Origin of the sequence: Rhodocyclus tenuis (assembly GCF_014197755.1) — a bacterium.
Lineage (GTDB): Bacteria > Pseudomonadota > Gammaproteobacteria > Burkholderiales > Rhodocyclaceae > Rhodocyclus > Rhodocyclus tenuis.
Window position 1 is genome coordinate 1 of record NZ_JACIGE010000009.1, and the last position, 112212, is coordinate 112212.

The 112212-nt window shown below is 65.9% G+C and carries 104 protein-coding genes and 1 riboswitch (1 of these 105 only partly in view); of the genes, 57 read left to right on the top strand and 47 right to left on the bottom strand.

Going from position 1 to position 112212, the window contains the following annotated elements:
- Window positions 1-213 precede the first annotated feature (213 nt).
- From GGD90_RS11995 to GGD90_RS12045, 11 genes are all read right to left on the bottom strand, one after another.
- The gene (locus GGD90_RS11995) at window positions 214-1287 is read right to left on the bottom strand and encodes an RnfABCDGE type electron transport complex subunit D (protein WP_153117348.1); all 1074 of its coding nucleotides are present in this window, start codon (window positions 1285-1287) and stop codon (window positions 214-216) included.
- A gap of 10 nt (window positions 1288-1297) precedes the next feature.
- On the bottom strand, window positions 1298-1825 hold the full coding sequence (locus GGD90_RS12000) for an RnfABCDGE type electron transport complex subunit B (protein WP_184415154.1): 528 nt from the start codon (window positions 1823-1825) through the stop codon (window positions 1298-1300).
- Window positions 1826-1843: 18 nt separating this feature from the next.
- A complete protein-coding gene (rsxA, locus tag GGD90_RS12005) occupies window positions 1844-2425 on the bottom strand; it encodes an electron transport complex subunit RsxA (protein ID WP_153117346.1) in 582 nt (193 codons plus the stop codon).
- Between the two features lie 9 nt (window positions 2426-2434).
- The gene (locus GGD90_RS12010) at window positions 2435-2941 is read right to left on the bottom strand and encodes a SoxR reducing system RseC family protein (RefSeq protein WP_221227760.1); all 507 of its coding nucleotides are present in this window, start codon (window positions 2939-2941) and stop codon (window positions 2435-2437) included.
- 4 nt (window positions 2942-2945) lie between these two features.
- Window positions 2946-3623 (bottom strand): electron transport complex subunit E, encoded by a 678-nt coding sequence (locus tag GGD90_RS12015; RefSeq protein WP_153117345.1) that lies wholly within the window; start codon window positions 3621-3623, stop codon window positions 2946-2948.
- A gap of 1 nt (window position 3624) precedes the next feature.
- Window positions 3625-4224 (bottom strand): electron transport complex subunit RsxG, encoded by a 600-nt coding sequence (rsxG, locus tag GGD90_RS12020; protein ID WP_153117344.1) that lies wholly within the window; start codon window positions 4222-4224, stop codon window positions 3625-3627.
- A 593-nt stretch (window positions 4225-4817) separates the two neighbouring features.
- A complete protein-coding gene (nifM, locus tag GGD90_RS12025) occupies window positions 4818-5720 on the bottom strand; it encodes a nitrogen fixation protein NifM (RefSeq protein ID WP_153117343.1) in 903 nt (300 codons plus the stop codon).
- Window positions 5710-6207 (bottom strand): nitrogen fixation protein NifZ, encoded by a 498-nt coding sequence (locus GGD90_RS12030; protein WP_153117342.1) that lies wholly within the window; start codon window positions 6205-6207, stop codon window positions 5710-5712. The genes nifM and GGD90_RS12030 overlap by 11 nt, the downstream gene beginning before the upstream one ends.
- Window positions 6208-6209: 2 nt before the next feature.
- Window positions 6210-6539, bottom strand: a complete 330-nt coding sequence (gene nifW, locus GGD90_RS12035; protein ID WP_153117341.1) for a nitrogenase-stabilizing/protective protein NifW — start codon at window positions 6537-6539, stop codon at window positions 6210-6212.
- A 38-nt stretch (window positions 6540-6577) separates the two neighbouring features.
- Entirely contained in the window at window positions 6578-7726 is a 1149-nt protein-coding gene (nifV, locus tag GGD90_RS12040; RefSeq protein ID WP_153117340.1) for a homocitrate synthase, read from the bottom strand.
- A 203-nt stretch (window positions 7727-7929) separates the two neighbouring features.
- Window positions 7930-8376: a DUF3579 domain-containing protein gene (locus GGD90_RS12045; RefSeq protein ID WP_322741725.1), complete on the bottom strand. Its 447-nt coding sequence runs from the start codon at window positions 8374-8376 to the stop codon at window positions 7930-7932.
- Between GGD90_RS12045 and GGD90_RS12050 the strand changes: the two genes are divergently transcribed.
- Window positions 8371-8598 carry a hypothetical protein gene (locus GGD90_RS12050; RefSeq protein WP_153117339.1) on the top strand — a complete coding sequence of 76 codons (228 nt, stop codon included), beginning with the start codon at window positions 8371-8373 and terminating at the stop codon, window positions 8596-8598. The genes GGD90_RS12045 and GGD90_RS12050 overlap by 6 nt on opposite strands.
- On the opposite strand, the gene GGD90_RS12055 is transcribed toward GGD90_RS12050, so the two are convergent.
- Complete coding sequence (locus tag GGD90_RS12055) at window positions 8582-9388, bottom strand: ParA family protein (RefSeq protein WP_153117338.1); 807 nt, start codon at window positions 9386-9388, stop codon at window positions 8582-8584. The genes GGD90_RS12050 and GGD90_RS12055 overlap by 17 nt on opposite strands.
- A gap of 192 nt (window positions 9389-9580) precedes the next feature.
- On the opposite strand from GGD90_RS12055, the gene GGD90_RS12060 reads away from it, so the two are divergent.
- The 7 genes from GGD90_RS12060 (at window position 9581) to GGD90_RS12090 (ending at window position 14708) form a co-directional block, all read left to right on the top strand.
- Window positions 9581-10765 carry an aspartate aminotransferase family protein gene (locus GGD90_RS12060; RefSeq protein WP_153117337.1) on the top strand — a complete coding sequence of 395 codons (1185 nt, stop codon included), beginning with the start codon at window positions 9581-9583 and terminating at the stop codon, window positions 10763-10765.
- Window positions 10762-11688 (top strand): ornithine carbamoyltransferase, encoded by a 927-nt coding sequence (gene argF, locus GGD90_RS12065; protein ID WP_153117336.1) that lies wholly within the window; start codon window positions 10762-10764, stop codon window positions 11686-11688. Before GGD90_RS12060 ends, argF begins: the two co-directional genes overlap by 4 nt.
- Window positions 11689-11751: 63 nt before the next feature.
- Window positions 11752-12981 carry an argininosuccinate synthase gene (locus tag GGD90_RS12070; RefSeq protein ID WP_153117335.1) on the top strand — a complete coding sequence of 410 codons (1230 nt, stop codon included), beginning with the start codon at window positions 11752-11754 and terminating at the stop codon, window positions 12979-12981.
- A 21-nt stretch (window positions 12982-13002) separates the two neighbouring features.
- The gene (locus GGD90_RS12075; protein WP_153117334.1) at window positions 13003-13212 is read left to right on the top strand and encodes a DUF2788 domain-containing protein; all 210 of its coding nucleotides are present in this window, start codon (window positions 13003-13005) and stop codon (window positions 13210-13212) included.
- Between the two features lie 76 nt (window positions 13213-13288).
- Window positions 13289-13723, top strand: a complete 435-nt coding sequence (locus GGD90_RS12080) for a DUF2721 domain-containing protein (RefSeq protein ID WP_221227761.1) — start codon at window positions 13289-13291, stop codon at window positions 13721-13723.
- Between the two features lie 157 nt (window positions 13724-13880).
- Window positions 13881-14201, top strand: coding sequence for a pyrimidine/purine nucleoside phosphorylase (gene ppnP / locus GGD90_RS12085; protein ID WP_153117333.1), 321 nt, complete (start codon window positions 13881-13883; stop codon window positions 14199-14201).
- Between the two features lie 12 nt (window positions 14202-14213).
- The gene (locus tag GGD90_RS12090; RefSeq protein WP_153117332.1) at window positions 14214-14708 is read left to right on the top strand and encodes a YajQ family cyclic di-GMP-binding protein; all 495 of its coding nucleotides are present in this window, start codon (window positions 14214-14216) and stop codon (window positions 14706-14708) included.
- Window positions 14709-14814: 106 nt separating this feature from the next.
- On the opposite strand, the gene GGD90_RS12095 is transcribed toward GGD90_RS12090, so the two are convergent.
- Window positions 14815-15561 (bottom strand): type 1 glutamine amidotransferase, encoded by a 747-nt coding sequence (locus tag GGD90_RS12095; protein WP_153117331.1) that lies wholly within the window; start codon window positions 15559-15561, stop codon window positions 14815-14817.
- Between GGD90_RS12095 and GGD90_RS12100 the strand changes: the two genes are divergently transcribed.
- The 5 genes from GGD90_RS12100 to GGD90_RS12120 all read left to right on the top strand — a co-directional run bounded on the left by GGD90_RS12100 (window position 15545) and on the right by GGD90_RS12120 (window position 19476).
- The gene (locus GGD90_RS12100) at window positions 15545-16243 is read left to right on the top strand and encodes a retropepsin-like aspartic protease family protein (RefSeq protein ID WP_228273774.1); all 699 of its coding nucleotides are present in this window, start codon (window positions 15545-15547) and stop codon (window positions 16241-16243) included. The genes GGD90_RS12095 and GGD90_RS12100 overlap by 17 nt on opposite strands.
- Window positions 16244-16253: 10 nt before the next feature.
- The gene (locus GGD90_RS12105; protein WP_153117330.1) at window positions 16254-16520 is read left to right on the top strand and encodes a hypothetical protein; all 267 of its coding nucleotides are present in this window, start codon (window positions 16254-16256) and stop codon (window positions 16518-16520) included.
- A 17-nt stretch (window positions 16521-16537) separates the two neighbouring features.
- Window positions 16538-17206: a CoA pyrophosphatase gene (locus tag GGD90_RS12110; RefSeq protein WP_153117329.1), complete on the top strand. Its 669-nt coding sequence runs from the start codon at window positions 16538-16540 to the stop codon at window positions 17204-17206.
- 101 nt (window positions 17207-17307) lie between these two features.
- Complete coding sequence (locus GGD90_RS12115) at window positions 17308-18270, top strand: CobD/CbiB family protein (RefSeq protein WP_153117328.1); 963 nt, start codon at window positions 17308-17310, stop codon at window positions 18268-18270.
- 21 nt (window positions 18271-18291) lie between these two features.
- Entirely contained in the window at window positions 18292-19476 is a 1185-nt protein-coding gene (locus GGD90_RS12120) for an acetyl-CoA C-acyltransferase family protein (RefSeq protein WP_228273773.1), read from the top strand.
- 106 nt (window positions 19477-19582) lie between these two features.
- Here the strand turns inward: GGD90_RS12120 and GGD90_RS12125 are convergent, their stop codons facing one another.
- From GGD90_RS12125 to GGD90_RS12135, 3 genes are all read right to left on the bottom strand, one after another.
- Window positions 19583-20251 (bottom strand): anaerobic ribonucleoside-triphosphate reductase activating protein, encoded by a 669-nt coding sequence (locus GGD90_RS12125; RefSeq protein ID WP_153117326.1) that lies wholly within the window; start codon window positions 20249-20251, stop codon window positions 19583-19585.
- A 33-nt stretch (window positions 20252-20284) separates the two neighbouring features.
- A complete protein-coding gene (gene nrdD / locus GGD90_RS12130) occupies window positions 20285-20533 on the bottom strand; it encodes an anaerobic ribonucleoside-triphosphate reductase (protein ID WP_153117325.1) in 249 nt (82 codons plus the stop codon).
- Between the two features lie 78 nt (window positions 20534-20611).
- Window positions 20612-22708, bottom strand: coding sequence for a ribonucleoside triphosphate reductase (locus tag GGD90_RS12135; RefSeq protein WP_228273772.1), 2097 nt, complete (start codon window positions 22706-22708; stop codon window positions 20612-20614).
- 176 nt (window positions 22709-22884) lie between these two features.
- A riboswitch (cobalamin riboswitch) is annotated at window positions 22885-23031 on the bottom strand.
- Between the two features lie 544 nt (window positions 23032-23575).
- Between GGD90_RS12135 and GGD90_RS12140 the strand changes: the two genes are divergently transcribed.
- The 3 genes from GGD90_RS12140 (at window position 23576) to GGD90_RS12150 (ending at window position 26803) form a co-directional block, all read left to right on the top strand.
- Complete coding sequence (locus GGD90_RS12140) at window positions 23576-25000, top strand: circularly permuted type 2 ATP-grasp protein (protein WP_153117324.1); 1425 nt, start codon at window positions 23576-23578, stop codon at window positions 24998-25000.
- A gap of 1 nt (window position 25001) precedes the next feature.
- The gene (locus tag GGD90_RS12145) at window positions 25002-25940 is read left to right on the top strand and encodes an alpha-E domain-containing protein (protein ID WP_153117323.1); all 939 of its coding nucleotides are present in this window, start codon (window positions 25002-25004) and stop codon (window positions 25938-25940) included.
- A gap of 128 nt (window positions 25941-26068) precedes the next feature.
- The gene (locus GGD90_RS12150; protein WP_153117322.1) at window positions 26069-26803 is read left to right on the top strand and encodes a proteasome-type protease; all 735 of its coding nucleotides are present in this window, start codon (window positions 26069-26071) and stop codon (window positions 26801-26803) included.
- A gap of 40 nt (window positions 26804-26843) precedes the next feature.
- Here GGD90_RS12150 and GGD90_RS12155 read toward each other — a convergent pair whose 3' ends face one another.
- A complete protein-coding gene (locus GGD90_RS12155; protein ID WP_228273771.1) occupies window positions 26844-28010 on the bottom strand; it encodes an extracellular catalytic domain type 2 short-chain-length polyhydroxyalkanoate depolymerase in 1167 nt (388 codons plus the stop codon).
- A gap of 243 nt (window positions 28011-28253) precedes the next feature.
- Here GGD90_RS12155 and GGD90_RS12160 point away from each other — a divergent pair, with 243 nt between their 5' ends.
- The 3 genes from GGD90_RS12160 to GGD90_RS12170 are packed head-to-tail and all read left to right on the top strand — an operon-like array spanning window position 28254 to window position 32417.
- Window positions 28254-30761 carry a circularly permuted type 2 ATP-grasp protein gene (locus GGD90_RS12160; protein ID WP_153117321.1) on the top strand — a complete coding sequence of 836 codons (2508 nt, stop codon included), beginning with the start codon at window positions 28254-28256 and terminating at the stop codon, window positions 30759-30761.
- On the top strand, window positions 30761-31714 hold the full coding sequence (locus GGD90_RS12165) for a transglutaminase family protein (RefSeq protein WP_153117320.1): 954 nt from the start codon (window positions 30761-30763) through the stop codon (window positions 31712-31714). Before GGD90_RS12160 ends, GGD90_RS12165 begins: the two co-directional genes overlap by 1 nt.
- On the top strand, window positions 31701-32417 hold the full coding sequence (locus GGD90_RS12170; RefSeq protein ID WP_153117319.1) for a Crp/Fnr family transcriptional regulator: 717 nt from the start codon (window positions 31701-31703) through the stop codon (window positions 32415-32417). Before GGD90_RS12165 ends, GGD90_RS12170 begins: the two co-directional genes overlap by 14 nt.
- Window positions 32418-32438: 21 nt before the next feature.
- On the opposite strand, the gene GGD90_RS12175 is transcribed toward GGD90_RS12170, so the two are convergent.
- Together GGD90_RS12175 and GGD90_RS12180 are read right to left on the bottom strand one after the other, a co-directional pair.
- Window positions 32439-33704, bottom strand: a complete 1266-nt coding sequence (locus GGD90_RS12175; RefSeq protein WP_153117318.1) for a type II toxin-antitoxin system HipA family toxin — start codon at window positions 33702-33704, stop codon at window positions 32439-32441.
- A 3-nt stretch (window positions 33705-33707) separates the two neighbouring features.
- Window positions 33708-34145, bottom strand: a complete 438-nt coding sequence (locus tag GGD90_RS12180; protein ID WP_153117317.1) for a helix-turn-helix domain-containing protein — start codon at window positions 34143-34145, stop codon at window positions 33708-33710.
- A 253-nt stretch (window positions 34146-34398) separates the two neighbouring features.
- On the opposite strand from GGD90_RS12180, the gene GGD90_RS12185 reads away from it, so the two are divergent.
- Window positions 34399-35163, top strand: coding sequence for a Crp/Fnr family transcriptional regulator (locus tag GGD90_RS12185; RefSeq protein WP_228273770.1), 765 nt, complete (start codon window positions 34399-34401; stop codon window positions 35161-35163).
- Between the two features lie 71 nt (window positions 35164-35234).
- On the opposite strand, the gene GGD90_RS12190 is transcribed toward GGD90_RS12185, so the two are convergent.
- The gene (locus GGD90_RS12190; protein WP_184415156.1) at window positions 35235-37736 is read right to left on the bottom strand and encodes an ABC transporter substrate-binding protein; all 2502 of its coding nucleotides are present in this window, start codon (window positions 37734-37736) and stop codon (window positions 35235-35237) included.
- A gap of 1068 nt (window positions 37737-38804) precedes the next feature.
- Here GGD90_RS12190 and GGD90_RS12195 point away from each other — a divergent pair.
- Complete coding sequence (locus GGD90_RS12195) at window positions 38805-39986, top strand: hypothetical protein (protein ID WP_153117315.1); 1182 nt, start codon at window positions 38805-38807, stop codon at window positions 39984-39986.
- A 275-nt stretch (window positions 39987-40261) separates the two neighbouring features.
- Here the strand turns inward: GGD90_RS12195 and GGD90_RS12200 are convergent, their stop codons facing one another.
- From GGD90_RS12200 to GGD90_RS12230, 7 genes are all read right to left on the bottom strand, one after another.
- Window positions 40262-41008, bottom strand: coding sequence for an SAM-dependent methyltransferase (locus GGD90_RS12200; protein ID WP_153117314.1), 747 nt, complete (start codon window positions 41006-41008; stop codon window positions 40262-40264).
- 62 nt (window positions 41009-41070) lie between these two features.
- The gene (locus GGD90_RS12205) at window positions 41071-41328 is read right to left on the bottom strand and encodes a YjhX family toxin (RefSeq protein ID WP_153117313.1); all 258 of its coding nucleotides are present in this window, start codon (window positions 41326-41328) and stop codon (window positions 41071-41073) included.
- A 225-nt stretch (window positions 41329-41553) separates the two neighbouring features.
- A complete protein-coding gene (locus tag GGD90_RS12210; RefSeq protein ID WP_153117312.1) occupies window positions 41554-42903 on the bottom strand; it encodes a sigma-54-dependent transcriptional regulator in 1350 nt (449 codons plus the stop codon).
- Entirely contained in the window at window positions 42896-44758 is a 1863-nt protein-coding gene (locus GGD90_RS12215) for a sensor histidine kinase (RefSeq protein ID WP_153117311.1), read from the bottom strand. The genes GGD90_RS12210 and GGD90_RS12215 overlap by 8 nt, the downstream gene beginning before the upstream one ends.
- A gap of 86 nt (window positions 44759-44844) precedes the next feature.
- Complete coding sequence (locus GGD90_RS12220; protein ID WP_153117310.1) at window positions 44845-45600, bottom strand: sulfite exporter TauE/SafE family protein; 756 nt, start codon at window positions 45598-45600, stop codon at window positions 44845-44847.
- A gap of 111 nt (window positions 45601-45711) precedes the next feature.
- Window positions 45712-47016 (bottom strand): dicarboxylate/amino acid:cation symporter, encoded by a 1305-nt coding sequence (locus GGD90_RS12225; protein ID WP_153117309.1) that lies wholly within the window; start codon window positions 47014-47016, stop codon window positions 45712-45714.
- A gap of 235 nt (window positions 47017-47251) precedes the next feature.
- Window positions 47252-48022, bottom strand: coding sequence for an FFLEELY motif protein (locus tag GGD90_RS12230; protein ID WP_153117308.1), 771 nt, complete (start codon window positions 48020-48022; stop codon window positions 47252-47254).
- Window positions 48023-48215: 193 nt separating this feature from the next.
- Between GGD90_RS12230 and GGD90_RS12235 the strand changes: the two genes are divergently transcribed.
- From GGD90_RS12235 to GGD90_RS12250, 4 genes are read left to right on the top strand one after another with little or no spacing between them, the layout of a single operon-like run.
- On the top strand, window positions 48216-49670 hold the full coding sequence (locus GGD90_RS12235) for a coniferyl aldehyde dehydrogenase (protein ID WP_153117307.1): 1455 nt from the start codon (window positions 48216-48218) through the stop codon (window positions 49668-49670).
- 8 nt (window positions 49671-49678) lie between these two features.
- Entirely contained in the window at window positions 49679-50182 is a 504-nt protein-coding gene (locus tag GGD90_RS12240; protein ID WP_153117306.1) for a hypothetical protein, read from the top strand.
- Window positions 50179-51777 carry a GMC family oxidoreductase gene (locus tag GGD90_RS12245; RefSeq protein ID WP_153117305.1) on the top strand — a complete coding sequence of 533 codons (1599 nt, stop codon included), beginning with the start codon at window positions 50179-50181 and terminating at the stop codon, window positions 51775-51777. The genes GGD90_RS12240 and GGD90_RS12245 overlap by 4 nt, the downstream gene beginning before the upstream one ends.
- Window positions 51778-51819: 42 nt before the next feature.
- On the top strand, window positions 51820-52740 hold the full coding sequence (locus GGD90_RS12250; RefSeq protein WP_153117304.1) for an esterase/lipase family protein: 921 nt from the start codon (window positions 51820-51822) through the stop codon (window positions 52738-52740).
- A gap of 30 nt (window positions 52741-52770) precedes the next feature.
- On the opposite strand, the gene GGD90_RS12255 is transcribed toward GGD90_RS12250, so the two are convergent.
- Window positions 52771-54762 (bottom strand): SDR family oxidoreductase, encoded by a 1992-nt coding sequence (locus GGD90_RS12255; RefSeq protein ID WP_153117303.1) that lies wholly within the window; start codon window positions 54760-54762, stop codon window positions 52771-52773.
- Between the two features lie 172 nt (window positions 54763-54934).
- Between GGD90_RS12255 and GGD90_RS12260 the strand changes: the two genes are divergently transcribed.
- The 4 genes from GGD90_RS12260 to GGD90_RS12275 all read left to right on the top strand — a co-directional run bounded on the left by GGD90_RS12260 (window position 54935) and on the right by GGD90_RS12275 (window position 58491).
- The gene (locus tag GGD90_RS12260; protein WP_153117302.1) at window positions 54935-55519 is read left to right on the top strand and encodes a phasin family protein; all 585 of its coding nucleotides are present in this window, start codon (window positions 54935-54937) and stop codon (window positions 55517-55519) included.
- Between the two features lie 102 nt (window positions 55520-55621).
- Window positions 55622-56854 carry a patatin-like phospholipase family protein gene (locus GGD90_RS12265; RefSeq protein WP_153117301.1) on the top strand — a complete coding sequence of 411 codons (1233 nt, stop codon included), beginning with the start codon at window positions 55622-55624 and terminating at the stop codon, window positions 56852-56854.
- 149 nt (window positions 56855-57003) lie between these two features.
- A complete protein-coding gene (locus tag GGD90_RS12270) occupies window positions 57004-57654 on the top strand; it encodes a TetR/AcrR family transcriptional regulator (protein ID WP_153117300.1) in 651 nt (216 codons plus the stop codon).
- A gap of 60 nt (window positions 57655-57714) precedes the next feature.
- Window positions 57715-58491, top strand: a complete 777-nt coding sequence (locus tag GGD90_RS12275; protein WP_153117299.1) for a tetratricopeptide repeat protein — start codon at window positions 57715-57717, stop codon at window positions 58489-58491.
- A gap of 16 nt (window positions 58492-58507) precedes the next feature.
- Here GGD90_RS12275 and GGD90_RS12280 read toward each other — a convergent pair whose 3' ends face one another.
- A complete protein-coding gene (locus GGD90_RS12280; RefSeq protein WP_153117298.1) occupies window positions 58508-60184 on the bottom strand; it encodes a wax ester/triacylglycerol synthase family O-acyltransferase in 1677 nt (558 codons plus the stop codon).
- 91 nt (window positions 60185-60275) lie between these two features.
- On the opposite strand from GGD90_RS12280, the gene GGD90_RS12285 reads away from it, so the two are divergent.
- On the top strand, window positions 60276-60533 hold the full coding sequence (locus tag GGD90_RS12285; RefSeq protein WP_153117297.1) for an acyl-CoA-binding protein: 258 nt from the start codon (window positions 60276-60278) through the stop codon (window positions 60531-60533).
- Here the strand turns inward: GGD90_RS12285 and GGD90_RS12290 are convergent.
- The 5 genes from GGD90_RS12290 to GGD90_RS12310 form a co-directional block, all read right to left on the bottom strand.
- Window positions 60530-61477, bottom strand: coding sequence for an IS481 family transposase (locus GGD90_RS12290; RefSeq protein ID WP_153117296.1), 948 nt, complete (start codon window positions 61475-61477; stop codon window positions 60530-60532). The genes GGD90_RS12285 and GGD90_RS12290 overlap by 4 nt on opposite strands.
- 129 nt (window positions 61478-61606) lie before the next feature.
- Entirely contained in the window at window positions 61607-61885 is a 279-nt protein-coding gene (locus GGD90_RS12295; protein ID WP_153117295.1) for a polyhydroxyalkanoic acid system family protein, read from the bottom strand.
- 9 nt (window positions 61886-61894) lie between these two features.
- On the bottom strand, window positions 61895-62719 hold the full coding sequence (rsgA, locus tag GGD90_RS12300; protein ID WP_228273769.1) for a ribosome small subunit-dependent GTPase A: 825 nt from the start codon (window positions 62717-62719) through the stop codon (window positions 61895-61897).
- A 44-nt stretch (window positions 62720-62763) separates the two neighbouring features.
- Complete coding sequence (locus GGD90_RS12305) at window positions 62764-63120, bottom strand: 4a-hydroxytetrahydrobiopterin dehydratase (RefSeq protein ID WP_153117294.1); 357 nt, start codon at window positions 63118-63120, stop codon at window positions 62764-62766.
- Window positions 63117-64361, bottom strand: a complete 1245-nt coding sequence (locus tag GGD90_RS12310) for a M48 family metallopeptidase (RefSeq protein ID WP_153117293.1) — start codon at window positions 64359-64361, stop codon at window positions 63117-63119. Before GGD90_RS12310 ends, GGD90_RS12305 begins: the two co-directional genes overlap by 4 nt.
- A gap of 107 nt (window positions 64362-64468) precedes the next feature.
- Here GGD90_RS12310 and orn point away from each other — a divergent pair, with 107 nt between their 5' ends.
- Complete coding sequence (gene orn, locus GGD90_RS12315) at window positions 64469-65014, top strand: oligoribonuclease (protein WP_153117292.1); 546 nt, start codon at window positions 64469-64471, stop codon at window positions 65012-65014.
- A gap of 116 nt (window positions 65015-65130) precedes the next feature.
- On the opposite strand, the gene GGD90_RS12320 is transcribed toward orn, so the two are convergent.
- The 4 genes from GGD90_RS12320 to trxA form a co-directional block, all read right to left on the bottom strand.
- Entirely contained in the window at window positions 65131-66867 is a 1737-nt protein-coding gene (locus tag GGD90_RS12320; RefSeq protein WP_153117291.1) for an ArnT family glycosyltransferase, read from the bottom strand.
- Between the two features lie 163 nt (window positions 66868-67030).
- Entirely contained in the window at window positions 67031-67246 is a 216-nt protein-coding gene (gene rpmE, locus GGD90_RS12325) for a 50S ribosomal protein L31 (protein ID WP_153117290.1), read from the bottom strand.
- A 115-nt stretch (window positions 67247-67361) separates the two neighbouring features.
- Complete coding sequence (gene rho / locus GGD90_RS12330; protein ID WP_153117289.1) at window positions 67362-68618, bottom strand: transcription termination factor Rho; 1257 nt, start codon at window positions 68616-68618, stop codon at window positions 67362-67364.
- Window positions 68619-68949: 331 nt separating this feature from the next.
- Window positions 68950-69276, bottom strand: coding sequence for a thioredoxin TrxA (trxA, locus tag GGD90_RS12335; protein ID WP_153117288.1), 327 nt, complete (start codon window positions 69274-69276; stop codon window positions 68950-68952).
- 426 nt (window positions 69277-69702) lie between these two features.
- Between trxA and fdxA the strand changes: the two genes are divergently transcribed.
- From fdxA to GGD90_RS12460, 25 genes are all read left to right on the top strand, one after another.
- Window positions 69703-70026, top strand: coding sequence for a ferredoxin FdxA (gene fdxA / locus GGD90_RS12340; protein WP_153117287.1), 324 nt, complete (start codon window positions 69703-69705; stop codon window positions 70024-70026).
- Between the two features lie 34 nt (window positions 70027-70060).
- The gene (locus GGD90_RS12345) at window positions 70061-72988 is read left to right on the top strand and encodes a PD-(D/E)XK nuclease family protein (RefSeq protein WP_153117286.1); all 2928 of its coding nucleotides are present in this window, start codon (window positions 70061-70063) and stop codon (window positions 72986-72988) included.
- On the top strand, window positions 72981-76595 hold the full coding sequence (locus GGD90_RS12350; protein WP_153117285.1) for a UvrD-helicase domain-containing protein: 3615 nt from the start codon (window positions 72981-72983) through the stop codon (window positions 76593-76595). Before GGD90_RS12345 ends, GGD90_RS12350 begins: the two co-directional genes overlap by 8 nt.
- A 227-nt stretch (window positions 76596-76822) precedes the next feature.
- Window positions 76823-77272: a CBS domain-containing protein gene (locus GGD90_RS12355; RefSeq protein ID WP_153117284.1), complete on the top strand. Its 450-nt coding sequence runs from the start codon at window positions 76823-76825 to the stop codon at window positions 77270-77272.
- 111 nt (window positions 77273-77383) lie between these two features.
- Window positions 77384-79057, top strand: coding sequence for a long-chain-fatty-acid--CoA ligase FadD (gene fadD / locus GGD90_RS12360; RefSeq protein WP_153117283.1), 1674 nt, complete (start codon window positions 77384-77386; stop codon window positions 79055-79057).
- A gap of 404 nt (window positions 79058-79461) precedes the next feature.
- On the top strand, window positions 79462-80562 hold the full coding sequence (gene aroC, locus GGD90_RS12365) for a chorismate synthase (RefSeq protein ID WP_153117282.1): 1101 nt from the start codon (window positions 79462-79464) through the stop codon (window positions 80560-80562).
- A 30-nt stretch (window positions 80563-80592) separates the two neighbouring features.
- Window positions 80593-81813, top strand: a complete 1221-nt coding sequence (locus GGD90_RS12370; protein WP_153117281.1) for an MFS transporter — start codon at window positions 80593-80595, stop codon at window positions 81811-81813.
- 203 nt (window positions 81814-82016) lie between these two features.
- Window positions 82017-83435, top strand: a complete 1419-nt coding sequence (gene leuC, locus GGD90_RS12375; protein WP_153117280.1) for a 3-isopropylmalate dehydratase large subunit — start codon at window positions 82017-82019, stop codon at window positions 83433-83435.
- A 19-nt stretch (window positions 83436-83454) separates the two neighbouring features.
- A complete protein-coding gene (locus GGD90_RS12380) occupies window positions 83455-83580 on the top strand; it encodes an entericidin A/B family lipoprotein (RefSeq protein WP_153117279.1) in 126 nt (41 codons plus the stop codon).
- Complete coding sequence (gene leuD / locus GGD90_RS12385) at window positions 83580-84221, top strand: 3-isopropylmalate dehydratase small subunit (protein ID WP_153117278.1); 642 nt, start codon at window positions 83580-83582, stop codon at window positions 84219-84221. The genes GGD90_RS12380 and leuD overlap by 1 nt, the downstream gene beginning before the upstream one ends.
- A 149-nt stretch (window positions 84222-84370) precedes the next feature.
- Window positions 84371-85435, top strand: coding sequence for a 3-isopropylmalate dehydrogenase (gene leuB / locus GGD90_RS12390; RefSeq protein WP_153117277.1), 1065 nt, complete (start codon window positions 84371-84373; stop codon window positions 85433-85435).
- A 143-nt stretch (window positions 85436-85578) separates the two neighbouring features.
- Window positions 85579-86709: an aspartate-semialdehyde dehydrogenase gene (gene asd / locus GGD90_RS12395; protein ID WP_153117276.1), complete on the top strand. Its 1131-nt coding sequence runs from the start codon at window positions 85579-85581 to the stop codon at window positions 86707-86709.
- Window positions 86710-86956: 247 nt separating this feature from the next.
- On the top strand, window positions 86957-90085 hold the full coding sequence (locus GGD90_RS12400; RefSeq protein WP_184415158.1) for a FimV/HubP family polar landmark protein: 3129 nt from the start codon (window positions 86957-86959) through the stop codon (window positions 90083-90085).
- Window positions 90086-90186: 101 nt separating this feature from the next.
- Window positions 90187-90789, top strand: a complete 603-nt coding sequence (locus GGD90_RS12405) for a CbiQ family ECF transporter T component (protein ID WP_184415159.1) — start codon at window positions 90187-90189, stop codon at window positions 90787-90789.
- Between the two features lie 8 nt (window positions 90790-90797).
- Window positions 90798-91595: a tRNA pseudouridine(38-40) synthase TruA gene (truA, locus tag GGD90_RS12410; protein ID WP_153117273.1), complete on the top strand. Its 798-nt coding sequence runs from the start codon at window positions 90798-90800 to the stop codon at window positions 91593-91595.
- A 4-nt stretch (window positions 91596-91599) separates the two neighbouring features.
- On the top strand, window positions 91600-92220 hold the full coding sequence (locus GGD90_RS12415; RefSeq protein ID WP_153117272.1) for a phosphoribosylanthranilate isomerase: 621 nt from the start codon (window positions 91600-91602) through the stop codon (window positions 92218-92220).
- A 213-nt stretch (window positions 92221-92433) separates the two neighbouring features.
- Window positions 92434-93639: a tryptophan synthase subunit beta gene (gene trpB / locus GGD90_RS12420; protein ID WP_153117271.1), complete on the top strand. Its 1206-nt coding sequence runs from the start codon at window positions 92434-92436 to the stop codon at window positions 93637-93639.
- A 17-nt stretch (window positions 93640-93656) separates the two neighbouring features.
- A complete protein-coding gene (gene trpA / locus GGD90_RS12425; RefSeq protein ID WP_153117270.1) occupies window positions 93657-94469 on the top strand; it encodes a tryptophan synthase subunit alpha in 813 nt (270 codons plus the stop codon).
- Window positions 94466-95338, top strand: coding sequence for an acetyl-CoA carboxylase, carboxyltransferase subunit beta (gene accD / locus GGD90_RS12430; protein ID WP_153117269.1), 873 nt, complete (start codon window positions 94466-94468; stop codon window positions 95336-95338). Before trpA ends, accD begins: the two co-directional genes overlap by 4 nt.
- Window positions 95339-95385: 47 nt before the next feature.
- Window positions 95386-96774 (top strand): bifunctional tetrahydrofolate synthase/dihydrofolate synthase, encoded by a 1389-nt coding sequence (gene folC, locus GGD90_RS12435; protein ID WP_153117357.1) that lies wholly within the window; start codon window positions 95386-95388, stop codon window positions 96772-96774.
- Window positions 96775-96826: 52 nt separating this feature from the next.
- Window positions 96827-97675 (top strand): SPOR domain-containing protein, encoded by an 849-nt coding sequence (locus tag GGD90_RS12440; protein ID WP_153117268.1) that lies wholly within the window; start codon window positions 96827-96829, stop codon window positions 97673-97675.
- Entirely contained in the window at window positions 97672-98163 is a 492-nt protein-coding gene (locus GGD90_RS12445; RefSeq protein WP_153117267.1) for a CvpA family protein, read from the top strand. Before GGD90_RS12440 ends, GGD90_RS12445 begins: the two co-directional genes overlap by 4 nt.
- An 11-nt stretch (window positions 98164-98174) precedes the next feature.
- Window positions 98175-99704 carry an amidophosphoribosyltransferase gene (purF, locus tag GGD90_RS12450; RefSeq protein ID WP_153117266.1) on the top strand — a complete coding sequence of 510 codons (1530 nt, stop codon included), beginning with the start codon at window positions 98175-98177 and terminating at the stop codon, window positions 99702-99704.
- Window positions 99704-100885, top strand: a complete 1182-nt coding sequence (locus tag GGD90_RS12455) for an O-succinylhomoserine sulfhydrylase (protein ID WP_153117265.1) — start codon at window positions 99704-99706, stop codon at window positions 100883-100885. Before purF ends, GGD90_RS12455 begins: the two co-directional genes overlap by 1 nt.
- A 214-nt stretch (window positions 100886-101099) precedes the next feature.
- The gene (locus GGD90_RS12460) at window positions 101100-102389 is read left to right on the top strand and encodes a DEAD/DEAH box helicase (RefSeq protein ID WP_153117264.1); all 1290 of its coding nucleotides are present in this window, start codon (window positions 101100-101102) and stop codon (window positions 102387-102389) included.
- Between the two features lie 58 nt (window positions 102390-102447).
- Here the strand turns inward: GGD90_RS12460 and recQ are convergent, their stop codons facing one another.
- From recQ to GGD90_RS12500, 8 genes are all read right to left on the bottom strand, one after another.
- Window positions 102448-104292: a DNA helicase RecQ gene (gene recQ, locus GGD90_RS12465; RefSeq protein WP_153117263.1), complete on the bottom strand. Its 1845-nt coding sequence runs from the start codon at window positions 104290-104292 to the stop codon at window positions 102448-102450.
- Window positions 104293-104294: 2 nt separating this feature from the next.
- Window positions 104295-105251 carry a TerC family protein gene (locus GGD90_RS12470; protein WP_153117262.1) on the bottom strand — a complete coding sequence of 319 codons (957 nt, stop codon included), beginning with the start codon at window positions 105249-105251 and terminating at the stop codon, window positions 104295-104297.
- A 10-nt stretch (window positions 105252-105261) separates the two neighbouring features.
- A complete protein-coding gene (locus tag GGD90_RS12475; protein WP_153117261.1) occupies window positions 105262-105513 on the bottom strand; it encodes a hypothetical protein in 252 nt (83 codons plus the stop codon).
- A 303-nt stretch (window positions 105514-105816) separates the two neighbouring features.
- A complete protein-coding gene (locus GGD90_RS12480; RefSeq protein WP_153117260.1) occupies window positions 105817-106566 on the bottom strand; it encodes a UDP-2,3-diacylglucosamine diphosphatase in 750 nt (249 codons plus the stop codon).
- Window positions 106567-106606: 40 nt separating this feature from the next.
- Window positions 106607-107098, bottom strand: coding sequence for a peptidylprolyl isomerase (locus GGD90_RS12485; RefSeq protein ID WP_153117259.1), 492 nt, complete (start codon window positions 107096-107098; stop codon window positions 106607-106609).
- A 10-nt stretch (window positions 107099-107108) separates the two neighbouring features.
- Complete coding sequence (locus GGD90_RS12490) at window positions 107109-107666, bottom strand: peptidylprolyl isomerase (RefSeq protein ID WP_153117258.1); 558 nt, start codon at window positions 107664-107666, stop codon at window positions 107109-107111.
- On the bottom strand, window positions 107666-108886 hold the full coding sequence (locus GGD90_RS12495) for a L,D-transpeptidase family protein (protein ID WP_153117257.1): 1221 nt from the start codon (window positions 108884-108886) through the stop codon (window positions 107666-107668). Before GGD90_RS12495 ends, GGD90_RS12490 begins: the two co-directional genes overlap by 1 nt.
- Window positions 108886-110019: a nuclear transport factor 2 family protein gene (locus GGD90_RS12500; protein ID WP_153117256.1), complete on the bottom strand. Its 1134-nt coding sequence runs from the start codon at window positions 110017-110019 to the stop codon at window positions 108886-108888. Before GGD90_RS12500 ends, GGD90_RS12495 begins: the two co-directional genes overlap by 1 nt.
- Before the next feature lie 279 nt (window positions 110020-110298).
- Between GGD90_RS12500 and cysS the strand changes: the two genes are divergently transcribed.
- Window positions 110299-111696, top strand: a complete 1398-nt coding sequence (gene cysS / locus GGD90_RS12505; RefSeq protein WP_153117255.1) for a cysteine--tRNA ligase — start codon at window positions 110299-110301, stop codon at window positions 111694-111696.
- A 17-nt stretch (window positions 111697-111713) separates the two neighbouring features.
- Here cysS and GGD90_RS12510 read toward each other — a convergent pair whose 3' ends face one another.
- Window positions 111714-112212, bottom strand: the final stretch of a protein-coding gene (locus tag GGD90_RS12510; protein WP_228273768.1) for an ABC transporter substrate-binding protein. It continues 656 nt past the right edge of the window; 499 of the gene's 1155 nt are visible here — the last part of the coding sequence; the start codon falls outside the window, past its right edge; its stop codon occupies window positions 111714-111716.

Below are 112212 nucleotides of genomic sequence, written 5' to 3' on the forward strand. Positions count from 1 at the left end.
GTCCCCTCGAAATGATCAAGATGGTGCAGGATCTCCGGCGCCACACTGTTGAGCAGGAAGGCAAGCAGAAACAGGCCGAGGATTTTGGCGTAATTCATGGGAGGGTGTTCGCGTCTTGACGACGCGCACTTTCGCAGGGGGTAAGCAACAGCGATGCTCAGGAAGTGGCGATTGAGCGTTGCCACTCGATCGCCTGCTTGTTCATCCGGACAGCTACCTGGCGGCGCCCTTGCTGTCGCGACCGTAGATGCGCGGTCTGACGTAGCGGTTGATGATCGGCGTCAGCGAATTCATCAGCAGCACGGCAAAGGCGACGCCTTCGGGATAGCCGGCCCAGGTGCGGATGACGTAGGTGAGCACGCCACAGCCGGCACCGAAGATCAGTTGCCCGCGCGTGGTATTCGGCGAGGTGACGTAGTCGGTGGCGATGAAGAAAGCGCCGAGCATCGCTGCGCCCGAGAGCAAATGCGTGCTGACGTCCATGTAACGCGCCGGATCGATCATGTGCATGATCGCCGCCGGAATGGCGATTCCGGCGAGCATCGCCAGCGGTGTGTGCCAGGTGATGACGCGCAAGGCCATCATCAGCAGACCGCCGGCGGCGATCAGCAAGGCCGCGGTTTCGCCGAGGCTGCCTGGACGGTTGCCGTACCAGCTTTGCGCCGGCGCATTGCTCAGTGACTGCAGCAGATCGACACCGCGCGACAGCTCGGTCTTGGCAAAGCCGAGCAATGACGCGCTGGAGACGGCGTCAAGGCTTTGCGGGATACCCTGCAAGGTGATCAGCAGCCCGGCGATCGGTCCCGGCGCGGCGGCCATGCCGAGCGGCAAGGGGGCGACCCACGAGGTCATCTGTACCGGGAAGGAAACGAGCAGAGCGACGCGCGCGACCATCGCCGGGTTGAACAGGTTCTGGCCGAGTCCGCCGAACACTTGCTTGCTGAGAATCGTCGCGAACAGACCGCCGAGCGCACCGATCCACCACGGCGCCCAGGGCGGCAGCGACAGAGCGAGCAGCCAGCCGGTAAGGATCGCCGAACCGTCAGCGAGCGTCGGCGCGGCAGGGCGCTGCATCAGGCGCAGGCAGATGCCTTCGCCAAGCATGGCGAAGCCGATGGTGATCGCCCACAGATAGATCGCCGGCCAGCCGTAGAGCCAGAAGCCGAACAGCGTTGCCGGCGTCAGCGCCAGCATGACGATCGTCATCACACGCCGCACGCTGTTCGACGTGGTCGTGTGCGGCGCGGCGAGCGGTGTTCCGGGCAGTGTCGTGTCGATCAGTGACATGGTTTTTCTCTCAGGCGATAGCCGGTTTCGGCCAGACCCAGTGTTGCAGTGTGACGGGGACGGGAATCATGCTCATGGCCTCGGTCGGGCAGCGATCGACGCAGGCGCCGCAACCGGTGCAGGCTTCGCGCATGACGTTGTGGATCTGCTTCTGCGCGCCGAGTATCGCGTCGGTCGGGCAGACCTTGAGGCAGCGGCAGCAGCCGATGCAGATGTCTTCGGACACATGCGCCAGCTTCGGCCCTTCGTCGGCCATCGCCGACAGGTCGACGCTGACGCCGAGTTTGGCGGCAAGCGCTTCCGCCAGTGCCTTGCCGCCCGGCGGACAAAGCGTGACCGGTGCTTCACCCTTGGCCAGTGCGCTGGCCGCTTGCGAGCAGCCGACAAAACCGCATTGGCCGCACTGCGAACCTGGCAGCATCGCCAGTACTTCGGCATCAAGCGGGTCTTCCTCGACGGCGAAGTAACGCGCTGCGCTGCCGAGCAGGGTGCCGAAAGCGAGGCCCATCGCGGTGAGGCTGCCAACTGCGATCAACATGACGATTCTCCCTTTCTCTTAAATTGTTCCGATGCCGGAAAAGCCCATGAAGGCCATGGCCAGCAGGCTGGCGACGATGAGGGCAATCGGCGCGCCGGAGAACAGGCCGGGCACTTGCGCCAGCACGAGCCGTTCGCGCAGGCCGGCGAAGATGATCATGACCAGACTGAAGCCGAGTGCCGAGGCAAAGGCGAACAGTATCGAAGCGAGAAATCCCATCTTCGCGTCGACCACCAGCAGCGCGACGCCAAGCACCGCGCAGTTGGTGGTGATCAGCGGCAGGTAGATGCCGAGCATGCGGAACAGCGACGGCGACACCTTGCGGATGACCATTTCGGAAAACTGCACGGTGCTGGCGATGACCAGGATGAAGGTGACGATGCGCAGGAAGCCGAGGTCATAGGCTTCCAGCAGATAGTGCTGGACCGTCCAGTCCATCATCGCCGAGAAGGTCATGACGAAGGTCGTTGCCAGCCCCATCCCGGCAGCCGTGTCGATACGCGAGGTGACGCCCATGAACGGGCAGAGACCGAGGAAGCGCGCCAGGAGCACGTTGTTGACCAGCGCAGCGCTGACCATCATCAGGAGCATTTCTTTCATTTTCGGCCCTTAGTCCGCGTTGCAGGATTCGCCGGGCGCTGCCCGGCGCAGGTAGTGCGGTGCCAGCTCGCCGCGCGCCGCCAGTCGCCGCGCGACGAGACGTGCGACCAGCAGGCCAGCGATCAGCCCGAGCGACATCGCGGCCAGCGACAGCAGATCGCTGCCATAGAGACTTTCGGCGATGCTGCCGGCGCCGATGGCGACGACGAGCGGGATCATGTAGGCGGTGAGCGATGCTTTGAGCAGCGAGCTTTCGTCGACGGTCACGACCACCCGTTCGCCGGCTTGCAGGTCGGCGCTGTTGGCGAGCGGGAAGCGCCGTTTCTCAAGGCGGCTGCCGCTCGAGCCAAGGCCGTTCGAACCACAGCTGGCGGCCGAGGCGCAGTGTCCGCAGGCCGACGTCTGTTCGGGTTCGAGCCATGCGGTGCCGCCGTCAACGCTGAGCACCCTGGCGATGCTGCGGACGCGGCGCGCGCTTGGCGAAGCTTGTGCCGGCATGGTGACCAGATCGCTCATGGCTTCAGGCCAGGCTGGGGACGGCGCTGGCTTGCTGCGCGCGGCGTTCACTACGCTGATCGATCAGCCGCTTGGCGACGATCAGCAGACCGAGAACGAGAAAGGCACCGGGCGGCAGGATCATGATCAGCACGCCCATGTCCTCGGGCAGCAGGCGCATCTCGATGACCTTGAACGCCGGGCCGAGCAGCAGCGAGGCGTCGGCGAACAGCGTTCCGGAGCCGATCACTTCGCGGACGGCACCCATCAGCGTCAGCGCGAAGGTGAAGCCGAGGCCGGTGAACAGGCCGTCAATCACCGAAGGCAGCAGCGGCTGCTTCGACGAGAAGGACTCCATTCGCGCCATCGGCAGGCAGTTGACGACGATCAGCGGAATGAACAGCCCGAGCACCTTGTACAACTCGTGCAGCCAGGCGTTCATCGCCATGTCGACCACGGTCACCATGACCGCCGAGATGACGACGAAAATGGCGATCCGGACTTCCTGGGTGATGACCTTACGGAACAGCGAGACCAGGAAACTGGTGGCGATGATGACGACCAGCGTCGCCATGCCCATGCCGAAGCCGTTGGTGGCACTGGTGGTCATTGCCATCGACGGACACAGCCCCAGCATCATGCTGAAGACGCCGTTGCGGTTCCACAGGCCGTCCTTGGCCAGCGTCTTGAAGTCGTTGCTCATGTCAGTCAGCCTCCGTCAGCTTGCCCTTGTTCGCGGCAAAGAACTCCATGCCGCCACGGACTGCCGTCACCACGCCGCGCGGGGTGATCGTCGCGCCGGCAAACTGGTCGAACACGCCGCCGTCCTTTTTCACCTTCCAGCGCTCGAGTGGCAGGTTCTCGAAGGAGAGACCGGTGAAACGCAGAATCCAGTCGCCCTTCTTAACTTCGATCTTGTCGCCCAGCCCGGGTGTTTCCTTGTGCGCCAGGACGCGGACGCCGAGAACCTGCCCCGTGGCGTCGACGCCCAGCATCACGCGGATCTCGCCGGAATAGCCGCTGCCGTAGACTTCGTAGGCAACGCCAGTGATCTTTCCTGCCTTGCGCGCGCGGAAGACGGTGATCTCGCGTCCTTGCTGGTTGGTCATCGTGATCGGATCGGCGACGAGGCTGTTGTCGTGGATGTCGTCGGGGAGGACCTGGGCCAGCGAATTCTGCTTGTCCTCAAGCGCCCGCGCCGCGACGTCGTTCTTTGTTGCGTCGTTGGTCAGCGCCAGCAGGGAACCGAAGCCCAGACAGAAAGCGCCGAGGACCAGGCCGTGAATCATCGAGTTCTGTTTCATTCCATCGCCTCCATGGCGGGAAGCGCTCTGGCGCCTGTGCCGGATGGGGATTGCCGCGTGTTGTTCGGATATCTCATGTCAAACCCGTTGGTGCGTTCGCCTGCAATGGCGCACATTCCGTGCCAGCGCTGCTGTTGGTCCGCCGACTGCGCTTGGGTGCTGCTAACTCCGCAGCAGCATGAAGATTTCGGCGCTGCCCCGGCGTCTGCGGGGGGCGAGGGGCGTCAGCGAATCAGTTCCCTTGTGTCGCAAGTCCTACACGCTGCAAGAAATCCCACAAGGCGAGAAGGGCTGTTGCGCTGGCCGAGCGGATGTCCCGACGGCCATCCGCTCGGCCGGCGGCAGCGTGCTGCCGCGGCGGATGCGCGTGCGCGTTTGCAACAGGGTCTGCTGGGCAGTCGGCAGCATGCTGCTCGGGCGACAGGGGCAAGGTGAACGCCTGGCAGTGAACGGGGGGCTCGTTGGTGCCGATCGGGCCGCGCTGCCGCGCTTTGCCCGGGCTGCGAGGGCGGGAAATTGCCCGGCGGAGTGTACGGCAGCGAGCGGCTGGCGCCGCTCGCTGTTGCCGGAATGGCCGTGCCGGCCGGGTCTGATCAGCCGGCGGCGCGTTGCGTGCCCTTGTCGCGTGCTTCGTCGCCGAGCAATTCGCGAATCCAGGCCTTGCGCTTCGCCGCGCGGCGCGACTCGGTCAGTTGTTCGGTGATGCGTTCGCGCAGCAGCGGCAGTGGCAGGGGGCCGGCGGCGAGCACTTCGTCGCAGCGCAGCAGGTGCAGGCCGATCGGCGATTCGACAATGGCCGACAGTTCGTTGGCGGCGAGCGCGAAGGCTGCCGGTTCGAGTTCGCTGTAGAGCTGACCGCGCGAGATTTCGCCAAGCAGACCGCCGTTCATCGCGGTCGGGCATTCGGAGTGCTTCAGCGCCTGTTCGGCGAAGCGTTCCGGTGCCTTGAGGCAGCGCGCGCGCACCGCTTCCAGGCGTGCCATCACCTCGCCGCGCGTGTTGCCGGGCAGTTCCTCATTGAGTGTGATCAGGATGTGGCGCAGGCGGCGTCGTTCGGGCGCGTTGAAGCGATCGCGATGCATCAGGTAAAAGATCTCGACCTCGGTTTCGCTGGGCGGCGCGACACGGCTGGCCACCTGGTCGAGTATGGCTTCAACCTGCAGTTCACGGCGCAAGGCTTCGCGCAGATCGGCTTCGCTCAGGTCGAGGCGTTCGAGGTCGGCATTGAAGGCCTCGTCGCTGTCGTAGCGCTGGCGGATTTCCGCGTAGCCTTGGTCGACCGAGGCTTCCGGCAAGGCGACGCAGGCGGCGTCGGCGGTGGCGAAGATGCGCTGCTCGATCAGTTGCAGCCGCGCGGCGACGCTGCGCAGGCGGTCTTTCTCGTCGCTGCCGAGTTCGGCGGGCGTCTTGCTGAACAGGCCGTGCGCCAGTTTCAGCGTCAGATAGGGCGAAGGCTCGGACAGGTCTGTTCCGGGCACAGATGCTTCAGGCGGCATTGCTGCTCTCCGTGGTACTGGCAGTGGTTTCGTTCGTTGCCGAACTTTCCTCGGCGACAAGTGCACTTTCCGGAACCCGGAAGATGCGTCCGGGCAGCGACTCGAAGTGCACGTGGTAACTCGCCGGCGCGCTTTCGCGCGCGACGTGCATGATTTCGCCGCGTGTGCCGGCGGCGATGCTGGTCTCGCCGCCAAGCGCCAGCGTGCAGCGCGCGCGAACGAACTGCCGCGTATCGAAGGCGCTCTCGACCCAGGGCTCGTCGATGTCGATCAGTTCCTCTTCGCGGCAACCGACGACGCGGTCGCCATCAAGGAAATGCACCGAGTAGATGATCTGGTCAAAGAGGAAGGTGCCAATATCGACGACGTTGCCGATGCTGCCGCAGCGCACCAGCAGGTCGCCGGCGTTGGCGCCGGGGTAGGTACCGTCGTCACGCACGTTGCGCGTCAGGCGTACCGGGTCACCGAAAGTCCAGCGCGTGTGCATGGCTAGCGCCGCGTGATGCTCGAGACCGGAACAAAGACCGTCTTCGGCTCGTGCATGTGGAAGACGCGGAAAACCTTTTCGGTCTGCGCGTCGGAGACGACGAAGTCGGCGTAAGCCTGCTCGAGCCAGCGCCGGTAATCGGCGCGGCCGGGTTCGCCCGCGACTTTGCCCAGATAGTCGTGGAAGCGTTGCAGGATGTGCAGGCGCTTGACGCGAACGACGTCCGGATCGTAAGCCACGCCGAAATAGTCGAGAAAGTCCTCGGCCGAGCGCAGTTCGGATACTTCGTCGGCGAAATCTTCGTCGCCGGGGGCGTCTGTGCGAGTGCTCATGGGAATCTCCTGCGCCGTGGCGCCGTGGTGGGTTGCGTTCAGACCGATGCGCGCAGTTTGCGCATCATGTGTTCGTGGGCGGTGAGCAGTTCGTCGTCGCGCGGCGAGCGTTTGCGCCGACCGACGAAATCGCGCACCCAGGCGAGCAGCAGCGTCGCCTCGGTCGTTGTCAGCGTCTTGCCGAGGCGCTGCAGGACCAGCGCGACGGCGCTGGCGCCCGAATGCTTGCCGAGAACGATGCGGTGGCTGCGGCCGACCGCTTCCGGCGCGAAACCCTGATAGTTGTCCGGGTGCTTGATCAGGCCATCGACGTGGATGCCAGCTTCGTGCGTGAACACGCCTTCGCCGACGACGCTCTTCTGCCAGGCAACCGGCCGGCCGGAGGCACGGGCGACGCGTTCCGACAAGGCCGGAAAGCGGCGCAGGTCGACGCCGGTGTCGATGTCGTAGCATTGGCGCAGGCCGAGCGCGACCTCTTCGAGCGGCGCATTGCCGGCACGTTCGCCCAGGCCATTGACCGTCGTATTGACGTGCGTGGCGCCGGCGCGCACGGCGGCGAGGGTGTTCGCCGTCGCCAGACCGAGATCGTCGTGCGCGTGCATTTCAATGTCGAGGCTGGTGGCGCGGCGCAAGTCGCCGATGCGTTCAGCGGTGGCGAAGGGGTCGAGCACGCCGAGCGTATCGGCGAAGCGGATGCGGCAGGCGCCGGCGCGTTCGGCGGTTTCGGCGATGCGCTTGAGAAAGTCGGGGTCCGCGCGCGAGGCGTCTTCGGCACCGATGCAGACGGCCAGCCCGGCGTCGCGCGCCTGCGCGACGTAGCCGCCGATCTGACCGAGCAGCCAGTCGCGATCGCGGCGCAGCTTGTAAGCGAGGTGCTGGTCGGAGGCCGGCAGGGAAATGTCGATCAGATGCGCGCCAAGATCACTGCAGGCGTCGATGTCGGCGGCGTGCATGCGGCTCCACACCATCAGCCGGGCGCGCAAGGGCAGCGCGGCGACGGCTCGGATGCTCTCGCGCTCGGCGTCACCCATGGCCGGAATGCCGACTTCGAGCTCGGGTACGCCAAGCGCGTCAAGCTCGTGCGCGATCGCCAGCTTCTCGTTCAGCGAGAAGGCGACGCCGGCAGATTGTTCGCCGTCGCGTAGCGTCGTGTCGTTGATAACGACCGGAAGTTTGGGCGGGTGCATGTGATCTCCTCGAGGAGATTCGAAGCAATTCCCGGTCCACACTTTTTCCGCTCAAGGAAAGCGAGCGCTTTCAGGGGGATGCCAGCTGCCGCGGCTGGCGTCAGCGCGACAGCCTCTGCGTTTGTTGCGAATGCGACAAAGGCGCGGAGGCTCGCGAGCACTTGCCCGGATCGCCGCGTGGCAAGCGCGGCGATGTTGTCTTGCTAGCTGTCCGGAGACAGGCCGCAGGAGTTTTCCAGCACCCGCAAGTCGTTGTCCTGCGCAAAATGAAGAACGAAGCGATAGGCCATCGGTTCGAATTCTTCAAGCTGTCCATCGACGAAGACGGCCTTGTAGCCGTCGAGTTCGCCGGGGCCGACATACGGCGAATACTGAACCCGTTTGCCCGAACCGAAAGCCGACAGTGCGCCACACAGGCGTTCGGCCCAGTCGCTTGGACGGAAGCGCTTGCCGGCCGTCGTCTGGCCGACAATGATGAAGGAACGGGAGTGCGCTGCTTCGCTCTCGCTGCTCATCGCGCCGCGCTCAGACGGTGCTGCCGGCGTTGGTGTGACAACACCGGATTGCGGCAATTCCTGTGCCGCTTGCAAGTTCACAAATTGCTGCATATAGTCGAGGCATATGGTTGAAATATAGGTGCTTTCATGCATACCGCACTGAACGCAAAATTCGGTTTCCGCATCCGTACCCGCAATGGCGCTGTGGTCGACAACCTGACCATTTCCGGCCGCGACGAACCCGAGGCGGAACGCAAGCTCAGACAGATCTATCTCGGCTGCGAAATTCTCGAAACACGTCGGCTACTCATCCAGGCACCACGCAATGGTCCGCTCACCTACGAAGATGTCGTCGACCTCATTTCGGGTCGCTAGTCTTCACTCCACCACTCGCCACCTGACTTAGCAGTCCTTGACCAGCAAGTTCATGGCGAAGTTCCGCATAGTCGCGCGCGCCAGTGCTGGCGGCGTTGTGACTGAACACATCGCGGTTTTCCGAAGGGCTTTCGGCAACCGCTACATTCTCTGAAATCACCGTTGCGCACACCTCGTCCGGATACAGCGCAAGCAGGCGCTGGCGCACGTCCTCGCTCATGCGCCGGCGACGGTCGAAGCGGGTGAGCAGATAGCGTCGTTGAATGCGCCGTTTGACCACCGGTTCGAGAATGGCCAGCGTTTGCGTCATGCGCTCCGCTGCTTGCAAAGAGAGGTAATCGGTCGATACCGGGATGAGCAGCAGGTCGCAGGCGAAGATCGCGTTCAGCGACAGAACGCCGATGTACGGGCAGCAATCGATCAGCGTGACGGTGGCGCCGCCGTTCTCGGCGTCGAGGGCGTCAAGCCCGCCGCGCAGCTTGTTGAGGATCGCCGGTCCCTTGCCGAAGATCGAGTCGACCTTGATCAACTGCTGGTGCGAGGGCACCAGCCGGCCGATGCCGTCCCACGCAACGATCAGATCCTTCAGGGTGCGTGCGTCCTGATAGAAACCGAACAGGCTGTGCGCCGAATCCTGTGGTGAGGAGCCGTGAATCGCACTCAGGTGGCACTGCGGATCGAGATCGATCAGTAGCGGCGAGCCGCCGTCGCGCGCGACGGCGGCGGCGAGGTTGAGTGTCGTCGTCGTTTTGCCGACGCCGCCTTTTTGATTGAAAACAGCGATTCGCATAGCCAATTGTAGCCCGACGCGCTTATGTACAAGGCGCTATTTTTCCCTTAACATTCCTCCCCTTGCAAGGCCGCTAGCAGTGCTGTGCAGCCGTTCGGCGGCGAAGTTGATGATGTTTCACGGATAATTTTTTCGATCTCCCGGCGGCGCAAGCCGCCGTTTCAGTTTCAGAGCCTCCAACAGAGGATTCTTATGTCTCACCTGATGAATACCTATGCCCGCCTGCCTGTCGCTTTCAGCCACGGTCAAGGCAGCTGGGTGACCGATGTCGGGGGCAAGCGCTACCTCGACGCGCTCTCGGGAATCGCCGTGTCGACGCTGGGCCACAACCACCCGGCACTGGTTGCGGCCATCGCCACGCAGGCGTCGCGGCTGCTGCACACCTCCAATCTCTATCGCATTCCCGAGCAGGAAGCCCTCTCCGACCGGCTGGCGGCCTTGTCCGGCATGGACGAGGTGTTCTGCTGCAACTCCGGTTGCGAGGCCAACGAGGCAGCGATCAAGCTGGCGCGCTTCTACGGCCATCGCCGCGGCATCGACAGCCCCAACATCATCGTCATGGAGCATGCCTTCCACGGGCGCACCATGGCGACCTTGTCGGCGACCGGCAACCGCAAGACGCAGGCCGGCTTCGAGCCGCTCGTTTCCGGTTTCGTGCGCGTTCCGTTCAACGATCTGCCGGCGGTGCAGGCCGTTGCCGGCCACAACAGCAACGTTGTTGCCGTGATGCTCGAAGTGCTGCAGGGCGAGGGTGGCATCCACCTCGCCGATCCCGACTACCTGCGCGGCCTGCGCGCCCTGTGCGACGAGCGCGGCTGGCTGCTGATCTGCGACGAAGTGCAGTGCGGCATCGGCCGCACCGGCAAGTGGTTCGGCTATCAGCACGCCGGCATCCTGCCCGACGTGGTGACGCTGGCCAAGGGTCTTGGTGGTGGTGTGCCGATCGGCGCCTGTCTCGCCAGCGGCCGCGCTGCCGGCCTGTTCGGTCCGGGCAACCACGGTTCCACCTTCGGCGGCAATCCGCTGGCGTGCAGCGCGGCGCTGACGACGCTGGCCGTCGTCGAACAGGAAGGCCTGATCGAACACGCCGTCGCCATCGGCGAACTTATCCGTTGTGGCTTGCAGAGCGAGCTCGCGGGCAAGGCCGGCGTCGTTGACGTCCGTGGCCGCGGCCTGATGATCGGTATCGAACTCAGCCGGCCTTGCGGCGAACTGGTCAGGCGCGCGCTGGAAGCCGGTCTGCTCATCAACGTCACCGCCGACTCGGTCGTGCGCCTGCTGCCGGCGCTCAACTTCAGCGCTGATGAAGCGCGCGAACTGGTGCAGCGGCTGTCGGCGCTGATCTCGGCTTTCCTTGCGGAAAAGGCGGCCTCATGAGTTCCGCGATTCGGCACTTCCTGCAGTTCAAGGATTTTTCACGCGCCGATTTCGACTACCTGTTCGAGCGCACGCTGTGGATCAAGCGCCAGTTCAAGGCTTACCAGCGCTACTGGCCGCTGGCCGACCGTACGCTGGTGATGATCTTCGAGAAGGCGAGCACGCGCACGCGTCTGTCCTTCGAGGCCGGTATCCAGCAGCTCGGCGGTTCGGCGATCTACCTCAATACGCGCGACTCGCAGCTTGGTCGCGGCGAACCGGTCGAGGACGCGGCGCAGGTCATTTCGCGCATGAGCGATCTGGTGATGATCCGCACCTTCGAACAGGACATCATCGAGCGCTTTGCCGCCAACTCGCGCGTGCCGGTGATCAACGGCCTGACCAACGAGTACCACCCGTGCCAGATCATGGCCGACATCTTCACTTACATCGAGCATCGCGGCCCGATCCAGGGCAAGACCGTGGCCTGGATCGGCGACTCGAACAACATGTGCAACACCTGGCTGCAGGCCGCCGAGGTGCTCGACTTCCGCGTCCGCGTGTCGACGCCGCCCGGCTATGAAGTCGAGCCCGAGCGCGCCGGTCTGGTCGGTACCGCCCACTTCGAGCAGTTCGCCGACCCGATGGAAGCGGCACGCGGCGCCGACATCGTCACCACCGACGTGTGGACCTCGATGGGCTTCGAGGCCGAAAACGACGAGCGTCTGAAAGACTTTGCCGACTGGCAGGTCGACGGCGACATGATGCGCGTCGCCAAGCCCGACTCGATCTTCCTGCACTGCCTGCCGGCACATCGCGGCGAGGAAGTCACCGGCGAGGTAATCGACGGTCCGCAGAGCCTCGTCTGGGACGAGGCCGAGAATCGTCTGCACGCACAGAAAGCGCTGATGGAGTATCTGCTCCTCGGCCGCATCGAATCCTGAGACGAAGGCTGCGGCGAACGAAAGCCGGCGGTCAGCGTCCATCCAGCAAGCGGAGAAAAACCAATGAGCGACATCAAGAAAGCAGTTCTTGCCTATTCCGGCGGCCTCGACACCTCGGTCATCCTGAAGTGGCTGCAGGACACCTACGAATGTGAAGTCGTCACCTTCACCGCCGACCTCGGCCAGGGCGAAGAGCTCGAACCGGCGCGCACCAAGGCGCTGAAGTTCGGCATCAAGCCCGAGAACATCTTCATCGACGATCTGCGCGAAGAATTCGTTCGTGACTTCGTCTTCCCGATGTTCCGCGCCAACACCGTCTACGAAGGCGAATACCTGCTCGGCACCTCGATCGCCCGACCGCTGATCGCCAAGCGCCTGATCGAGATCACCAACCTGACCGGTGCCGACGCGATTTCGCACGGCGCCACCGGCAAGGGCAACGACCAGGTGCGTTTCGAACTCGGCGCCTATGCGCTGAAGCCCGGTGTCAAGGTCATCGCGCCGTGGCGCGAATGGGATCTGCTGTCGCGCGAGAAGCTGCTGGCCTACGCCGAGAAGAACGGCATCCCGGTCGAAATGAAGCACAAGCAGGGCGGTTCGCCGTACTCGATGGACGCCAACCTGCTGCACATCAGCTACGAAGGCCGCCATCTCGAGAACCCGGCGGCCGAAGCCGAAGAATCGATGTGGCGCTGGACGGTGTCGCCGGAAGCGGCGCCGGATGCCGCCGAATACCTCGACCTTGAATTCGCGAAGGGTGATCTGGTCTCGATCAATGGCCAACGCCTCGCCGCGCACGAACTGCTGGCGAAGCTCAACCAGCTTGGCGGCAAGCACGGCATCGGCCGTCTCGACCTCGTCGAAAACCGCTACGTCGGCATGAAGTCGCGTGGCTGCTACGAAACCCCCGGCGGAACGATCCTGCTGCGCGCGCACCGCGCCATCGAGTCGATCACGCTCGACCGCGAAGTCGCGCATCTGAAGGACGACCTGATGCCGCGCTACGCCAGCATGATCTACAACGGCTACTGGTGGAGCCCCGAGCGGCGCGCGCTGCAGGCGCTGATCGACAACACGCAGCAGAACGTCAATGGCTGGGTGCGCGTCAAGCTGTACAAGGGCAACGTCATCGTCGTCGGCCGCGATTCGAAGACCGATTCGCTGTTCGATTCGACCATCGCCACCTTCGAGGACGACGCCGGTGCCTATGACCAGAAGGACGCCGCCGGTTTCATCAAGCTGAACGCGCTGCGCCTGCGCATTGCCGCCAATCTGGCGCAGCGCAAGGGCTAGGCGGGGCGAGCGCGCCGCGCCATGTTCGGGCTGAGCGAGGAGCAGATCGCCGATTTCGGCATGACCTTCGGCATCGGCGCCTTCATGCTGTTCATGCTGTTCATCATCGGTGAACTGGCGTGGAAGGCGAAGGCGGGCAAGGCCGGAACGGTCATCCTGTTCTTCGTTCTCGCCTTCGGCATGCTCGGCTTCGTCGCCAAGGCCATCATCCAGAAAGTCTGGGGGATGTGAGCCGCATCCCCGGCACCATCCCGGCCTGATTCTGGTTTACGTCGGACCCCCGGCGTGGTTTTTCACGGAGGTCGCCATGGACATGGATAACCCTGCCAGCGTCATCAGCGTCGCGCACGTCATCCAGACGGCGGTGGCGCCGGTGTTCCTGCTTACCGGCATCGGCGCGATTCTCGGCGTGCTGGTCAATCGCCTCGGTCGCATCGTCGACAGGCGACGCAAACTTGCCGAATTCACGGCCGAGATGCGCCTGCTGCATGCCGAAGAGCTGCGCATGCTGTGGCGGCGTACGCGCTGGATTCATCGCTCGATCACCCTGTGCACACTCTCGGCCTTGCTGGTTTGCCTGGTGATCGTTGCGCTCTTCGTTGGCGCCGAACTGCGCATCGATCCGGGCGAGATTGTCGCCGCACTGTTCATCGCCGCGATGCTCGGACTGATCGGCGGCCTGTTCTGTTTTCTGCGCGAGATAGCGCTGGCAACCAGTCGCTTCCAGGCGAGCGAGAGCTGAGCGGCACCGTCGCGCTCGCCGGAAACGACGAAAAAATGGGAAAATTCGCGCCTCGTACCCGCTTGAGTTTCCGGGGCGGGCTCCGGCGAGGCGGTTCCCGCGCATAGATTTCCGGTCCTCGCAGGACCGGCTCATTCATCGACTTTCAGGAAAAGACATGTCCGCATCCCCGCAATTCGACCAGGTCAGCGTCGTCAAGGCCGCCAACGTCTACTTCGACGGCAAGTGCGTCAGCCACACGGTGATTCTCGCCGACGGCACACGCAAGAGCGTCGGCGTCATCCTGCCGTCCTCGCTCACCTTCAATACCGGCGTGCCGGAAATCATGGAATGCGTCGCTGGCTCGGCGCGCGTGCGCATCGCCGGCGAGCGCGAGTGGAAAACCTACGCCGCCGGCGAATCCTTCACCGCGCCGGGAAACTCGTCCTTCGACATCGCCTGCGACGAGCCCTATCACTACGTCTGCCACTTCGGCTGAGCGGAGCCTGCAATGCCATCCTTCGATTTTTCGTCCGAACTGGACATGGTGGCGCTGAAGAACGCCATCGACGCGACCGGCAAGAAGATCATCGGCCGCCACGATTTCAAGGGGACCAGCGCCAAGGTCGAGCTCAACGAAAAGGACAAGGTCGTCACCCTGTTCGCCGACTCCGACTTCCAGCTCAACCAGATCAAGGTCATCCTCTTTCCCGAGATGGAAAAGAAGGAAGCCGACTGCACCAAGCGCCTCGATGCGCAGACGATGCAGAAGGTGTCGGGCGACAAGGTCAAGCAGGAGCTGAAGATCAAGAGCGGCATCGACAGCGAGCTCGCCAAGAAGATCGTCAAGCTGCTCAAGGATTCCAAGCTCAAGGTGCAGGCGGCGATCCAGGGCGAGGAAGTGCGCGTCACCGGCGCCAAACGCGATGTGCTGCAGGAAGCGATCGCGCTGATCAAGAAGTCGATCACCGATTTCCCGATCCGCTCCGGCAACTTCCGCGACTGAGCGCTGCGCGACGTTCCCTGGCGCGTTTTTTTGCCCGTTTTCTTCGCGCGATTCGTCAGGCTGTCAGGGCCGCTCCGGCAGACGCCGCGGCGGCCCTGACTGTTTTCTAGTCGCGGACCAGACCCCTCAGCCACTGCCCGTAGAGGCGGTCGGCAAGCCGGCGCATGGCGGCGAGCCGCGCCGGTGTTGCTGCCTGCATCACCGCCGGCGTCTGCACGCTGGCCGGCAGGTTTTCGCCGAGACCGGCGACTTCCTCGGGCCAGCTTTCGCACCAGCGCTCGATCATCGCCTCGGTCATCTCGACATGGCACTGCATGCCGAGGTGCGGGCCGAGCGCGAACATCTGGTTGGCGCATTCGGCATTGCTGAACAGACGTTCGCTGCCCGGCGGCAGGCTGAAGGTTTCGCCGTGCCACTGGAAGACGACGGCCTTGCCGTCGCGGTCGATCACCGCGTCGTCGCCAGCGCGCGGGCCAAGCCAGCGCGCCGCCGTATCATTCTCCTCGGCCTGCACCGTCGACCAGCCGATTTCCTTGACCGGATTGCGTGTCACCGTGCCGCCGAGCGCACGGCTGATCAGCTGGCCGCCGAGACAGTGGCCGAGCACCGGCACGCCGCGTGCGACGGCGTCGCGGATCAGTGCGCATTCGGCCTCGATCCACGGCAGCGGGTCGTTCACGCTCATCGGTCCGCCCATGAAAACGATGCCTGCGTAATCGGCGGCGCTGGCCGGTATCGGCTCGTTGCGGTCGATGGCGACCAGCGTCCAGCGAATCCGGTGTGCTTCGAGGAATGTGGCAAAATAGCCCGGACCTTCCGTGGCCAAGTGACGAAAAATGACGACTGGCTTCATGATCGACGCGCTTTGCCCGCTGGCGATGAAAGCCGCCGATTCTACGCGCGCCGCATTGACCTGTGTATGTCTGCTCGCCGGCATGGCCAGTACACCGGTGCTCGCCGCCGATGTCGGTCTGGCCGGAGTTTTTCCCGGCAAGGCCTTGCTGACGATCAACGGCGGTGCGCCGCGTACCGTTGCCTTCGGCAGCACGACCGCCGAGGGCGTGCGTGTGCTCGTCGTTGATGGCGAGTCGGCGACGCTCGAAGTCGACGGGCGGCGGCGCGCCTTGCGCGTCGGTCAGAACGTCGCCGCGCAGCGCGCCACGGAAGGCGAGAAAGCGGTGCTGAGCGCCGATGGCCAGGGCCATTTTCTGACCACTGGACTGATCAACGGCCGCAGCATGCGCTTTCTTGTCGATACCGGCGCCTCCGTGGTATCACTCGGCGCCGGCGATGCCGCCCGGCTCGGCATCGACGCGCGCAACGGACAGCCGGGATTTGCCAATACCGCCAACGGGCAGACGCCGGTGCGCCGCGTCAGCCTCGACAGCGTCCGTGTCGGCGAGATCACGCTCTACAACGTCGACGCCATCGTGCATGAGCACGATCTGCCTTTTGGCCTGCTCGGCATGAGTTTTCTCAACCGCATGGAAATGCAGCGCGAAGGCTCGACGCTGACCCTTAAAAAACGTTTCTAGGAGACACACCATGCCCCATCGCGACCACGAAATCGCCCTGTTGCGCCGCGAACTTGAACTGCTCATGGGCGAACGCCAGACCTTGCTGCAAGTTGTCGGCGCCGCCGCGGCACTGATCGCCGGACTCGACAGCAAGCATCTGCCTCTCGCTTCCGTCGAGGCCGCCGATCTGGCGGCGACGACGATCAACGCCTTGTCCGAAGAAACCCTGCACGACGCGCTGGCCGCCGTTCATGCCGAGATCGCCGGCAACGAGGAAAACAGCGCACGCGCCTGAGCGGCGAGCGACCTGACATGTTTGCCGATATCGGCACCGACGAACTGCGGCGGCGTCTTGCCGCCATCCTGCAGCCGGCCGGCGGTGAGCTGATCGGCGATGACGTAGCCGGCAGCGCCCACCTCGCCGGCGCAGCGGTGCGTGCTGGCGGCGCGGCGATTGCGGCCTCGGTGCTGGTGCCGATTGTGTTGCGCCAGCCGGCGCCGACGCTGCTGCTGACGCGGCGCAGCGAGCATCTGCGCGATCATCCGGGGCAGATCAGCTTTCCCGGTGGCCGCGTCGAGCCGCGCGATACGAGTCCTGCGCATACCGCGCTGCGCGAAGCCGCCGAGGAGATCGGCCTCGATGCCGCGCATGTCGAGGTGCTCGGTTTCCTGCCTGACTATCTGACTGTCACCGGTTTTCGCATCACGCCGGTGGTGGCCTTGCTGACGCCGCCTTTCAAACTGGCGGCCGATGCTTTCGAGGTCGCCGAAATCTTCGAGGTGCCGCTTGGCTTCGTGCTCGATCCGAACAACCATCAGCGCCATGCCTACACGTTGCGCGGCCGTTCCGGGCACTACCGCGCGATTCCCTGGGGCGACTACAACATCTGGGGCGCCACGGCGGGAATGATCTGCGATCTTTCGACGCGTCTTGCTGATGCGCCTGTCAAAGCGGCGGCGCATGCTGCCGGCAAGCCGTAGCGGCGCCTCGGCTTTGCGGCGATCACGGCTGCCTGTGTTATCGTCAGTCCTTCAATCGACCGGGGTAAGGCCTTCGCGGCCGCGCCAATTCTGATATCGGGATGAGTCTGCTTTCTCTTGTCGTCGCCCTGCTGCTCGAGCAGTTGCGCCCCTTGCCCTACCGGCGTTTCGTCCGCGAACCGCTGCAGGCACTGGCCGATTTCCTTGAGGCGCGTCTCAATGGCGGCGCGCGCCAGCACGGCACGCTGGCCTGGTTGCTTGCCGTGCTCGTGCCGGCGCTGTTGGCCGGTCTGGTTTTCTACGCACTGCATGCGCTTTCGCCGCTTCTCGCCTGGTTGTGGAATGTCGGCGTTCTTTACCTGACGCTGGGTTTCCGCCAGTTCAGCCACTATTTCACCGACATCCAGCTGGCGCTGCGCATGGGCGATCTGCCGCACGCTCGGCAACTGCTTGGCGAATGGCGCGGCAGCCCGGCCGACGACTGCAAAGCGGACGTAAACGCGGACGAAAATTCGCATGAAATCGCGCGCGCGGCGATCAGCATGGCGCTGGTCGCTTCGCACCGGCATGTTTTCGGCGTGCTCGTCTGCTTCGTCCTGCTGCCCGGGCCGAGCGGTGCGGTGCTTTACCGCATCGCGGATTTCCTCGCCGATTACTGGGGGCGGTCGCTCGGCCGACACGACGGCGCAAGCCTCGGCGCCTTTGGCGCTTTCGCGGCGCGCGCCTTCGCCGTCATCAACTGGCTGCCGGTGCGTGCCACGGCAGCCGGGTTTGCCATCGTCGGCAATTTCGAGGATGCGGTCTATTGCTGGCGCACGCAGGCCGACAAGGAGAGCGACGCCGGCATCGGCATCGTTCTCGCCAGCGGTGCCGGCGCGCTCGGCGTTCGCCTGGTGCCGTCGGCAGCGCCGAACGAAGTGGCTGAAGACATCGTTGAAGTCGGTGCCGGAGAAGACGCCGACGCCGATCACATGCAAAGCGCCGTCGGGCTGGTCTGGCGGGCGCTGCTGCTCAGCTTGCTGTTACTGCTGTTGCTGGGGTTCGCCGGTCTTGCCGGCGCTTGATTTTCACTTGCCAAGGAGTTGTTGATGAACAAGGAAGTCGTTGTTCTGAGCGCGGTTCGTTCCGCCATAGGGTCGTTCGGTGGTTCACTCAGCAGCTTCGAGCCGGCCGAACTCGCCGGGATCGTCATGAAGGAAGCGGTGGCGCGCTCCGGCGTCGAGGCCGATCGCCTCAAGTACGTCACCGTCGGCAACACCATTCCGACCGAAGCGCGTTTCCCGTACGTGGCGCGCATCGCCTCGATCCAGGCCGGTCTGCCGATGGATTCGGTGGCGATGGCGGTCAACCGCCTGTGTGCCTCGGGCCTGCAGGCGATCGTGTCGACGGCGCAGTCGATCATCCTCGGCGATACCGAGTTCGGCGTCGGCGGCGGCGTTGAAGTGATGTCGCGCGGGGGTTACCTGTCGACGGCGATGCGCAATGGCGCGCGCATGGGCGACACCAAGCTGACCGACATGATGGTCGCCGTGCTGACCGACCCCTTTGGCGCCGGCCACATGGGCGTCACCGCGGAAAACCTCGCGACCAAGTGGAACATCTCGCGCGAAGAGCAGGATGCGCTGGCGCTGCAGTCGCAGGAGCGCGCTGCCGCTGCCATCGCCGACGGCCGTTTCAAGTCGCAGATCGTTCCGGTCACCATCAAGAGCCGCAAGGGCGACATCGTTTTCGATACCGACGAGTATCCGAAGGCGACGTCGCTGGAAAAGCTCGCGGCGCTGAAGCCGGCGTTCAAGAAGGAAGGCGGCACCGTCACCGCCGGCAACGCCTCGGGAATCAACGACGGCGCGGCCTTCTTCGTGCTCGCTTCGGCCGATGCCGCCGCCGCCGCCGGTCATAAGCCGATCGCGCGGCTGGTGTCGTGGGCGCTGGCCGGCGTGCCGAGCCACCTGATGGGTGAAGGCCCGATCCCGGCGTCGAAGCTGGCGCTGCAACGCGCCGGTCTGACGCTCGACGACATCGACGTGATCGAGTCGAACGAAGCCTTTGCCGCGCAGGCGATCTCGGTGTCGCGCGGTCTTGGCCTCGACCCGGCGAAGACCAACGTCAACGGCGGCGCCATCGCCCTCGGCCATCCGGTCGGCTGCTCGGGGGCGTTCATCGCCACCAAGGCCTTGTACGAACTGCAACGTGTCGGCGGCCGTTACGCGCTGGTGACGATGTGCATCGGCGGCGGTCAGGGCATCGCGACCATCTTCGAACGCCTGTAAGCTGCAATAAACCAAACGGCCGGCGCCTCCTTGCGGAGCGCCGGCCGTTTCATTGGTGGCAATGCGATCAGGATGTTACTGGCCAGCCGCCAGCCGTCAGCCGGCTTCAGCGTACCTCGCTGTCGGCGATGAGCGCCTGCAGTTCCGGCAGCCAGTTGCGCAGATCGGGTTTCACCACGCTGTCGGGCAGGCCGCGGCAGGTCTGCAGCCGCCAGCGACGCACGCCGGCGGCGGCGAGTTCTGTGGCCAGTTGCAGCAGAGCCGCCTGGTCGAACAGCCGCGGATCGACGGTGGTCCTGACCTCATGGTCGACGCCGCTGGCGATCATCGCGGCGAGGCTCGCTGCCACCACCGAGCCGGCTTTGCGGCCGGACGCGGCAAGATAGTCGGCGGCGGTCGCCTTGACGTCGAAGCCCACCCAGTCGCAGTAAGGCAGGACGCGACCCAGTGCCAGCGGATTGATGCCGGCGGTATGCAGACCGACGGCATAGCCGAGCGCGCGCACCTCCTGCATCGCTGCCGCCAGTTCCGGCTGCGCCAGCGGCTCGCCGCCGCTGAACACCACCGCATCGAGCAGTCCGCGGCGCGCCTGCAGCAGCGTCAGCGCGTCCGCCCACGACGGCTGGCCGGCGCTGCGCTCCCTGGCAAAAAGCCGTAGATGCGGGTTGTGGCAATACGGACAGTCCCACGGGCAGCCCTGGCAGAAGATCACGGCCGCCAGGCGTCCGGGGTAGTCCACGCTGGAAAACGGCTGAATGCCGCCGACGCTCAGCATGCGCTGCCGATCCTGGCAGCGCCGCTGAGTTGCTCAGGCTGCCAGCGCCGCATCGTCGTGAGCGATGCTTGCCGCACGGGCGGTGGCGAGCGATGACGCGTGCACGGATTCCGCAGCCGCCGCCTGCAGTCCGGCCGGTTCGTTGAAATGGCAGCGCTCGGCGTGTTCGGCCTGCTTGCCGGGATTGAATTCGGAAACCGGGCGGTGGTAGCCCATGACACGGGTCCACACTTCGCAACGCGTGCGTTCGTGGTCTTCAAGACGGATGGTATCGGTTTGCATGCTGTTCTCCTGTTGAGGAAGTCTGTTCGGGGTTTGCCGCAGTGATCTGGGCTCAGGCGGCGGGATCGGACGGTGTACTCAGGCGACGGCGAGGCCGGCGGCGCGGCGCTTGCGCGCGAGCGCTTCCTCGTCGCAGCGCGGGCAGAACTCGTGCTCGCCGGCGAGGTAGCCGTGCTGCGGGCAGATCGAGAAGGTCGGCGTCACCGTCACGTAGGGCAGGCGGAAGTTGCTCAGCGATTTCTTCACCAGTTCGCGGCAGGCTTGCCAGGACGAGACGCGCTCGTTCAGGTAGAGGTGCAGCACGGTGCCGCCGGTGTAGCGTTTCTGCAGCGCTTCCTGACGCGCCAGCGCCTCGAAGGGGTCGCTGGTGAAGCCGACCGGCAGCTGGCTGGAGTTGGTGTAGTAAGGCTTCTCCACGGTGCCGGCCTGGATGATCTGCGCATAGCGCTTGCGGTCCTCGCGCGCGAAACGGTAGGTGGTGCCTTCAGCCGGCGTTGCCTCGAGGTTGTAAAGGTGGCCGGTACGTTCCTGGAACTCGCGCATGCGCTCGCGCAGACGGTCGAGCAGGCGCAGCGCCAGCGCCTCGCCGGCCGGCGTGGTGATGTCCTCGCAGTCGAGACTGAAGTTGCGGATCATCTCGTTGATGCCGTTTACGCCGATCGTCGAGAAGTGGTTGCGCAGCGTGCCGAGGTAGCGCTTGGTGAACGGGAACAGGCCCTGGTCCATCAGCCGCTGGATCACCTTGCGCTTGATTTCGAGGCTCTGGCAGGCCAGTTCGGCGAGGCGGTCGAGGCGCGCCATCAGCGCGGCTTCGTCGCCGGCGAAGACGTGGCCGAGACGCGCGCAGTTGATCGTCACCACGCCGACCGAGCCGGTCTGCTCGGCCGAACCGAAGAGGCCGTTGCCGCGCTTCAGGAGTTCGCGCAGGTCGAGCTGCAGGCGGCAGCACATCGAGCGCACCATGTTCGGCGTCAGTTCCGAATTGATGAAGTTCTGGAAGTAGGGCAGGCCGTACTTGGCGGTCATCTCGAACAGGCGTTCGGCGTTGTCGCTTTCCCAGGGGAAGTCCGGCGTGATGTTGTAGGTCGGAATCGGGAAGGTGAACACGCGGCCCTTGGCGTCGCCGGCGCTCATCACCTCGATGAAGGCGCGGTTGATCATGTCCATCTCGGCCTGCAGCTCGCCGTAGCTGAACGGCTGCTCCTCGCCGCCGATGATCGGGATCTGCTCGCGCAGGTCTTCCGGGCATACCCAGTCGAAGGTGAGGTTGGTGAACGGCGTCTGCGTTCCCCAGCGCGAGGGCACGTTGAGGTTGTAGACAAACTCCTGGATCGCCTGACGCACTTCGTCGTAGGGCATGCCGTCGCGGCGGATGAAGGGTGCGAGGTAGGTGTCGAAGGAGCTGAAGGCCTGCGCACCGGCCCATTCGTTCTGCAGCGCGCCGAGGAAATTCACTGCCTGGCCGAGCGCCGACGACAGGTGCTTGGGCGGTCCGGCCTCGACCTTGTTCGGCACGCCGTTGAGGCCTTCGTGCAGCAGCTGGCGCAGCGACCAGCCGGCGCAGTAGCCGGCGAGCATGTCGAGGTCGTGGATGTGGTAGTCGCCGTCGCGGTGCGCCTGGCCGACTTCCGGCGGGTAGACGTGCGACAGCCAGTAGTTGGCGGTCATCTTGCCGGAAACGTTGAGGATCAGGCCGCCGAGCGAGTAGCCCTGGTTGGCGTTGGCCTGCACGCGCCAGTCGGCGCGGTCGAGGTATTCATTGATCGATGCGGCGGCGTCAACGAAGGTGCGGCGGTCGGCGCGCAGCCGGGCGTGCGCGTCGCGGTAGGCGATGTAGGCACGCGCGGTGCGCGTGTGGTTGCACGAGATCAGCGTCTGTTCGACGACGTCCTGCACTTCCTCGACGCTCGGCGGCCGCTTGGCAAAGCGGTGGCGCAGCACTTTCAGGACCTGCGCGGTGAGCAGGTGTGCCTCGTCGGCGTCGAAGTCGCCGCTGGCGGCACCGGCGCGCTGCAGGGCCGAGACGATTTTCGCGGCATCAAAGGCGGCAGTGCTGCCGTCGCGCTTGAGGATCTGTGCCGGCGTCGACTCGCTGCCGGTCGAGCGGCCGTCGGTGTCTGCTACCGGCGCGCCGGAGGCTGCCATTTCTGGCGGATTGAACGGGGTTTGCATCATTGACTCCCTGCTTCGCGTGGGATTCCAGACAGCGCGAAAGCGGGGAGTCGACGTGGCGGAAAGTATGCAGCGGCACGCGGGCGCGCGCCGGCAGCCGCCAGCGTCTGGTCCTCGTGAGCGCGCGAGTCCAGCGTAAGCAGCGCGGTGGTCCACAGGGCCGCGCCGCATCTCCGGCCGGTCTTCGGACTCAGGGGCGGACCTCACGAGGAGGCTTGCCTGGGCTGCGGCTTCCCGGCCTTGTGGCCAGTGCCTGCGGTTTTCCCGCCAGCAGCTTCGTTCCCCAATACCGCTGCGCGTCAGTTCCGGATTCACACCGGATTCCCTTCTCGGGCAAGGGTGGGTGGAGGCTTATGCACTCGCACGCACGCTTGTTTGACGCCGGAGATGGAGGGCATTGTAGCTGCAGCAAACGGCGCTAACAATGCTCAGTGGCAAATAAGTTACTGCCGGTAGTCGAAAATATCATTCGGGCTACTACAGGTAGTGGCTTTTTCCCGGGTCGCGCGTTTGCCGCGAAAGCCTGCGCCCAATGGTGCAGCGCGCGAAGCGCGCGGCGGCCAGCCGCTGTCGCACACGCCGCAGTCGCGCATTCGCCGGCATCCGCCTTGGTGCGTTGATGCCCCGCAATGGTGCATATGGTTTTCGCGTGGCCGCATCGGGGCTGCCGGCGGTGCGTCGACGACAGCCGGAAAGCGGGCCGATTAAGCGAAATCGCTGCGTCTTTCGGCGGCTTGGTGGAAAATTGCCGGCGGCTCGGCGGCAACTCGCCCGCATCGTCGCGATTCCGCGTCTGGCATGTTTTCTGCTGAGTTATCGTCGCACTGGCAAGCAAATTCGCAGGCAAACCGCAATCCTGGACTGGTCACGATGAGCGCAGCATTCTTCAATGAGATGGCCGACGCCGCCGGGCGGCCGCGGCCACACTACCAGGCTTATGCCGACTGGCTGGCGGCAAGCGCCGCCGAACGCATCGCGCGCAAACGTGCCGAGGCCGACATCGCCTTTCGTCGCGTCGGCATCACCTTCGCGGTCTATGGCGAAGAAGCCGGCGCCGAACGCCTGATTCCTTTCGACATCATCCCGCGCATCATTCCGGCGCAGGAATGGCGTGGCTTGCAGGCCGGCTTGCGGCAGCGCGTGCGCGCGCTCAACGCCTTCCTGCACGACATCTACCACTCTCAGGAAATCCTGCGCGCCGGGCTGATCCCGCGCGAGCAGGTCGAGAACAACGCGCAGTTCCGCCCGGAAATGATCGGCGTCGATCCGCCGGGCGGCATCTACGCGCATATCGCCGGCGTCGACATCGTCCGCGCCGGTGACGGCGAAGCCTACGTGCTTGAGGACAACCTGCGCGTTCCCTCGGGCGTCTCCTACATGATCGAGGACCGGCGCATGATGATGCGCCTGTTTCCCGAACTCTTCTCGCTGCACAAGATCGCGCCGGTGCAGCACTACCCCGACATGCTGCTGGAAAACCTGCGCACCGTTGCGCCGCGCGGCGTCGTCGATCCGACCGTTGTGCTGCTGACGCCGGGTGCCTACAACAGCGCCTACTTCGAGCACACCTTCCTCGCGCAGCAGATGGGCGTCGAACTGGTCGAGGGCCGCGATCTCTTCGTCCTCGACGACGTGGTGTACATGCGCACGACGCAGGGCAAGCAGCGCGTCGATGTCATCTACCGCCGTCTCGACGACGACTTCCTTGATCCGCTTGCCTTCCGCAAGGATTCGATGCTCGGCGTTCCCGGACTGCTCTCGGCCTACCGCGCCGGCAACGTGACGCTGGCCAACGCCATCGGTACCGGCGTCGCCGACGACAAGTCGATCTACCCCTACGTTCCCGAGATGATCCGCTTCTATCTCGGCGAAAAAGCGCTGCTCAACAACGTGCCGACCTGGATGCTGCGCAAGCCGGACGACCTCGCTTACGTGCTGGCGCACCTGCCCGAACTGGTGGTCAAGGAAGTGCACGGCGCCGGCGGTTACGGCATGCTCGTCGGGCCGGCCTCGACCAGGGCCGAGATCGAGGATTTCCGCGCGCGCATCATCGCCGCGCCGGAAAAGTACATCGCACAGCCGACGCTGGCGTTATCGAACTGTCCGACCTTCATCGACGGCGAGTTCGCCGGCATCGCGCCGCGCCACATCGACTTGCGGCCTTTCGTCCTCTCCGGCAGCAGCATCGAAATGGCGCCGGGCGGGCTGACTCGCGTCGCGCTGCGCGACGGCTCGCTGGTCGTCAACTCGTCCCAGGGTGGCGGCACCAAGGACACCTGGGTTCTGGAGGACTGACATGCTGAGCCGTACCGCCGATCACCTCTACTGGATGTCGCGCTGCACCGAGCGCGCCGAAAATCTTGCCCGTCTGCTCGACGTCACCTACCAGATGTCTCTGGTGCCGCAGACCGTCGACGCCGAGGAACGCAACTGGGGCGCGATCCTCGCGCTGAACAGTCTCGAATCGGCTTTCGCCGTTTCCTTCGACCGCGTCACCGCCGAGAACGTCCTGCGCTTCATGGTCGCCGACAGCCACAATCCTTCGTCGATCATCAGCTGCCTGCGCAGCGCGCGCGAGAACGCGCGTGCCGTTCGTGGCACGCTCACCGCCGAAATGTGGGAAAGCATCAACGTCACCTGGCTGGAGATGCGCACGCAGAATTTCGACAGCATTCTTGCCGGCGGCGTCAGCGAGTTCTTCGACTGGGTCAAGCGTCGCTCGGCGATGACGCGCGGCGTCACCTTCGGCACCATGCTGCAGGACGAAGCGCTGTCGTTCATCCACCTCGGCGGCAAGCTCGAACGCGCCGACAATACGGCGCGCATCCTCGACGTCAAGTACCACGTGCTGCGCCCGAACGGCGACGAGGAGACGACCGACTTCTACCAGTGGGGTGCGCTGCTGCGCTCGCTGTCGGCGTTCGAGGTCTATCGCAAGGTCTATCGTGACGTGATCACGCCGGCGCGCGTCGCCGAACTGCTGATGCTGCGCGAGGACATGCCGCGCTCATTGCGCGCCTGTACCGCCGGTATCGCGCGCGCGCTCGACCTGGTCGCCAATGCGCAGTCGGCCGAAACCGTCCGTCGTGCCGGCCTGCTCAGTGCGCAATTGCGTTATGCGCGGCTTGACGACATCATGGCGCATGGCCTGCACCCTTACCTCACCGACTTCATGGACAGCATCTTCGACCTCGGCGAACGCATCAACAGCGACTTCCTGGCGACCGCCAGCTGAGGCGTTCGCCTTGCCATCGGGCGGGCGATGCCAGCGTATTTCGCAGCAAGGCTGCCTTTGACCCGGCGCAGGACGCCCGTTATCCTGCGCCGCCTATGCCCAATCACCGTACCGAATCCGAAGCGAAAATGACCTACTGCGTTGCCATGCGGCTCAATGCCGGCCTTGTTTTCCTCTCCGATTCGCGCACCAACGCCGGCGTCGACCACATCAACACCTTCCGCAAGATGGCGGTTTTCGAGCAAGCGGGCGAGCGCGTGCTGACGCTGCTGACGGCCGGCAACCTGTCGATCAGCCAGTCGGTGGTGACGATGCTGCGCGAGCGCATCGCCGACAGCGAGGGCGAGAACCTGTTCAACGTGCCCAACCTGTTCGAGGCGGCACGCCACATCGGTTCGGTGCTGCGCGAGGTGTACGAGCGCGATGCCGACGCCTTGCACGAGTTCAGCATCGACTTCAACGCGTCGATGATTCTCGGCGGCCAGATCGCCGGCGAGGAACAGCGGCTGTTCCATATCTACGCCGCCGGCAACTTCATCGAAGCCTCGGACGACACGCCTTACTTCCAGATCGGCGAGTCGAAGTACGGCAAGCCGATCGTCGACCGCGTCACGCGGCGCGAGATGACGCTCGAGCAGGCCGCCAAATGTGCGCTGGTGTCGATGGATTCGACCATCCGCTCGAACCTCTCGGTCGGCCTGCCGCTCGACCTGCTGATCTACGAGCGCGACTCCTTCCGCGTTCGCCAGCACTGTTCGATCACGCAGGACAACGTGTACTTCAGCCAGATCCGCGCGCAGTGGAGCCAGCGCCTGCGTCAGGCCTTCTCCGAACTACCCGACCCCGACTGGTCAACCTTCTGAGCCAGTAGGCTGCGGCGCGTAGCAGCGCCTGCGCTGCAACTCAGCGGCGGGCGCCGGCGGCAAGGCGTTCGGTCATGGCGCGCAGTGCGAGGATCTGCACGCCTTTCTGGTTGGCGTAGTTGGCGCCGGTATACCCCCACCAGTCCCAGCAGCCGTTCGGGTTGCGCGCCGGGATCGACAAGGCCTGCGGGAACAGGATCACCAGCCGGTTGTTGTCGGCCCAGCGGTCGTAACCGGCGTTGCGCACGAAGGTCGTTCCGTAATACAGCCCGCCGCCGGGCGGCGCTTGCAGCGGCAGGTAGCTCTGCCCCTGCTTGCAGCCATGCAGCGCGATGTGCAGGCGGCAAGGCGCCCCCCTGGCGCAGCTGTCCGGCACATAGACCCAGCCGCTGCTGTCGATGCCCGAATTCCACGCGAAGTTGATGCTCTCGTCGTTGGGTATGAAGGGTTTCTGGTCGAAGCGGATGAAGCGTCCTTTCGCCTTGTTGCCCGTGCGCGGCTGCAGCGGTCCGTAGATCCAGCCGAGGATCGACCTGGCGCTGTCGAAACCGCATTTGCCGAGGTAGGGCTCTTCGGTCAGCGCGCAGGCCTTGCCGAAATCGGTTGTCGGCAGCGTGTGACCGGCGTTGTCGAGCGTCACCATGCTGATGTTCTGCGCCGGCACGCCGACGCCACGGTAGTAGTCGGCCAGTTGCGCGGCAATCGGTTTTGGCACCAGCGCATCCTTGCCGCCGGCAATGCTGATGACGCGCTGTGCCTGCAGATTGGCCGGATCGTCGATCAGCTTGCGGCTGAACATGCTGGCGGTGGCGGCGAGCAGCGCCGGAACGTCGGCACTGTTCGCGCTGACCGCGCAATGCAGATAGGGTTCGCCGGTACAGGAGCAGCGCGTCGTCGCGGTGACGACGCTGTTTTGCGAACAGTAGAACGGGCCGCCGGCGACGATGCCGGCGCCCTTGACGATCGACGAATGCGCTACCTGGAATTGCGCCGCCATGAAGCCGCCCGAGGAAATTCCCGACAGCGAGGTCTGCGTGATGTCGATGTTCAGCGCCGGCAGGGGCTGCAGCGCGTCGGCGCGGCAGGCGCCTGCGTGCAGCATGGCCGCCGCAAGCAGGCAGACGCCAGCGGCCAGACGGGTGCTTCGGGCGGCTGGCGCAACGGCGCTCACGCCGATTCGCCTGGAATAATCGCTGCTTCGGATCATGGAGTTCTCCGCGAGGTTTGTGTGTCGGGTTGGTCGGCATCGAGCGTGCGCCGGTCGCGGCTTGCTATACGATCAGCATAGACGCTGGCGGCGGCACGCGCCATGCCGTTGTCACAGACTCCGGTGGCGCTGCGACGGCGCAGTTCGCCGTGCCTGCGCAGGCTGTCTTGGTCGGCCCGTGTTTACGTTAGACTGAGAACGCCTCCCAACAGTCGTGGCGCTTGCGCGCCACGCCCCGCCGAAATGCCGCGCACCTTGCTGTCGAACTACCCGGCTAGCAACAACCGCTTCGACGAAATGATCGATGCGGCCGGAACTGTGCGTCCCGACTGGCGCGCCTTCGTCGAGAGGCTGGCGACGGCGACGCCGGAAGAGATGCGCCGCCGTGCCGACATCCTGCGCCGGCGCATCCAGGAAAACGGCGTCGCCTACAACGTCTATAGCGATCCGCAGGGCGCCGACCGGCCGTGGGAGCTCGATCCGCTGCCGCTGATCCTCGGCGCCGACGAATGGCGCGGCATCGCCGCCGCAGTCAGCCAGCGCGCGCGCCTGCTCAATGCCCTGCTTGCCGACATCTACGGCGAACAGCGCCTGCTGCGCGAAGGCCGCCTGCCGCCGGCGCTGATTTACGGCCACAGCGGTTTCCTCTGGCCCTGTCACGGCATCGTGCCGCCCGGCGGCGTGCATCTGCATCTCTACGCCGCCGATCTGGCGCGCTCGCCCGACGGCACCTGGTGGGTCGTCGCCGACCGCACGCAGGCGCCTTCCGGCGCCGGTTACGCGCTGGCCAACCGGCAGATCGTCTCGCGCGTCTTTCCCGAAGCCTTCCGCGACCTCAAGGTGCAGTCGCTCGGCACCTTCTTTCGTGCGCTGCAGGACAGCCTTGCGCACTGGGCGCCCTGTGGTGACGAAACGCCGCTGATCGTCCTGCTGACGCCGGGGCCGGCCAACGAAACCTACTTCGAACACGCCTGGCTGGCGCGTCACCTTGGTCTGCCGCTGGTCGAAGGCCAGGACCTGACGGTGCGCGGCGAAACGGTCTACCTACGCACGCTTTCCGGGCTGCGCCGCGTGCATGCCATCCTGCGCCGGCAGGACGACGACTACTGCGATCCGCTCGAACTGCGCGGCGACTCGGCGCTCGGCCTGCCCGGACTGGTGCAGGCGGTGCGCGCCGGACGCGTGCTCGTCGCCAACGCGATCGGCAGCGGCCTGATCGAATCGGGCGCGCTGTCCGGCTTCCTGCCCGGCGCCTGCCGCGCGCTGCTCGGCGAAACACTGCAGATGCCGGCGGTGGCCTCGTGGTGGTGCGGCGAACCGGCGGCGCTCGAATTCACCTGCAGCTACCTCGAACGGCTGGTGATCAAGGGCGCTTTCCCGGCGCAGCGCATCGAGCCGGTGTTCGGCGCCGACCTCGACGCCGCCGGTCGCGCGGCGATGATCGAACGCCTGCGCGCGCAGCCGCAGCAATGGACGGCGCAGGAACTGGTCGAGTTTTCGCAGGCGCCGGCCTGGGCCGGTGCCGCCGGTCTGCGTCTGCAGCCGCGCGGCGTCGGCCTGCGCGTCTATGCCGCGGCAACGCCCAACGGCTACGTCGTCATGCCCGGCGGGCTGACGCGCGTTGCCGGCAGCAACACGCGCGTCGTCTCGATGCAGCGTGGCGGCCTGTCCAAGGATTGCTGGGTGCTCGGCGGCTCGACCAATGCCGCGCTCAGCCTGGCCAAGGGCGACATCGGCGTCGGCGATCTGGTGCGCAGCGGGCGCAACCTGTCGTCGCGCGCCGTCGAAAACCTCTACTGGTTCGGCCGCTACGCCGAGCGCTGTGACGACAGCGCGCGTCTCCTGCGCACCGTGCTTTCGCGCCTGATCGAAGCCGGCGCCGACACGCAGCCGGCGTTGGTTTCGGCCGCCGATCTCTGCCACCAGCTGGGGCTGCTGCCGGCCGGCGGCGGCACGCTGAAGGCCGCCGAACTGCAGAACGCGCTGCTCGCGGCCATCTACGAGGAACAGCAGAGTCGCGCGCTGGCCGGCGACATCCGCCGCCTGTTGCGCAGCGGCGCGCAGGTGCGCGAACGCTTCTCCGGCGACCACTGGCACGCGCTCAACCGCCTGCAGGCCGATCTTTCGGGTAGCGGCGGCGCGCATATCGACGCCAGCGAAGCGCTTGCCTTCCTCGACCGCGTGCTGCTCGCCTCGTCGGCGCTGGCTGGTTTTGCCATGGACAGCATGACGCGCGACGACGGCCGCCGCTTCCTGATCATCGGCCGGCGCATCGAGCGGCTGATGTTTCTCGCCAACGCGCTGGCCTGCTTCCTGCGCCTCGAATCGGCGCGCAGCGAAGGCAGCATCGAATGGCTGCTTGAGGTTGGCGACAGCATCATCACCTACCGCGCGCGCTACATGAACATCCCCGAGCTGCTGCCGGCGCTCGACCTGATCGTGCTCGACGACAGCAATCCGCACGCCGTCTGCTTCCAGCTGAAGAGCCTGATCCGCTACCTGCAGCCGCTGGCCGGCGAACTCGGCGAGCCGGGCGTCGACGCGCTGCGCCGCGATCTTGACGGGCTGCTGGCGCTCGATCTCGCTCCCTTCGCCGCCGATTCGCCGCCGGGCCTCGTCGGTGCCGCGCGCCTGGCACTGGCGGCGCGGCTCGACACCGTCGCTTCCTCGGCCTACTGGCTCTCGGAACAGCTGGCCATGCGCTACTTCACCCACGTCGGCGATGTCGGCCGGCAGACGCTCGCTGCCTGATGCTGTCGACACTCCTCTACCACGTGGTGCACGAAACGCGTTACGCCTACAGCGTGCCGGTTTCGCTGTCGCGCCAGCTGCTGCACCTGACGCCGCGCGATACGCTGTGGCAGAACTGCCGCTCGCACCGCCTCTTCGTCGAGCCGCTACCGACCTGCCAGCGCGAGCGCATCGACGCCCTCGGCAATCTGGTCAACGAGTTCGCCATCGAGGCGCCGCACCAGTTCCTGCACGTGCGTGCCGAAAGCGTCGTGGCGCTGATACCGCGCAGCGGCGGCTCGCTGCAGCCCGGCTCGGGCGACTGGCTGGCGGCGTCGCCGTCCTGGGAAGACGTCAGTCGCACGCTGGCCTACCACGGCACGCCGGCGCAGCCGGAAGTGAGCTGCTTCCAGTTTGAGTCACCAGCAGTCGAGGTCGGCCGCGACTTTGCCGACTTTGCCAGCCACTCCTTCCTGCCCGGCCGGCCGCTGCTGCAGTCGGCCTACGCGCTGATGCAGCGCATCTTCGACGAGTTCGATTTCGACCCGGAAGCGACGACAGTATCGACGCCGGTGCGCGAGGTCTTGCAGCGCCGCCGCGGCGTCTGCCAGGACTTTGCGCACCTGATGCTCGCCTGCCTGCGTTCGCTCGGCTTATCCGCGCGCTACGTCAGCGGCTACCTGCTGACGCAGCCGCCACCCGGCGAACCGCGCCTGATCGGCGCCGACGCGTCGCACGCCTGGGTCTCCGTTTTCTGTCCGAAATTCGGTTGGGTCGATTTCGATCCGACCAATTCCATGTTGCCCACGCACGAGCACGTCACGCTCGCCTGGGGGCGCGATTTCACCGACGTTTCGCCGATGCGTGGCGTGATTCTCGGTGGCGGTGAACAGCAACTCGACGTTGCCGTGACGGTCACTCCGCTCACTACCGACAGCAGCGGAGAAGAGGGAACGGAGCATGCCTTTCAGTGATACCGAAATTGCCCTGATCAAATCGGCGCAGTTGCTCAGCGACCTGCCGCCGCCGGTGGTCGACGCGGCGCTGTCGGCGGGCGAGGGCGAGCAGTTGCGCCTGCCGCCGGATACCGTATTCCTCGAAGCCGGCATGCCGCAGCCGGGGCTGTGGGTGATTGCCCACGGCACCATCGAAACCTTCGTCGTCGACGCTACCGGCCGCGAGAAGATCGTCGACTTTGCCCAGATCGGCGGCACGCTTGGCGAAGAAAGCCTGTTCGACGGGCGCGCGCTGCCGTATTCGGCGCGCAGCCTCACCCAGGCCGCCGTGCTGCAACTGCCCGAGCCGCTGGTCGGCGAATGGATGGCCACGTACCCGGCCTTCGGACGGCGGCTGATGGCACTCGTCGCCGAACGTATCGACTACGTGAGCCGCGACGTACTCACCTTCTGCACCAAGAAAGCCGCGGCGCGGCTGGTCTGCTACCTCGTCTGCCACTTCGACCGCCGGCCCGATTCGCCCGATGGCACGCACAGCCTGCATCTGGCCATCCCGCGCAACAAGCTCGCCTCGCGCCTGGGAATCAGCGACTCGCACCTCTCGCGCGCCTTCCGCGAGCTGGAAGAAAAAGGCCTCATCGCCAAGCAGGGGCGTGGCTACTTCATTCCTGACGTGCACGCGCTATCGCATTACGTCTGCCCGGCCGGCTGCGACTTCTAGCCGGCTGCGGCGCCGGGGCGGCTAGCCGGCGAGCTGGAACGCCGGCGCCATCCACTCCTGCTCCCTGCGGGCAATTCCCAGCGCATCGGCGATCTTCGGCCACTGCCGGACGATCTTTTGAATCCGCGCGATCTCCGTTTCTGCCTCAGCGGGCGTGTAGCGGAAGTACTCGGCGACTTCCATCGCCAGCGTGAGGTCCAGCGCGTTGTCCTTTTCGGTGATGTTGAGCTTGAGGCCGCGGGCGGCGGGCGTCGGGTTGAGGTCGTAGGCGGGCGATAGCTCCCAGCCCCTGCCGGGCGCCAGCAGAAAGCCGTGATTGCGCAGGTGGTCGTCGCAATTGCTCACGCACAGGTTGAAGACAACGCGGCGCCACAGCTCGCGCAGGTCTGTCCTTGCCTGCGCACCATGGTCGTAGAGCACCTGCGCGATCTCCAGATAGGAGACGCCGGTGGACGCGTCTTCGCCATCGACATGCCCGGTGAGCGTCATCGCCGAGGCGAAGTGGCGGCGCAACTGCGGCGCCGGCCGGTCGAAGCGGCGCACGAGGAAAGTGCGCTGTGCCGAGGCATAGCGGTTTGACTCGGCAGCGGTGACGCGCAGTCCTGCGGCTTCGGCGAGGATGTAGGTGAGATGCTCCCAGGCGCCGAGATCGTAACTGTCGTGCAGGCTGGGGAATTTGGCGATCCAGGCATTGCCGGCCGCGTCGACCACACCCGCTTTCGGCCGGGCGCCGCCGAGCGAGCCACCGGGCGCGAGCAGCAGACGTAGCCATTCGTCGACGGCGGCGCTGTCTTCGCCTTTTTCGATCTCGCGGCAGGCGTGTTCGAGTTCGCGCAGACGGGTCATCGGCGGCGCGGCCATGCCGGTCTGATCGGCGACGAAGGGGCCGGCGTCATCGACGCGCAGACGGATCGCCCCGACGCGGAAGAGGTCGTGTACGCCGATCAGGTAATCGGATTCGATCAGGCGCGCGCCCGGCTCGACACGCCCGGCTTTCCTGTCCCGCTCGAAACGCCGCTCGATCAGCGTGCGCCCCCAGCGGTCGGGTGCGATGTCCTGCAACAGGCCGAAGCTCTTGTGCCCCTGGGCGGGGTACTGCGGTCCGCGCAGCCAGCGGATGGCAGGATCGAGCGGCGCGCCCAGGCTTTCGAGTCGCGGAATTTCGTCTGCCAGCAACTCCAGTTCGAAGGTTTCGCTCCGCCCGGCGCGATGGCAGTGCAGCTTGGCAAAGCAGGTCGGCTCGCCGGTCTGCGCCCAGTCCGCATGGAGCGCGAGTTCGCGCGACATGGCTCAGTCCCGCTCCAACAGGTGCAGGAAGTCGCGATTGCTGACCGCGCCTTCGCCGCTCACCGGCTCGTCCGGCACGGTCGCCGGAACTGCCGCGGGCGCCTCTGCCGCTGCTCGCGGCAGCGTGCGCGAAATCCGCCGGCGCTTTGCCGGCGCGAGCAGCTTGCTGTCCTGCAGCAGCCGTCCGCTGGCATCCTCGCGTGCCACCAGCGCCAGATCGGACTGCAACTGCAGCACCTGCAGCGCCGCCAGATAGTGCCCCATTGCCACCGAGGCATCGCCCGACTCGATCTTGCGGTAAGTGACCAGGCTGACGCCGACACGCTCACTCATCTGTTCGCTGGTGATGCCGCGCCGGAGCCGGGCGAGCCTGATCCTCTCACCCAGATCGGTGAGCAACCGCGCACTACGTGGCAACAACCTGACGGCGGAACGCCCCATGGATGTCTCCTCAAATATGAAAATACTCTAGCGCATAAATTCACAAAGCGACAGAGTATTTACTGTTAGTGCCTGGCGTGCCGTCTGCTGCCCGGCCCTGCACCGCGAACGCAAGCGTCGGCAGAAGCTTGCGCAGGGGGCTGAAACACTTCCGCGGTAGAATCCGCCACCGGGCGAGTGCCGCCGTTCGCAGTGTGCGAACCGGGTTTTCTCGATGGCTGCCGGGCAGGCAACTCGAGCTTGCTGCGCGCGCATGCCTTTCCCCAACGGACTGGCCTACATGACCAAGAAAAAGAAACCGCACAGCCTGCCGGACCCGAAGCGCAACCGCCTGCTGGCGTCGCTTCCCGCCAAGGATTACGAACGTCTGCTGAGCGAGCTTGAACTCGTCGACATGCCCAAGGGCTGGACGATGTCGGAGTCGGGCGATCACGTGAACTATCTGCACTTCCCGGTCTCCGGGATCGTCTCGCTGATCTACTCGCTCGAAGACGGCTCATCAAGCGAAACGGCGCTGGTCGGCAACGAAGGCATGGTCGGCATCTCGATCTTCATGGGTGGCGAGAGCATGCCGACCAGCACCGATGTGCAGAGCGCCGGCCAGGCTTACCGGCTCAGCCGCAAGGTGATGAAGCACGAGTTCTCGCTCGGCGGGCAGTTGCAGCACGTGGCGCTGCTGTTCACGCAGGCGATGATCGCGCAGACCTCGCAGACTGCCGTCTGCAACCAGCACCATTCGCTGGATCAGCGCATGTGCCGCTGGCTGTTGATGTCGCTCGACCGCAGCGACGGCGATGTGCTGGCGATCACGCACGAGGCGATCAGCAAACTGCTCGGCGTTCGCCGCGAAAGCGTCACCCAGATTCTCGGCCAGCTGGAAAAAGACGAGCTGCTGGCGCTCGCCCGCGGCCGCATCACCATCCGCGACCGTGCCGAGCTCGAAAAGCGCGTCTGCGAGTGTTACGCGGTCGTTCAGGAAGAATACGAGCGCCTGCTGCCGGGCGGCTGCGACTTTTAACCTACGCGCAGGTTCAAGACGGTGCGGGGCGTCGGCCCCGTCCGCGTGTTCGGTATGCCGATAGCGCGGCGTCAGCCCGCGGCGGCCGCGCTCCCGGTGGCGATTCCCCGCAGTAGGGGGAAGAAGCGCCGGTCGTCACCGAGCATGTGCCGCGCCACCAGGTCTTGAACGAGGAACTGGAGCAGTTCGCCGAGCGCCAGCGTGCCCGCGTCGTACCGGCCGGCGAGCGCCACGGCCTGGTCGAGCAGCTGGCCGTGGATGCGGGCGTGCGCGGCGGCATCGGCGAATCCGATCTCTGCGAGGACCGCTTCCTCGTCGCGCGAGTGCTGCGCCACGTCGTTCATCAACGTGTCGATAAGGGGGCGCATCCTGTCGTTCGGCAGATCGGCGAGCAGTGCGGCGATGATCGCGTTGGCGTCCTCGAACAGCTTGCGGTGCTGCTGGTCGATCAGCGCATGGCCGCACGCGTAGTCGGCATGCCAGACGAGATGCAGGAGCTTCATCCGGTCGGCGTCGCTCACCTGCCGGGTGGCGTCGGCTTCCTCGGCCAGACGCACCGCGTCACGGCCGCCCACCTTGGCCTGATACATCGCCGTGTCGGCGCGCTGGAGAATGTCCTCGGCGCAGGCGTCGTCGCCGCAGAACAGCGTCAGCCCGATGCTCGCCGTGCACCGGTGCGCGATGGCGAGCGCGTTGCCATCGGCCTTGGGGACGCTCAGCGCGTAGGACGCGGCGAGCGCGATGCGAATCTTCTCGGCGATCTGGCTGGCCTGGCGCGACGATTCCGTGCGTCCGGCCGAGAGACTGCTGATCATCACCACGAACTCGTCGCCGCCGAAGCGCGCCACCGTGTCCAGCTCGCGCACGCAGCTACGCAGGCGGCGGGCGGCCTCGATCAGCAACTGATCGCCGGCTTCGTGTCCGTGCGCATCGTTGAGCGGCTTGAAGTTGTCGAGGTCGATGAACATCAAGGCGCCATAGCCGCCGCCGCGCCGCATCGCGGCCATGGCCAGATGCAGCCGGTCGTCGAGCAGGCGGCGGTTGGGCAGCTGCGTGAGCGGATCGTGGAAGGCCAGTTGCCGCACCTGCGCTTCCATCTGGCGGCGTTCGCTGATGTCGCGTGTCACGCCGAGAATGCAGACGAACTCGCCGGCGGCGTTCTTCATGCCGGCGGTGGTGACTTCGGTCCACACCGTGCTGCCGTCCTTGCACGGTTGCTCCAGCTCGCCGCGGAACTCGGGAATCGGCAGGCCCGCATTTGCCGCGGCGACCGTGCGCGCGAGCGCGTCAAGCGCGATGGGCGCCGATTCCGGCGTCACCAGTTCGTCGATCGACTGGCGCAGGACTTCCGCGCAGCTGTAGCCGCGCAGCTTTTCCACTGACGGACTGACGTAGGTGATCTGGCCGGCCAGGTTCATCGTCCAGATGACGTCGGTGGCGTGGTCGGCAAGCAGCCGGTGGCGCTCCTCGGAGACGCGCAGCGCTTCCTGCGCCGTCCGGCTTTCGGTGAGGGCGTGGCTGAGACGGCGGTTGAAGCGGTACACGAACACCGCAGCGCCACTCGCCAGCACGAGGATCGCCAGCGCCACATACCAGGGGGTGCGGTCGGGCTCGGGACTCGGGTCGTAGAGAAAACCGTCGAGCGGGTAGGCGCGCGGCAGCAGGCCGAGATCGGCGTAGGTGTCGGCAATATGGCGCCAGCGCCCCGGATTCATGTAGCCAACCTCGATCAGGTCGGTGCGCAGCAGCGGCGCCATGCGCCGCGCCTCGGCCATATAGAAGTCGCGCGGATGCTGCTGCGAGTATTTGGCGTGGATCAGCTCGGCAATTTCTTCCGGGTGCTCCATCGCATACTGCCAGCCACGCAGGCTGGCCTCGCGCATGGCGCGCACGCGGTCCGGGCGCTGGGCGATTTCGCGCTCGGTGGTGAACAGGTTGTCACCGTAGAAATCGATGCCGGCGGCGCGGGGCGTGTAGGTGTGGTAGCTGATCCCGGCCTGATCGAGGTAATAGGTTTCGTTGGTGACGTAGGCCGACATCGCATCGACTTTGCCGTCAACGAGGTCCTGATAGCGGAAGCTGTGCGGGAGCAGGGTGATGCGCTCCGGCGAAATGCCTTCCTGGCGCAGGTAGGCGATCAGTTCGTCCGACTGGTGCTCGATCATGAAGCGCTTGCCGACGAGATCGTGAATGCCCTGCGTGGCATCGCTCGCGCGGACCAGCAGCACCAGCGGCGAATGCTGGAATACCACTGCCAACGCCACCACCGGCTGGCCGCTCCTGCGTGCCAGCAGCAGGCTGCTGTTGCCGACGCCGTATTCAGCCTGGCCGTCGACCACGCTCCTGACCGGATCGCTCCCCGGCCGTGCCTCGCGGATGTCGACGTCCAGCCCGACGTCGCGGTAGAAGCCCTTCTCGGCCGCCGCGTAGTAGCCGGCAAACTGGAAGGCGTGCGTCCATTTCAACTGCAGCGCCACCCGCTCCAGCGCGCACGCAGGAGACGTCCCGAAGGCCAGCAGCGCCAGGCTCAACGCCAGGGCCGCGCGGAATCGGGAGGGAAAGCGCAGATGCATGTTTCGTTCTGATGAGGTGGGGGGGCGTGCGAGTCGATGCACGCATCCGGCATCATGCCAGAAAGCGGTGCGCGCCCGGTCGCTGGCATGAGGGCACGCAGCGCTACGGCGCCGGAGTGGCAAAAACGGCGTGGTGCAGCCGAGTGCCAGTCACCGCGCCGATGCCAACGTTGCTGGTGCGGCCGATTGCCATGCGTATGGGTGACGTTGAGGATTGAAGAATGGCGTGGCAGCGGGAAAAGGGCATTCCGGGGCGCTTTTGTTGTAAAGGCGGTTGCAGGCGCTACCCTGTCGGCTCGGGTGTGGTCCCGGTGTAAGTACAGCAATCGTGCGGGTCGATTGACGTGTATTCGGTCTTTGTGGACGTATATGCCGAGGTGCTATATTGGCGCTTTCGGCCAGAAGGGGGCAGCGGCACGGCGGCTCCATAGCGGACCTACGTGCCGGTGAGATTCGCATTTCCACCGAATAATCAGCGAATCGCTGGCAGCTATCGACAAATTCTGAGCAAGGCAATGCCCTCCGGGGTGGTTCAGGCGCCAGCTCTTGATTTTACGGAAAGACGGGTTTGATTAGGGTGTGCTAAAAGTTCCTACATCTATGTTTTCAAATAGATTTCATCGCAAAGCTCAAGATTATTTGACGCGATGGCGGATTATTTTCCGTCTTTTAGAAAGTCCACGTTAGACATTAGGACCAATAACAGTGTCCGATCAATCCATTCAAGGAATGACCGTAAATGAGCGGCTATATCACTTCGGCTTGATGGAAGCCTTCGACGCAGCGGCGCGGTCGAGAGACTTAGATGCGCTGCAAAGCGTGTTGCTCCAGGTTCGCTTTTCCGAAGAACAAGCGAGATACACGGCTACGACAGTCTTGGAAAATCCTACGCGCTATGGCTATTAATCGCGATTTTCTTCAGACGGCTGTTCGCGCGTTGATGTTTAACCCTGCAGTCGAGCGGGACAGCCAACAAGCTGCGCTTGTTGCTTCCCCCCGTGCTTCGCACTCCGGCTGCCCCTCACTTCCACGTTGGGCGTCATAGACAGATGACGTTGCGACTAGAGAATGCGCAAACTTGTCCGATCACTTAAGGAACACCAACTTTCCAAGGCATTTACTAGAGATGATTGGAGCATTGCCACACGAAGCGCATTCACGCCGTACTTTCGTCGCCAGCAGCAATTAAGCAAGAACATTGACTCGTTCCACATCGAACTAAGAAATCTTGCGCGCATTGCTCTATTTCCAGAATACACATACCTTCTTTCGTGGTGTTTGCGTTTGCATCGTCGGGTTCTTCGGATTGATCGCCAAGGGGCGTACGAAAATTTACTAAAGTACTTTGCGAATATGCAGACATCGGACGACCGATGGCTAAACATGTTTGAAACTTCGGTTCCGCTTGAGGCAGATGCAGCTATACACGACAAGATCTATCAGTTGTTTTCTACAATCGATGGGGTTGCCGAGGGTTGCTTCAAACCCCAACTCCAGATTCTGTTTTCGTTCGCGCAAAGATGCTCCGGGAACCCGTGGCCGAACGACGTCACTAAGATGGATTTCGGTGCCCTTGTTGCTGAGTTTCCGGGCAGTCTGCGCAGTCAAGCATCGGCGTTGCTGACGGACCCTGAATTATCAATCAATATTAATCAGTGGCGCAATATTGCGGCCCACAAGACGTTTCAGCTAGTCGGGCCGCGGACAATCGAAATCAAATATGGGAAGGGAACTGCTCACGTTCGTCGACTCGGCTTACATCGACTCAGAAAGGTGTGGCATTGGCTTTTACGAATACACACGGCAACGCGGCTCGCTAACACAATTACCTACATAGAGCACATGCCAGAATTGCACGCATTGGGAATTCCGACAATCAACAGGCGCCTGTCGGCTACGCTGCTGCATATCGCCCACGGCCTGTCAACCGTTGGCTTCGAGAGTGTTGCATGGAAATGTGTTAAGCGAGATGGTGTTCTTGTCGTACGTGATCGCCAGGGCAGACCAGCACGGCACGCACTAATACACGCCTCTCAAATGCTCGATCAACTCAGTGTTGGAATCCTTCTTGATCCTTCCACACGGAATGCGTTGGATAGAGCTGGAATCTCGTTAGTCCTAAAAGACGGGACGCCCTACGGTACAGCTCTGGTTCCAGTGCAAGTCGCAGACGCGTTTACTCTCCGCAAAATAGATTTGGCCGACTACATGGACAACATCCAATGGGTAATAGAAAAGTCGCAGAACTGACGCCCAACCCATAATCCACCGGACATGCGCGAATAGCCGCGCAGGCCGGTGATTTCAACCGTTGAGCGACCGCTTTCTTAGGGCGCCAATGACCGGAATAGCTCGGGAGTGAGCGGTTGTCGGGACTGGGAGCGGACGTTCGTTACGCTGAGCCACCCTCGTCAGCTACCGACCGCAAAGGCCGATCTGGTAGCCAAGCATGGAGAACGCCCGTCCCCCGACCCGAAATACGCCCGCATCTCCCCGAAGCCGGTGAACGCCGCTCTCCCAACCCCCTACCCCGCCATCAGCGCGAACACTCCCCAGCCGAGGTATTCACGCGTGTAGGTGGCATGGCGCGTCGGTTCCGTGTTCAGCAGGGTTCGCACTTCCGCCGCCAGCTCGTCGTCGGGGTTGGCGTCCAGCCAGCGGCGCAGGGTGAGCCATTTGGCCGCCTCGTAGCGGTCCCAGCCGTCCTGGTCGGCGAGAACCATTTCCACGACGTCGTAGCCGAGTTGGCCGAAGGACGCGAGCAGTTCGGGCAGCGCCATAAAGTCGGCAACCGATTGGGCAAGGCAGCCCCTGGCGATTTCCTCCGTCGGCGGCACTTGTCGCCAGTAGGGCTCGCCGATCAGGATGATTCCGCCGCTGCGCAGGCTCCTTGCCAGTAGCTCGACCGTGCCGTCAACGCCGCAGCCGATCCAGGTGGCGCCGACGCACGCCGCCACATCGACCTTTTCGTCGGCAACGTAGCCGGCGGCGTCGCCATGGATGAAGCTGACTTGCCCGCTGACGCCGAGTTCTTCGGCGCGGTGCCTTGCCTGCGCGGTGAAGAGCGGGCTCATGTCGACGCCGGTGCCGACGATGCCGTGATCGCGCGCCCAGGTGCACAGCATTTCGCCCGAGCCGCTGCCGAGGTCGAGCACGCGGTTTTCGGGTTCGAGGCGCAGGGCCTCGCCGAGCGTTGCAAACTTCTGCGCGGTGAAAGGGTTGTGAATGCGGTGGGCGCTTTCGCTGATGTTGAAGATGCGTGGGATGTCCATGGTGTGTGTTCCTTGCAGGTGTGAGCGGGCAAGGGCCAGCGGCTGGCCCTGCCCGCAGTGGCTTACTGGTTGTCGAGCTGTGCACGAACCGCGCGCAGGCCAGCCTTGTTGATGCGGTAGGGCTGTCCGTTCTGCGAGGCGATCAGGCGCTTGCTGCGCAGCTTCTTGAAGACGGGCAGCGTGCAGTCCGCCAGCAGCAGGCCGTCGCGGGTGTAACAGTCGATCGAAGAGATGTGGCCAGCGGCATCGCGGCTGTGCACGATGCGACCGCCCTTGGCGAGGACGTGCAGCGTCCTCTGCTCAGGCTTTGAAATGTTCATTGTGGAGATTCTCAAGCAATCAAAATGCATGACAGGCGACTGACCCATAGGGTCGTCACCGATTCTTTGCATAGCGATAACTGGCACACCGAAAAGCGCGGCAGTTATCGGATTGCGACAATCTCCAACATATCCAGGAAGCCTGTTTTGATTGAAAAGCTGGCGGCCTTGCACCGGCCAGCGGAAGCAATTATAGCGCTGCGCGGCGTCTGGCTGGCTTGCTGCTCATTCCGCCAGACCGTACTTGCGCACCTTGTCGTGCAGCGTCGTCTTGGCGATGGCCAGCGCTTCGGCGGTGCGCGCGAGCGATCCGTGGCGGCGCAGGGCGTCGGCGATCAGCGCGCGTTCGAAGGCTTCCACCGTCTCGGCCAGCGGCCGCGCGGTGTTGCCGGCCGCGTCGGCGGTGGCTTCGCCGAAGGGCGGCGAGCCGCCCTCAATGCCGAGCACGCAGCGGTCGGCGACGTTGCGCAGTTCGCGCACGTTGCCCGGCCACGGGTAGCCCATCAGCTGGCGGATACGGCCGGACTGCGGCTGCACCGGCGGGCGCTGGTGGCGCGCCGCGGCCTGCAGCAGAAAGTGCTCGAACAGCAGCGGGATGTCCTCGCGCCGCTCGCGCAGCGGTGGCAGCGGCAGCGTCGCCACCGACAGCCGATAGTAAAGGTCGGCGCGAAAGCGCCCCTGGCCGGCGAGCGCGAGCAGGTCTTCCTTGGTGGCGGCAATGACTCGGCAGTCGATGGCAATCGGCGTGTTCGAGCCGAGCCGTTCGAGCGTGCGTTCCTGCAGCACGCGCAGCAGCTTGATCTGCATCGCCAGCGGCATGCTCTCGATTTCGTCGAGGAACAGCGTGCCGCCGTTGGCGTGCTCGATCTTGCCGATGCGGCGCTTGCCGGCACCGGTGTAGGCGCCGGCCTCGTGGCCGAAGATTTCGCTCTCGAACAGCGTTTCCGGCAGGCCGCCGCAGTTGATGGCGACGAAGTTGCCGCGCCGGCGCGGGCTGGCGTCGTGCAGGCAGCGCGCGACGAGTTCCTTGCCGGTGCCGGTTTCGCCGTGGATCAGCACGTCGGCGGCACTGCTGGCGAGCGCGCCGATCAGTTCGCGCACGCGCGCCATGCCACTCGAATCACCGATCAGCCGCGCCGCCAGATGCTCGCGCTGTTCCAGCTGCCGGCGCAGGTCGCGCACTTCGAGCACTAGGCGGCGCTTCTCGATGGCGCGGCGCACCACGTCGACCAGCTGCTCGGGTGCGAAGGGCTTCTGCAGGAAGTCGTAGGCGCCGTCCTTCATCGCCTGCACCGCCATGGTCACGTCGCCGTGGCCGGTGATCAGCACCACCGGCAGTTCGGCGTCGAGCGACTGCAGCTCGCGCAATAGGCTCATGCCGTCCTGTCCGGGCAGGCGCACGTCGCTGACGACGATGCCGCGAAAGTCGGCCGAGAGGCGTCGCCGCGCCAGCTCGGCGCTGCCGACGCACTCGGCGATCAGGCCTTCGAGCTGCAGCGCCTGCGCGCAGCCGAGCGCGACGTCGGGGTCGTCTTCGATGATCAGCGTGCTTAGCGGGGTCGGGTTGTCAGTCATGGCGTGCCGCGAGAGGAAGTTCGAGGGTGAACACGGCGCCGCCGTCGGGATGGTTGGCGCCGTGCAGGTGGCCGCCGAAATCGCGCACGATGCCGGCGGAAATCGCCAGCCCGAGGCCGAGTCCGTCGCCGGCGGCTTTGGTGGTGAAGAAGGGCTCGAACAGGTGCGCCGCCGCCTCGTCGGAAAGGCCCGGCCCGTGGTCGCGCACGTGCAGGCGCACCTGCGTCTCGCTGCATTCCCAGCCGACTTCGAGGCGCGGCTGTGGCTGGCCGGCCATGGCGTCGAGCGCGTTGCCGATCAGGTTCACCAGCACCTGCTCGAGCCGGTTGGCGTCGCACAGGGCCACCGGGTCTTCGCTCGGGCAGCTGCGTTCGACCACGGCGCCGGCGCGGCGCAGCCGCGATTCGAGCAGCGCCAGCGCGTTGTCGAGCGCGCGGCACAGCGGCACTTCGGCGCTCTGCCCGCTCGACTTGCGCGCGAAGGTGCGCAGCTGGCCGCTGATGCGCCCCATGCGGTCGACCATCTCGGCGATGCGGCCGAGGTTGGTGCGCGTGGTGTCGACGTCGCCGCGTTCGAGGAACTTGCCGGCGTTGGCCGAGAGCGTGCGCAGCGCCGCCAGCGGCTGGTTGAGTTCGTGCGCGATGCCGGCCGAAAGCTGGCCGATCACGGCCAGCTTGCCGGCCTGCACCAGCTCGTCCTGCGCCGCGCGCAGCGTGCGTTCGGCGCGGATGCGCTCGCCCACCTCGTCCTGCAGCTGCTGGTTGGCGGTGGATAGGTCGGCGGTGCGCTCCTCGACCTTGCGTTCGAGCTGGTCGTGCGCGCGCTGCAGTTCCTCGCGCGCCGCCAGCCGGTCGCGCAGGTGGCGGCGGCGCTCGTTGACGATGATGCCGAGCATGCACAGGCAGGCGGCGGCAATGGCGGCCAGCGCGGCGCGGCTCTGCGCCAGTTCGTCGACCTGCTCGAGTTGCGAGAGCACGGTCAGCGTCCACGGCGTACCGGGCAGCGCGCGCGACTGTTCGAGGAAGCGCCCGCTCACCGGATAGACCGAAACGGTTTCCGGTCGCGTCGTAGCAATGCGCACCAGCCGCGTGCCGCCCTCATAGGTCGCCAGCTGCTGCAGGCCGAGCGGCGGCAGCGGGCGCCGGTTGTACTGCTGCGTGCGCTCGAAGTTGGCGCGGGTGGCGTCGTCGAGCCCGCGCAGTGCGGTGAATTTCCAGCCGGGAACGGCCGAAAGGATGACGACGCCGTTCTCGTCGGCGACGAACACCGGCGCTTCGACCGTCGCCCACGACTTTTCCAGCTGTTCGAGGCTGACCTTGGTCACCGCCACGCCGAGCGTTCCCTTGTCGCCGGTCAGCGCTGTGGCGAGGTAGTAGCCGGGTTCGCTGCGCGTGGTGCCGATGCCGAAGAAGCGGCCGCTGCCGCTGACGAGCGCGTCCTTGAAGTAGGGGCGGAACGACAGGTCTTCGCCGAGAAAGCTGTCCGGCCGCCGCCAGTTGCTCGTCGCCAGCACGCGGCCCTGCGTATCCATGATGTAGATCGAGAGCGTGCCGGCGCGCTCGTTGAGCTTTTCCAGGTAGGCATTGACGCGTTCGCGCGTGCGTCTGTCAACCTTGCCGGCAAGCACGTCGAGCACCTCCTGCTCGAGGCTCAGCGTGCCGGGCAGGAAGGCGTACTTGCTGATCTCGCGTTCGAGGCTGCCGGCGTAGATTTCCAGTCGGTGCAGACCGGTCGCCTGCAGCTCGGCGATGCCGAGACGCTGGCCGATGCGGTAGGCCGAGAAGCCGCATAGCCCGACCAGCAGCAGGCAGAGCAGCAGCAGGGACAGCGCGCGGAGCGTGCGGGCTTGGGGCATCGGCGTCGGTTCGCTGGGGATGCGCGGAGCGGGGAGTGGTTGGAAAGTGCCTGGAGGCCGAGCTGCGGGCTATGGTAGCAGCGGCATCAGCCGATCAGGTCGGCGATCTGCTTGGCGATGAGCACCACCACCACACCGAGGAAAGCCTTGCGGATGAAACCGGCGCCGTGCTTGAGCGCCAGCCGGACGCCGAGGTAGGAGCCGGCGAGGTTGCACACCGCCATGATCAAGCCGATCTGCCACAGGATCGGGCCGTGGCCGGCAAAGAAGGCAATCGCCGAAAGATTGGTGGCGAAATTGATCATCTTGGCGCTGGCCGAGCTTTGCACGAAATCCATGCCGAACAGGCGCACGCAGCCGAAGATCAGGAAGCTGCCGGTGCCCGGCCCGAAGAAACCGTCGTAGAGGCCGATGACGCCGCCGAAGAGTGCGCCTTTCCAGCGGTCGGCGGCATTGAGCTCGCGCGTCGCATGCTGGCCGAGATCCTTGCGCATGAAGGTGTAGACGGCCACCACTATCATCAGCACGACGACCAGCGGACGCATCGTCTCGCGCGGCAGCCAGGCGACCAGCGCGGCGCCGCCCCAGGCGCCGACCAGCGCCGCCAGCGTCGCCGGCAGTACCACCAGCCAGGGAATGCGCACGCTGCGCGAGTAGCGCCACAGCGCGGCGCCGGTGCCGGCGATGCTCGCTATTTTGTTGGTGCCGAACAGCGTCGGGATCGCTGTTTGCGGAAACTGCGCCAGCAGCACCGGAATCTGGATCAGTCCGCCGCCGCCGACGACGGCGTCGACCATGCCGGCAAAGAAGGCGGCAGCCGCCAGGATGGGCCAGTCGATCATGCGTTGTTCACGATTCTTTCAGGAAAAAAGCCCGGTGCAGCGCACCGGGCCGAAGATGCTACGGAAAGCAGGGTGGCCGGTAAAGGCCACCCCCGCTTTGGAACTGCATGTTCAGGCAGTCGGCGCGAGCGCCAGTTCCGAGGCCGGCGTCAGCGCTGCGTCCTCGTCGGCCAGCGCCGGGTCAACCGGATCGATCGCATTTTCCCACTTGGCGACGACGGCGGTGGCGATGGCGTTGCCGAGCACGTTGGTGACGGTGCGGCCCATATCGAGGAAGTGTTCGATGCCGAGCACTAGCAGCAGGCCGGCTTCGGGCAGGCCGAACATCGGCAGCACGGCGGCGACGACGACCAGCGAGGCACGCGGCACGCCGGCGATCCCCTTGGACGACACCATCAGCACCAGCAGCATGGTGAACTGCGTGGTCAGGCTCATCTCGATGCCGTAGGCCTGTGCGATGAACAGCGTCGCGAAGGTGGTGTAGATCATCGAACCGTCGAGGTTGAACGAGTAGCCGAGCGGCAGCACGAAGCCGGTGACGCGGCTGCGCACGCCGAACTTCTCCAGCTGTTCCATCAGCTTCGGATACGCCGACTCGCTGCTCGCCGTCGAGAAGCCGAGCAGCATCGGGCCGCGCACCAGCTTGAGCAGGCGGAACACCTCCTTGCCGAGAACGAAATAGCCGGCGGCGATGAGCACCAGCCACAGCGCGCCGAGCGCAACGCAGAAGCCGAACAGCAGCTTGCCGAAGACGAGCAGCATGCCGACGCCCTGCGTGGTGATGACGCCGGCCACCGCGCCGAAGACACCGACCGGCGCAAAGCGCATCACGTAGTCGGTCACCTTGAGCATCACGTGCACGATCTCTTCCATCGTGTTCACCAGGCTGCGCGCCGCCTGGTTGTGCAGGTGGCCGAGCGCCAGCCCGAAGAAGACGGCGAAAACGAGGATCTGCAGGATCTCGTTGGCGGCCATCGCCTCGACGATGTTCTTCGGGAAAACGTGGGTGATGAAGTCCTTGAGGTTGAGCGCACTGGTTTTCAGATTCAGCGCCGCGCCCGATTCGGGCAGCGGCACGCTGAGCCCGGCGCCCGGCTGCAGCAGGTTGGCAAAGACCAGACCGAGCAGCAGCGAACAGAACGAGGCGCCGACAAACCAGCCGAGCGCGCGGGCGCCGATGCGGCCGACCGTCTTCGAGTCGCCCATGCCGGCCAGACCGGAAACCAGCGTGGCGAGGATCAGCGGCGCGATGATCATCTTGATCAGGCGCAGGAAGATGTCGGTGAGGATGCTGAAATAGCCGGCAATTTCCTTGGCCGCTTCGGGGCTGCCGGCCTGCGTGTTGCAGATGTAGCCGACGATGATGCCGAGGACCATGGCGATGCCGATCCAGGAGGTCAGCCGATTCATTTTCATGGGAATTTCCTTTGAACGGGGCGAATGGAGCGAGGGGCCGGCGCGGACGGTCGGCTGGGCCGGGGCGAGTGCGCTGCCAGCTTGTTCGCACGCTCCGTGCCAGCGCGACAGGCGCCGGGGCACTGGTTTCAAAGGGCTTTTTTCGGGTTGTCGGGCGCGCCGGTCGGAAAACCGGATGTGCGCGCCGGCAGCCGTCCGGAAAACCGGACGACGGGGGCTGGCCGGGCAGGCTCGCCTAGGCTTGCGTGGCGAAGGGCGCGAAGGCGTCCGGGTCGCCGGCGAACAGGCGTTCGAGCAGGCGTTTTTCGCCGCGCGCGACGCCGTCGAGGAACTCGCTGGCGTCGTCGCCCATCCGGCGGAAGGCGGCGAAGCCGTGGGCGAGGAAGGCGTGCAGTTCGCCAAGCCCGGCCAGTTGCGCCGGTCCGGCCATCAGCTTCAACAGCGTCGACAGCAGGGACTTCCGTGCCAGATGCTCAAGGATGGCGCCGACTTCGCCGATCAGCGCGATCTGGCGCAGGCGTTCAGGGCGGCGGCCGACGGTGACGTAGGCGGCGACGTAACGGCCGACGTCGATTTCGCCGACGCGGCCCGGCGCCGTTGCGGGCGCTGCCGTGCGGCGCAGTTCGGCGATCATCGCCGCGTCGAGATCTTCGGAGAGGGCGTCGAGCTCGACCGCCAGCGCCATCGCCTGCAGCGCCGATTCGGGCAGCATCGCCACCAGCATCGGCAGGATGCGTTCGACTTCCTCGTCGCGTTCGGAGAAGTCCTTCGGGCCGTAGAGGTCGTCGAGGAAAAAGCGCGACGCTTCGCCGAAGCGCTCGCTTGCGAGGAAATGCGCGTGGCTCTCGGCCAGCCGTGCCGCCTGCCAGGCGCGCAGGGCAAGGCGGTCGTCGCCCTCGGTGCTACCGGGCGGCGCGCGCCGGCGCAGTTCGGCAGCGGCCGACAGGTGTCGGCGCAACGCGGCGGCGAGCGCCTCCTTGCTTTCTTCTTCTGGCAGTTCGCTCATGATCGGCGGGCTTGTGATGGCGCGCGGGCAGGGTGCGCCGGCGCGGCGAGGGGATTATGCGCCGAGCGCGCGTCCGGGGTTTAGAGGAAAACGCCTAGGCAGGGAATTCGCCAAGGTCATACACTGCAGTTCCGCGCATGGCCGCGCCGGATCGATTGCCGCCGGCCAGACCGGCAGGAGAAAGGAGCGACCCATGAACACACCCGTCAGCCCGGATGTTGCCGCTGCGGCCGCTGACAGCGTTGCCGCCGCTGCGACGCTCGGCGAACGTTTCGCCCGCCTGCACGCGGCCTCGCGCGCCGATCCTTTCCCCGATCTTGCCGCGCGCGATCGCCGGCTGGCGCGGCTGGAAACGCTGCTCGCCGACCACGCCGAGGCGCTGGCCGACGCCGTCAGCCGCGATTTCGGCCATCGCTCGCCGGCCGAAACGCGGCTCGCCGAACTCTTTCCCAGCCGCGAGGCGATCCGTCAGGCGCGGCGCGAATTGCGCGGCTGGTTGCGGCCGCAGTCGCGCTCGACCTCGTTCTGGTTCCTGCCCGGCCGTTCGGAAGTGCGCTGGCAGCCGCTCGGCGCGGTCGGCATCATCGTGCCGTGGAATTACCCGATCTTTCTCGCCGTCGGTCCGCTGGTCGGCGCGCTCGCCGCCGGCAATCGCGCGCTGGTGAAGATGTCCGAATTCACGCCGGCGACGGCGCGGCTGTTCGCCGAGCTGATCGCCAAAAACTTCGCCGACGACGAAGTGGCGGTGGTTGAAGGCGACGCCAGCGTCGCCCAGGAATTTTCGCAGCTGCCCTTCGATCACCTGCTGTTTACCGGCGCCACTTCGGTCGGCCGGCTGGTGATGCGCGCGGCAGCGGCCAACCTGACGCCGGTGACGCTCGAACTCGGTGGCAAGTCGCCGGCGATCATCGGCCCCGAAGCGAATTTCGCGCGCGCCGTCGAGCGCATCGTCGTCGGCAAGTGCCTCAACGCCGGGCAGACCTGCATCGCGCCCGACTACGTGCTGCTGCCGCAGGGGCGCGAGCAGGAGTTCGTCGAAGCGGCGCGGCAGGTGGTCGCGCGCTGTTACCCCGATCTGGCGACGACGCCCGACTACAGCAGCATCATCAACGAGCGGCACTACGCGCGGCTCACCGGCTACCTCGACGAAGCGCTGGTGCAGGGCGTCGAGGTGGTACCGCTGGCGCCGGGTGTCGCCGCCGACCCGGCGCGTCGCCGCCTGCCGCCGGTGCTGCTGCTCAAGGTCGCCGACAGCATGCGCGTGATGCAGGACGAGATCTTCGGGCCGATCCTGCCGCTGATTCCCTACCGCGATTTCGACGAGGCGATCGCTTTCGTCAATGCGCGGCCGCGGCCGCTGGCACTGTATCTCTTCGATGCCGAGGGCGCGCGCGTCGAGCGTCTGCTCGAGCGCACCGTCGCCGGCGGCGTGACGATCAACGACACGCTGCTGCACATCGCGCAGGACGACCTGCCTTTCGGCGGCGTCGGGCCGAGTGGCATCGGTGCCTACCACGGCCGCGCCGGCTTCGAGACCTTCTCGCACCGCAAGTCGGTGTTCCGCCAGTCGGGCGTCAATGGCGTCGGCCTGTTCAAGCCGCCTTACGGCAGACTTTTCGAGCGCCTGCTGGCGTTCCTGATGCGATGACTAAGGTGATGAAATTCTCTCGCCGACAGTTCCTCGCCGCCGGCACTGCCGGCAGCCTGCTCCTCGCCGTCAGCGGCTGGCTCAACGCCGCCGGCGCGCGCCGCTTCTCGGGTGAAGAGCGCGACATGCTCGCCGCCATCGTTCCCGCGATCCTCGAAGGCACTTTCCCGGACGATCCGGCGCAGCGCCGTGCACGCATCCAGCGCGTCGTCGACGGGCTCGAGCAGACGGTTGCCGGCCTGTCGCTGGCAACGCAGAAAGAGATCGGCGAACTGTTCGGCCTGCTCGTCGTCGCGCCGGGACGCTGGCTCATCGCCGGCGTCAGCCGGCCCTGGCGCGAGGCTTCGGTGGCCGAAGTGACGGGCTTCCTCGAATCTTGGCGCAACAGCCGCTTCGCCTTGCTGCAGGGCGCTTACGCCGCGTTGCACGATCTGGTGTTCGGCGCGTGGTACGCGCAGACCGAAAGCTGGAGCGCCATCGGCTATCCCGGCCCGCCGGAGTTGTTCAAATGAAGGATCGCATACGCGCCGGACTCGCCGCCGGCTGGAAGCACGTCGACGCTTCGCTGCTCACCGCCTCGGCGACACACGAGTTCGATGTCGTGATCGTCGGCAGCGGCGCCGGCGGCGGTGTCACTGCCGACATTCTTTCCGCCGCTGGCCTGCGCGTTGCGCTGGTCGAAGAAGGACCCTTGCGCTCGTCGACCGATTTCCACATGCGCGAGGCCGAGGCGTATCCGTCGCTGTATCAGGAGTCGGCGGCGCGCAAGACCGCCGACAAGGCGATCAACATCATGCAGGGGCGTTGCGTCGGTGGCTCGACGACGGTGAACTGGACCAGCAGTTTCCGCACGCCGCCGGCAGTACTCGACTTCTGGGCGCGCCAGTACGGGCTGTCGCCGCTCACCGGCGAGGCGCTGACACCGTGGTTTGCGGCGATGGAATTCAAGCTTTCGGTGCGCCCCTGGGAGACTTCGCCGAACGCCAACAACCAGACGCTCGCCCGTGGTGCGGGCAAGCTCGGCGTCGATTTCGGACTGATCCGGCGCAACGTCAAGGGCTGCTGGAATCTCGGCTACTGCGGCATGGGCTGTCCGACCGACGCCAAGCAGTCGATGCTGCTCACCACCATTCCGGCTGCGCTCGACCGCGGCGCCACGCTCTACTCGCGGCTGCGCGCCGAACGCCTGCTCTTTCGCGGCGAACGCGTCATCGCCCTCGACGCGGCGGCGCTCGGCGCCGACGGCATCCGTCCGTCGGGTCGGCGCCTGAGCTTGCGCGCGCGCCATTTCGTGCTGGCCGGCGGCGCCATCGGCAGCCCGGCGCTGCTGCTGGCGAGCGGCGTACCCGATCCCTACCGCCTGCTCGGCAAGCGCACCTTCCTGCATCCGACGGTGGTTTCGTCGGGGCTGATGCCTGAACCGGTCAACGGGTTCGCTGGCGCGCCGCAGTCTGTCTATTCCGATCATTTCCTGCAGCAGGGGCCGATCGACGGGCCGCTCGGCTTCAAGCTGGAAACGCCGCCGCTGCATCCGGTCCTGTTCTCGACCACCTTGCAGGGCTTCGGCGAAAGCCATGCGCAGCTGATGCGCGACTTTACCAACGCGCACGCACTGATCGCGCTCTTGCGCGACGGTTTCCATCCGGAAAGCCGCGGTGGGCAGGTGCGTCTCGGTGATCACAACCTGCCGGTGCTCGATTACCTGCTCGGCGAGGTGTTTTGGGAAGGCGCGCGGCGGGCCTTGCTGGCGATGGCCGAAATCCAGTTTGCCGCCGGCGCGCGCTGGGTAACGCCGGTACATGAAATGAGCGCCGGCTATACCAGCTGGGCGGCGGCGAAGAAGGGTATTACGGAATTGCCCCTGAAACCGCTGCTTTGCCGTATCGTCAGTGCCCACGTCATGGGTGGTTGCGGCATGGCCGATGCACCGGTGCGCGGCACGGTCGATCATCGCGGTCGCCACTTCTGGCTGTCGAACCTGTCGGTGCACGACGGCTCGGTGTTCCCTACCAGCCTTGGCGTCAATCCGCAGCTGTCGATCTACGCGCTGGTTGCGCGCAACGCCAGCCTGCTCGCCGCAGACCTCGGCCGCGTTGCCGCCGGCTGAAGCTTCGTCGCCTCAACGTTTTCCTGAAGGGTTTTATCGGTAATGCTTGCGATTGCGCTGTCGGTTCTTCTCGCGTTCGAGTGTTCGCTGTACGTTCTCGTTGCCCGTCATTTCTTCGACGCCTCGCCCATGCAATGCCTCGTCGCCGCGCTCGGCGGCGTACTCGGGCTGCGCGCCGGCATCAACGTCGTCACCTGGTCCTTCGCTTCGGCACTGCGCACGCCGTGGCCGGAACTCGGCTTCCTGCGCTTTGCGCGCATGCTGCTGATCGAGTACGCGGCTTTCGTCTTCTGCTTCGTTTTCCTGCTGCCCGGCGAGCGCTTCTGGCTCGGCCCCGACCGGCTGCGGCCGTCGCCGGATCGTCCACCGCTGTTGCTGGTGCATGGCTACGGCTGCTCGCGTGGCGCCTGGTGGTGGTTACGCCGCCGGCTGGAAGCAGCGGGCTGGGTGGTGGCGACGATCACTCTCGAGCCGGTCTATACCAGCATCGACAATTTCGTCGATCCCGTGGCAAAGCGCATCGAAGAGGTGTGCGCGGCGACCGGATCGGCGCGCGTCATCCTGATCGGGCACAGCATGGGCGGGCTGGTTTCGCGCGCCTATCTGCGCCGCTACGGCCCGCAGCGCGTGGCGCGGCTGCTGACGCTCGGGACGCCGCATCGCGGCAGCGCGCTGGCGCGCATCGGCTTCGGCCAGAACGGCCGGCAGATGGAGCCCGGCAGCGACTGGCTGCGCACGCTGGCGACGACGCCCCCCGGCGTCGACACCATCGTTCTCTACAGTCCGCACGACAACTACGTGATGCCGCAGGCGCTGCTCGAACTGCCCGGTGTGCCACACCGGCGCATCGACGGCGTCGGCCACCTGTCGATGTTGTTTTCCTTGCGCGTCGCTTCGGCGCTGCAGGCAGCACTGCAGTTGCCGAGCAGTTCCAGCGCCGGCTGGAAGCTGCGCGGCCTCTGAGGCGGCCGCGCCTGCCTTGCTGCCGCTCGTTCAGAAGTATATGCCGCGCATCATCTGCGTGAAGGCGATCTGATCGGCCGAAGGCTTTTCTGCGGCATCGGCCGGGTGCTGGTGCCGCGCGGCAGACGAGTCGGGGAACATGCGGAAGCTGGTGTTCATGATGATCTGCGCGACGCGCGGCATCAGCGAATGCAGCGTCGCACCGAAGATGCCGAGCCGCGTGGCGATGCGCACCGGCTTGTGCACGATGGCCTCGACCACCAGATCGGCGGCTTCGTCGGGGCTCAGCGTCGGCACGTGATCGTAGAATCTGGTCGGCGCGATCATCGGCGTCTTCACCAGTGGCATGTTGATCGTCGTGAAGTGGATGCCACGGTCGGTGTATTCGGATGCGGCACAGCGCGTCCACGCGTCGAGCGCCGCCTTCGAGGCGACGTAGGCGGAAAAGCGTGGCGCGTTGGTCAGTACGCCGATCGACGAAATGTTGATCACCTGTCCGCGCCGCCGTTCGGCCATCGCCGGCAGCACGCCGAGCGTGATGCGCAGCGCGCCGAAGTAGTTGAGCTCCATCGTCCGCTCGAAGTCGTGGATGCGCTCGTAGGAATTCTCGATGCCGCGGCGGATCGAGCGGCCGGCGTTGTTGACCAGGATATCGACGGCGCCGTATTTCTCCTTGATCGTCTTGACCAGTTCCGCGCATTGCTCGGGGATGGTCAGGTCGACCACGTAGGCGTCGAGCTGCAGACCGGCGGCGGCGAACTCCTGGCGCGTCTCTTCCAGTTGCTCGGCCTCGCGCGCGATGGTGATGGTGATCGCGCCGGCCTCGGCGAGCTTCTTCACCGTCGCCTTGCCGATGCCTGACGAGCCGCCGGTGACGAGAACGACGCGACCTGCGACCTGGCCTTTCAGCGTGCGGTCGATGAACAGATCGGGGTCGAGGTGGCGTTCCCAGTAGTCCCACAGGCACCAGGCGTAGCTTTCCAGCTGCGGTACGGAGATATTGGTGCTCGCCAGGACACGCCGCGTTTCGCGGCAGTCGAAACGCGTCGGGTAATTGATGAAATCGAAGACGCTGTCAGGCAGGCCGAGGTCCTTCATGATCGCGCTGCGGATGCGCTTCACCGGCGTCAGCGCCAGCAGCGCCTTGCGCATGTGCCGTGGGATGAAACTGAACAGCGCGGCGTTGACGCGCATCGTCATCTGCGGCGCGTGCGCGGCGCGGGCGATGGTGTTGAGCAGGTCGCCGACGCGCATCGGCGTCGGGTCGGTGAGGTGGAAGCAGCGCCCGTCCTCGCCCTTGGCGTGCGCGATGTGGTCCATCGCGGCGACGACGAAATCGACCGGTACGACGTTGATGCGCCCGCCTTCGATGCCGATCATCGGCATCCACGACGGCACCAGCTTGCGCATCTTCTGGATCAGCTTGAAGAAGTAGTAGGGACCGTCGATCTTGTCCATCTCGCCGCTGCGCGAGTCGCCGACGACGATGCCGGGACGGAAGATGCGCCAGGGAATGCCGCACTCGCGGCGGACGATGCCTTCCGAATCGTGCTTGGTGCGGAAGTAGGGGTTGTCGAGGCCTTCGGCTTCTTCGAACATGTCCTCGCGGAAGATGCCTTCGAACATGCCGGCGGCGGCGATCGAACTGACCAGATGGAAGTGTCTGGCAGCGATCGACTCGGCGAAACGGACGGTGTTGCGCGTGCCGTCGACGTTGGCGCGCTGCTGCACTTCGGCGCTGGCGGAAAGGTCGTAGATGGCGGCCAGATGGAAGAAGTGTTCGACCTTGCCCTTGAGCTTGTGCGCTGCCTTGGCGTCGATGCCGAGCAGCGCTTCGGTCAGGTCGCCGACCAGCGGAATGACGCGCTTGGCGTCGACCTGCCAGTAGTCGATGAGGGCGGGAAAAGTCTCCTGTTCGCAGTCGCGGATGAGCAGATGGACGACGCTGCCCGGCCGCGCCAGCAGGCGCGCAACCAGCCGTTTGCCGATGAAACCGGTGCCGCCGGTGACAAAATAGTTCATGCCTTCCTCCTTGTGCTTGTCTTTTCTGGCGGATGCCGCCGGATGGTCGGATCACCGCTTCTCTTTAGTATGCTTACTCTAGGCATTTTCACTACAGTGGCATCGTGCGGCAAGAGAAATGCGCCCGAGCGGCGCACTTCACCATCATCAAGCGAATTTTCAGGAGAAGATCATGGGCAAGAAACTCAAAGCACTGACTGCCGGTGTGAACGAAACGCAACTGGCGACCACCGTCAAGGAATCGGCACATCAGATCTGGCTGGCTGGGCTGGGCGCTTTCGCCAAGGCGCAGGAGGAGGGTGGCAAGGTTTTCGACGCGCTGGTCAAGGAAGGCGAAGTGATCCAGGCGCGGACGCGCAAGATCACCGAAGAGAAGATCGCTGAAGTCGCCGGCAAGACCGCCGGCACCTGGGATCGTCTGGAACATGTGTTCGAGGATCGCGTCGCGCGTGCGCTCGGCAGCCTCGGCGTGCCGACCAAGAAGGACATCGACAAGCTGGCCAGGCGCGTTGCCGAACTGACCGCCGTGGTGCAGGAACTCAGCGAGCAGACCGCCAAGGTGCCGGCCAAGGCAGCAGCGAAACCGGCGGCAAAGCCGGCCGCGAAGCCCGCTGCGAAGGCCGCTGAACCCGTCGCGGCAGCGCCTGCCGCAGCGCCCGCTCCGGTGAAGAAGGCAGCAGCGCGCAAGCCGGCGGCCAAGGCACCGGCGGTGACGCCGGCCGATGTGCTCAATACCATCGTCAAGAGCAACGCCTGAAGCGCGCAGACTTTCCGGTGACGACGCCTGACGTCGTCACCGGGATGCACTCGCCGGCAGCGGCTGGCGTTTGCCGCTGATGTTTTTTCAAGGGGTCATTCGATGAGTCCTGCACGGCGGCGTTCGCGTCCGGTCATTGGTCTGGCGCTGGCCGGCGGTGGGCCGGTCGGCGGCATTTATGAAGTTGGCGCGCTGGCGGCGCTCGACGAGGCGCTCGACGGCGCCGATCTGAGTGATCTCGACATCTACGTCGGCGTCAGTTCCGGCGCCTTCGTCGCCGCCATGCTGGCCAACGGCCTGCGTCCGGCGAAGCTGGCGCGCATGCTCATGGAGAACGACGCCGACGAGGTGTTCGATCCGGACATCCTGCTGCGTCCGGCCTTCGGCGAGTACGGCAAGCGCCTGCGCCGGGTGCCGCCGCTGTTCTGGTCTTCCTTGCTGCGCTATCTCTCCGATCCGCTGCATGCCGGCCTGTTCGAGTCCTTCCAGCGCATGAGCCGCGCCTTGCCGGCGGGAATTTTCGACAGCGCCGGCATCGACGCGCTGCTCTGCCGGCTGTTCAGCGGCGATGGGCGCACCAACGATTTCCGTCAGCTGCGCAAGAAGCTCTTTCTCGTCGCCACCGATCTTGAGTCGGGCGCGTCGGTGGCTTTCGGCGGCCCCGGCCGCGACAGCACGCCGATATCGACTGCCGTGCAGGCGAGTGCGGCGCTGCCGGGGCTTTTCCCGCCGGTCGAGATCGACGGCAATTTCTATGTCGACGGCGCGCTGATCAAGACATTGCACGCCTCGGTCGCGCTGCGCGAGGGGGCCGATCTGGTGCTGTGCATCAACCCGCTGGTGCCTTTCGATTCGGGTCTGGCGGCACAGAAGCCGCGGGCGGCAACGCCCGACGACACGCCGCCACGGCTGGTCGACGGCGGCTTGCCGGCGGTGCTGTCGCAGACTTTTCGCGCCATCATCCGCTCGCGCATGCAGGTCGGTATGGGCCGTTACCAGCGCGAGTTCGAGAACGCCGATGTGGTGCTGTTCGAGCCGGCCGCCGACGATGCCGAGATGTTCTTCACCAATGTCTTCAGCTACGGTAGCCGGCGCAGCGTCTGCGAACACGCCTATCAGCGCACGCGCAGCGAGTTGTACCGGCGCCGCGAGGAACTGGCGCCAATCCTGGCCCGCCACGGCATCCGCCTGAATCTGGCCTTGCTGCGCGATCGCCGCTGTTCGCTGCTGCCGGATTCGCGTAACGGTCGTCTGGCGACGCTCACCGACTCGCTCGAGCATTCGCTCGACGAACTCGCGCACTGTCTGCAACTGCGCGCGGACAAGGCGGCCTGAGGCCCGCGGCGTTCCGGGCGAGCTTTTCTCCGCGCTGATGCCGGCGTTGCCTGACAGCTCACCGGCATTTTTCGACTTGTTCCGGGCGTGCCCGATGATGCTATGCTCATCGCTGGAGACAACCACGACCGGATAACCGGCAGACGCTGATGGAACGCAAACCCCCGCGGCGCACGCGCGAGCGAATTCTCGAAACGAGCCTTCGCCTGTTCAACGATTTCGGCGAACCGAACGTCACGACGACGGTGATCGCCGACGAGATGAACATCAGTCCGGGCAATCTCTACTACCACTTCCACAGCAAGGGCGAGATCGTCGAGGCGATCTTTGCCGTCTTCGAGCGCGAGATCGAGGCCACGCTGGCGGCGCCGACGCGGCGTTCGGCGACGGTCGACGACATCTGGCTGTTCCTGCATCTGCTCTTCGAGCACATCTGGAAGTACCGCTTCTTCTATCGCGATCTCAATGATCTGCTGACGCGCAACCGCACGCTGGAAATCCACTTCAAGCAGATCCTCGCGCACAAGGTGCGCACGGCGACGGCCTTGTGCGAGGGCCTCGTCAGCAGCGGCGCGATGCGCGCCAGCTCGGCCGAGTTGCGCGCGCTGGCGATCAACATGACGGTTATCGCGTCGTGGTGGCTGTCTTTCGAGTACGCGCGCGACCCGCGCGGCGGCGACGAAAGCGAGCGCATCGGTCGCGGCGTTTTCCAGTCGATGGCGATGCTCTCGCCTTTCCTGCTCGGCGATTCGCGCGCGTTGTTCGAACGCCTCGCCGCCGAATACTTGAAAAGCCCGTGAACGGGTTCTGATCGCAGTGCCGCAACGCGCCTCGCCGGCGCGCAGACAAGGAGGAAGCGCATGCCCTGGAAGAAATTTCCCCATCCCGACAAGGCTTACGTCCATGCCGGCGAGTCGCTGAAGAAACACTGGGCGCGCCTGCATCGCGGCGACGCCGAGCCTTTCCCCGGCGACGCCGCGGTGCAGGAGGCTTGGCGCGCCTTTCATGCTGGCGATTTCGCGCGCGCCGTCGAACTCGGGCTGGCCGCCGGCGGCGCCGGTCTGGTTGCCGCGAACAAGGCGGCGATCATCTACGCCACGTATCTGGAGAGTGACGACGAGAAAAAGCTCGCGCTGTTCCTCGAAGTCGCGAAGCGCTGCGAGACGCTGCAGCTAGAAACGCCCGACTGTGCCAACGTCTGGTATCAGCACGCCAATGCGCTCGGGCGTTACAGCCAGGGCATCTCGGTGAGCAAGGCGCTGGCGCAGGGGCTGGGCGGCAAGATCCGGCGCAGCCTCGACCGCGCCGTCGAGATCGAGCCGAAGCACGCCGACGCGCATATCGCATTGGGAACTTACCACGCCGAGGTGATCGACAAGGTGGGTGCGCTGGTCGGCGGCCTGACCTACGGCGCACGCAAGGATGCCGGCGTCGAACACTTCGAGACGGCCTTGCGCCTGAACCCGGATTCGGCGATCGCGCGTGTCGAGTTCGCCAACGCGCTGGCGATGATGTACGGGCGTTCGCGCCTCAAGGACGCCGAGCGTCTTTACGCCGAAGCGGCGGCGTGCGTGCCGGTCGATGCGATGGAGCGGCTCGACGTCGAACTGGCGCGCGCCGAGCTCGCCGACGACTGAGTTCGTCGCCAGCCGTTCAGACAGCTGGCCGACGGCGGCGCGCTCTGGCAGGCGCGCCGGTTTCTTTTGCGACGGGCAGCGCGGCGTCTTTGGCGTCGTCCGCCTTGCCGGCCGGCCGCGCTCTTGCCTTCGGTTTTTTCGTCGCGGCCACTGCGGCCGGTCTGGCTGCAGTGGCCGCGCTTTCCTCTGTCGCCGAGGAACGGCGCTGGCTCTCGCTGGCCGCCGCCTGCAGCGCTTCCTCGACCGCCTGTGGCTGGTCGAGTCGCTCCCAGGGTTCCATCAGCACCAGCCAGAGCAGCTTCTCGAACTCGACGGCGAAGCGTTCGACGATTTTTTCCGGGTCGGGGACCATTCCCTGATCGGTGATCAGCCCGAGCTGCACCTTGCCGTCGTAGGACAGGATGCTCAGCCCCATGCCGATGTCGCCCGACTGCGGCACCCAGAACATCTGTTGCGCGATGCGCGAGCCGGCCAGATAGCGCGCCTGCTGCGGCCCGGGGACGTTGGTCATCACCGCCGTCGCTTTGTTGGCGAGCAGGTCGAGCACCTTCTGCTGCAGGAACTTCGGCACCATGCCGACGACGCCGAGGATCGAGAAGGTGAGCGCCGCCTGATACGACTCCTTCAGCGCTTCCATGCGTTGCCGGGTGACGTAGAGCCGCGCCAGCGGGTTTTCGATGCCAAGCGAGTGTTCAAGGGCAACGAGGCCGAAGCGGTTGCCGAGCTCGCCGATGTCGCCGGGCGGGCGCAGGTTGACCGGCACCAGCGCGCGGATTTCCGTGTCGGGCGCGAGTTCGCCGTGCTCGGCAAGATAGCGGCACAAGGCGCCCGCCGCCGAAGAGAGCAGCAGGTCGTTGATCGAACAGCCGAGCACTTTGCTCACCGCCTTCATCTCGGGCAGGGGAATCGGCTCCGACCACGCAACGCATTTGGCGGTGCCCGGCCGCCCCTTGAAGCGCGTCGGCGTGTCGTTGGGCATCAGCGCCAGCTTGGCGATTTCCTGGGTAAACGAGGCGACGATGCGCGCGTAGTCGAAGGCGCGCGTCGGCGACAGCAGCATTTCGAAGTACTTGCTCCACAGGCTGCTGCCAATGCGGATCGAAGCCAGCGTCGCCTCGTTGATCGGCTCGTACAGGTGGCGCCAGAAGACGTCGTTTTCGTGCCAGTCGTCGTCTGCGCTGGCGGCGAGCGTCAGCCCGGCGATCTCTTCGTCGTCGGCGGCGTCTTCGGCCGCGGCGTCGGCATCGGTGAGCGAGGTGATGACGCCGACCAGCGCGATGCCGTCGGCAATGGCGTGATGGATGCGCACGACCATCGCCGAATTGCCGTCGGCCAGTTCGACCAGATTGAATTCCCAGCGCGGCCTTGCCGGATTGAGCGGGTTGGCGATCAGTTCGCTGACGAATTGCTGCAGTTCGGCCTTGCCGGCCGGTGCCGGCAGCAGCGAACGGCGCAGGTGCGCGTCGAGCGAGAAAGCCGGATCGTCGACCCACCAGGCGCCGTTATCTTCAACGACGGCGATCTGGCGGAAACGCCGGTAACGCAGCAGACGGTGCGCGACAACACGGCGCAGCCGGGCGAAATCGAGCTTGCCGTCGAACACCATGACGCCGACGATCTGCATCAGGTTCACCGGCCGGTCCATGCGCAACCATGCCGTATCGACGTGCGACATGCGTTCGCGATGGCTCATCGAAGCGGCTCCCGGCGGTGGATGACGTGCCCATATAATAGCAAGCACCGTCGACCGGCGGTAAGACCGGAATTCCACAGGAGGAAATGCAATGAGCGATCTGCAATCGCGCTTCGAGGCCGCCGTCGCTGGCTCGAAGACCCTCAATGAGCGCCCGGAGAACAGCGTCCTGCTCAAGCTCTATGCGCTGTACAAGCAGGCAACGGAGGGCGATGTCGCCGGGCGCCGTCCCGGTTTCACCGACATGGTCGGTCGCGCCAAGTTCGACGCCTGGGATGCGCTCAAGGGAACGGCCAGCGATGAAGCCAAGCAGCGCTACATCGCGCTGGTCGAATCGCTGCGCGTCTAGGTGTGTAAACCCGCCACGTTGTTCAGCGCATTGACTCGGGAGATAGGCGGCAGATATTGAAGACTGGCATGAGGCCTGTGCCAGTTGTAATGGTGCAGCCAGAGCGGCAGATGCTGGGCGCGGTGATCAGACGACTCGTAGCGGCGCGCATAGGCCCATTCCCGTAAGGCGGTCTGGATGAAGCGCTCGGCCTTGCCGTTGGTTTGTGGGGTGTAGGGCTTGGTGCGCAGGTGGCGCAAACCCAGTCGCTGGCAAAGCCGGGCGAAGCGGCGGGATTTGTAGCAGGCGCCGTTATCGGTCAGGACTCGCTGGAAGGTTACGCCCAGCTGGCGATAGTGACGCAAGGCCGAGAGCAAGGCTTGGCAAGCACTGCGACCGCTTTCATCCGGCTGGATGTCGGCAAAGGCGACTCTCGAATGATCGTCGAGTGCGACATGGACGAATTCCCAACCCGCGCGGCGGGAGTTCTGTGTGCGGTCGGCCGTGACCCGATGTCCTGGCCGTTGGAAACGTCCCAGCTTCTTGATGTCCAGATGGAGCATGTCGCCCGGCTCGGGGTGCTCGTAGCGGACAATGGGATTTGCCGGTTCGAGAGCGGCCAGGCGGTTGAGGCCAGCACGTTGAAGCCAGCGGGCGATGGTGCTCTGGCCGATCCCGCATTGCTGGCTCATCTGGCGATACGTCTGGCGGCTGCGCCGCTGTGCGATCACTTGCACATGAACAGCTGCTGGCAAGGCGTGCGGGCAGGATTTCGGGCGGGACGAGCGATCGTTGAGTCCGGCTTCCCCCTCTTCGCGGAAGCGCCGTAGCCATTTGTAGGCCGTGCGGACGCTCACCCCGCAGGCTTGTGCGGCTTCCTCGGGACGCAGCCCATCATCGAGTATCCGACTGACCAGCAGGGCTCGACCGCGCGGCGTTAATCGGGCATTTTTATGGACGTTCATTCGGGGCCTCGGAGGCTTGTTTGGTTGGCGCCTCCAATTCTCCGGGGAGAACCCCCGAGTGAACAACCTACAGAGAGATCACAGCTGGGCGGCAAGCGTCGCCGCGCAAGGGGCGCGGCGGCAGTGCACTCAGGCCGGGAAATTCTCGTCGAAGAAGCGGTGCGCTTCGCGTTCGATCATCGGTTTCAGTGCCGAGAGCAGGAAGCCGAGACGGATGTTGAGTTCGGCTTCTGTGTCATCCAGCCTGAGATCGCCGGAGACGCCGGAGCGGGTAAAGCGCAGGCAGTCGTCGTCCCACTCGTAGGCGAGGTCGAATTCTTCTTGCAGTTCGCGCGCCAGGCGCTCGGCCGAGGCGCGCGCGGCGGCGTGGGTCTGGCCGTGGCGACGGCGGATGCTGATTTCACTCATGCGGCTCTTCTAGGTTTGTCCGGCCTGCGCGCGCAAGCTACGGAAGACTTCGTAACGGCGTGCGTCGATGTCGCCGCGCTCGACGGCGGCACGGATCGCACAGTCGGGTTCGCGCTCGTGGCGGCAGTCGCGGAAACGACAGTCGCCAAGAAAGGGGCGGAAGTCGACGAAAGCGTGTTCGATGCTGCCCACCGGTAGATGGTGCAGGCCGAATTCCTGCAGTCCCGGCGAATCGATCAGTGCCGAAGCAGCGTCGAAGCGGTAGAGCGTCGCATGCGTCGTCGTGTGCTTGCCGGAATCGAGCGCGGCGGAAATCTCGCGCGTGGCGACCTTCGCTTCCGGGATCAGTGCGTTGATCAGCGTTGATTTGCCCATTCCCGACTGGCCGACAAGCACGCTCAGCTGGCCGGCGAGATGCGGGCGCAAGGCTTCGGCGCATTCAAGCGCCGACAGTTGCAGCAGCGGGTAGCCGAGCCGCACGAAAGGCGCCAGCGTCGCCAGCGCCGCCGGTACGCGCTCGGCGAGATCGCACTTGTTGAGCACGATCAGCACGCGCAACTCCTGTTCCTCGGCGGCAACCAGGCAGCGGGTCAGCAATTCGGCGGAGAAGCCCGGTTCGACGGCGACGACGAAGACAATCTGCGTGACGTTGGCGGCGATCAGCTTCTTGCGGTATTCGTCGGAACGGTAGAGCAGCGAACTGCGCGGCGCGATCGAATCGATCACTGCCTGCCCGTCGCCGCTGCGGTTCAGGACGACGCGGTCGCCGCAGGCGACTTCGCTCTTCTTGCCGCGCGGAAAGGCGAGCAGCGTCGTGCCGTCAGCCAGCGCCACGCGATACTGGCGGCCGTGCGCGGCGACGACTTCAGCGTCGAGGTTCAGGATGCTGCCCCTGCTCCAGGCGCTTCCTTGCCGCTGCGGGCCAATGTTGCGACGCGGCCGGCACAGCGGAAGTCCTTGTCCGACAGCCCGCCGCAGTCGTGCGTGGTGAAGCTGACGCCGACGCGGCCATAGCCGACGGCGAGATCGGGGTGGTGATCTTCTTCTTCGGCGATGGCGGCAACGGCGACGACGAAGCGGATGGTTGCCGCGTAATCGGCGAAGCGGAATTCCTTGCACAGCTGACCGCCGGCGACTTCGCCTTCGATTCGCCAGCCGGGCAGCGCGGCGAGCAGGGCGGCAGCGTCGGCAGCGGCAAGGTGCTTGTCGGCGCCGGCGGGAGTGTCCTGTTTCATATGGCCTCCGGATTCTGCAGCCGCGCAATGCGCAAGGCGGCGGGTGGGTGCGAGTCGTAGAACAGCGAATGCAGCGGGTCGGGCGTCAGCGTAGCCGCATTGTCCTCGTAGAGCTTGACCAGCGCACTGACCAGATCGTTCGCCGACGCGTTCTCGGCGGCGTAGCGGTCGGCCTCGAATTCGTGTCGGCGCGAGAGCAGGCTCATCAGCGGCGTCAGCGGGAAGGAGAACACCGGCGCGGCGAGGAAAAAGAGCAGCAGCGCCTGTGCCTTGCCGGCATCGGCGACGCCGAGCCCGTGGAAGAACCACGGTGCCGCTGCCAGTTGTCCGAGCAGGCCGAGAAAGACCAGCGCCAGCGCGAACATCAGCACGATGCGTTGCAGCACGTGGCGGCGGCGGAAATGACCGAGCTCGTGGGCCAGCACCGCCTCGACTTCGGCCGGCTGCAGGCGGCCGAGCAGCGTGTCGAAGAAGACGATGCGCTTGTTGCGCCCGAAGCCGGTGAAGTAGGCATTGCCGTGACTTGAGCGGCGCGAGCCGTCCATGACGAAGAAGCCCGACGCGGCAAACCCGCAGCGCTTGAGCAGGCCTTCGATGCGCGCTTTCAGTGGCGCATCGTCGAGCGGCGTGAAGCGGTTGAACAGCGGCGCGATCCAGGTCGGAAAGATGAACAGCAGCAACAGGTTGAGTCCACACCAGAAGGCCCACACCCACAGCCACCAGGCGTCGCCCATGCGTTCCATCAGCCACAGCGCTGCGGCGATGGCTGGAATACCGATCACCGCGCCGAGCGCCGCCTGACGCAGCAGGTCGCCGAAGAACAGACGCGGCGTCGTGCGGTTGAAGCCGAAACGCGCCTCGATGACGAACTGCCGCCACCAGGCCAGCGGCAGATCGACGATGCCACCGAGCAGGGCGACGCTGACGATCAGCGCGACGCCGCCAGCGAGTCCGTCGAGGTGCACTTGCCAGAAATCCTGCACCGCCTGTACGCCGCCGCCGAGCGTCAGCAGCAGCAACAGGCCGGTTTCGACGCCAAGCGCGAGGATGCCGAAAGCGGTGCGCGCGATGGTGTAGTCGGCGGCCTTGCGGTGCGCGAGAACGTCGATGCGTCCGGCGAACTGCGCCGGCGGCGCGGCGCGATGCGCGACGACGTGCGTGATCTGGCGCTTGGCCAGCCACAGACGGACGCCGAGCGAGGCGAGCAGTGCGGCGAGGAAGACGAAGGTGAAAGCGTTCATGCGCAGTATGAGAAAATGCCGCCGCCGGTTGTTTTGCCGGGCAGGCGCAGCGCCCGGCCGGCAAGCTTGCCGGCAACCCGAAGAATTTCAGAAGAATGGCGGATTATATGGCACAGGACGCGAACCACCTGGTTTGGCTGGACATGGAAATGAGCGGGCTCGACCCGGAGCGCGAACGCATCATTGAACTGGCGATGATCGTCACCGACAGCAATCTCGAAGTGATCGCCGAATCGCCGGCCTGGGTGGTGCATCAGTCCGATGCGGTGCTCGACGCGATGGACGACTGGAACAAGAAGACGCACGGCCGTTCCGGACTGATCGAGCGCGTGCGCGCCTCGACCATGGACGATGCCGCGGTCGAGGCAGCGGCGCTGGCCTTCATGGCCGAGTACGTGCCGCCGCGTAGTTCGCCGATGTGCGGCAACTCGATCGGCCAGGACCGCCGCTTCATGGTCCGCTACATGCCAAAGCTCGAAGACTGCTTCCATTACCGCAACCTCGACGTGTCGACGCTGAAGGAACTCTGTCGCCGCTGGCAGCCCGAGATCTACAAAGGCTTCAGCAAGCAGGGCGCGCACACCGCGCTCGCCGACATCCGCGAGTCGATTGCCGAATTGCAGTACTACCGCCAGCATTTCATCCGCGGCTGAGTCGTCGCGTCGCTGCCGGCGTGGCGCTGACGCGGCAGCGGCGAACGCTTGTGCGGCAGAGCAAACGCCTGTTGCAGGAAGTCCTGCTCTCTGTCGCGACGCGTGGCGAGGAGACTTCAGGGATTGGTCACCGATGGCGTGGCGTCGGCCGTCTCGCTGCCGGCGTCTGCCGTCGATTCGTCTGCCGGCACTGCGCTGACTACTTGGCCGCTGCCGGTCTTGCGGTACAGCCGCAGTCGTTCCTTGCGGTCGCCCGGCCGCGAGCCTTCCCATACCTTGCTCCAACTGCCAGCCGGCGTCCCTTCGGCGTTACGGCCACCCTGCGTCAGCAGCCACTCGCAACGGCGACCCGCGGCCGAGTTGTAGGGCTGTGTGACGATGCCGGCAAAGTAGTCGAGCGAGGCGCGCTGCGGTTCGCCGATCCCCGTGTCAGCGATGCAGCCGTGGCTTGCCGGCAGCGCTTTTGCCAGCGCAGTGGCGAGCGGACGGTAGGTCTTGCCGTAATCGACCCAGGGCAGCCACAACGTGCTCGCCATCAGCCAGAACAGCGTCACGCCGGCGGCCCAGTGCGTCATGCCGCGGAAAGGCGAGCGAGCGGTGGTGACGATCAGCCAGAGCCAGGCGGCGAAGGCAATGAGCGCGACGAGGAAGGGCAGCAGCGAGAAACTGCCGACAAAGCCGGGTTCGAGACGCACCACCTGTTTCGCCAGTTTCGCCGGCCACTCGAACACCATCGCGCTCCAGCCGACCCAGAGCAGGCCGGCGAACAGCGTGAAGCTGATCATCGCGAACCAGTCGAAGCCGTTGGCGGCACCGCGGCGCAGCGAGGGGATGCCGGGAACGGCGAGCAGCACCAGCGGCGGCAGCAGCAGCAGCGCCGGCACGCTGCGCGCGTCGAAGGTGAAACACAGACCGAGCCAGAGCAGCAGGAAACCCGACAGCGGTAGCAGCAGTTGCGGCGTCACCAGCTGGCGGCGCTTCGACCACAGCGTCCAGCCGGCGAGCGGCAGCGCCGGCCAGGCGTACCAGGGCAGCAGATTGAGATAGCCGAGCGCATTGTCGAGCGGTCGCGGCGGGCTGCCGAACTGTGCCAGCTCGTTGCTCCACCACCTTGCCAGATAAGCCGGATGACTGCTGGCCAGCGGCAGCAGCCACAGCGCCAGCAGCGCGGCGGCAATGAGCAGTCCGGCAAGCAGTGCCGGCCCGGTTTTCGCCTTGTTCTCACTGAAGAAGAAAGCGACCAGCGCCAGCGGCAGAAGCAGCGCCATCGGCGCCAGTCCGCCGCCGAGCACGCCGAGTCCGAGCGCGGCGCCGAGAGCGGTGCCCGAAGTCCATGGTCGCCGATCGAGCATCGCCAGCGCCCAGTAGGCGGCGGCGTGCGCTGCCAGCGGCACGAGCATCGGCTGCATCTCGTGCGTGTGGATGAGGAAACCGATGCTGCCGGCGATGATCAGCGGCGCGGCGACGGCGTATTCGCGCCCGTAGAGCGCGCGCGCCGCGAGGTGCACGAAGCCGAGGATGAGAATCGAGAAAGCGGCGCTGGTCAGGCGCACCGCATCGTGCAGCGGCAGCAGTAGCGACAGCGGCCACGCAAGCAACTGGCCGAGCGCGGCGGCGATCCAGTAATAGAGCGGCGAATCGAAGGTCGGCTGGCCGGCGATTGACGGCGTCAGCCAGCTGCCGCGCACCAGCATGTCGTGGATGACGCCGAAAGCGGCGGCGTCGTCGACCTTCCACGGATCGTGGCCGGTCAGCCCCGGCAGCAGATAGAGCGCCAGCAGGATGGCCAGCGGCCAGCCTCGCGGCGGTAGCGCGATGCTGCGGAAACGGGGATGTTCGGGGTGCGCAGGCATGGCCGGAGAGTTGTCGATTCCTGTCGCTGGCCGGGAATTTTACGGCAATGAAAAAGGCAGCCCGGGGGCTGCCTTCATGTGCGCCGGCCCGGCAGGCCCGGCAGCTGTTCCGTGGCCTGCTGCGCCAGAAATGCCTTCCCTGTCAGCGGGAAGGCATTTCGCCTCAGGCGGACTTGCGCATCGCGCCGTACTTCTGGTTGAACTTCTCGACGCGGCCGGCGGTGTCGACGATCTTCTGCTTGCCGGTGTAGAACGGGTGGCAGGCAGCGCAGACTTCGATGTGCAGCGCTTTTTTCATCGTCGATTGCGTGGTGAAGGTGTTGCCGCAGGAGCAGGTCACCTGGATTTCGTTGTAGCTGGGATGGACGTCGGGCTTCATCGCTTGATTTCCTGTGGTGGTTCGGGTCTGCCGTTGCGCGCGGCGGATTCGGTAAAGCGCGCGATTATCCGCGTTTCGCCGACGCAACGCAAGGCGCTTGCCGTTCTGGCGTGAATCAGCGACGCATCGCGTCGAAGAATTCACCGTTGTTCTTGGTCGAGCGGATCTTGTCGAGCAGGAATTCCATCGCGTCGAGGTCGTCCATGTTGTAGAGCAGTTTGCGCAGGATCCACATCTTCTGCAGCACGTCGGGTTTCAACAGCAGTTCCTCGCGGCGCGTGCCGGAGCGGTTGACGTTGATCGCCGGATACACCCGCTTCTCGGCCATGCGCCGGTCGAGGTGGATTTCCATGTTGCCGGTGCCCTTGAATTCCTCGTAGATGACGTCGTCCATGCGGCTGCCGGTATCGATCAGCGCGGTGGCGATGATCGTCAGCGAGCCGCCTTCCTCGATGTTGCGCGCGGCGCCGAAGAAGCGCTTCGGCTTCTGCAGCGCATTGGCGTCGACACCGCCGGTCAGCACCTTGCCCGAGGCCGGCTGCACCGTGTTGTAGGCGCGCGCCAGACGCGTGATCGAATCGAGCAGGATGACCACGTCCTTCTTGTGCTCGACCAGACGCTTCGCCTTCTCGATGACCATTTCGGCGACCTGCACGTGACGGGTGGCCGGTTCGTCGAAGGTCGAGGCGACCACTTCGCCGCGCACCGAGCGCAGCATTTCGGTCACTTCCTCGGGGCGTTCGTCGATCAGCAGCACGATCAGCGAAACGTCGGGATGGTTGGTGGTGATGGCGTGCGCGATGTGCTGCATCATCACCGTCTTGCCGCTTTTCGGGCTGGCGACGAGCAGGCCGCGCTGGCCTTTGCCGATCGGCGCGATGATGTCGATGATGCGGCTGGTGATGTTTTCCTCGCCGCGGATGTCCCGCTCGAGACGCATGTGCTCGGCCGGGTGCAGCGGCGTCAGGTTCTCGAACAGGATCTTGTTCTTCGACGCTTCCGGTGCCTCGCCGTTGATGCGGTCGACCTTGACCAGCGCGAAGTAACGTTCGCCTTCCTTCGGCGTGCGGATCTCGCCTTCGATGGTGTCGCCGGTATGCAGGTTGAAGCGGCGGATCTGCGACGGGCTGACGTAGATGTCGTCGGTGCTGGCGAGATACGAGGTGTCGGGCGAGCGCAGGAAACCGAAGCCGTCGGGCAGTGTTTCCAGCGTGCCGTCGCCGAAGATGCTTTCGCCCTTCTTCGCCTGGTTTTTCAGCAGGGCAAAGATCAGCTCATGCTTGCGCAGGCGGTTGGCACCCTCGATGTTGTTGGCGACGGCCATGTCGAGGAGTTGGCTGACGTGCAGCGCTTTGAGTTCGGAAAGGTGCATGGGCGGGCGAACGTGAAGAGGGAGGTGACGTGGGTCGCGACAGGCGGATTGCGACAGGGGATGCCGTGCGGGCAGGCGGGATCTGGCCTGGAGGCGGTCGGCAGTGCCGGGACGCAGCGGTGAGCGGCGGCCAGCACGGTGGAAAGGAGCAGTTTTTCGAGCGGAAAGGTTTGAAGCGGAGCGGTTTCGAATTCGGTCTGGCGGCGGTGGCCCCGACGGGCAGAACCGGCGCTTGAGTCTGGCGAAGTACGCGGTAACTCGCGCGGCAGCCTCTTATTGGCTTGTTAGCGGGGGCCGCGCGGTTCGAAACGGATGCCGGAGGGTAGCGGCTTCAAAGATTGCTGTCAATAAACGCCGTCAACTGCGATTTCGACAGCGCGCCGACCTTGGTTGCCTCGACGTTGCCGTTCTTGAACAGCATCAGCGTCGGGATGCCGCGAATGCCGTAATTGGCCGGCGTCTTCTGGTTGTCGTCGATGTTCAGCTTGGCGACCTTGAGGCGGCCGGCGTATTCGGTCGAAATGTCGTCGAGGATCGGCGCGATCATCTTGCAGGGGCCGCACCAGTCGGCCCAGTAGTCGACCAGCACCGGCTGCGTCGACTGCAGGACCTCGCTGGCAAAGCTGTCGTCGGTGACGTAAAGAATGTGCTCGCTCATCGGAATTGGCCTTTCGGTGAATCAGGAATGTTGCTGTGACGGGAAGTTGTTCGGAAAAGATCCTGTGGCATCGTCGCTGCTGCCGGACGTTCGCGGCGACCGGAATCCGGGCGGGAACGGCCGCTTGACGTGGGCAGAGACGGCGCTGTGCGATGGATGACGCAGAACGGAGAGAGTGGTGGCTGCTGGAATGGTTCCGGTGTGGCTGTGTCGCCGGCGGATTTCGCGTGCGGACCGCGCGTGGAACGGAACCGCTCCGGGCCTGGCACGTCGAACAGCTTTCCGATGAACGGCGCACTTCCGTGCGCGCATCGCTTATCAATCAGCGCGGTATGCTAGCGAAAAAAATCGGCCAAGGGAAGCGAGCCCGCACGCGGCCGATACGCTATAGTTGCCGCGCGGTTTTCCCTGCGGAGCGCAAGTACCATGGCTTATGTCGTTACCGAAAACTGCATCAAGTGCAAGTTCACCGACTGCGTCGATGTCTGCCCCGTCGACTGCTTTCGTGAAGGCCCCAATTTCCTGGTGATTGACCCCGACGAATGCATCGACTGCACGCTCTGCGTCGCCGAATGTCCGGCCGAAGCGATCCTGGCCGAGGACGATGTGCCGCCGGCGCAACACTCCTTTATCGCGCTCAACGCCGAACTCGCCAAACAGTGGCCGACGATCACCGCGACGCAGGCGGCGCCGGCCGACGCCGAGGAATGGAACGGCAAGCCGGACAAGCTGAAGCTGCTCGAACGCTGACCCGGATTGCCTCCCTCCGTCCGCGGGGGCAGGCATGAGCTTGGCGCAGGCGGGAATTGCCGCGCGGGGCAGATTCCCGGCGTCGACCGCCCTGCCTCCCGGCGACGGCTTTCTCGACGCGGTGGCCGCCGAGATGCTGGCGCGCATCGACGCGGCTGCCGGCGAGCAAAGCGATCTCTCGGCCTGGCTGGTGCTGGCACCGTCATTGCCGATTGCCGCCGAGCTGCGCCAATCCTTCATCCGCGTCATTGCCCGGCCGGTCATGCTGCCGCGTTTCGACGTGCTCAGCCGCTGGGAGCAGAGCGAGCCGCTTGCCGGCTTGCCGGCGGCGCTGCCCGACAGCGAACGGCTGGCGCTGCTGCACGAGGCCTTGCGCCAGCGCGGCTGGTTCGATGACGGCGCGCGCTGGGCCATCGCCGGCGAACTGGCGGCGCTCTTCGACGAACTGACCGCCGCTGCGGTCGTCCTGCCTGACGATGACAAGGCGCTCGCCGCACAGCTGGCTGAAGCCTACGCGCTGCGCGTGTCGGAACCGCTGGCTTTCGAGGCGCGGCTGGTCGTTGAACTCTGGCGCGCGCTGGCCGCCGTCGGGCGTCCCGATCTGGCCAGTCAGCGGCGTCTGCGCCTGGCCCGGCTGGCGGCGCAGGCGGCTCGGCCATTGCTGGTGCTGCTCGACGCGGCGCCGGAAGAAGCGCTCGATGCGGCGGAAAGCGAATTCCTGCTGCGCTGGGGCGAACGGCAGCCGCTTGCCGTCTATCACCCGGCACCGCGCGCCGCGGGCGCGACGGCGCTGCAGTCGGTGCTGGCGGCGGCCTGGCCGGAAATGTCTGTGGATGCGGCGGCAGATGCGCCGACTGACGCGGCGCCGCTGGCCGAGCGCGCAGCCCAGCTGCAATCGACACTCGTCAGCAGCCCGCTCGCCGGCCGTCTGCAACTGGTCGCGGCAACGGGCCGCGAAACCGAGGCCGAAGCGGCCGTGGCGCAGGTGCTCAACTGGATCGACGCGGGTTGCCGCCGCATCGCACTGATCAGCCAGGACCGTCTGACGGCACGACGCGTGCGCGCGCTGCTCGAACGCGAGAACGTGCTGGTCGCCGACGAAACCGGCTGGAAGCTGTCGACCTCGCGCGCCGCCGCCTGCGTCGACGCGCTGCTCGAAACCGTCGCCGGCAACGCCTATCACCGCGATCTGCTCGATCTGCTCAAGTCGCCCTTCGTCTTTGCCGACCTCGCGCCAGCGGACGAGGGCGCAGCGCCGGCGGCGACCGGCAAGGTCAAGGAGGCGGCGGTGTTCACGCTCGAAGCGGCACTGCGCGCCGCGTCGGCACGCAATGGCCTGCCACGCATCCGCCGCGCCCTGCGCGAACACGCTGGCGACGGCAATGCCGCGGCGACGGCGCTGGCGCAGCAGTTGCTCGATCGCGTCGATGCCGCGGCAACGCTGCTCGCCGACCGGCCGGCGCCGCTGGCGCGCTGGCTCGAGCGTCTGCAGAAGGCCTTCGATGCGCTCGGCGCGCGTGCGGCGCTGACTGCCGATCCGGCCGGTCAGGCGCTGTTCACCCTGCTCGAAACGCGGCGCGACGAACTTGCCGCCAACGCCGCCAGCTTTGCCTTCGCCAGTTTCCGCGACTGGCTCAACCGCGAGTTCGAGGCCGGCTCCTTCCGCGACGCCTCGATCAGCAGCCCGATCGTGCTGACGCCGCTCAACGCCGTCGCCCTGCGCCGTTTCGACGCGGCAATCGTTCTCGGCGGCGACGCCCGCCAACTGTCTCCGGGCGAGGGCGGCAGTTTCTTCAACGCGGCGGTGCGGCGCGAGCTGGGCTTGCGCACGCACGATGAGGCTCAGCGTGAAATGCGCCGCGATCTCGAACTGCTGCTGGCCAGCGTGCCGCGCGTTGTCGTCGTCTGGCAGTCGGAAATCGACGGCGAGGCCAATCTGCTGGCGCCCGAATTCGACCTGCTCTCGGCGCTGCATGCGCTCGCCTGGAATGACGATTTGCGGCGCGCTCCGCTGCCTTGGGGCACGCCGGCGGTGGCGCGCAGCGAGCCGGACACTGTTGCGAGGCCGCGGCGCGCGGCAGTCGTGGCGCCGGTCGCGCCGGCCGCGCTGCTGCCGCAACGCATCACCGTCAGCGCCTACGCCAGCCTCGTCGCCTGTCCTTACCGCTTTTTCGCGCGCCATGTGCTCGGCCTCGGCGAGGTCGACGAAGTGCTGGAAACGGTCGGCAAACGCGACTACGGCGCGCTGGTGCACCGCGTCCTCGAGATCTTTCACGCCGGCCACCCGCTGGTGTCGGCGCTTGATCCGGCGGCGGCACGGGCGGCGCTGCTCGCCATCACTGACGAAGTGTTCGCTCCGGCGATCGAGGAAAACGCGCTGGCGCTCGGCTGGTGCATCCGCTGGCGGCAGCGGATCGACGCCTATCTCGACTGGCAGCGCCAGCGCGAGGCGGCCGGCTGGCGCTGGCGGCAGGCGGAAACGCCGGTGCGCCGGCAATTCGTCCTCGCCGACGGCAGTCCGCTCGAACTGCGCGGGCGCATCGACCGAATTGACCGGCGCGACGACGGTTGCGCGCTGCTCGACTACAAGACGCAGTCGGTAAAGACGATCCGCGACACGCTCGCCGATGACCTGCAACTGCCTGCGTATGCCTTGTTGTGCGGCGCCGCTGCCATTGCCGACACAGCGAGCTTCGCCAGCGAATCGTCAGCCAGCACGCAAACGCCAGTCGATGCCGTCGTCGAAGCTGCCTACGTCGCGCTCGACGACGACGCCATCACCGCACTCGCCGCCGCCGACGGCGATGCCGAAGCGCTGCAGGCGGCGGCGCAGGCGCACGGCGAACGCCTCGTCACCGCCTTTACCGCGATGCGCGCCGGTGCACCGCTGCCGGCGCACGGCGTCGAGGCGGTGTGCCGCTGGTGCGAAATGGCCGGACTGTGCCGGAGGGAGCATGGCTGACAGCACTGAAGCCGTCGCTGGGCTGAACACGCTGGCGCTCGATCCGGCGCGCAGCGTCGTCGTCGAAGCCTGCGCCGGCAGCGGCAAGACCTGGCTGCTCGCCGCGCGCGTCGTGCGTCTGCTGCTCGCCGGCGTGGCGCCCGGCGAAATCCTCGCCATCACCTTCACGCGCAAGGCGGCGCGCGAGATCGAGGAGCGCGTTTTCGACTGGCTGCGCCTGCTGGCAACGGCCGACGAGGCAACGGCGATCGCCTTCCTGCGCGAGCGTGGCGTCGCTGCCGACGCCGCCATCCTGCGCCGGGCGCGTGGCTTGTTCGAGCGCGCGCTCGCCGCGCAGCCGGGGCTGACGGTCAATACCTTCCACGGCTGGTTCCTGCAACTCGTTGCTGCAGCGCCCTTGTCGGCCAATCTGGCGGGGACGACGCTGGTTGCCGGCGGCGCGCGCCTGTTCGACGAATGCTGGCAGAACTTCGCCACACGCCTGGTCGGCACTGCGGCGGATAGCCCGGCGGGACTGGCTTTCCGTTCGCTGCTCGAAACGATCGGCCAGGACGCGACGCGCGAACTGCTGCGCCGCGGTCTCGACCGCCGTGCCGAATGGCTGATCTGGCTCGGCGAGGGCGGCGAGCCTGGCATCGCGCCCGTGTCGGCAGCGCTCGCCAGCTTGCGCGCCGACTTCGGGCTGCCGGCGGCGAGCATCGACGCTGCTCCCGCTGACGACCGCGCCGCGCTGCTGGCCGGATTCTTCGCCGCCGGCTGGGAGACCGATTTTCACGCCTATCTCGGTTTCCTCGAACAGAGTTCGCTGAAGACCGATCTGGCGTTGGCGCAGAATCTGCGCGCGGCGCTGGCAGATGCCGCTGGCGTGGCGATCGGGTCTGCCGGCTCATCCGGCGATGAAACGCCGGCGCAGACCCGGCGAGAAGCGCTCGCCGATGCGGTTTCTGATCCCGCCAGCGCCTCGGCGCGGCTCGCCGCACTGCGGGAGGTCTTCTTCACTGCCGCCGGTGGCTTGCGTGCGCGCAAGGAAAGCAAGGCGCTGAACGAGCGTTTCGGTGTTGATGGCGCCGCGCGCTTCCTCACCTTGCACGCCGAGCTCGGTGCGCGCGTTGGCACCTGCGTCGCGCGGCTGGCCGACGCCGCGGCCTACGCTTTCAACCGCGACGCGCTGCTCGTTCTCGATACCTTCCTCGCCGAGGTCGAAGAGTTCAAGGCGACGCGGCGCATCATCGACTTTGCCGACGCCGAATGGCGCGTGCTGCAGCTCCTGCGTGACGACGACAACGCCGCCTACGTGCAGGCAAAGCTCGACGCCCGCTACTCGCATGTGCTGCTCGACGAGTTCCAGGACGCCAACCCGCTGCAGTGGCAGATCCTGCTCGCCTGGTTCGGCGCCTACTCGGACGCAGCGCGGCCGGCGGTTTTTCTCGTCGGTGATCCGAAGCAGTCGATCTACCGCTTCCGCCGCGCCGAACCGCGCCTGTTCGCCGCCGCTGGCGACTTTCTCGCCACGCATTTCGCCGCTGCGCGCTGCGCGCTCGACGCGACCCGGCGCAATGCGCAGCCGATCGTCGACGTGGTCAATGCGCTGTTTGCCGGCGAGGAACTGTTCCAGCCTTTCCGCCAGCAGCTGTCGGCCGCCGGCGAACTGCCGGGGCGCGTCGAGCTGTTGCCGCTGTTCGGCGAGGATGAGGGCGCTGTCGACGCATCGGCCGCCCGGAAAAACGGCGAGCCGCCTGCCGCGGCGGCCGGCGAGGGCGAGTCGACAACGCGTCTGCGCGATCCGCTGCGCGAGCCGGCAGCGGAAAAACAGGACACACGCCGCCAGCGCGAGGCTGTTCGCCTAGCCGAAACCTTGCGCGCCATCGTCGGTCGCTGGCAGATCGTCGAGCGCGACGGCCGTTGCCGGCTGGCGCGTTACGGCGACATCCTGCTGCTTGCGCGCACGCGCACGCAGCTCGCCATTTACGAGCGCGAACTTGCCGCCGCCGGCATTCCCTTCGTCGGCGCCGCGCGCGGCGGTCTGTTGCAGACGCTCGAGGCGCGCGACATCGCCGCCTTGCTCACTTTTCTGGTCAATCCAGCCGACGATCTGGCGCTGGCGCAAACGCTGGCGTCACCGCTCTTTGCCTGCGGCGACGACGAACTGCTGGCGCTGGCGGCGCGCCCCGAGGCCGGCTGGTGGGCACGCCTATGCCAGTTGGCGGCGACGCCCGTAGCGCCGCCAACGCTGGTCCGCGCGGCGCAACTGCTCGCCGACTGGCGCGAAGCCGCGGCGCGCCTGCCGGCGCATGATCTGCTCGATCGCATCTACCACCAGGGCCAGTTGCGCGAGCGCTACCGCCAGGCCGTGCCGGCGGCGCTGGTCGAACGCGTCGACGCCAATCTGCGCGCGCTGCTGCTGCTGGCGCTCGACCTCGACGGCGGGCGTTACCCGAGCCTGCCGCGCTTCATCGACGAGCTGCGCGCGCTGGTCGATGTTGCCGACGACGAAGCGCCCGACGAAGGCGTCATCGATGCGCCGCTCGACGCCGACGACGGTTCGCGCGTGCGCATCCTCACCATCCACGGCGCCAAGGGGCTGGAAGCGCCGATCGTCTGGCTGCTCGACGCCAACGGCAGCACGCGCCCCGAATCGGGCTGGCAGCCGCTGGTCGAGTGGTTGCCCGAGGAAGCGGCGCCACGGCATTTCTCCATTCGCGGCAACAAGGAGCTGCGCGGCGCGGCGCGCGAGCCGCTGTTCGCGGCGGAAGCGGCTGCGGCGGCGCGTGAGGAGCTGAACCTGCTTTACGTCGCGATCACGCGCGCGCGGCAGGTGTTCATCGCCAGCGGCATCGCCGGGCGCAAGGACAGTGAGACGACTCCCTATCGGCGGCTGCAGCGGGCTTTGGCGGCGTTGGCCGAAAACGCTGCCGCGGCGGAGGTGGGCGAGGACGCGGAGGGCGAAGCGCTGGCGCATGGTGATCTGGCGGACGGCTGGTCGCCGCTGACCGGATGCCTTGCCCCTGGCCTGGCGACGGCTGCGCCCTTATCTGCGGCGGGAGACAAGGCGGCGGCAGAGCAGGAAGTGTCGGAAGAGACGGCTGCGCCGGTCGCTATGCGCAGCGTCGGCTTGCGTCGTCCTGCGGCGTCTGCCGGTGAGCGTTTCGGCGTGCTGCTGCACGCGCTGATCGAGCGGCGGACCGGTTTGCCAGCGGAAGACGGCTGGTGGCGCGCGCTCGGTTTCAGCGACGACGAGTATCGCGCGGTGCAGCCGGCGGCCGGGCGCATGCTGAATTCGCCGTCCTTGCGCCGCTTTTTCGACGCGAGCTGCTATCGGCAGGCCTGGAACGAGCTTGATCTCGGGGCGGCCGACGGACGCCTGCTGCGCCTCGACCGGCTGGTCGAGTTTGCCGACGCCGACGGCGACCCCGGCGAACTGTGGGTGCTCGACTACAAGAGTTCGTCGGCGGCGACGCCGCGGCTGCCCGAATACCGGCAGCAGGTCGCCGACTATTGCCGGATCGTCGCAGCGGTGTTTCCGGGACGGCCGGTGCGTGGCCTGCTTGCGTTCGCCAGCGGCGAATGCATCGAGGTCGATGCGAACGAACCCGCCGCTTCCGGATGAAGGGCGTCGCCGTCGGCGCAGCCTGCCCTGACGTGGGCTCGTCCGGTGAGATCGCCCGCTTTTTCACTGTCGCGGCATGGGGGCACTTCACCCCGCTGTCGTGGCTTCCGCAAAGTGCGCTAAAGGACTAATATTTGCCGTTCCGAAGTCGCCGGAAAGGCGCGCGGACAAGGCCTGCCGCGAGTCGGAACATCGATTCCGGCCGATAGTGAGCGAGAGGAGCGATCATGCAGGTAAGAGAAGTATTGCGCGTCAAGGGCCCTGGCCTGTTTACGGTGGATCCGCAGCAGACGCTGGCGGAAGCGATGGGCGCGATGGCCGAGCACGATATCGGCTCGTTGGCGGTGGTCAAGGATGGCCGGCTCGCCGGCATGTTCACTTTTCGCGAACTGTTGCGTGCCCTGCACGGGCAGCCGGAAAACGCCGCACTGACCGTCGGCGAGGTGATGGTCAGCGAACCGGTGGTCGCGACGCCGGAAATGGAACTCGACGAGTTGCGTCAGCTGATGGTTGACCATCGCTCGCGCTATCTGCCGGTGATCGACGACGGCGCGCTGGTCGGTGTCATCTCCTTCCACGACGTCGCCAAGGCAGTGCTGGAAGAGCAGAGCTTCGAGAACACGCTGCTCAAGAACTACATCCGCAACTGGCCCGAAGGCGAAAAAGACGAAGCTTGACCGATCTGGCGGCGGCGTTTTTGTCAGGCTTCGGCCACTGAAAACAGGATCGGAAGCGGCACTGCCGCTGACCCTTACCAATAAATAAAAAACCGTATCAGGAGGAGACAGATGGAAAAAGTGTGGTTGAAGAGCTACCCGGAAGGCGTTCCCGCCGAGGTTGACGTCCACGAATTCAAGTCGCTTGGTGCGCTGGTCGACAACAGCGTGAAGCATTATCGCGAGCGCATTGCCTATATCAATATGGGCGCGACGCTGACTTACGGACAGCTTGACGAACTGTCGCGGCAGTTCGGCGCCTATCTGCAGTCGGTACTCAAACTGCCGCGTGGCGCGCGCATCGCGATCATGATGCCGAACGTGCTGCAGTACCCGGTGGCGATGATCGGCGCGCTGCGTGCCGGTTACGTCGTGGTGAACTGCAATCCGCTGTACACGCCGCGCGAGCTTGAACACCAGCTCAAGGATTCGGGCGCCGAAGCGATCGTCATCCTCGAGAATTTCGCGCAGACGCTGCAGCATTCGATCGCCGGCACCGCTGTCCGGCATGTGGTGATGGCGCGCATGGGCGACCTGTTCGGCTTCCCGAAGGGGGCGTTGGTCAACTTCGTCGTCAAATACGTGAAGAAGATGGTACCGGCCTGGCATCTGCCGCAAGTCACCAACTTCAACGCGGCGCTGGCACGCGGCGCTGCGGCGAAGCTGCAGCCGGTGGAGATCGGGCACGACGACATCGCCTTCCTGCAATACACCGGCGGCACCACCGGCGTGTCCAAGGGCGCCATGCTGACGCACGGCAACATCCTCGCCAACCTGACGCAGGCGCACGCGTGGATCAAACCGGCGGTGCGCGAGGGGCAGGAGCTGGTGGTGACGGCGCTGCCGCTGTATCACATCTTCGCGCTGACGGCGAACTGCTTCACCTTCATCAAGATCGGTGCGACCAATCTGCTGATCACCAACCCGCGCGACATTCCGGGTTTCGTCGGCGAAATGGCGAAGTACCCCTTCTCCGTGCTGATCGGCGTCAATACCCTGTTCAACGCGCTGCTCAACAACGCGGCGTTCACCGCGCTCGACTTCAGCAACCTGAAAGTGACGCTGGGCGGTGGCATGTCGGTGCAGAAGGCCGTTGCTGATCGCTGGAAGAAGGTGACGGGCAAGCCGCTGCTCGAAGCCTACGGCCTGACCGAAACCTCGCCGGCGGCGACGATCAATCCGCTCAATCTCCCCGATTTCAACGGCACCATCGGCCTGCCGATTTCGTCGACAGAGGTGGTGATCCGCGACGACGACGGTCACGATCTGCCGCTCGGCAAACCCGGCGAACTGTGTGTGCGCGGCCCGCAGGTGATGAAGGGCTATTACCAGCGCCCCGAGGAAACCGCGCGCGTGTTCATGGAAGACGGTTTCCTGCGTACCGGCGACATCGCGGTGATGGACGACCGCGGCTTCGTGCGCATCGTCGACCGCAAGAAGGACATGATTCTTGTCTCCGGTTTCAACGTCTATCCGAACGAGGTCGAGGACGTCGTCGCCCTGCATCCGGGCGTGCTCGAGGTAGCGGCGCTCGGCATTCCCGACGAGCGCTCGGGCGAAGCGGTGAAAATCTTCGTGGTGAAGAAGGATCCGGCGCTGACCGCGCAGGAGCTGATTGCCCACTGCCGCGAGAGTCTCACCGGTTACAAGGTGCCGCATTTCGTCGAGTTCCGCGACGAACTGCCGAAGAGCAATGTCGGCAAGATCCTGCGTCGCGCGCTGCGCGACGATGTTCCTGCCGCCTGATTCACGACGCATCTGCGCAGCCAGGCAAGTCCGCGCCCCGTCGATTGCATGATCGTCGGGGCGTTTTTACGTCCGTGTCGTGAGAGCGGCGCCACAATGCTCTCGGCATTGCTCGCCAGCCCGTGGGAGTCCTGCTAGCTGCCGGCGGCAGGGGGTTCAGCCTTGCCGCTCAGCGCCTGCCGCCGCGGGCGCCGCCCTTGTCCCAACCGAAGCGAACGCGGCGCGCCCAGCGCGCCGGCGCCGCCGAGGCCGGAACAGGCGTCGACGCTGCGTCTGCTGCCGATGGTCGTTTGCCGGCACGCCCGATGGCAGGCGTTGGCGCGGCAGGTGGGCTTTTGCGTTTGCCGGTCGTCATGATCGGCCATGGTACACTTTCCCTTCTTCCCAACGCCCGTGGAATCGCCATGTCAGGCAACAGTTTCGGTCTCCTCTATTCGGTCAGCTCTTTCGGCGAGTCGCACGGTCCGGCGATCGGTTGCGTCGTCGACGGTTGTCCGCCGGGGCTGGAGCTTGCGGCGGCGGACATCCAGGTCGAACTCGACCGGCGCAAACCCGGCGGTTCGCGTCACGTCACGCAGCGACGCGAGTCCGACACGGTCGAGATCCTCTCCGGCGTTTTCGAGGGGCGCACCACCGGCACGCCGATCGGTCTGCTGATCCGCAACGAAGACCAGCGCAGCCGCGACTACGGCAACATCTCCGAGACCTTCCGCCCCGGGCACGCCGACTACGCCTACACGCAGAAGTACGGTTTCCGCGACTATCGCGGCGGCGGCCGTTCGTCGGCACGCGAGACGGCGACGCGCGTGGCCGCTGGCGCGATCGCGCGCAAATGGCTGAAGGAGCGCTACGGCGTCGTCATCCGCGGCTGGATGAGCCAGCTCGGGCCAATCAGCATTCCTTTCGTCGACGCGGCGGTGATCGACGACAACCCCTTCTTCGCGCCGAACGCGGCGATCGTTCCCGAACTCGAGGCGTACATGGATTCGCTGCGCAAGTCGGGCGATTCGGTCGGCGCGCTGATAACGGTCACTGCCAGCGGCCTGCCGCCGGGCTGGGGCGAGCCGGTGTTCGACCGCCTCGACGCCGACATCGCGCACGCGCTGATGGGAATCAACGCGGTCAAGGGCGTCGAAATCGGCGCTGGATTTGCGTCGGTGGCGCAGAAGGGCAGCGAGCACGGCGACGAGATGAGTCCGGCCGGCTTCCTCTCCAATAACGCCGGCGGCATCGTCGGCGGCATCTCGACCGGGCAGGACATCGTCGCGCGCATCGCGCTGAAGCCGACGTCGAGCATCCGCCTCGAACGGCAGTCGGTGAATCTCGCCGGCGAGGCGTCGACGGTGGCGACGCACGGCCGCCACGACCCTTGCGTCGGCCTGCGCGCAACGCCGATCGCCGAAGCGATGCTGGCGCTGGTGCTGATCGACCACGCGCTGCGCCAGCGCGCGCAGTGCGGCGATGTCGTCTGCGCAACGCCGCGCCTGCCGTCGTCGGCGGCCTGATCCGCACGGCTCACACCCGCTGTCGTCACTTTGTCCGCGCTGCCCTACTGGCGACTGTCCAGCTACTACTTCTTCCACTTCGCCTTCATCGGCGCCTTCTCGCCGTATTTCGGCCTTTACCTGAAGTCGCTGTCGTTCTCGGCCTGGGACATCGGTCTGGTGATGTCGCAGATGCAGCTGATGCGCATGTTCGCGCCCTATCTTTGGGGCGCGCTCGCCGACCGGCAGCCGCGGCGCACGCCGATCATCCGCCTGGCGGCGGCGATCAGCCTGGTTTCCTTTGTCGCCTTCTTCTTCACCACCAGCCTCGGCGGGCTGCTGGCGGCGATGGCGATGCTTGCGTTCTTCTGGAGCGCGGCGCTGCCGCTGGTCGAGACGCAGACCTTCGACCACCTGCGCGACGATCCGGCGCGCTACAGCCGTATCCGCGTGTGGGGGTCGATCGGCTTCATCGTTGCCGTTGTCGGCGTCGGTGCGTTACTCGAAAGCTGGCCGATCGGCAACCTGCTGTGGATGCTGCTGGCGACGCTGCTCGGCATCATGGCCTGCGCGCTGCTCGTCCCCGAAGCGAAGTCGCACGGCACGGCCAGCCAGCCGGCGCCGCCGCTCGCCGCCATCCTCAGGCAGACGCGCGTGCGCGCCCTGCTTGCCGCGTGTTTCGCGATGTCGGCGGCGCACGGCGCGTATTACGTCTTTTACTCGATCCATCTCGCCGGCAACGGCTACTCGACTTCGCTGGTCGGCGGTCTGTGGTCGCTCGGAGTACTCGCCGAGATCGGCGTGTTCATGGTGATGGCGCCGCTGCTGCGCCGCTTCAGCCTGCGCTCCATCCTGCTCGTCTGCTTCGCGGCAGCGGCGCTTCGCTTCGTGATGATCGGCTGGGGCGTCGACAGTTTCGCCATCATTTTCGTCGCGCAGCTGCTGCACGCGCTGACCTTCGGTGCGCATCACGCGGCGGCGATCGCCGCGATCAACCGCTGGTTCCCCGGCCGCGCGCAGGGGCGCGGACAGGCCCTCTATTCGAGCCTTTCCTTCGGCGCCGGCGGCCTGCTCGGCGGTCTGCTCAGCGGCTGGACCTGGGACGCGCTCGGCGCCGGCATCACTTTCAGCCTTGGCTCGCTGTTTGCGCTCGCCGGTTTTGCGCTCGTCTGGGTCGGCGTGCGTGAAACCCGGGAAGAGGATTCCAGCGCCGCCGGCGCGAAAGAAGTCGCCGCAGCTGTGCCGTCGCCGCTGCCGCCCGCAGAAAGCTAGCGAACGTTCTTTGCAGCGCGCCGCTTCATGTTGCAGCGCGGCGGCGCCAGTGGCGACGGGCGATTCGCCTGTCGTCGGGCGGCTGACAGCAGCATTGGCGCTGTGACATAATCGGCCGCTTTCGCTCCGGCCTTCGGCAGCTTTTCTCGCCGCTGCCGGAAACTCCGTCCAGCATTTTCAGTTACGCGTTCCGGGCTGATTCCATGTCGCAAAATTCGCCGCAAACCCTCTACGACAAGCTCTGGCAGAGCCATGTGGTACTCGAGCAGGACGACGGGTCCGCGCTGATCTACATCGACCGTCACCTGATCCACGAAGTGACCAGCCCGCAGGCCTTCGAAGGCCTCAAGCTGGCCAAGCGCCAGCCCTGGCGGATTTCGTCGGTCGTCGCCACCGCCGACCACAACACGCCGACCAACCACTGGGAGCGCGGGATCGAGGACCCGGTGTCGCGTCTGCAGGTCGAGACGCTCGACGCCAACATCAACGAGTTCGGCGCGCTCGCCTATTACCCGTTCAAGGACGCGCGCCAGGGAATCGTGCACGTCGTCGGTCCGGAAAATGGCGCGACGCTGCCGGGAATGACCGTCGTCTGCGGCGACTCGCACACCAGCACGCACGGCGCTTTCGCCTGCATGGCGCACGGCATCGGCACCTCGGAAGTCGAGCACGTGCTGGCGACGCAATGTCTGGTGCAGAAGAAGTCGAAGACCATGCTGGTGCGCGTCGAGGGCCAGCTGCGCCGCGGCGTCTCGGCCAAGGACATCGCGCTGGCGGTGATCGGCAGCATCGGTACTGCCGGTGGCACCGGCTACGCGATCGAGTTCGCCGGTAGCGCCATTCGCGCGCTGTCGATCGAAGGCCGCATGACCCTTTGTAATATGGCGATCGAGGCCGGCGCGCGCATGGGCTTCGTCGCCGTCGACCAGACCACCATCGATTACCTGAAGGGCCGCCCGTTCGCGCCGAAAGGTGATGACTGGGAGCGCGCCGTCGCCAGCTGGCGGCAGCTCACGAGTGACGAGGGGGCGCGTTTCGATCAGGTGGTCGAGCTGCGCGCCGAAGCGATCGACCCGCTCGTCACCTGGGGCACCTCGCCGGAGATGGTCGTGTCGGTGAAGGGCCGCGTTCCCGATCCGGCGTCCTTCGCCGATCCGGTCAAGCGCGAGGGCGCCGAGCGCGCGCTCGCCTACATGGGCCTCGCGCCGAACCAGTCGGTCGAGAGCATCGCCATCGACAAGGTGTTCATCGGCTCGTGCACCAACTCGCGCATCGAGGATCTGCGCGCCGCGGCCTGCGTGCTCAAGGGCCGCCACATCGCTGCCAACGTCAAGCTGGCGCTGGCCGTGCCCGGTTCCGGTCTGGTCAAGCGCCAGGCCGAGGCCGAGGGGCTCGACAAGGTCTTCGTCGCCGCCGGTTTCGAGTGGCGCGAACCCGGCTGTTCGATGTGTCTGGCGATGAACGCCGACCGGCTGGAGCCGGGCGAGCGTTGCGCGTCGACCTCGAACCGCAATTTCGAAGGTCGCCAGGGCGCCGGTGGGCGCACGCATCTGGTCAGTCCGCAAATGGCGGCGGCGGCGGCGATCGCCGGCCGCTTTGCCGATGTCCGTGAAATCGTCTGAAATCCGAAAGGAGGCACATATGAGCCGCATTACTGCATTCATCCTCGTTGCGCTGGCGATCGCCGCGTCGGCGTGCAACACCGTCCAGGGCCTGGGCAAGGACATCGAACGCGGCGGACAGGCGATCGAAAAGGTAGCCCGCTGATGGAAGCTTTCGTTCGCCTCAACGGGCTGGTGGCGCCGCTCGACCGCGCCAACGTCGATACCGACGCGATCATCCCGAAGCAGTTCCTCAAGTCGATCAAGCGCTCGGGATTCGGCCCCAACCTGTTTGACGAGTGGCGTTACCTCGACGTCGGTCAGCCCGGTCAGGAGAGTACGCACCGTCCGCGCAATCCGGATTTCGTGCTCAACCAGCCGCGCTTCCAGGGCGCGCAGATCCTGCTCGCACGCAAGAACTTCGGCTGCGGCAGCTCGCGTGAGCATGCGCCGTGGGCGCTGCTCGACTTCGGTTTCCGCGCCGTCGTCGCCGAGAGCTTTGCCGACATCTTCTTCAACAACTGCTTCAAGAACGGCATCCTGCCGATCACGCTGCCGGCCGCCGAGATCGACGCGCTGTTCGCTGCCGTCAGCGCTACGCCCGGCTACCGGCTGCTGATCGATCTCGAACGGCAGCTGATCGAGCGGCCTGATGGCATCTCGCTGCCGTTCGCCATCGACGCTTACCGCAAGGAGCGTCTGCTCAACGGCTGGGACGACATCGGCCTGACCCTGCGCCACGCCGACATCATCCGCGAGTTTGAGGAACGTCGGCGGCGCGAACAGCCCTGGCTGTTCTGCGGCTGACGCGTAATTCCGTCGCCGTGCCTCGGCACGGCAGGCCGGCGCCCGTGGGCGCCGGCGTTTTCTGATCGCCGCCGGCACGTCCGGCGGCCGGACTGGCCGCAGGGCCGGTTCGTACCCATGCGCCAGCGGCGCCCACATCGAGGAATGAAATGAAGATTTGCGTATTGCCCGGCGACGGCATCGGTCCCGAAATCATGGCGCAGGCGCTGCGCGTGCTGCGCGCGCTCGACCTCGATTTCAGCTTCGAGGAAGCGCTGCTCGGCGGCTGTGCCGTCGACGCCACCGGCGATCCCTTCCCGGAAGCAACGCGCCGTCTGGCGCTGGAGTCCGACGCGGTGCTGCTCGGCGCCGTCGGTGGCCCGCAGTGGGATACGCTGCCGCGCGAGCAGCGTCCGGAGCGCGGCCTCCTGGGCATCCGCAAGACGCTGGGCCTCTTTGCCAACCTGCGTCCGGCGATCCTCTACCCCGAGCTCGCCAATGCCTCGACGCTGAAGCCCGAGGTCGTCGCCGGGCTCGATATCCTGATCGTGCGCGAACTGACCGGCGACATCTACTTCGGCCAGCCGCGCGGCATCGAGCTGCGCGATACGGGCAACGGCAATGAGCGCGTCGGCTACAACACGATGATCTACAGCGAGTCGGAAATCCGCCGTATCGCCAAGGTCGCCTACGAGGCGGCGCAGAAGCGCAACGGCCGCCTTTGTTCGGTCGACAAGATGAACGTGCTCGAATGCACGCAGTTGTGGCGCGACATCGTCAGCGACATGGCGCGCGACTACCCGGACGTTCAACTCTCGCACATGCTCGTCGATAACGCGGCGATGCAGCTGGTGCGCAACCCGAAGCAGTTCGACGTGATGGTCACCGGCAACATGTTCGGCGACATCCTCTCCGACGAAGCCTCGATGCTCACCGGTTCGATCGGCATGCTGCCCTCGGCCTCGCTCGACGCCAACAACAAGGGACTCTACGAACCCTCGCACGGCTCGGCGCCCGATATCGCCGGCCAGGACAAGGCCAACCCGCTGGCGACGATCCTCTCGGCGGCGATGATGCTGCGCTACACCTTTGCGCAGGAAGATGCCGCGCAGCGCATCGAGAACGCGGTGAAGACGGTGCTGGCGCAGGGCTATCGCACCGGCGACATCTACGAACCGGGAACGACGCTGGTCGGCACGCGCGGCATGGGCGACGCCGTCCTCGCCGCGCTGTAGGCGAAAACCGCTTTCCTGCGTTACACGTAGACAGGGTCGGGCGCCAGCCCGACTCTCCCTCCGAATGAACGAATCGGCGGCCCGCGCGCCCAAATGCGCAGGAGCCGCCGTGGCGATGCGAAGAAAGTGACACGAAGATGGCAATGACAAAGTTGGGTCTGGTCGGCTGGCGCGGCATGGTCGGCTCGGTGTTGATGCAGCGCATGGCCGAGGAGGGCGACTTCGCCCACGTCGAGCCCTTCTATTTCTCGACCTCGGCCGCCGGCAGCGCGGCGCCCGCCTTTGGCGGCAAGGTCGGTGGCGTCCTGCACGACGCGGCGTCGATCGATACGCTGAAGGCGATGGAGATCATCATCACCTGCCAGGGCGGCGACTACACCAAGGAGGTGTTTCCGAAGCTGCGCGCAGCCGGCTGGAAGGGTCACTGGATCGACGCGGCATCGACGCTGCGCATGGCCGACGATGCGGTGATCGTCCTCGACCCGGTCAACCTCGACGTCATCAAGGCGGCGCAGGCGCGCGGTGTGAACAACTGGATCGGCGGCAACTGCACCGTCTCGCTGATGCTGATGGGCCTCGGCGGCCTGTTCCGTGCCGACCTCGTCGAATGGGTGTCGGCAATGACCTATCAGGCGGCGTCGGGCGCCGGCGCGCAGAACATGCGCGAACTGCTGGCTCAGATGGGTGCGCTGCACGACGCGGTGAAGGCCGAACTGGCCGATCCGGCGTCGGCGATCCTCGACATCGACCGCAAGGTCGCGGCAACGATGCGTTCGGCCGACTTCCCGACGAAGAACTTCCGCAATACGCCGCTTGCCGGTAGCCTGATTCCGTGGATCGACGTTCCCGTCGCCGACGGCCAGTCGAAGGAAGAATGGAAGGGCGGCGCCGAGTGCAACAAGATCCTCGGCCGGCCGCCATTCCGCAGCGCCGGTTCGATCCCGATCGACGGCCTGTGCGTGCGCATCGGCGCCATGCGCTGCCACTCGCAGGGCCTGACCATCAAGCTGAAGAAGGACGTGCCGCTGGCCGATGTCGAAAGCCTGATCGCCGCCGCCAACCCGTGGGTCAAGGTTGTCCCCAACGAGCGCGAGATCAGCGAGCGCGAGCTGACGCCGACCGCCGTCACCGGCACGCTGGGTGTTCCGGTCGGCCGCCTGCACAAGCTGGCGATGGGCCCGGAGTATCTCGGCGCTTTCACCGTCGGCGACCAGCTGCTGTGGGGTGCTGCCGAACCGTTGCGGCGCATGCTGCGCATCCTGCTCGACGCCTGAACGCGCCGCGCGTAACTCCGCGACGAAAAAAACCGGGGCATGCCCCGGTTTTTTTCGTCGCATCGTCGCAACATCAGAAGCAAGTTTAGCTTGCAAGCCTAACTTCATGATGTTATTTTGAATATTCCAAATGGACCTTTGGGGTGGCGCCGTGGCCCAACCATCAAAACCTGCACTCAGCACGCTTAAATTACGCGCCTCGACACTGGTGCTGGCGACCTGTCTCGGATTCGCGGCGCCTTCCTACATGGCGCATGCAGCCGGCCTCGGCAAGGTCAATGTCTTTTCCGCCCTCGGCCAACCCTTGCGCGCCGAAGTCGAACTGTCGGCCACGCGCGAGGAACTCTCGGGGATGAAGGCGCAACTTGCGCCACAGGACGCCTTCAAGCAGGCGGGGCTCGACTACGCGACGACGCTGCTCGGCATCAAGTTCGTCATCGACAAGCGGCCCAACGGCCAGCAGGTGATCAAGCTGTCCACCGAACGTCCGGTCAACGATCCGTTCATCGACCTGCTGCTTGAGCTCAACTGGCCGGCTGGCCGACTGGTGCGCGAATACACCTTCCTGCTTGATCCGCCGGAACTCGCTGCGGCGGCGACGCCGGCGCCAGTCGTGCCGGCGGTGACGCGTCCTGCCGAGAGCACGCTTGCGGCGACGCCGGCTGCCAGGCGTTCGCCAAAGGTCGCGGCGGCGTCCGCGCCTGCTCTCGAAAAACCGGCGCCGGCGGCGAAGAAGCCCGCGCCTGCGCCAGCAGTTCGTGCCGAAACACCGGCTCCCGCCGCCACGGGCGATACCCGCGAGATCAAGCAAGGCGAAACGCTGCGCCGTATTGCCAGCGAAACCAAGCCGGAAGGCGTCTCGCTCGAGCAGATGCTGGTCGGCCTGTTCCGCAGCAATCCCGATGCTTTTGACGGCAACATGAACCGCATGCGCGCAGGTCGCATCCTCAACCTGCCCGATGCCGAAGGTGTTGCCGCGCTACCCGACGCCGAAGCCAAGAAGATCGTCGTCGCCCAGTCGGCCGACTGGAATGCCTACCGGCGCAAGCTCGCCGGCCTCGCCGCGCAATCGACGGCGAAGGACGATTCCGGCCGGCAGGAAACCGGTGGCCGCATCACGGCGAAGGTCGAAGACAAGGCAGCTCCCGCGGCGCCGAAGGATCGGGTGAAGGTATCGAAAGCCGAAGCGAGCGGCGGTCGCTCGGCCGCAGCGGAAGAAGAAATCATTGCCCGTGAACGGGCGCTCAAGGAAGCCAACGAGCGCGTCGCCTCGCTGGAGAAGAACGTTAACGACCTGCAGAAGCTGGTCGAGCTAAAGAATCAGAGCCTCGCCGACCTGCAGAAGCAGGCGGCGGCAAAGTCCGCGGCGCCTGCAGCAGCGCCGGTTGAGGCGAAGAAGCCGGAGGCGGAAGCGAAGCCGGTGGTGAAGCCCGAAGCGAAACCTGAAACGAAAGCAGAGCCCGCGCCGCTTGCCGCAGCCGACAAGCCGCTCGATGTGCCCAAGCCGGAGTCGGCCACCCCAGCTGGCGATGCCAAGCCTGAACTGAAGGTCGAGGAAAAACCTGCCGAGCCGGCGCAAGCGGCCGAAGCGCCGAAGCCGCGCCCGAAGCCGGTGATTCCGCCGCTCGAGGAAGAGCCCGAGGAAGAGTCCTTCTTCAGCGAGTTGCTCGGCAATCCGATGGCAACGACCGGTGGCGGCGGCATCGCCGTTCTGCTTGGCCTCTACCTGCTTTACAAGCGGCGCCAGAGAGCGGCGGCCGAGGAGGCAGCGCCGGCGGCTGCGGCGCCGGTGACGCTGTCGCAGCAGAGCGGCGGGCTTACCGCCAATTCGGTGTTCCGCGCGACGGGCGGACAGAGCGTCGATACCTCGAATACGCCGGCACAGACCGATTTCAGTCAGGCCGGTCCCGGCAGCATCGATACCGATGAAGTCGACCCGGTCGCTGAAGCCGATGTTTACATGGCTTATGGACGCGATGCCCAGGCCGAGGAGATCCTGCTCGAAGCCAAGCAGAAGGATCCAAAGCGTCATGCGATCCATCTGAAGCTGCTCGAGATTTACGCCAACCGGAAGAACGTCAAGCAGTTCGAGACTCTGGCGACCGAACTCTATGGTGAGACCGCCGGGCTTGGTGCCGATTGGGAGAAAGCGGCGGCAATGGGCGCCCGCCTTGATCCGCAGAATCCGCTGTTCGGCAACGCTGCCCAGGCTGCGGCAGGTGCTGCCGCACCGGTGGTGCCAGCACAGCGCGTCAAGGATACGGTGATGATGCCCGGCCGGCTGGCGCAGATGGCGACCGAAGCGAGTGCGGCAAACGCCGCTCCCTTGCTCGAACCGCTGATCGCCGTGCCGGCGCTCAGGCTGGACGATGCGCCGGCGGCTGGTAACGACGAGGCAACGCAGGTCGTCGCAGCGTCTGCCGCCAGTGAGCCTTTCGCCGAGCCGGCACTCGACTTCTCTTCGGACTTCGCGACGGATACCGCTGCCAAGCCGAGCGAAGACGCAATGAGCCTCGATTTCGATCTGGGTCTCGGCGATACCGCCCTCAGCGCTGCGCCGCTGGCCGAGCCTGCGCCGACGGCGGCAGAAGAAGAGCTCGAGATCGGCGCGCTCGATTTCGATCTGGCGGCACCGCTGAGCACCAACGAGACGCTGGTCGCGCAAGCGCCGGCCGCATCCGTCGAGGACGCGCTCGAAATCGATTTCGAGTTGTCCGAGCCGGTGCCGGAAACGACCACAGCGGAAACTGCCGCGCTTGATCAGGCACTGGATTTCGATTTCGGCCTGGCCTCGGAAACTGGCGCAACGGCGCCGGCGCCCGCCGAAACAGCGCCGGCCGCGGCGTCGAAGGCGGTGGTAGAGGCCAAGGAAAGCAAACCGATCGAGCCTGACGAGAGCGCGCTGGAGTTCGATGTGCATCTCACCGAGTCGACGGTTCTCGGCCAGCCGATGGCTTCGCCGAGCTTCGACATGTCGTCGATCAGTCTTGACCTTGACGAGCCGCCGCTTGAACTTGCCGCTGAACCGGCGGCAACGCCGGCACCAAGCGAACCCGCGATCGATCGCTTCGAGGTCGATACTCTCGTCAATGCCGATTTCCTCAGTTCGCAGGTCGAAACGGTGGTCAATCCGCAGTTTGCCAGCGAAGCGCCCGATCTCGATCTGGCGCCGGAAATCGACTTGTCGAGCGAGGTGCCGCCTGGCAGCGACGAACCCGCCAGTGAAGAAGCAGCGACCAAACTCGATCTGGCCAAGGCCTACGAGGAAATGGGCGATCTTGAAGGCGCGCGTGAACTGCTGCAGGAGGTGCTCGGCGAGGGTAACGCCGAGCAGCGCGAAACGGCGACGACGATTCTCGCGCGCATCGCCGGTTAAGCCATCCCGGCAAGGCGGTGTGCCGGCGCGACGGCTGCAGGTAAAATGCGGGCCGCGACTCTGCAAGGAGTCGCGGCCTTTCCTTTTTGCTGGCTGACTCCTTGACTCTTCCCGTTCTGCATCCTGCGGTACGTCTTGCCGGCTGGTTGCTGGTGCTGCTTGCCATCCAGCGGCTCGCCGGCCTGCCATTGTTCGTCGCGCTGGCGGCGACGGCGCTGCTCGGCCGCGCGATCCTCGCGCGGGCGGCACGGCTGATCCGGCGCACGCGCTGGCTGCTGCTGTCGTTGCTGATCGTCTTCGCCTGGGGCGTCGCTGGCGATCCGCTGTGGCAGGGCTTCGCTGCGCCGACGCGCGAAGGCCTGGAAGAGGCGGCGACGCAGGTCGGACGTTTGCTGCTGGTGCTTGTCGCCGTTGCCGCCTTTCTCGAAACGATGCCGCTCGGCAGCCTGCTCAGCGGCGCACGCCGCCTGCTGCAGCCTTTGCGCCGTGCCGGCATCGACGCCGATCGTGGCGTCATCCGCCTGATGCTGGTCCTGCGCTACGCCGAGGCGCTGCCGCGCCCGCGTGACTGGCGCACGTTGCTTGCTGCGCCGGCCGTGCCGGTGAGCGAGAGCGTCGAACTCGACGACGCGCCGCTGGCGCCGCTCGACCGCGTGCTGCTGCTCGCCGGTGTCGCGGCATTTGCCGCGATCATTCTCGTCTAGGGCCGGCGATGCGTATTGCACTGGGGATCGAATACGACGGGAGTTCCTTCTGCGGCTGGCAGAAGCAGCCCGGCGGCGGCAGCGTGCAGGACGAGTTGCAGACGGCGCTCGGCAAGCTGGCCGGTGTGCCGATCGAGGTTGTCTGCGCCGGGCGGACCGACGCCGGCGTGCACGCGACCGGGCAGGTGGTGCATTTCGACGCGCCGGTCAGCCGTTCACTGACCGCCTGGTGGCGCGGCACCAACACCTTTCTGCCGGCGAGCGTCGTCGTGCGCTGGGCGCAGCCGACCGCCGACGATTTTCATGCGCGCTTCAGCGCGCATGGCCGCCGTTACCGCTATCTGTTGCTCAACCGGCCGCAGCGGCCGGCGATCTGGCACGGCCGTGCCGGCTGGCACTACGCGCCGCTCGATCTGGCGGCGATGCAGGCCGGCGCCGCGCAACTGCTCGGCGAACACGATTTCTCGAGCTTTCGCGCTGCCGAATGCCAGGCGCGTTCGCCGGTCAAGCTGGTGCGCCAGGCCGAGGTGCGCCGCTGCGGCGATTTCATCGTCTTCGACTTTGCCGCCGGCGCTTTTCTGCATCACATGGTGCGCAACATGGTCGGCAGCCTGGTCTATGTCGGCCTCGGCCGCAGGCCGCCGGAGTGGATCGGCGAACTGCTCAGGGTCTGTGACCGGCGGCTGGCGGCGCCGACTTTCGCCGCCGCCGGCCTCTATCTGGTCGGCGTCGATTACGATCCGGTATGGGGGCTGCCGAACAATGAGGTAGCGCTGCCGGAACTGCCGGACTTCATCGGGGCTTGAGTTCATGCATACACGCATCAAGATCTGCGGGCTGACGCGCAGCGAAGACGTCGAAGTGGTCGCCGACGCCGGCGCCGACGCGGTCGGTTTCGTCTTCTATCCGCCGAGCCCGCGCTACGTCACGCCGGCACGCGCGGCCGAACTGGCGCGTTCGCTGCCGCCCTTCGTCAGCGTCGTCGGTCTCTTCGTCAATGCCGACGCCGACACGGTGCGCCAAGCGCTGGCGAGTGCGCCGATCCACTTGCTGCAGTTTCATGGTGACGAGGACGACGCTTTCTGCCGGCAGTTCGGGCGGCCCTTCATCAAGGCGGCGCGCGTGAGGCCGGGACTGGATTTGCTACAATACGCGGCCGCTTTTCCGTCGGCGCAAGCGCTCCTGCTCGACGCCTTCGTCGATGGCTATGGCGGCGGCGGTGCGGTCTTCGACTGGTCGCTGGTGCCCGCGGCGCTGTCGCGTACGCTGGTGCTGTCGGGCGGACTCGACGTCGATAACGTCGGCGAGGCCATTCGCCGGCTGCAGCCGGCCGCGGTCGATGTGTCGTCGGGCGTCGAGGCGGCGAAAGGCATCAAGGACGCCGCCAAGGTGCGCGCTTTCGTCGCGGCTGCGCGCGCGGTAGATTTATAAGTATTTGAATATGTTGATTTATTTCTCTGCCGGCGGCAGCGTCGGGCAGGGAGATGAAAGGGGTTTCATGCGCAGGTTTTCCGGCGGCCGGACACGCAGGTGCTGGCGGCGTTTTGCAGCAAAGCACACCTGAGAACCGGGTCGTGGCGATCTCGGTATCGCCGCCGCACCCGTTTCCGGATTTTTGACTGCCCACGCTCCAGGAGAAACCGCATGACCAGCACCGCTTACGACCTGCCCGACGCCCGTGGCCACTTCGGCCCCTACGGCGGCGTCTTTGTCGCCGAAACCCTGATCGGCGCGCTTGACGAACTGAAGAACGCCTACGCCGCGGCCGCCGCCGATCCGGCCTTCGCCGCCGAATTTGCCTACGAACTGAAGCATTACGTCGGCCGCCCGAGCCCGATCTACCACGCCCGTCGCCTTTCCGAACGCTGCGGTGGCGCGCAGATCTATCTCAAGCGCGAGGACCTCAACCACACCGGCGCGCACAAGGTGAACAACTGTATCGGCCAGGCGATGCTGGCGCGGCGCATGGGCAAGAAGCGTGTCATCGCCGAAACCGGCGCCGGCCAGCACGGCGTTGCCACGGCCACCGTCGCCGCGCGCTACGGCATGGACTGCGTCGTATACATGGGTTCCGAGGACATGCGCCGGCAGGCGGCCAACGTCTATCGCATGAAGCTGCTCGGCGCCGAAGTGCGCCCGGTCGAAAGCGGCTCGAAGACGCTCAAGGACGCGCTCAACGAAGCGATGCGCGACTGGGTGACCAACGTTTCCGACACCTTTTACATCATCGGCACTGTCGCCGGCCCCCACCCCTACCCGATGATGGTGCGCGACTTCCAGTCGATCATCGGTCAGGAATCGATCGAGCAGATGCCCGAACAGATCGGTCGCCAGCCCGACGCGGTGATCGCCTGCGTCGGCGGCGGCTCCAACGCCATGGGCATCTTCCATCCGTACATCCCGTATGCCGGCGTGCGGCTGATCGGTGTCGAGGCGGCCGGCGATGGCGTCGACACGGGCCGGCACGCGGCCTCGCTCACCGCCGGGCGTCCCGGCGTGCTGCACGGCAACCGTACCTACCTGCTGCAGGACGACAACGGCCAGATCATCGAAACGCATTCGATCTCGGCCGGTCTCGACTACCCGGGCGTTGGTCCCGAGCATGCCTGGCTCAAGGATTGCGGTCGCGCAGAGTATGTCACCGTCACCGACAGCGAGGCGCTCGCTGCTTTCCACGAACTGTGCCTGCTCGAAGGCATCATCCCGGCGCTCGAGTCGAGCCACGCCATCGCCTATGCGACGCGTCTGGCGTCGACCTTGCCGGCTGACCAAGTCCTGCTCGTCAATCTGTCCGGACGCGGCGACAAGGACATGCATACCGTCGCCGAAAAATCCGGCATCCGCTTCTGATCTCCACTGGCGCCGTCATGTCGAAAATACAGGCAACCTTTGAACGTTTGCAGGCGCAGGGCCGCAAGGCGCTGATTCCCTTCATTACCGCCGGCGACCCCGATCCGGCACTGACCGTCACGCTGATGCACACGCTGGTCGAGGCGGGCGCCGACATCATCGAACTCGGCGTTCCCTTCTCCGATCCGATGGCCGACGGCCCGACCATCCAGCGCGCTTCCGAGCGGGCGCTGGCCAAGGGCGTCAGCCTTCGCCAGGTGCTCGAATATGTGGCGAATTTCCGTGCCGACAATCGCGAAACGCCGGTCGTGCTGATGGGGTACGCCAATCCGGTCGAGGCGATGGGTATCGAGGCTTTCGCCGCCTGCGCCTACGACGCTGGCGTCGACGGCGTGCTCCTCGTCGACTACCCGCCGGAAGAGAGTTCCGCCTACGTCGACGCCATGCGCCGACACGCGCTTGATCCGATCTTCCTGCTGGCGCCGACCTCAAGCGAGCAACGCATTGCCGATGTCGGCCTTTACGCGCGCGGCTACGTCTATTATGTGTCGCTGAAGGGCGTCACTGGCTCGGCGGTGCTCGATGTTGCCGCCGTCGCGGCGCGCATCCCCGAGATTCGCGCGCGCACCGGCGTGCCGGTCGGCGTCGGTTTCGGCATCCGCGACGCGGCAACCGCCGCCGCCATCGCTGGTATCGCCGATGCGGTCGTCGTCGGCAGCCGCATCATCGAAGAAATCGAACAATCCGAACCCGATCAGGTGTGCGCCCGCGTGCGCGTACTGGTCGCTGAACTGCGTCGCGGCATTGATGCCGCCGGAGGAAAATCATGAGCTGGTTGAAAAAGCTGCTGCCACCGAAAATCAAGCGCGCCGAGCCCGGTGTTGCGCGGCGCTCGGCGCTGCCCGAAGGTCTGTGGAGCAAGTGCCCGTCGTGCGAAGCGGTGCTCTACGCCACCGATCTGGCGAACAACGCCAACGTCTGCCCGAAGTGCGCGCACCACAACCGCCTCGGTGCCCGTGAACGCGTCGATCTGCTGCTCGACGCCGAAGGGCGCTTCGAGATCGGCGCCGAAGTGCTGCCGGTCGATCCGCTGCGCTTCAAGGACAGCCGCCGCTATCCGGAGCGCCTGCGCGACGCGACCGAATCCTCGGGCGAAACCGATTCGCTGGTCGTCATGCAGGGAACGATCCGCTCGCTGCCGGCGGTGGTTGCCGCCTTCGAGTTCGATTTCATGGGCGGTTCGATGGGCTCGGTGCTCGGCGAGCGCTTCGTGCGTGGCGTGCAGACTGCCGTCGAGAACCGCATTCCCTTCATTTGCGTCACCGCCTCCGGTGGCGCGCGCATGCAGGAAGGGCTCTTCTCGCTGATGCAGATGGCCAAGACGACGGCGGCGCTGACGCGTCTTTCGCAGGTCAGGCAGCCGTTCATCTCGATCCTCACCGACCCGACCATGGGCGGCGTTTCGGCCTCGTTCGCCTTCGTTGGTGACGTGGTCATCGCCGAACCCGGCGCGCTGATCGGTTTTGCCGGCCCGCGCGTGATCGAGCAGACGGTGCGCGAGAAGCTGCCGCCGGGCTTCCAGCGTTCGGAATTCCTGATCGAGAAGGGCGCGCTCGACATGATCGTCGACCGGCGCGAACTCAAGGAGCGCGTGGCGAGCCTGCTCGCCCTGCTGCAGAAGCTGCCGGCCGCGGCGTGAGCGTCGATTCACCGGTGGCGCCTTCATCATCAGCGCCGCCCACCTCGCTGCCCGCCTCGTCGCCGACCTCGCCGCAGACACTCGCCGACTGGCTGGCGCATCTCGAAAGCCTGCACCCGCGCGGACAGGCCGGTATCGAACTGGGTCTCGAACGCGTCGTGCGCATGCGCGACGCGCTCGGCCAGGAGCCGTTCTGCCCGCTGATCATGGTTGGCGGCACCAATGGCAAGGGCTCGACCTGCGCCTATCTCGAAGCGATCTACAGCGCTGCCGGCTACCGCACCGGCTGCTACAGTTCGCCGCATCTGCTCGAGTACAACGAGCGCGTGCGCGTCGGCGGTGTGCCGGCGAGCGACAAGGCGCTGATCGACGCTTTCACTCGCGTCGAAGCGGCGCGGCAGGCGGCCGATGCGCTGCCGCTCACCTATTTCGAGTTCGGCACGCTGGCGGCGTGGGAAGTCTTTGCCACGGCGGCGGTCGATGTGCTGATCCTCGAGGTCGGCCTCGGCGGCCGGCTCGACGCGGTCAATACCTATACGCCCGATTGCGCGATCGTCACCGGCGTCGCGCTCGACCATACCGACTGGCTGGGGCCGACGCGCGAGGCGATCGGCCGCGAGAAGGCCGGCATCTTCCGCCCGGCAACGCCGGCGATCTGCGCCGACCCCGAACCGCCGCAGAGCCTGCTCGCGCATGCGCAGGAGATCGGCGCGCAGCTGTTGCTGATCGGCCGTGATTTCGGGCACTTCGGCGGCCAGTTCGGCGGTACTTCCGGCGCTGATCAGTCTCCGGCCGACAGCCGCACGCAATGGACTTACTGGCTGCGCGGGCAAGCCGGTGCCGCGGGTGACGCCATCCTGCGCCGCGGCGGGCTGGCGCCACCGGCCTTGCGCGGCGCACGCCAGCTCGACAACGCGGCGGCGGCGCTGACTGCCGTCGAACTGCTGCGCGAGCGTCTGCCGGTGTCGATGCAGGCGGTGCGCCGCGGACTGATCGAAATCGCGCTGCCCGGGCGTTTTCAGATCATTCCCGGGCGGCCGGCGCTGATTCTCGACGTCGCGCACAATCCGCAGGCCGCCGAAGGGCTGGCGCGCAGCTTGGGCTCGATGGGCTTTTTCCGGAACACGCTGGCCGTCGTCGGCATGCTCTCCGACAAGGACATCGCCGCGACGCTGGCGCCGCTGGCCGGCAAGGTCGATCGCTGGCTACTCGCCGATCTCGACGGCCCACGCGCGGCGCCGGCAGCGGCGCTGGCGGCGATGGTCAACGGTTCTACCAGTGCTGGCAAACTCGGCGGCGAAGTCGAATGCTTCGACTCGCCGGCGGCGGCTTATGCGCGTGCCCGCAAGCTGGCAGGTGAAGATGATAGAATCGTCGCCTTCGGATCGTTCCTCACCGTCGCTGCGGTGATGCGTGAACTCCAGCGTCTTCGCTGATTTTCCTGTTCAACGCGCTCCCGTAGATCACCGGATCAACTTTTCGCCACCCATGACCGACACTTCCGACGCGCAACTTCCGCTCAAAAAGCGGGCCCGTCGGCGCCTCGTCGGCGCCGTTGCCTTCGCCGGTCTGGCCGCCTTCGTCCTGCCGATGGTGATGGACGAAGAGCCCAAGGTGCCGGCGCAGGACGTGCAGATCCGCATTCCCTCGCTCGATCAGCCGGCATTCGAACCCGGCAAGCTGGCAGCATCACCGGCAACGAAGGCGGCGCCTGCGGCGAGTCCGGCGCAGCCCGAGCTGAGGTCGCCGCCGGCGCCGCTACCCGCGCCGATTCCGGCGTCTCCGCCTGAAGTGGTCAAACCCGCCGTTGCCGAGAAGGCAGCGGCGAAGCCCGTCGAAAAGCCCGTCGAGAAAGCCGCCGAGAAGCCGGTCGCCAAGCCCGAAGCAGCAGCCGAAAAAACGGCGGCACGCCCGTCAGCCAAGGAGCCGGCTAAGGAAACCGCGAAAGAAGGCGTCAAGGACGCCGGGAAAGACACCGCAAAAGCGAACGCGCGCGCCACGGACAAAGCAGCGGAAAAAGCCGCCGAGAAACCAACCGACGACGCGCGCCGCGCGGCGGCGATTCTCGGCGACAAGGCCGCGCCGGCGGCTTCGTCCGCGGCGGCGAGCGCGCACGTCGTCCTCATCGGCGCCTTCGCCAACCCGGCCAACGTCAAGCAGTTGCAGAGCAAGCTCGGCGAGATCGGTGTCAAGACCTACACCGAGCCGCTCGAGTCGCCGCAGGGCCTGAAGACGCGTTTGCGTGCCGGTCCGTTCAATAACCGCGATGCCGCCGAGAAGGCGCTGGAACGGATGAAGCGGATTGGCGTCAACGGAGTGGTCGCCGCCAAGCAATGACGGTTTTCGACTACGTAATTCTCGGCATTCTCATCGCTTCGGCGGCGCTCGGCCTGTGGCGGGGCGTCGTCGGTGAAGTCATTGCCCTAGCCGGCTGGATTCTCGGTTTTTTTGCGGCGAAAGCGTGGGGCGGCGAAGCCGCGACGCTGCTGTTCACGTCGATTGCCGATCCGGCGCTGCGACTGGTCGCCGGCTGGGTAGCGGTTTTCGTCGTGACGATCCTGTTGCTGGCCTTGGCCAGACTGGCGGTACAGGGTCTGCTCAAGGCGCTCGGGCTGTCGATCACCGATCGACTGCTTGGCGTCATTTTTGGCGTCGCGCGTGGTCTGCTGATCGTGCTGGCGCTGGTGGCGATCGGCGGCATGACCTCGCTGCCGAAAGAACGCTGGTGGCACGAGGCGGCGCTGTCGCCGCCACTGGAAACTGCGGTACTCGCCGCGCGCCCCTGGTTACCGGCGGACGCGGCTAAACGAATTCGATTCAGGTAAGGAAAGACACTATGTGCGGGATTCTCGGGGTTGTTGCAACCACGCCGGTCAATCAACTGCTCTATGACGGACTGATGGTCCTGCAGCATCGCGGTCAGGACGCTGCCGGCATCGCCACGGCCGAGGGCAACACCTTCCATTTGCACAAGGGGCCGGGGCTGGTGCGCGACGTTTTCCGCACGCGCAACATGCGTGCCTTGCCCGGCGAAATGGGCATCGCCCACTGCCGCTACCCGACCGCCGGTTCGGCGTGGAATTTCGCCGAGGCGCAGCCGTTCTACGTGAACTCTCCGTTCGGCATCATGCTCGCGCACAACGGCAACCTGACCAACACGGTCGAGTTGAAGGAGCAGATGTACCGGCAGGACCTCCGCCACATCAACACCAACTCCGATTCGGAAGTGCTGCTCAACGTGCTTGCGCACGAGTTGCAGGGCGTCGCCAGCGGCTGCCGTCTCGACCTCGACACTATCTTCGCCGCTGTCGCCGGCGTGCATCGCCGCTGCCGCGGCGCTTACGCGGTGGTCGCCATGATCGCCGGCTACGGCCTGCTCGCTTTCCGCGACCCCTATGGCATCCGGCCGCTGGTGATCGGCGTCAATGAAACGCCGGAGGGCGACGAATACCTGCTGTCGTCGGAGTCGGTCGCGCTCGACACGCTCAATTTCCGCGTGCTGCGCGACGTCGAGCCCGGCGAAGCGATCTTCATCGACCTGCGCCGGCAACTGCACGCGCGGCAGTGCGCGGTCAAGCCGCAGCACGCCTCGTGCATTTTCGAGTATGTCTATCTGGCGCGCCCGGATTCGGTGATCGACGGCGTATCGGTTTACGAGACGCGCCTGCGCATGGGCGAATACCTTGCCGACAAGGTGGCGCAGCGCATTCCGGTCGACGAGATCGATCTGGTCATTCCGATTCCCGATTCGAGCCGTCCGTCGGCGATGCAACTGGCACAGCGGCTCGGCATCCCGTACCGCGAAGGCTTCGTCAAGAACCGCTACATCGGTCGTACCTTCATCATGCCCGGCCAGTCGACGCGCAAGAAGTCGGTGCGGCAGAAGCTCAACACCGTCGGCCAGGAGTTCAAGGGGAAGCGCGTGCTGCTGGTCGACGACTCGATCGTGCGCGGCACGACCAGCCGCGAGATCGTCGACATGGCGCGCGCTGCCGGCGCGCTGAAAGTGTATTTTGCTTCGGCGGCGCCGCCGGTGCGCTTCCCCAACGTGTACGGCATCGACATGCCGACGCGTGCCGAACTGATCGCCACCGGTCGCAGCGACGAGGAAATCGCGCGCGAGATCGGTGCTGACGCGCTCGTCTATCAGGACCTCGACGCGCTGAAGGCCTCGATCAGCGACCTCAATCCGCAGATGCGGCGTTTCGACTGTTCGTGTTTCGACGGCATCTACGTCACCGGCGACGTGTCACCCGAATACCTCGACGAAATCGAGACGGCGCGTGGCGGCAAGCCGAAGCCGGTGATCGAGGACACGGCGGCACCGCAGATGCAGCTTGATCTGATGTCCGCGGAGCAGGCCTGATGAGCGACGGCGACAAGTTGCAGGCGCAAACGCTGGCAGTGCGCGCCGGGCAGGTGCGCAGCCAGTTCAATGAGCACGCCGAGGCGCTTTATCTCACCTCGAGTTTCGTCTTCGAAAACGCGGCGCAGGCGGCGGCGCGTTTCTCCGGCGATGAGGCCGGCAACGTCTATTCGCGCTTCACCAATCCCACCGTCTCGGTCTTCCAGGAACGTCTGGCGGCGCTTGAAGGCGCCGAAGCCTGCGTCGCCACCGCCTCGGGCATGTCGGCAATCCTCTCGCTGGTGATGGCGCTGTGCAGCAAGGGCGATCACATCGTTGCCTCGTCCGGTGTGTTCGGCGCGACGCAGCAGTTGCTCGGCGGCATCATGCCGCGCTTCGGCATCGACTCGAGCTTCGTCGGGCAGAGCGAACTTGCCGAGTGGGCAGCGGCGATCCGGCCGGAAACGAAGCTGCTGTTCGTCGAGACGCCGTCGAATCCGCTCACCGCCATCGCTGACATCGCCGCGCTGGCCGAACTCGCGCACGCGCATGGCGCGCTGCTGGTGGTCGATAACTGCTTCTGCACGCCGATCCTGCAACAGCCGCTGATGCTCGGCGCCGATCTCGTCGTGCATTCGGCGACCAAGTATCTCGACGGCCAGGGACGCGTGCTCGGCGGCGCCGTCGTCGGCCCGAAGGCGCTGGTCGACGAGGTGTACAAGTTCCTGCGCACGGCCGGCCCCTCGCTGTCGCCGTTCAACGCCTGGGTGCTGCAGAAGGGGCTGGAGACGCTGGCCATCCGCATGCAGGCGCAGTCGGCCGGTGCGCTGGAACTGGCGCGCTGGCTGGAAGCGCAGCCGCGTGTCGAGCGTGTCTACTACCCGGGCCTGCCCTCGCATCCGCAGCATGAGCTGGCGATGCGCCAGCAGCGCAGCGGCGGAGCGGTGGTGTCGTTCGAGGTGTGCGGCGGGCGCAGCGAGGCATGGACGGTGGTCGACCACTGCCGTCTGCTCTCGATTACCGCCAACCTTGGCGACGTCAAGACGACGCTGACGCATCCGGCGACGACGACGCACGGTCGCCTGTCGGCCGAGCAGCGTGCCGCTGCCGGCATCGGCGAGGGCTTGCTGCGCGTCGCCGTCGGTCTGGAGGCGGTCGTTGATCTGCAGAACGATCTGGCGCGGGGCCTCGCGCTGATCTGAGTGCCGCCGCCGGAGTGCCGGCGGCGTGCGTGTTACAATCGCCGTTCCTCGCGATGCCGCCCTTGGCAGGGCCATCGTTCCGCTGCGCCAGACGTGGACATATACCGCACGTCTATCCCCTCGCCGCGCGGCCTTTAGCTTTCACCATCCCTTCGCCCGCATTGCCGGAGCGCTTGCGCGCTCGCGACGACGCGAAGGTCAGGAGTCCTTTCCAATGCAATTTACCGATCTGGGCCTGTTGCCCGAGATTCTGTCGGCCGTCGCCGCGCAGGGTTACACCAAGCCGACGCCGATCCAGGCGCAGGCCATTCCCGTTGTTCTTTCCGGTCGCGACCTGATGGCCGGCGCGCAGACCGGCACCGGCAAGACCGCCGGCTTCACCCTGCCGATCCTGCAACGCCTGGCGTCGACGCATAAAGGCGGCACGCCGCGCATCCGCGCGCTGATCCTGACGCCGACGCGCGAGCTGGCGGCGCAGGTTGAAGAGAGCGTGCGCACCTACGGCGCCGGCCTGCCGCTGAAGTCGATGGTGATGTTCGGCGGTGTCGGCATCAACCCACAGATCGCCGCGCTGCGCCGCGGTGTCGATATCCTCGTCGCCACACCGGGACGTCTGCTCGACCACGCGCAGCAGAAGACCGTTGACCTGTCGTCTGTCGAAATCCTCGTCCTCGACGAGGCTGACCGCATGCTCGACATGGGCTTCATCCACGACATTCGCCGCGTGCTGGCGCTGTTGCCAAAGAAGCGGCAGAACCTGCTGTTCTCGGCGACTTTCTCCGACGACATCCGCACGCTCGCCGGCGGCCTGCTCAACGATCCGCTGCACGTCGAAGCCGAGCGGCGCAACACCGCTTCCGGCCTCGTCGATCAGCGCGTCTTCCTGGTCGACCGCGAGCGCAAGCGCGATCTGCTCGTCGATCTGATCCGCGCCAACAACTGGCCACAGGTGCTGGTGTTTACGCGTACCAAGTGGGGCGCCAATGCGCTTGCCGAAAAGCTGCAGAAGGCCGGCATCGAGGCTGACGCGATCCACGGCAACAAGAGCCAGAACGCTCGCACGCGCGCGCTCTCGGGCTTCAAGGACGGCCGCCTGCACGTGCTGGTGGCGACCGATATCGCGGCGCGCGGCATCGACATCGACGAACTGCCGCATGTCGTCAATTTCGAGCTGCCGAGTGTCGCCGAAGATTACGTGCACCGCATCGGTCGCACCGGTCGCGCCGGTTGTCCGGGCGAGGCGGTATCGCTGGTCTGTGTCGACGAACACAAGCTGCTGCACGACATCGAGCGTCTGCTCGGGCGCGAGATCGAACAATTGATCCAGCCCGGCTACGAGCCCGATCCGCGTATTCGCGCCGAGCCGATCCAGATGCGCTCGAGCGCGCCGCGTGGCGGTGCCAGCCGGGGCGGCGCAGGGCGTTCCGGCCAGCCGGCGCGCGGCCGCGCACCGGCGCCGCGTCCTGCCGGCGGCGCGCCGCGTAGCGGCAGCCGCCACCGTTAGTCAGGCGCGCTTTGCAAGGAACGGCTGCCGGAGCTGCGCCGCGGCGCCGTTGTCGTGATCAGCGCAGCGGATGCCGGGCAACGAGGGTGAGCACGTCGGCGCCGTAGCGTTCGGCCTTGGCAACGCCGATGCCGGGTACATCGAGCAGCGCTTCGGCGTCGGCCGGGCGCAGCAGCGCCAGTTCGCGCAGGCTGCGGTCGTGCAGGATCACATAGGCGGGAACGCCTTGTTCCTTGGCTTTTTCGGCGCGCCAGACGCGCAGCACCTGGATCAGCGGATCGTCGCTGTCGAAACCGGCAGCGCTGCCGCTGCTGCGCCGTTCCTTGCTGCCGCCCGCTTTCTTGCGCGGTCGCGGCCGGCGCAGGCGCAACTCGGCTTCGCCGCGCAGGATCGGCCGCGCGTTCTCGCTGAGCACCAGCGCGCCGTAGGCGCTGGCGTCGGCTTCGAGCAGGCCGGCGGCGAGCAACTGGCGGAAGATCGAGCGCCAGCCCGACTCGTCGATGTCGGCACCGACGCCGAAAGTCGGCAGCGCGTCGTGTCCGTACTGCGTCATTTTCTCGGTTTTCTTGCCGCGCAGCAGGTCGATCAGGTGGCCGGCGCCGAAGCGCTGGCCGGTGCGCAGCGCCGCCGACATCGCCTTGCGCGCGGCGACGGTGGCGTCCCACAGCTCGGGCGGGTCGAGACAGACGTCGCAGTTACCACAGGGCTCGGCGGCTTCGCCGAAATAGTTGAGCAGTGTCACGCGCCGGCACTGCGCGCTTTCGCAGAAGCCGAGCATGGCTTCGAGCTTCTGCCGCTCGACGCGCTTCTGCTCGTCGCCCGACGGCGATTCGTCGATGCGCTGGCGATGGATCACCACGTCGTTGAGGCCGTAGGTCATCCAAGCCTCGGCGGCCTCGCCGTCGCGGCCGGCACGGCCGGTTTCCTGATAGTAGGCTTCCAGCGTCTTCGGCAGGTCGAGGTGGGCGACGAAGCGTACGTCGGGCTTGTCGATACCCATGCCGAAGGCGATCGTCGCCACCATGACGATGCCGTCCTCGCGCAGGAAGCGCTGCTGGTGGCGTTGTCGCGTTGCCGCGTCGAGGCCGGCGTGGTAGGGGAGGGCGGCGACGCCCTGCGTACCCAGCCATTCGGCGGTTTCGTCGACCTTTTTCCGCGACAGGCAGTAGACGATGCCGGCCTCGCCGCGCCGGCCGGCGAGGAAGTCGAGCAGCTGCCGGCGCGGGTTGTCGCGCTCGACGATGGTGTAGCGGATGTTTGGCCGGTCGAAACTTGAGACGAAGATGCGCGCGCTGTCGAGGCCGAGACGGACGACGATTTCCTCGCGCGTCAGCGCGTCGGCGGTGGCGGTGAGCGCGATGCGCGGCGTCTGCGGGTAGCGCTCGTGCAGGCGCGACAGCTGGATGTACTCAGGGCGGAAATCATGTCCCCACTGCGACACGCAGTGCGCCTCGTCGATCGCGAACAGCGCCAGCTGCCCGCGTTCGACCAGCGCGTCGAGCAGACCGATGAAGCGCTCGGTCAAGAGGCGTTCGGGGGCGACGTAGACGAGGTCGAGTTCGCCGCGCAGCAGTCGCCGCTCGGTGTCGACGACGGCGTCGAAGTCGAGCGATGAGTTGAGGAAAGCCGCGCGCACGCCGGCCTGCAGCAGCGCATCGACCTGATCCTGCATCAGCGCGATCAGCGGCGAGACGACGACGCCGACGCCGTCGCGCAGCAGCGCCGGGATCTGGTAGCAGAGCGACTTGCCGCCGCCGGTCGGCATCAGCACCAGCGCGTCGCCGCCACGCACGACATGGTCGATGATTTCGCCCTGTCGGTCGCGGAAGGCGCCGTAGCCGAAGACGCGTTGCAGTATTTCCTGTGCCGGCGAGCGTGCATCGCCGACGGGTTCAGCCGGCATGTTCATCCCTTGGGCGTCGCTGGCGGCCGCAACAGCGACAGCGCGATGGCGCTGGCGATGATCACGGCGACGACGCCGAGCGACAGGAATACCGGGATGTGCAGCCAGCCGGCGAGCAGCATCTTGCTGCCGATGAAGACGAGCACCACCGCCAGCCCATACTTGAGCAGGTGGAAGCGCTCGGCCATGTCGGCGAGCAGGAAGTAGAGCGCGCGCAGGCCGAGCACGGCGAAGATGTTCGATGTCATGACGATGAATGGATCGAGCGTGATCGCAAAGATCGCCGGGATCGAATCGACGGCGAAAATGACGTCGGTGACGCCGATCAGGATGACGATGACGAACAGCGGCGTGAACACCCGTTTGCCGTTTTCGTTTAGCCACAGGCGGTCGCCGTGGAATCCTGGCGTGATCGCGAGATGGCCGCGCATCCAGCGCAGGATGGGATTCTTCTCGAGATCCGGCTCGTGGTCGGCGAGGAACAGCATCTTGCCGCCGGTGAACAGCAGGAAGGCGCCGAAGACGTAGAGCAGCCAGCTGAAGCGCGTGACCAGCCAGGCGCCGACGAGGATCATCAGTGCGCGCAGCACGACGGCGCCGATGACGCCGAGGATCAGCGCGCGCTTCTGCTGTGCCGGCGGCACGGCGAAGGCGTTGAACAGCATCAGGAAGACGAAGATGTTGTCGACCGACAGCGATTTCTCGATCAGGTAGCCGGTGAGGAACTCGGTTGCCTTGAGGTTGGCGAGCTCGCGGCCAGCGCTGTAGTCGAGCCATAGCCAGAGGCCGGCGTTGAAGAGCAGCGCCAGGCCGACCCACAGGGCCGACCATGTCAGCGCTTCACGCACACCGACGACATGCGCACCGCGCCGGTCGAGGCTGACGAGATCGACGAAGATGGCGACGACGACGAAAACGGCGAAGCCTGCCCACATCCAGCCATTGGCAATTTCGGTCATGGTTGCGCGCTCAGTGACGTGGCCAGCTGCCGTTGGCCGATGCGCCACTGTCCTCGCGGCGGTATTCGCCGTCGAAGACGCGACCGGCCGATTGGCTGGCAGCAGTGCGCGCCGCTGCGGCGTTCAAGGGGCGCAGTTGCGCTCCACCGGCGCTGCGCCGCAGTGCGGCGACGAGCAGTGGCAGCATGCGCGCAAGCAGGCGCAGCACTTGCGTGAATAGCAGCTGGCGCAGGCGGGAGGAAAACAGGTTGGCGATAGTCATGAGGCGGCTCCTTGGCGATGAGAGGTCAAACGCGCACCTTCGCCGGCGCCGGTCGTCAACGAAAAAAGACCTTTGCCGAGTCGGCAAAGGTCTCGCTTGCGGAAGAGGATTTTGCGCATCGCCCGGCGACTGCCGTGGCCTGATGCTCCTCTTTCGCCCGCAACACCGGGGAAGCGAACTTCCCGTCTTGACGATGTTGCGATCCAGCTACTCCCCTTTGTGGGATGCGTCGGCGTCAATCTACCCGAACGCAGGTCGCAGGTCAAATCGCGCGGCCACATGCAGGAGGGCGCTGGCCGACGGTCAGGGCAGCGCGTGGCGCGTAAGTGTCTTGCCGTCCCAGCGCAGGTATTCGCCGCGAGCCTCGCTCCAGTCGGCGGTCACCCAGCGTTCGACGCGCTCACCGTCGATCTCGTGCGCGTGCTCGGCCGGCCGGTGCGTATGGCCGTGGATCAGCGTCAGCCGGGCCGGTTCGCTGCGCTGCTCGCGCAGCAGCTGCTCGGCGGCTGCCGTGGTTACGTCCATCAGCTGCGGTGGCTTGTCGCGCTTGACGCTTTCGCTCTGCAGACGCAGTGCGTCGGCGAGTGCCTTGCGCTCGGCCAGCGGTCGGGCGAGGAAATCGGCCTGCCAGGCCGCGTCGCGCACCTGCCGGCGAAAGGCCTGGTAGTCGGTGTCGGCAGCGCACAGCGCATCGCCGTGGGCGAGGACGAGCCGGCTGCCGTCGCGCTCGACTACGCTCGGGTCGGCGAGCAGACGCGCGCCGCTGCGCCGGGCGAAGGTCTCGCCGAGCAGGAAGTCGCGGTTGCCGGGCATGATGCCGAGCTGTCCGCCAGCGTCGCTGAAGGCGCGCAGGGCGGCGACGACCGCGCCATTGCACGGCTCGTCGGCGTCGTCGATGGCGTCATCGCCGGGCCAGGCTTCAAACAGGTCGCCGAGGATGTAAAGCTCGCCGGCGGCACGCGCTTCGTTCGCGAGGAAGGCAAAAAAACGCCCGGCGATACCGGGCGTGCGCATCGACAGGTGCAGGTCGGAAATGAACAGGATGTCGCTCATCGCGTCTGCGCCCGTCGGCTGTTTTACTGGCGTGCGGGTTTCAGCAGACTTCGGCACGTTCGATGATGACGTCCTCCTTCGGCACGTCGTCATGGAAGCCCGAGCGGCCGGTCTTCACCTTGGCGATCTTGTCGACCACCTCGGTGCCTTCGACAACCTTGCCGAAGACACAGTAGCCCCAGCCGCTCGTCGTCTGCGCGCGGTAGTTGAGGAAGTCGTTGTCGGTAGCGTTGATGAAGAACTGAGCGCTGGCCGAGTGCGGGTCCGAGGTGCGCGCCATGGCGATCGTGTAGTGGTCGTTCTTCAAGCCGTTGTCGGCTTCGTTCTTGATCGGCGCGCGCGTTTCCTTCTGCTTCATTCCGGGTTCGAAGCCGCCGCCCTGGATCATGAAACCGTCAATGACGCGGTGGAAGATCGTGCCGTCGTAGTGGCCGGATTCGACGTAGGCGGTGAAATTGGCGGCGCTTTCCGGCGCCTTTTCGGCGTCGAGTTCGATGGCGATGACGCCGAAGTTGGTATGCAGCTTGATCATGAGGATTTCCTTACTTTTTCTCGGGGAGGATTTTTGCCGAACGGATGACGACGTCTTCCTTCGGCACGTCTTGATAGAGGGTCTTTACCTGCGCGATGCGATCGACGACCTCGCGCCCTTCGATCACGCGGCCGAAAACGCAGTAGCCCCAGCCGCTGGCTGTCGGCGAGCGGTGATTGAGGAAATCGTTGTCGGCAACGTTGATGAAAAACTGCGCGGTGGCTGACTGCGGATCGCTGGTGCGCGCCATGGCGATTGTGTAGCGATCGTTCCTCAGTCCGTTGTCGGCTTCGTTCCTGACCGGCGGTCGCGTCGGCTTCTGCTTCAGTCCCGGCTCGAAGCCGCCGCCCTGGACCATGAAGCCGTTGATGACGCGGTGGAAGATCGTTCCGTCGTAGAAGCCCGAGCGCGCGTAGGCGAGGAAGTTGTCGACGGTGGCCGGTGCGCGGGCGGCGTCGAGTTCGACGACGATGCGGCCCTGGCTGGTCTGCAGTTCGACCTGCGGGCCGGCCCAGACGGCGCCGGCAAGCAACAGGCTGCCGGCAAGAGAGATCAGTTTGCGCAACATCAGGCTGCTCCTTCGTGGATGATTTTCCAGGTGCCGTCTTCGCGGATCCAGTACTGGCGCTTGCGCATCTGGTTGCTCAGATTGTTGCTGCGATAGTCCTGATCGAAAGTGACGACGACGAATTCTTCCTTGCCGGGGTTACGGAATACCGACGGGTTGGCGATCTGCACCTTGATCCATTCCTTGCTGGCGTTGACCTGGCGCTTCTGCTGCGCGAACTGTTCAAAGCTCTGATTGCCTGCCTGAAAGCGCTTCGAGTAGTGGCGCAGATAACGTGCGGTATCGCGGCTTTCCCAGTCGTTGCGCCAGTCCTCGATCTGGCGTTTGAGCGCAGTGCGCTCGGCCTGCCAGTCGTCAAGCGACAGCCACTCGACCGAGTCGCTGATGATTACCGGCGTGGTGCCGATCTGCAGGTTTTTGGCCAGTGCCGTCAGGTCGGCGTTGGCGAGAACGACGCAGCCATCGGAGGCTTTCGGCGGTCGCGAATAGGTGTCCGACGGCGTTCCGTGCAGCCAGATGCCGTGTCCGCCACGCCCCTGGCGCCGGTCCCATTCGTTCGGATAGTCGAGCGGATAGGCGGCGGTACCGTAAAGGTCGCCAAGTTTCTGCGTCGGCAGACTCGAGGTGACGCGATAGACGCCGATCGGCGTGCGCTTGTCGCCTTCGCGCATTTTGTCGGTGCCGAGCTTGCCGTGCGTGATGTAGTAGTCGGCGACGAAACGTGGCCGGCCGCCGTTGCTGGTGTCGTTCTGGTACAGGTAAAGGCGCGATTTTTTGGTGTCGATGACCACCGCGTACTTCTGGTCGGCGGGCATCTGCAGCAGATAGCGCGGTATCTGATTGGCCGTCGGCTTGTCGCGGTAGGCGCGCAGTCGGGCGACCGCTTCCTCGCGCAGGTCGTTGAGGCGGTCCTGCGGCGCATTGGTGGCGGCGCCGAAGCTGCTGATCGGCTTGCCGCGGGCGAGCAGCAGATCGCCCTTGATCAGGTTGGCCAGACGGAAGTTCGGGTACTGGCGGAGCAAGGCCTCGGTTTTCTGCAGCGCGGCGTCGAGGCGATTGGCTTCGATTTCGTCGAGAATGCGCTTGAGCTGGGCTTCCGGGCCGGCTTCGCGCGCCGCATCGGCGGCTTTTTCAGCGGCTGGATCGGCGGCGTGGGCCTGCGGCAATGCGCTCAGTGCACAGGCGCCGAGCAGTGCCAGCGCCAGGAGGAATCGTTGCATCAGCCGACGCGTTCCTGCTGGATCAGCCACTTGGCTCCGGACTTGACGAAGACGACGGTCTTCGTTGTCGAGGACTTGAGCGACGCCGAGCGATAGTGCTGGCGGAAACGGACCGTCGCCTTGTCGCCGCTGATCGACACCTTGATGTCTTCGACGGCGACCTGCAGCTTGCCCGGTTTGTCGATGCGCTGCGCGCGTTCGCTCTCCCATTCCTTGCGCGAGGCGCCGCCGGGCGTCTGGAAGTCGCTGGCGTAGAAGGCGAGGTAGGCCTTGACGTCCTTGCGCGCCCAGGCGGCGGCCCAGCCCTGCAGCGCCCGGCTGACGTCGGCTTCGGCGCTGCTGTCGGCGCTGCGCGCAGGGGTGCCGGCGCCGCTGCCATCGACCGGCTTGACGGTCTTTTCCGGCGCTTTTTCCGGCACCTTGGTGATGGCGGCGGCCGACGCCGGGGCAGCGACCGTGGGTGCTGCGACAACGGGTGCCGCGGCCGCTGGACGTTGCGCTTCGGCTGCCGCCACCTTGACCGGCTCGCTTGCGACCGGGCGGTTGGCGGCGGCGGGCTTGCCACCCGGCTTCGGCGCGGTGCTGATCATCTCGCGGATCAGCGACAGCTTCGACTGCGCGGCGGCGTTTGATGAGTCGATCTGCAGTGCCTTGCCGTAGGCCTGGCTGGCGAGCTTGGCGTAGACGTCGCCGAGGTTTTCGTGCGCGACGGCGTAGCTCGGGTGCGTGCGGATCGCCATTTCGAGCGCGCCGCGTGCCTTGTCGTACTGTTTCTGCTGTGCGTAGAGCACGGCGAGATTGTTATAGGGCTCCGGCAGTTCCGGATAGTCCTCGGTCAGGCGCGAAAAGGTGGCGATGGCATCGGCCGTGCGCCCCATTTCGGTGAGGATCAGGCCGCGCATGAAGCGGCCCTGGGCGTCCTTCGGTCGCGACGACAGGTAGGAATCAACCTTTTCCAGCGCCTGCGGCAGCTGCCCCTGCTTGAGCAAGCGCTGCGCGTCGGGCAGTTCGTCGGCAAGCGCCAGCGGGGCGCCGATCGCCAGACAGAGACCGACGGCGAGCGCGGAAAATTGGGCGGTCAGACGGCTGGAGAGGGAGCGTGCCGGGCGCTGCGTCGGGAAGGCGGGGTGCATCGGTATGGTATGCTTTGCGAGAAGAAAAGCCGGTAAATAGCGGAAAGCGGCTGAAAACAATACTATCGGTGCCGCAGGAAAAGCCTCGGTAACAGCGCTCACTGAGCAATTTCGGGGCAGGCGCGGGCCGCAGATGTTGCTGATGACGATGCCGGATCCGGCGTAAAATCGTCGGCCGAGTGCCTTCCCGAGTCGGCGAATTCTAGCAAGAAGCGCGTCGATTCCCAAGTATTCCCATGCTCCGCACGTGCTGCCGGAGCTCCTCGCGAGTGTTTCAGGATGCTGAAGATTTACAACTCCCTTGCCCGGGAGAAGCAGGATTTCGTGCCGATCGAGCCGGGCGTTGCCCGCATGTACGTTTGTGGCATGACCGTGTACGACTACTGCCATCTGGGCCATGCACGAGTTCTTGTCGTTTTCGATACGGTCAGGCGCTGGTTGCGTGCCAGCGGACTCAACGTCACCTACGTGCGCAACATCACCGACATCGACGACAAGATCATCCGCCGTGCCGCCGAAAACGGCGAATCGATCGGCGAGCTGACGCAGCGCTTCATCGACTTCATGAATGAGGATGCGGCGGCACTGGGCGTCGAGCGCCCTGATTTCGAACCGCGCGCGACCGCCTACGTCGGGCAGATGATCGCACTGATCGCCGAACTCGAAGGCAAGGGACTGGCTTACGTGGCGCCGGACGGCGACGTCAATTTCTCGGTGCGCAGTTTCCCCGGCTACGGCCGCCTCTCGGGCAAGTCGCTCGACGACCTGCGCGCCGGCGAACGCGTTGAAGTGGATAGCGCCAAACGCGATCCGCTCGACTTCGTTCTCTGGAAACGTGCCAAGCCCGGCGAACCGTCGTGGCCTTCACCCTGGGGCGAGGGACGCCCCGGCTGGCATATCGAGTGCTCGGCGATGAGTTCCGATCTGCTCGGCGACCATTTCGACATTCACGGCGGCGGCCAGGACCTGCAGTTTCCGCACCACGAGAACGAGATCGCGCAGTCCGAGGGCGCGCACGGCTGCCAGTTCGTCAATTACTGGATGCATAACGGCTTCGTGCGCATCGACGAAGAAAAGATGTCGAAGTCGCTCGGCAACTTCCTCACTATCCGCGACCTGCTGCAGAAGTACGACGGCGAGGTGGTGCGCTTTTTCATCCTGCGCGCGCATTACCGCAGCCCGCTCAATTACGCCGACACGCATCTCGACGATGCGCGCCAAGGCCTGGCGCGCCTGTACACGGCGCTGCGCGGTCTGCCGCTGACGTCGGAGGCGGCGGCGCCGGACTGGAACGAGGCGCACGCGCAGCGTTTCCGGCAGGCGATGGACGACGACTTCAATACGCCGGGTGCCTGCGCCGTACTCTTCGAACTGGCGGCAGAGGTCAATCGCGGCGGCGTCAACGCCCCGGCGGCGGCGCGGCAACTGCGTGCGCTCGGCGGCGTTCTCGGCCTGCTGGCGCGTGATGCCGAAGCCTTTCTGCAGGCTGCTCCGGTGAGCGGCGAAGCCGCCACGGACGCGCTGACGCCGGCAGCGATCGAGGCGGCCATTGCCGCGCGCGCCGAGGCCAAGCGCGGGCGCGATTTCGCCGCGGCCGACCGCATCCGTGCCGAGCTTCTTGTCGCCGGCGTGGTGCTCGAGGATGGCGCGCAGGGAACGCGCTGGCGCCGTACCTGATCGGGTTTGCGCGGCGGCTAGTGCAACACGCGGCCGCCGCTGCCGATGACGGTGAGGTCGACGAAGGACGAACCCGAATGATCGCTCGCGCTGAAGCTGACACGGTAGCCGCCAAGGTCGTGGTTCTGCATGCTTTCCAGGCTGGCAATCAGCTTTTCGCGGGTGAGATCGCGGCCGCTCTTGCGTAGCCCGTCGAGCAGCGTCTTGCTCATCAGGTACGCTTCGATGCCGTAGTAGGTCGGCTTCTTGTCGCCGGACAGCAGGCGCTGGTACTCGCGAACGGCCGGCGTGGCGTCGTTCCACGGATAGGGCATGACTTGCGCGATGCCGATGCCGCGTGCCTCGGCGCCGAGTTCGCCCACCAGCAGGTCGGCACCGACCGGCGACAGTGCAAAGAACTGCGGGTTCTGCCCGAGTTTCTTCATCAGCCGGACGAATTCGGCGCTCGGTTTGTACAGGGTCACCATCAGCACCACCTGCGGGTTGGCGCGGGCAATCGCTTGCGCCGCCTTGCCG

What these genes read in the sequence shown, in the direction of transcription:
- GGD90_RS12415 (WP_153117272.1), top strand. Translation starts at nt 91,600, where the DNA reads ATGCATACACGCATCAAGATCTGCGGGCTGACGCGCAGCGAAGACGTC.
- fadD (WP_153117283.1), top strand. Translation starts at nt 77,384, where the DNA reads ATGGAAAAAGTGTGGTTGAAGAGCTACCCGGAAGGCGTTCCCGCCGAG.
- GGD90_RS12150 (WP_153117322.1), top strand. Translation starts at nt 26,069, where the DNA reads ATGACCTACTGCGTTGCCATGCGGCTCAATGCCGGCCTTGTTTTCCTC.
- GGD90_RS12350 (WP_153117285.1), top strand. Translation starts at nt 72,981, where the DNA reads ATGGCTGACAGCACTGAAGCCGTCGCTGGGCTGAACACGCTGGCGCTC.
- GGD90_RS12500 (WP_153117256.1), bottom strand. Translation starts at nt 110,019, where the DNA reads ATGCACCCCGCCTTCCCGACGCAGCGCCCGGCACGCTCCCTCTCCAGC.
- GGD90_RS12265 (WP_153117301.1), top strand. Translation starts at nt 55,622, where the DNA reads ATGAGTCCTGCACGGCGGCGTTCGCGTCCGGTCATTGGTCTGGCGCTG.
- GGD90_RS12050 (WP_153117339.1), top strand. Translation starts at nt 8,371, where the DNA reads ATGCATACCGCACTGAACGCAAAATTCGGTTTCCGCATCCGTACCCGC.
- leuC (WP_153117280.1), top strand. Translation starts at nt 82,017, where the DNA reads ATGTCGCAAAATTCGCCGCAAACCCTCTACGACAAGCTCTGGCAGAGC.
- fdxA (WP_153117287.1), top strand. Translation starts at nt 69,703, where the DNA reads ATGGCTTATGTCGTTACCGAAAACTGCATCAAGTGCAAGTTCACCGAC.
- nifM (WP_153117343.1), bottom strand. Translation starts at nt 5,720, where the DNA reads ATGCCGCCTGAAGCATCTGTGCCCGGAACAGACCTGTCCGAGCCTTCG.
- GGD90_RS12170 (WP_153117319.1), top strand. Translation starts at nt 31,701, where the DNA reads ATGCCTTTCAGTGATACCGAAATTGCCCTGATCAAATCGGCGCAGTTG.
- GGD90_RS12355 (WP_153117284.1), top strand. Translation starts at nt 76,823, where the DNA reads ATGCAGGTAAGAGAAGTATTGCGCGTCAAGGGCCCTGGCCTGTTTACG.
- GGD90_RS12010 (WP_221227760.1), bottom strand. Translation starts at nt 2,941, where the DNA reads ATGAGCGATCTGGTCACCATGCCGGCACAAGCTTCGCCAAGCGCGCGC.
- GGD90_RS12075 (WP_153117334.1), top strand. Translation starts at nt 13,003, where the DNA reads ATGTTCGGGCTGAGCGAGGAGCAGATCGCCGATTTCGGCATGACCTTC.
- GGD90_RS12475 (WP_153117261.1), bottom strand. Translation starts at nt 105,513, where the DNA reads ATGACTATCGCCAACCTGTTTTCCTCCCGCCTGCGCCAGCTGCTATTC.
- GGD90_RS12260 (WP_153117302.1), top strand. Translation starts at nt 54,935, where the DNA reads ATGGGCAAGAAACTCAAAGCACTGACTGCCGGTGTGAACGAAACGCAA.
- nifV (WP_153117340.1), bottom strand. Translation starts at nt 7,726, where the DNA reads ATGCACCCGCCCAAACTTCCGGTCGTTATCAACGACACGACGCTACGC.
- GGD90_RS12235 (WP_153117307.1), top strand. Translation starts at nt 48,216, where the DNA reads ATGAACACACCCGTCAGCCCGGATGTTGCCGCTGCGGCCGCTGACAGC.
- GGD90_RS12275 (WP_153117299.1), top strand. Translation starts at nt 57,715, where the DNA reads ATGCCCTGGAAGAAATTTCCCCATCCCGACAAGGCTTACGTCCATGCC.
- GGD90_RS12180 (WP_153117317.1), bottom strand. Translation starts at nt 34,145, where the DNA reads ATGGGGCGTTCCGCCGTCAGGTTGTTGCCACGTAGTGCGCGGTTGCTC.
- leuB (WP_153117277.1), top strand. Translation starts at nt 84,371, where the DNA reads ATGAAGATTTGCGTATTGCCCGGCGACGGCATCGGTCCCGAAATCATG.
- GGD90_RS12115 (WP_153117328.1), top strand. Translation starts at nt 17,308, where the DNA reads ATGAGTCTGCTTTCTCTTGTCGTCGCCCTGCTGCTCGAGCAGTTGCGC.
- GGD90_RS12295 (WP_153117295.1), bottom strand. Translation starts at nt 61,885, where the DNA reads ATGAGTGAAATCAGCATCCGCCGTCGCCACGGCCAGACCCACGCCGCC.
- GGD90_RS12270 (WP_153117300.1), top strand. Translation starts at nt 57,004, where the DNA reads ATGGAACGCAAACCCCCGCGGCGCACGCGCGAGCGAATTCTCGAAACG.
- GGD90_RS12105 (WP_153117330.1), top strand. Translation starts at nt 16,254, where the DNA reads ATGCCCCATCGCGACCACGAAATCGCCCTGTTGCGCCGCGAACTTGAA.
- GGD90_RS12380 (WP_153117279.1), top strand. Translation starts at nt 83,455, where the DNA reads ATGAGCCGCATTACTGCATTCATCCTCGTTGCGCTGGCGATCGCCGCG.
- GGD90_RS12175 (WP_153117318.1), bottom strand. Translation starts at nt 33,704, where the DNA reads ATGTCGCGCGAACTCGCGCTCCATGCGGACTGGGCGCAGACCGGCGAG.
- GGD90_RS12245 (WP_153117305.1), top strand. Translation starts at nt 50,179, where the DNA reads ATGAAGGATCGCATACGCGCCGGACTCGCCGCCGGCTGGAAGCACGTC.
- GGD90_RS12225 (WP_153117309.1), bottom strand. Translation starts at nt 47,016, where the DNA reads ATGAAAATGAATCGGCTGACCTCCTGGATCGGCATCGCCATGGTCCTC.
- GGD90_RS12305 (WP_153117294.1), bottom strand. Translation starts at nt 63,120, where the DNA reads ATGAAACAGGACACTCCCGCCGGCGCCGACAAGCACCTTGCCGCTGCC.
- GGD90_RS12015 (WP_153117345.1), bottom strand. Translation starts at nt 3,623, where the DNA reads ATGAGCAACGACTTCAAGACGCTGGCCAAGGACGGCCTGTGGAACCGC.
- GGD90_RS12195 (WP_153117315.1), top strand. Translation starts at nt 38,805, where the DNA reads ATGCGCAAACTTGTCCGATCACTTAAGGAACACCAACTTTCCAAGGCA.
- nifW (WP_153117341.1), bottom strand. Translation starts at nt 6,539, where the DNA reads ATGAGCACTCGCACAGACGCCCCCGGCGACGAAGATTTCGCCGACGAA.
- GGD90_RS12490 (WP_153117258.1), bottom strand. Translation starts at nt 107,666, where the DNA reads ATGTTGCGCAAACTGATCTCTCTTGCCGGCAGCCTGTTGCTTGCCGGC.
- GGD90_RS12255 (WP_153117303.1), bottom strand. Translation starts at nt 54,762, where the DNA reads ATGAACTATTTTGTCACCGGCGGCACCGGTTTCATCGGCAAACGGCTG.
- GGD90_RS12145 (WP_153117323.1), top strand. Translation starts at nt 25,002, where the DNA reads ATGCTGAGCCGTACCGCCGATCACCTCTACTGGATGTCGCGCTGCACC.
- GGD90_RS12220 (WP_153117310.1), bottom strand. Translation starts at nt 45,600, where the DNA reads ATGATCGACTGGCCCATCCTGGCGGCTGCCGCCTTCTTTGCCGGCATG.
- GGD90_RS12090 (WP_153117332.1), top strand. Translation starts at nt 14,214, where the DNA reads ATGCCATCCTTCGATTTTTCGTCCGAACTGGACATGGTGGCGCTGAAG.
- argF (WP_153117336.1), top strand. Translation starts at nt 10,762, where the DNA reads ATGAGTTCCGCGATTCGGCACTTCCTGCAGTTCAAGGATTTTTCACGC.
- ppnP (WP_153117333.1), top strand. Translation starts at nt 13,881, where the DNA reads ATGTCCGCATCCCCGCAATTCGACCAGGTCAGCGTCGTCAAGGCCGCC.
- recQ (WP_153117263.1), bottom strand. Translation starts at nt 104,292, where the DNA reads ATGCCGGCTGAACCCGTCGGCGATGCACGCTCGCCGGCACAGGAAATA.
- GGD90_RS12210 (WP_153117312.1), bottom strand. Translation starts at nt 42,903, where the DNA reads ATGACTGACAACCCGACCCCGCTAAGCACGCTGATCATCGAAGACGAC.
- truA (WP_153117273.1), top strand. Translation starts at nt 90,798, where the DNA reads ATGCGTATTGCACTGGGGATCGAATACGACGGGAGTTCCTTCTGCGGC.
- GGD90_RS12285 (WP_153117297.1), top strand. Translation starts at nt 60,276, where the DNA reads ATGAGCGATCTGCAATCGCGCTTCGAGGCCGCCGTCGCTGGCTCGAAG.
- rsxA (WP_153117346.1), bottom strand. Translation starts at nt 2,425, where the DNA reads ATGAAAGAAATGCTCCTGATGATGGTCAGCGCTGCGCTGGTCAACAAC.
- nrdD (WP_153117325.1), bottom strand. Translation starts at nt 20,533, where the DNA reads ATGCAAACCGATACCATCCGTCTTGAAGACCACGAACGCACGCGTTGC.
- GGD90_RS12000 (WP_184415154.1), bottom strand. Translation starts at nt 1,825, where the DNA reads ATGTTGATCGCAGTTGGCAGCCTCACCGCGATGGGCCTCGCTTTCGGC.
- GGD90_RS12495 (WP_153117257.1), bottom strand. Translation starts at nt 108,886, where the DNA reads ATGCAACGATTCCTCCTGGCGCTGGCACTGCTCGGCGCCTGTGCACTG.
- GGD90_RS12160 (WP_153117321.1), top strand. Translation starts at nt 28,254, where the DNA reads ATGCCGCGCACCTTGCTGTCGAACTACCCGGCTAGCAACAACCGCTTC.
- asd (WP_153117276.1), top strand. Translation starts at nt 85,579, where the DNA reads ATGACAAAGTTGGGTCTGGTCGGCTGGCGCGGCATGGTCGGCTCGGTG.
- rsxG (WP_153117344.1), bottom strand. Translation starts at nt 4,224, where the DNA reads ATGAAACAGAACTCGATGATTCACGGCCTGGTCCTCGGCGCTTTCTGT.
- cysS (WP_153117255.1), top strand. Translation starts at nt 110,299, where the DNA reads ATGCTGAAGATTTACAACTCCCTTGCCCGGGAGAAGCAGGATTTCGTG.
- GGD90_RS12400 (WP_184415158.1), top strand. Translation starts at nt 86,957, where the DNA reads ATGGCGCATGCAGCCGGCCTCGGCAAGGTCAATGTCTTTTCCGCCCTC.
- GGD90_RS12460 (WP_153117264.1), top strand. Translation starts at nt 101,100, where the DNA reads ATGCAATTTACCGATCTGGGCCTGTTGCCCGAGATTCTGTCGGCCGTC.
- accD (WP_153117269.1), top strand. Translation starts at nt 94,466, where the DNA reads ATGAGCTGGTTGAAAAAGCTGCTGCCACCGAAAATCAAGCGCGCCGAG.
- trpA (WP_153117270.1), top strand. Translation starts at nt 93,657, where the DNA reads ATGTCGAAAATACAGGCAACCTTTGAACGTTTGCAGGCGCAGGGCCGC.
- rho (WP_153117289.1), bottom strand. Translation starts at nt 68,618, where the DNA reads ATGCACCTTTCCGAACTCAAAGCGCTGCACGTCAGCCAACTCCTCGAC.
- GGD90_RS12070 (WP_153117335.1), top strand. Translation starts at nt 11,752, where the DNA reads ATGAGCGACATCAAGAAAGCAGTTCTTGCCTATTCCGGCGGCCTCGAC.
- GGD90_RS11995 (WP_153117348.1), bottom strand. Translation starts at nt 1,287, where the DNA reads ATGTCACTGATCGACACGACACTGCCCGGAACACCGCTCGCCGCGCCG.
- GGD90_RS12185 (WP_228273770.1), top strand. Translation starts at nt 34,399, where the DNA reads ATGCCTTTCCCCAACGGACTGGCCTACATGACCAAGAAAAAGAAACCG.
- GGD90_RS12205 (WP_153117313.1), bottom strand. Translation starts at nt 41,328, where the DNA reads ATGAACATTTCAAAGCCTGAGCAGAGGACGCTGCACGTCCTCGCCAAG.
- GGD90_RS12165 (WP_153117320.1), top strand. Translation starts at nt 30,761, where the DNA reads ATGCTGTCGACACTCCTCTACCACGTGGTGCACGAAACGCGTTACGCC.
- GGD90_RS12250 (WP_153117304.1), top strand. Translation starts at nt 51,820, where the DNA reads ATGCTTGCGATTGCGCTGTCGGTTCTTCTCGCGTTCGAGTGTTCGCTG.
- GGD90_RS12240 (WP_153117306.1), top strand. Translation starts at nt 49,679, where the DNA reads ATGAAATTCTCTCGCCGACAGTTCCTCGCCGCCGGCACTGCCGGCAGC.
- GGD90_RS12125 (WP_153117326.1), bottom strand. Translation starts at nt 20,251, where the DNA reads ATGCTGAGCGTCGGCGGCATTCAGCCGTTTTCCAGCGTGGACTACCCC.
- GGD90_RS12140 (WP_153117324.1), top strand. Translation starts at nt 23,576, where the DNA reads ATGAGCGCAGCATTCTTCAATGAGATGGCCGACGCCGCCGGGCGGCCG.
- GGD90_RS12030 (WP_153117342.1), bottom strand. Translation starts at nt 6,207, where the DNA reads ATGCACACGCGCTGGACTTTCGGTGACCCGGTACGCCTGACGCGCAAC.
- GGD90_RS12045 (WP_322741725.1), bottom strand. Translation starts at nt 8,376, where the DNA reads ATGCATGAAAGCACCTATATTTCAACCATATGCCTCGACTATATGCAG.
- GGD90_RS12095 (WP_153117331.1), bottom strand. Translation starts at nt 15,561, where the DNA reads ATGAAGCCAGTCGTCATTTTTCGTCACTTGGCCACGGAAGGTCCGGGC.
- GGD90_RS12445 (WP_153117267.1), top strand. Translation starts at nt 97,672, where the DNA reads ATGACGGTTTTCGACTACGTAATTCTCGGCATTCTCATCGCTTCGGCG.
- GGD90_RS12480 (WP_153117260.1), bottom strand. Translation starts at nt 106,566, where the DNA reads ATGAGCGACATCCTGTTCATTTCCGACCTGCACCTGTCGATGCGCACG.
- trpB (WP_153117271.1), top strand. Translation starts at nt 92,434, where the DNA reads ATGACCAGCACCGCTTACGACCTGCCCGACGCCCGTGGCCACTTCGGC.
- GGD90_RS12290 (WP_153117296.1), bottom strand. Translation starts at nt 61,477, where the DNA reads ATGAACGTCCATAAAAATGCCCGATTAACGCCGCGCGGTCGAGCCCTG.
- trxA (WP_153117288.1), bottom strand. Translation starts at nt 69,276, where the DNA reads ATGAGCGAGCACATTCTTTACGTCACCGACGACAGCTTTGCCAGCGAG.
- GGD90_RS12100 (WP_228273774.1), top strand. Translation starts at nt 15,545, where the DNA reads ATGACGACTGGCTTCATGATCGACGCGCTTTGCCCGCTGGCGATGAAA.
- GGD90_RS12080 (WP_221227761.1), top strand. Translation starts at nt 13,289, where the DNA reads ATGGACATGGATAACCCTGCCAGCGTCATCAGCGTCGCGCACGTCATC.
- GGD90_RS12320 (WP_153117291.1), bottom strand. Translation starts at nt 66,867, where the DNA reads ATGCCTGCGCACCCCGAACATCCCCGTTTCCGCAGCATCGCGCTACCG.
- GGD90_RS12310 (WP_153117293.1), bottom strand. Translation starts at nt 64,361, where the DNA reads ATGAACGCTTTCACCTTCGTCTTCCTCGCCGCACTGCTCGCCTCGCTC.
- GGD90_RS12110 (WP_153117329.1), top strand. Translation starts at nt 16,538, where the DNA reads ATGTTTGCCGATATCGGCACCGACGAACTGCGGCGGCGTCTTGCCGCC.
- purF (WP_153117266.1), top strand. Translation starts at nt 98,175, where the DNA reads ATGTGCGGGATTCTCGGGGTTGTTGCAACCACGCCGGTCAATCAACTG.
- GGD90_RS12280 (WP_153117298.1), bottom strand. Translation starts at nt 60,184, where the DNA reads ATGAGCCATCGCGAACGCATGTCGCACGTCGATACGGCATGGTTGCGC.
- GGD90_RS12155 (WP_228273771.1), bottom strand. Translation starts at nt 28,010, where the DNA reads ATGATCCGAAGCAGCGATTATTCCAGGCGAATCGGCGTGAGCGCCGTT.
- GGD90_RS12190 (WP_184415156.1), bottom strand. Translation starts at nt 37,736, where the DNA reads ATGCATCTGCGCTTTCCCTCCCGATTCCGCGCGGCCCTGGCGTTGAGC.
- GGD90_RS12200 (WP_153117314.1), bottom strand. Translation starts at nt 41,008, where the DNA reads ATGGACATCCCACGCATCTTCAACATCAGCGAAAGCGCCCACCGCATT.
- GGD90_RS12485 (WP_153117259.1), bottom strand. Translation starts at nt 107,098, where the DNA reads ATGATCAAGCTGCATACCAACTTCGGCGTCATCGCCATCGAACTCGAC.
- GGD90_RS12345 (WP_153117286.1), top strand. Translation starts at nt 70,061, where the DNA reads ATGAGCTTGGCGCAGGCGGGAATTGCCGCGCGGGGCAGATTCCCGGCG.
- GGD90_RS12440 (WP_153117268.1), top strand. Translation starts at nt 96,827, where the DNA reads ATGACCGACACTTCCGACGCGCAACTTCCGCTCAAAAAGCGGGCCCGT.
- GGD90_RS12135 (WP_228273772.1), bottom strand. Translation starts at nt 22,708, where the DNA reads ATGATGCAAACCCCGTTCAATCCGCCAGAAATGGCAGCCTCCGGCGCG.
- rpmE (WP_153117290.1), bottom strand. Translation starts at nt 67,246, where the DNA reads ATGAAGCCCGACGTCCATCCCAGCTACAACGAAATCCAGGTGACCTGC.
- GGD90_RS12215 (WP_153117311.1), bottom strand. Translation starts at nt 44,758, where the DNA reads ATGCCCCAAGCCCGCACGCTCCGCGCGCTGTCCCTGCTGCTGCTCTGC.
- GGD90_RS12230 (WP_153117308.1), bottom strand. Translation starts at nt 48,022, where the DNA reads ATGAGCGAACTGCCAGAAGAAGAAAGCAAGGAGGCGCTCGCCGCCGCG.
- GGD90_RS12470 (WP_153117262.1), bottom strand. Translation starts at nt 105,251, where the DNA reads ATGACCGAAATTGCCAATGGCTGGATGTGGGCAGGCTTCGCCGTTTTC.
- GGD90_RS12055 (WP_153117338.1), bottom strand. Translation starts at nt 9,388, where the DNA reads ATGCGAATCGCTGTTTTCAATCAAAAAGGCGGCGTCGGCAAAACGACG.
- orn (WP_153117292.1), top strand. Translation starts at nt 64,469, where the DNA reads ATGGCACAGGACGCGAACCACCTGGTTTGGCTGGACATGGAAATGAGC.
- leuD (WP_153117278.1), top strand. Translation starts at nt 83,580, where the DNA reads ATGGAAGCTTTCGTTCGCCTCAACGGGCTGGTGGCGCCGCTCGACCGC.
- GGD90_RS12455 (WP_153117265.1), top strand. Translation starts at nt 99,704, where the DNA reads ATGAGCGACGGCGACAAGTTGCAGGCGCAAACGCTGGCAGTGCGCGCC.
- GGD90_RS12060 (WP_153117337.1), top strand. Translation starts at nt 9,581, where the DNA reads ATGTCTCACCTGATGAATACCTATGCCCGCCTGCCTGTCGCTTTCAGC.
- aroC (WP_153117282.1), top strand. Translation starts at nt 79,462, where the DNA reads ATGTCAGGCAACAGTTTCGGTCTCCTCTATTCGGTCAGCTCTTTCGGC.